Below are 115343 nucleotides of genomic sequence, written 5' to 3' on the forward strand. Positions count from 1 at the left end.
GATCCTCGACTCCCTCGAGATCCGCGACCCGCACACGCTGCTCGCCGTCCACACCGGCGGGGAACTCACCGCGCACGGCCCCACCAACGGCGCCACCGCGGCCGACTCCCCCGCCGCGACGCTCGCCCTCGACAGCACCACCCTCACCGCGACCAGGCCGGTGCCGCTACACGCCCCCGCCATCACGGCCCTGCCCGCCACCTGCTGGGTTGACCTGCCCACCGACCTCGCCGCAGCCCTACGCCCCGCACTCGACGACGCCCGCACCGCCGTCCTCGTACTGCTCAACCGCGCCGGTGGCCGCCTCGCCGCCGTCGGCCCGTTCCCCGGCCACGCCGCCGCCGACACCTGGCAACCCGACGACGGCCCCGGCCGCGCCGCCGGCCGGCTCATCGTGCCCCTGCACCCGGTCACCACACAGGATGCCCGGCCGTGACCAGCACCCCACCGCTGGCACGCCCCGCGCTCGCACCGATCGTGGCCGTCGACGTCGACGGCGTGCTCAACCCCGACGACCCCACCCACGCCACCCCGCTGGGCTACCAGCCGCACCGCTACGACGGGCCCGACTCCGACGGCCAGCACGTCACGGGCACCGTCTGGCTGCACCCCGATCACGGGCCGTGGCTGCGGGAACTGGCCGACCACGCCCAGCCTGTGTGGTGCACCAGCTGGAACCACCTCGCCGTCGAATGGATCGCGCCACGGCTGGGCCTACCTTCCACCTGGCAGCACGTCCCCGTCGACGCGGTCGGTGTCCGCTTCGGCCACCAAAGCAAACTCCGCCCCCTCTACGCCTGGGCCGCGCGGCGGCCACTCGCCGTCCTCGACGACGAGTTCGGCGGCAAGGACCCGTTCACCGCCGACCAGCGCACCACCGACGGCACGCCCACCCTGCTCCGCCCGGTCAACCCCTACCACGGGCTACGCCGCGCCGACATCGACGCGGTGCTGGCCTGGCTGAGGCAGCTCTGACAACCGCACCCGTGCCCACCCGGCGCCGGGCCAACCCCTTCACCCGGACTCGCGGGGCCCGCATCCATGGATGCGGGCCCCGCACCCCAACGACAAGGAGTTGACGATGGACAGCACATCACAGCCCGCTGACGAACCGGCCACCGATCGTCCAGCCCGGCTCAACGTCGGCGACCCGGACCTACGCAAGACCCGCCTGCTCGCCCGCGAGTGCGCCACCTGCATCTTCAAGCCCGGTAACCCGATGTACCTCGACCCCGGCCGGCTCAAGCAGATGGTGACCGAGGCGCGCGGAGACGCTGGCTACATCATCTGCCACTCGACCCTGCCCTACGCCGGCAGCCCGGTCCCGCCTGCGGTCTGCCGCGGCTTCGCCGACCGCTACCGCACCTGGCAACTCCAGGTCATGGAACGACTCTGGGGTTTCGTCGACGTCGAACCACCCGAGCCGGACTTCACCGGTAGTCCCGAGTGACCAGGAGACACCCACCCATGCCGAACATCGACGACGTCCCCCGACGCCAAGAACAGATCATCGACACCATCGGCTGGGCCGTCACGCACGTCCTGCCCACCGACGACGACCCCGACACCACCACCCCGTTCGCCTACACCGTCGGACTCACCGCCCACCACTACCCCGAACTACTCATCGCCGGGCTACCGACCGAGGTCGCCCACTGCCTGCTCAACGACCTCGCCCGCCGGGTCTACGACACCGCCGAACGGTTCACCCACGGGCAGCGCGTCAGCGACCTCATCGCCGGCTACGACGCGATCATCATCGACGGGTCACCCACCGACGACCTGGTGCCCGGGATGGCGATCGTCCGCTACGGTCGCCACCAGATCTGCCTCCAGCAACTCGTCTGGCCCGACCAGCAGGGCCGGTTCCCCTGGGACAGCGGGTACAGCCTCGAACCGCAGGCGCAGCCACTGATCGCCCAGATGTAGCGCGACCAAGCGGCGCCGCTCCGGGATCCGGACGCCCCAGGTGCCGGATCCCGGGCACGACCGGACCGCTAGCCCACAAAGATGGCAGCACCAGCGAGGGCAGGTGTCGGCGTACAGATCGGAGTACACAGGTAGGTACGCCGTTACGTACAAAGATCCACATGACGACGGAGCCCAGGATGGTCGACCCGGGTTCCCTCGCCACTCATGCGGAGTCACTCCGTCCGGCTACGCTCGGATACCCCATCGCAGACGCATGCGTGCCCGGAACGCGGCAGATGCGGACGTGTCAGTCGCTGCAAGCCGCTGCCGCTTGCAGGTACTTTCGGGGTGTCCTCGTCGAATGCGACAAGTCGTGCCCGTTGGACCGCTGTTGGGGTGGCCTTGACCGTTGCCACGGAGATCTGGGCGGCCTGGTCGGGAGGGAATCCGTACGAGCCGGTGGCAGTCGCGGGGAGGGCGACGGTCCGCGCGCCGAGTTCATCGGCGAGCACATTGTCGCGGCCATGAGGGCGTGATCAAATGATGCAGATCGACATCGGTTGGTCGATGCTCCTCACCCACCAACGGCAATTCGGATCACACCGGCGGGCTAAGGCCTCGGCTCAGCTCGGTGAATCATGTTCTGAGAGTCGTTCAGCCCCGTGTTTGTGTCGGGGCATCAAGCTAAGTACGGTCACCGTCGCCGGTCCGATCGGAAGTTGACCTAGACAACTCGGGAGGTTTGCGTGGCTGACACAAGCTGGGTCCCGGTCGCGAGTGCGGGCGTTGGCGCAGTCATCGCCCTTGCCGGGACGATGGTCGCCGGTGTCCGTGCCGATCGCGCCCAGCGCAGCCGGGACCGGGAGTCGGAGCGTCTGGCCACATACGTCGACTTCGCTGTGGCGGTCCACGATTCTCATTCCGCGCTGCGCGACGTGGTCCGGGCCGTGGCGAACGGCAAAGAGCGATCGGTTGCCGCAGGGCAGGCACTGCAGGACTCGAAGGTGTACAGCACTCGGGAGCGGTTGCTGATGTCGGCGACGATCGAGATGGCGAAGGCCAGTGAATCCGTGTTCTTCGCGCTGGTCGCGATCCGGGACGCTGTCCGTTCCGGCGCTGAGCTTTCCGGGGCCGCATACCACGACGCCTACCATGCGTATGCGGATGCGATTTGGAAATTCCGGATTGCCGCCCGCCAGGAACTGAGCCAGCGGCCGATCGCTCCCGCCGACCTCGACCGGTTTAGCTGGTCTGAGAGGGAGGAATGTCCTGTGTGTGGCCGGACCGACCCGTCGGTCTGATCCCAGTCGGATGGCCGACTCACATCGATCGCACTGAGTGACATCATGTGGCCATGATGGACGGCACGGAGGTTCCGCCCCTCCGCGTGCTTGCGATCGATCATCACTGGCCTTCCGCCCGGGGTGGGGTTGGCACGTTTAACCGTAACCTTTGCATCGCCCTCGCCAACGCTGGCGCCGAGGTGCACTGCCTCGTACTGGCCGCGACCGAAGAGGACCTCGACCACGCGCAGCGAAGTGGGGTCCGATTGCTGTCTACGCGCGTCCCTGATGGCTCGGAGGGCGAGCGGATGATGCCTCACCCACAGCTTCCGATGAATTTGCCGGTTGATGTGATCATTGGACATGGCCGTGTCTCCGGAAGGTTCGCGCGGGAGTATCGCGCCCACTGGCACAGCGCCGTCTACCTGCATTTCGTTCATACCGATCCCGACGAGATGGAGTGGCATCGGAACCCGATGGAGGACCCGCCGGGCCGCCTGGCCGAGCTGAAGTGGGAGGAAGAACTTCACCTGATGCGGGCGGCCGACGGCGTGCTCGCCGTTGGGCCCCTTCTGCACGAGCGGGCAATGATCGATCTCGAGACGGCCGACGGCGTGGCGGTACGGCCGATCCAGATCGACCCGGGATTCGACTCGCCGGACGGAAGCGACGTGGGCCGGCGGAGGCCATCGTCGCTGCGCCGGAAAACTCGGATCCTAATTCTCGGGCGGCTCAGTGACGCTGAGATCAAGGGCGTTGACATCGCCGCACGCGCGTTCGGGGAGGCCATCCGGATCCTGTCAAGGGACGGCCAAGACCTTCAGCTGACTTTGCTCGGTGTCCAGGACGGTCAGCAGCGCGCCACCCGCAAAGCGGTGCAGGACTGGGCCGGCCTCGATGGGTTGGACATTCGCCCACGCCCGTACACGACCAGCAGTAAGTCCGTGCAGGACGAGCTCGTTCGCGCCGATCTGGTGCTCATGCCGTCCCGAGCGGAGGGTTTCGGACTGGCCGGTGTCGAGGCGATCAAGGCCGGAACGCCGGCGCTGGTCAGCAACCGAAGTGGGCTGGCTCGTCTCCTCGAGAAAGAGGCGCCGGGGATGGTCGTGCCAGTGACGAAGAACGCCGCTCGGGACGGGCAGGAGTGGGGGCAAGCGATCGCCCGTGTGCTCCGACAGCCGGCCGAGATGCGTCTCCGGGCAGCCGCCGACCTGCGCGATCGTCTGCGGTCGACGGTGACCTGGGCAACGGCGGCGCAAGGTGTTTTGGAGACGGCGTCAGTCCTGCTCCGGCCCAACGTAGGGACCAGCTCGAACCACGTCACCGTCTTCATCTGCCATGCCGGCGCGTACGAGTTCGTCGACCGGCTCACCCGGAGCGCAAGGCTCTCACTCGACCATGTGACTCCGTTTCACTGGCCCGGACGCATCTCCACCGAAGCCGCCATGGAAAAGATCCTCAACAAGGCCGAGGTCGTCTTGTTCGTCCTGACCGCCGAGAGCGCCCGGCAGAGCGACGCCAACTTCTGCGTCGCGTTCCTGCGGCTCGCTGTCGAGCGGAACAAGCCGGTCGTGGTGCTGCGACAGCAGTACGGGGCCCGGCCACCGGTCGACCTACCCCGAAGCCATGAGGTCGATTTCACCGGCAGCTATCTCCGGGGAATCACCGCCCTGGCGAGCGCCCTGGACACGATCGGCAGCGCCAGGCAAGCGCCGGTCGCTCGGGCGGAGCCGGGCCGCCTGCGGGCGGTCGCGCCGGATCACGACTTCCTGGCGATCAACGAGATGCCCTCGATCGCCACAGTCGTTTTCCGGGATCGGAAGAGGGAGAGAGAGTTCCTGGCGAACGCCGTGTCCCGTCCGGGCTTCCGGCTGGTGCGGCTTGAGGGCGGAGATGGTATCGGGAAGACCGCCATGCTGCGCACGCTCCGCGACGAGCACGTAGATGGCAAGGGCGCGACACCGCTGCGAGCGTTCGTGTACTTCTCCGCTCGGGGATACCGGTGGATTACTGTGCCGACACTGCTCGAAGACCTAGTGGCGGCGGCTGGTCCGGCTGCACCTGCCGACCTCGTCGAAGGCGTGCGCGGTAACCCATGGCGAGTGATGCTGCCCAAGGTGATCGCGGCGCTTGGCAAACGCCCTGTTGCGGTGGCCATTGACGACGCCGAGGAGCTCTTTGACGGCACCGGCGTCTGGAGAGATCGTGACCTTGCCGACCTTCTGCATGAGCTGGCCAGGCAAGACAACGAGATCAAGGTCGTCATGTCGGTCCGAGTCGCGGAGACCGGCGGGTCGGTCGCCCCTGACCCCGCGCTGGGTGGCCGTACCGAGCCGGTGAACCTCGATCGCGGCCTTCCTGCCCCGGACGCCAAGTCATTCCTGGGAGGATTGGTCGGTGATGGGACGATACCGGCGGACCGGATCGAGCTGTTGCTCGACCGCACCGGCGGTCATCCACGAGCGCTGGAGTTCGTCGCTGGAATCGTGCTGCGGTACGGCCTGACCACCCTCGATGCCGTGACCCCCGCGCTCACCGAGCCCTCCCAGGCGTACGCGCAGCTCTTTCAATTCCTGTTTCAGCGCCTGAACCTCGATGAGCGCCGGGTTGTGCAGGCCTTGGCCGTCTTCGGTCGGCAGGTCCCGGCGAGGGCGGTCACCGCGCTGCTCAAAGAGGTGGCGCCGACGCTGGACGCCGAGTCTCTGCTGCGGTCGCTCTTGGCGGCGTTCGTCATTCGCGGCTACGACGAGCATTACTATCTACCTGCGGCAGAGGCAGAACTGGCCCGTGCCTCGCTGATCACCGAGGACGAGGCAGGCTCGCCGAGCGCCCTCACGGTCGAGGCTCTCTGGCGGCGTGGGGTGATGTATTTCGCGTCGCAGCGGTTGCCGGAGCCGAAGCGGGCGGAGGACCTCTGGCCCCAGTACGGCGAGGTGGAGCTCTGCCTGCGGTCACGTCGCTGGGAACACGCCCTGCGAGTGATGAACCGGATCGACGACAACTTCCTGGCGCGGTGGGGTCAGAGCCACGTCCTCCGATCCTGGCGCGAACAGCTGAGTGGCAACCTCAGACGTCCCGACCTGGAGGGCATGAACCTTTCGTACCTGGTCGCGGCTCGTCGCCAGTTCGAGGGCCACACCGACGACCTGGGCGACATCAGGGACGCGTTGCGATTCGCCGAGTCGAGCAGCCCACTCAACGTGCCGACGGTCACCGTACAAATGGCCAATGCCCTTGTGGACATGGGCCGAACTGCGGCTGCTGAGCGATACTTCCGGCGGGCGACGGTGGACGCGGCCAGCAACGATCTGATGGACGTGGAGATTAATGCCCGGGCGGGCCGAGCGCGGTGCCTGGTCAAGGCGGGCGCTTTCGACGAGGCCGAGACGGAGCTAGACGAGGCCGCGCGACTCACCCGGGAGTTGGCGCCACCCCGATTCCGGGATGGGAAGTGGATCCATTTGCTCCGGACGCGGGCCTGGGTGGCTCGGCAACGCGGCGACTACTGGCTCGCCAACCGGCTTCTTCAACGAGCCTTGGACCTGGCCGAGGAGACCAGCGATGATCTACCGCGCGGTCAGGTGCTGGCCGCGATGGCCACGAGCGCGCTGTTAGCGGCACGTCCAGACTCGGCCCTCGACCTGGCTGTCGAAGCCGCCGCAATCGGCGTCCGCCTGGACAACCACAGGTTGCTGCGGGAGGCGAACCTGGCCCAGAGCCTGGCGCTCCTTGACACGGCGGACGTCAATGAGGCCGGGAAGGCGGCCGATCGCGGCGCTCGATATGCGAGCCGGCCTGGGGCGCTTGGAGTCCTCGGAATTCAGGGTCTGATCGCGATCCGCCAGCACGACCACGACAAGGCCAGCCAGGTTTTCGGCGAAGCGCTCAATCTCCTCCGTGCCCTCGATGGGCGTGATATTCGCGGGGACCGGGACTACCAGCTCTTGGACGCCGAGGGGGTCGTGCGCTTCGGTTTGGCCCTGCTCGGCGATCATCCAATCGACGAAGCCGTCACCGCCTTCGCTGCCGCGCGGGCGATTGCGGCTGAGCCCGGCGTTCTCTCTTACAACGACCTGGTCCTCAGGCAGTTCGGCGATCGCGCCGATCCGACGATGCTGACGCGCGCACATCGGGCTGCGTGCGGCGCTGGCCATGGCGGGCTAAAGGCCGACAGGCACTTCACACCTTGACGAGAAAGCACCGCGGCACAGGTTTCTCACCGTCCGGCCAGCGGACCATCGCGTATCGTCGTCCGTGCGAGGATGTGATTCGGACGATCTGCCCGATTGGCCGGTCGGTGAAGGGGCTCGGGTCGATGAGATTCAGCCGCACCGCTTGGCCCACGACAAGTTCCCCACCTACAGGGTTGTACTGGCAGTGACCCCACTCGTCGCTGTCGTCGATCCACGTCGTGTCCGGCATGCCAAAGTCTTCATCAACCATCATCCAACCCCCGATCGGGACGCTACGGCCGGATCCAGCTGCCGGTCTACGACGACTCCGGTGACAGGGATACGCCATGGCGGGGGTGGTTCATGTCGCACACCGGTCGGCGGAAATGACCCCTTGACGGTGGTGGCGCGGACATCCCGCGGCGGAAGATCTACGCCGGGAGGCAGCCAGATCGATGAGTGTTCGCGTCGCCGTGGTCGATCCGCTGCCGCTGTGCCGCCGCGGCGTCGCGGCCGCGTTGGGGGAGCTCGGCCACGCCGTCGACTCGCCGGACGATGTGGTCGGCTGGTTGGACGACGTGGATCAAGCAGTGGTGCTCGGGCTTTCCCGCGACTTCGGCTGGGACGTCCTTGCCGAGCTGCACGAGCGTCGCCCTACGCTGCCGATCCTCGTGCTGATCGACAAGCCGGACGTCCGGTCGTACGTGCAAGCGGTCAGGGGCGGCGCTGCCGGCGCCGTCGCCCGTTCGTGTTCGCCGGCCGAATTGCAGCGGGTATTCGCCGCGCTGCTCGGCGGCCAGTCTCTTCTTCCCGTTGACGTCGTTCGCTCACTCGCGACCGACGACCGTGCCGCCGACATGCCGTCTGAGCAGGAACGATCCTGGCTCCGGCAGCTCGCCGACGGCGGCACGGTGGCAGGGCTCGCGAAGAGCGCTGGCTACTCGGAGCGCATGATGTTCCGGCACCTGCGGGAGCTCTACGGCCGGATGCTCGCTCGCAACCGCACCGAGGCGCTGATGTACGCCCGTGATCGCGGCTGGATCTGAGCCGGCCACCACACTGCTTCCCGTATGACATCGCCGCGCCTGGGTAATCGCACTCAACTCGGCAAAAAGCGGATGCCGCGCGGAGATGTCGACTGGACGCCCGTCACGCAGCGTCATCGACCGGGCATGCTGGTCAGTCGCACAACCGTCAAGGCGGCCGACCACCAAGGTCGCCTGCCCCGGTGAAGCCTTGTACATAAAGCCGTATCTGTCTCTGCACGGAAGCCGGTACGCCGACAGCAGGCCTGATGACGTTAAGCAGCAGCAAATCCGTCGCCTGTCGCTTACCTAGTTTCGGCCATCACTCAAAGAGGGCCACATCCTGTACTGATCTCCCTTCCGCAGTCTTAGCCCACCTGCGGGCTCTCGAGTAGAAAATGCGGCTCTTTCCTCGTTTGCCGGGCGGGCGTGGTGCCTGTCGACGTCACTCGCTGTGGCTCGCGCGTCAAGCGGGACCGGGCTGGCGTCGGGTCCGTCGCCTGGCGATCCCCGGTCGGCGGGGGTAGTCCGGCGGCAGGTATCGGTAGACCGATCGCAGTGACTTGCCGATCCTCTCGGCGAGCAGTTCCGGGTCCAGGTTCGGCTCCTTGCGTAGCCAGTAGGCCACTGCCTGCGCGGTTCCCCGGGGCACCTCCGAGTCCTCGTCGTCGTTGGCGTCGTCGGCGGGAGCATTCTGATCGCCGTCGTCCGTCTCCTCGTTGGCGTTCGCGCCGAGGATGTCCTTGTCGTCCACGGTCCTGTCTGCCGGTCTCGCGTCGGCCGGGTCGTCCGGGGACTGAACTATAGGCGGGCCGGCGTCGCTGCTCTTGGCACTCTGCTGGTGGCCGCTCAGGGCCGGTTCAGGGTTCTTCTCTGGCTCTGATTTCGGCTCCTGCCGGTCGTCGCGAGGCGTGTCCGCCACCGACGCGGTGGGCGCCTGCGGCGCGGAGGGGGTGGGCTCAGGCGCCGGTGGTGTGTCGGCGAGGCGCTCTTGCCTGAACCAGCGACGGCGGTGACGGAAACTATGAGGCGCCATGATCCGCGCCGGGGCGAGGTCAGCGGCCAGGAGCCCGGTCAGCCCGTTGTAGTCGGCCGTGGCTGCCAGGCGTGCGGCGATCTCGTCCAGGTCGTACACGTGCACGGCGATGTCGGCGGTGGTGGGGTCCACGGCGGTTCTGATCTTGCGATGGAGCACCATGGCGATTGCGGCGTCGCGGCGTCGACGGGCGATCGCGGTGCGGGCCGCAGCGAGGGACTCGTACAGGTCGAGGCCGTTAGCCTTGGCGATGGACCGCGCCCGAGAAGTGACGAGAGGGTGGCAGATCCAGTGCCCGAACAACTCGTAGGCGGGTGGTGTGGGCGGCAGGCCCCCGGTGACGCGCAGGCGGTCGCGGCGCTGGTTGCCGGCGTGCATCAGCCAGACGAGGTATCCGAGGGCGGACATGCCTGCGTAGAAGCCGCCAACTAGGTGGTCGGGGTGGGCGGCCCCGTTGAAGGTGACGGCTCCGGCGGCGATCGCGGTGGACAGCAGGCGTGATCCGATTGCCCGTTCACCGAGGCGGCGTCGCACGTCGGCGTTGGCCATCACGACCACGCCGCCCAGTTCGAGTGCCGCGACGGCCGGGACCGCGACGGCTACCGGGACGCCGAGTGTTTCGACGGCGCCGGTGACTTGTCCAACGAGGGCGACCAGCAGCACTAGGACGTAGAACACTTGGCGTATCCAGGCGGCCTGCCGGACTGCTGTGGCCAGGTCTGCGTCCACCGCGTCGAGGGTCGCCGGGAAGGAAGCTTGCCGGTGCGTCGACCCGCCCTGAGGGCTGCGGGCGGGCCCAGGATGGCCGTTGAGTACGGCTGCTCGCAGGGGCCACGCGGTGCCGTTGCGGTCACAGCCTGTCGCCTGCGGGCCGTCGCCGTCCCCGCCGCCGTTGGGCTGATCGTGCAGGCTGCCACGACGAGCGTCGGATGCCGCCGAAGGGTCTGTCGTCATGGGTGAAGTCCGCTGTTGTGGGAGTCGAGCTTCCCGGTTGGCTTCTGCCGGCGCAGGTCGGCGATGAGCCGGTCAGCGAGTCTGAGGGTGTCCTCGCTGGGTTCGGTGTCGATCTCGTCGAGCCGGCGGGTGAGGGCCCGGCGTAGGGAGCGGACCTGCTCGAGGTGTCCGAGTGCGGCGTGGGCGCGCATCGCTTGCTGGTAGATGGCTTCGGCGTACGGGTCGTGGCGCATGGCGGCTTCCAGGACGGCCAGGGCTTGTGTCGGGTCAGGGATAGCGGCGGCGAGGGCGAGGTGGGCGTCGAGGGCTTGGCGGCGGATGCCCTCGCGGTATGCCTCGACCCATTCGTAGTCGAAGCCGTCGGCGAGTGTGCCGTCGTAGGCGTTGACGGCGCGTTGCAGTGCGGCGGTGCGGTCGGCGTCGGTGGTGGCGAGGGCGGCGTCGCGCAGTGCGGTGCGCATGCGCCACAGGTCGCTGTCGAGGGCGTCGCGGTTGAGGACGTAGCGGCGCGACGGGTGAGTAAGGTAAGTGGCGGGTCCTCCGGTGAGGAGGAGGGTTTTGCGTAGTGCGGATACGTAGGTGTGCAGGCGGTGCGGTGCCTTCGACGCGGGGGCGTCGGGCAGCAGGTCGTCGAGGATGTTGTCCTGTGCGGCGTCGCCGTCCTGGACGATGAGGTAGACCAGCAGTTCGAGGGCTTTCGCGCGCAGCGGCGTGGTCGTGTCCATGTCTACGATGCGGGCCCCGCCGAGCACTCGAACGTCGACGCGTCCGCCGGTGCTGTAAGACCGGTCGTCGCCCGCCAGGTGCGGTTCGTTCCCGGCGTGGTCGCGGCGCTCCTGCAGGTATGCGGCGGCAGAATTCTCGAGTGTGGGGTTCGGCGCGTGGGCGGCGCCGACCAGGCTGTCAGGTGGGATGCGCTGCGCGGCTGCTGGCGGTTGAGGCTCGCCGGTATGAGACTCGGCGAGGAGTCGCAGCAGTTCGGCGGTCTCGCTGCGGTCGATGACGCTCAGGCGACCGACGGCGGCAGGACAGCTGTGCAGTTTCGCTTCGTGCTTAATAATGCTGGTGGAGCCGTTTTCGGCGACGAGGATGGTGTCGCCCTCGGGCCAGGCACCGAGCATTACGCCGTGGATGTCGAGTCGGTGTCCCTGAGTGAGCAGCGCGGCGATGCGGGTGCGCTCATGAGCAGCGGCGGGGGCAGCGATCAGCACCATCGGAGGCACGCGCTCAACGATCGGGTCCCGGTCCCGCAGGTCGGCGATCGTGTCGACCTCGTAGTCGCCGCACATGCGCGCACGGTGCAGCGTCTGCTCCTCGATCAGCTTCAGAGCGTCGCTGAGTCCGCTGGTGATGGTCATCCCCGGCGCGTCCGCCAGTGTGGTTGTGGTGGTGCCCAGCAGCGTGGCGAGGGTGTCCGAGGCGATGACGACGTGGTGGCGGCTATTGGGGTCAACTGGTCCGCCGGCGGCGAGGGCGGACACCAGCACGCCTCGGGCCGCTGCCTCGGCTCCGGGCCCGATCAGACCGAGTCCCGCAGACGGCCACACCTCGATCAGCGGGCGGGTCGGCGCGGGTATAGGCGGCTGCGACTCGTGCGCCGTGAGCGTGGAGGTCTCGTCGTCGGCCGCGTCTGCCGGGTCCGAGTCAGCATCCGCGACGGGTTCGTCGTGCAGAGGTTCGAAGTCGGGGCCGGGGCGGGGGTCAGGAATCGTCTCCGTGTTCGGTGTCAGGGCCCGTAGAGCGCGACGGATCCGGATGACCACTGCTGGCATCGGTTCGATGCTCGGGTCGTCGAGGCGTGGGCGCGCGGTGGGTTGCCGGGGAATGTAGCGGCGACCGCGGTGTGCCCAAACGAGGGCCACCGCCGCGAGGATCGCGGCGGCGAGTCCCATGTCGAGCCAGCTACCCGTACCGAGCGACACACCCGGCTGAGGTCGCGGCGTTGGGGTGGTTCGGCCGTCGGCGGTGCGAGTGGTGGGCGTGGCAGCAGGTCCCGACGCCGAAGCGTGGTCGGTTGGCGCGGACGTGGGCGCTGGGGCGGATTCCACGAGGCCGTCGTCGTCGGTGTCCGTTTCGGTCGGGCTGCTGGGCGATCCTGACGGAGCTGATGTCGTCGGCGTTGGGGCAGGCGCCGTGCGTGGTGCTTGGCGTGGTGCTTCGAGCGTGGGAGGGAGTCGCAGTGTCCAGCCCGGGTAGATGAGGTCAGGGTCGCGGAGTGTCCCACCGGTGTGGGGGAAGCGGGTGCCCCGGTTGGCGGTGAAAATTTCGGGCCAGCGGTCCGCGTCGCCGAGGCGGTCCTGGGCGATGCGGGACAGCGTGTCGCCGCGCCGCACTGTGTAGGTGTTCTTGGCTTGGTCTCTGCCGTTGGCTGGTGAGGTGGTCTGGTCGTCGGGGTGGGCGCGCGCGGTGGCTGCTGGGCCCTGCGGTGCATGGGTCGTCTCCGCGGCGGCGGTGGTCGCGCCGGCGGGGGCGGGTGTGGCGGTGGCCGCCGTGCTGACGGCGGTCGCTCCCAGGACAGCCGCGGTGATGCTCTGCAGCGGCCCGGGCATGTGCAGCCGTGGCAGTCGCCGTGACATCCGGGCGGCCTGGGCGTAGAGGCGGGCCGTGATGGCGGCGGCGAGCATTGCCCACAGCAGCCACGCCGCGAGGTAGGCGATGCCGGCGAGGAAGCCGCCGCTGAGGGGCTCTTCGACCCAGCCGCGGAGCAGGATCGTCCATGAGCCCTGCGGGCGTGGCCACCTGCTGACGCGGACGAGCGTGACCGGCACAGCGACGACCAGCAGCGTGGCCGCTGACGTGTGAGCGGCCGAAGTGACCCTGGACCTCATCGCCCCTCCCTTGCTGGCGTGTGCGGGACCCGGACGCCGACCGGCGTCGAGCCGGCTGGGCAGCGCCGTGAGACGTTGGGCCACGAATCGACCGTAGGGCGAGCGGCAGAAGACGACGCGATTCCGCTGGCTGACAGGACCTCACACGACCTCACACGACCTCACAAGCCCAGTTCACCGGCAGTCGAGGGAGGTCGAGACGGCGTGGCCGTCGGCTTCTACTGGGGCCTGGACGCGCCATTGTCAGTAGGACGAACTGGCTATCTGGGACCGAGTACGGGGAAGCCGGAGGCGGAAACGAAGCCGGAAGCGCAGGAGATGGCACAGTTCGGGCTTCCTGAACTGGGTTGCCCGTGCGCTCGGAGTGGGCGGCGTTAGCGGGTGGGGATGGCGGGCTGGCCTGTCGGGATGGCTGTCGTACGGTCGGTGTTGTTGGGGAGCATTCCCGCTGCGGCGAGGCGTCGGGTGTAGCCCTCCCGTATGTGGTCGGCCGCGTCGTGGTCGCCGAGGGTGATGAGTGCGGTGACCGCGCGGGTGTGCAGGTCGGCGTTGTACGGGTCGATGCGGATGCCGGCCTGCAGCCATGCCAGGGCTTCACGGGCGTCAGGGCTGGCGCTGGCGAGAGCCGCGTATGCGTCGATGACGTGTCGGCGGGTGGCCTCGCGGATCGGGTCGAGCCAGGGCCAGGTCCGGCGGGCGGCGAGGTCAGCGGGGTAGGCGTCGATGACGGCCTTCCAGGTCGTCGCGTCGGTGGTGACGGTGGTGGTGGCGTCGCGGACCGCGTGGTGGAAGTGCCACAGGTCGACGGTGACGCCGGTGGGGTCGAGGCGGTACCGGTCGTCGCTGTGCTCGATGAGGGTCACCCCTGCCGTGGACCGGATGGTGGCGCGGAGGTCGCTGAGGGTGGTGTAGAGGCGGCCGGTGAGGGAGCGGCGCGGCAGGCCCGGCCAGATAGCGTCGGTCAGCTGTCGTGTGTCGGCTCCGTCGGGCTGGGCGGCGAGGAACACGAGGACTTGGAGCGCGGCGGTACGCCGGATCTCCACAGGGTGGCCGTCCAGCAGCAGTGTCGGTTCGCCCAGGACGCGTAGCTGAAGGCGTCGTTTGTCGTTGCCGGAGCGGACGGGGTGGTCCTGGGCGGTGACCTCCCACTGCGGGGACCAGCCTGCCAGGGCGGGGTTGCGCGACGGGCCGGAAGTGCCAGGCTCTGGCGGCGCCGGGTCGGGGTGGGCGATGACGGTGAGCAGGTCGGTGGCCGTGACCTGGGTAAGGACACACATCCGTGGTCCGGGTGTCTCGCTGCTGTCCTGGTGGTGGGTGCGCCCCGATGGGTCGACTTGCCATGTCTGGCCGGCGGGCCATCGTCCGAGCACGGCCAGTGCGGCGGAGGTGGTGGCCAGAGTCGCCAGGGTGTCGGCGTTGTCCGTCGCGGACGCTTCGTCGACGATGAGGGTTGGTCCGGGTGGGCCCGCGCCCTCGTGAGGGTCTCGTTGTGCCGGGTCTCGTCCGTCCAGGCCACGACCTGGGTGGTCTTCGGAGAAGAACTCAGCTGCCTGTCCGGGTTCTTCGATGATGGCAAGCCCTGGCAGGCGCGGGGCCAGCGTTTCGGCGGTGGGGCCGAGCAACCCGGCTATGGCGTCTCGGGTGGCGATCACGGACACTGCCGGGTGATGACGCCCAGCTAGGAGGCTGGTGACGAGCAGTCCTCGCGCCGCGTCCTGCGCCCCTAGCCCGGTGAGACCGACGCCAGGTCGGCGGAGGGCCCGTCCAACGGTTGATTGGTCGAGCCGCGGTGAGCCCGTCGAGGCGGTGCCGGGTCCGGTAGGCGGTGACGTCGCGCCGGCGAGGGCGGCTTGTACCGCCGCCACTGTCGGGGGCAGCGGCGCCAGGTCGGTGTCCTCGCGGCTCGATGGACCGGGCGGGTGGGGTCGGTAGGAGCGGCGGCGACGGAGCCACACGAGCGCGGCTGCGGCGCTGACCTGCTCCGCCACGTCGCGCGGCAGCCAGCCGCCGGCGACACTGATCCCGGCGTCGGCCAGAACGTGGCCGTCTGATGGCATGGGGGTGCCGGTCTCCTCCAGGGTTCCGGCAGCTACCGGCTGGATGGCCGGCGGTGGCGGTGCGGTGATCGCGTGAGAGCTGACACTGAACACGGCCGCGCCGGCGATGCCACCGGCGGTGGCTTGCCAGGGTGTGGGCAGCGGCATGCGTCGCAGCCACGACATGGTCGCGCCCAGGCGTGCCAGCACACGGATCGTGACCGTGTAGGCGAGCAGGAGCCACACCAGCCAGGCGGCGATGGTCAGCGCGGCGGTGAGGGTCTGTTCGGTCAGCGGTTGCTGTATCCAGTTTCGAGCTTGTTGTGCGGTGGGCCAGTCAGGTAGGGGTGGCCCGACCAGTGACAGCAGCACCAGCGGTGGGCCCGCTACGAGGGTGAGGACGAGCAGCAACGACATCAGCTGCCGCGGCCACCGCATCTCACTCGCCCCCGCCCGGGGACATACCCGCCTGAGCCAGGCCCGTCGACGGTGTGGTGGGAGTGGTCGGGGCGGGACGCAGGATGCGGCTCCAGAGCCGCGTGGCCCACCAGACGGCGACGGCGATGGCGTAGATGACACCGAGCATGCCGGCGGCCCGTTCGCTGACGATCGCCGCCGCGATCACCCCCAGCGGGGCGGCGAGGATCAGGCGGAACACCAGGGGCGTCACCACCGCCATGACGACGGCGATGCCGAGAAGCAGTCCGCCGACGCGGCCGGCGAGATCGATCCACAGAATCCGTTGCGGCCACCGGTCCGCGGTCAGGGAGTATTGAATCAGCCCCATGCCGAGCGTGGCGGCGACGATCGAGCCGGTCGGGGCGGCCAGCAACGCCGACCAGCCGCCGTGTGGGGCACGCCATTGGCGGGCGGCGATGACGGCCATCGCCACGGCCATCACCGACACCGGCGCGATCGGCCACAGCGCCCACCTTAGGTGCGGGCCGACCGGCATTCCGAGGTACTGGCTGGACATCACCGCATACAGGCCGGCGATCGCCGCGCCGAGGGACACCGCGGCGAGAATGCCGACGCTGACCCGTCCCCCTTCGGTTCGGGTGCCGGGGGTGGGACTGCGGGCGGCGATCAGCGAACCGAGGACCGTGCCCGCGGCCAGGCAGGCCAGCAGGGCCGTCGCGGCCGCCATGGTGAGCTCGCCCCAGTTCAGGCTCACCGAGTAGTACACGTTGAGCGTCTCGCGGCGCTCCGCGGTCAGGAGGCATTGCCAGATCAGGGCCAGCGACGCGAAGCCGGGCACCGCGATCGCCGCCGCCCGGTGCACGGGCGGCACCGGCACCTCCACGCGCTCGACCGTCACTGTTCCGACGGCACCGGCGTTAGCGGCGCCTTGAGCCGCGACCAGCCCCGGCTCGGGCACGACGACGGGCGCGGTGCCTGTGAGTTCGGCGATCGCCGCCGCCAGGTGCGGTAACTGGGCGCTGCCGCCTACACAGTAGATACCGGCGACGTCGCCGACCGTGAGTTCAGCGGCGGCAACCGTTTCCTGCGTCAACTGCGCCACGCGCCACGCCACCGGTCGAGCGGCCTCGTCGAGCATCGCGCTGTTCGCGACTACCGGCGGCCGGTCCGGAAGCGGAACCGTGACAGCGGGATGGCTCACCAACGCTTCCTTGGCCACCCGAACGCTGTCCGCCACCGACGCGCGCGACGCTCCCTGCCCCTGTCCCATCGACGCGGCGATGAGGGCGTCGGCGAGCGCGTGATCGACTGCCGTGCCGCCAGCCGTCGCGTCGGCGAGGGTCGCGAGCACCTCGAACCCGGCCGGCCCCCGGCGGAGCACCGTCACCTCCGCGCCCGCGCCGACATCACACACTACAAGAAACGCACCGACCGGCATCCGCACACCAGTGGTGAGCAGATACTCGGCGACCGCCACCGGGGCCTCGACCAGACGCGGTTGCGGCAAGCCCGCTCGGTGCGCGACCTGCCGCATCCAGGTCCGCCGCCGAGGGCCCCACCCGGCCGGGACTACCACCCGCACATCCCGCACCGGCTGACCGACGACCCGCTCGGCCTCGGCGGCGACCCTGCGCAGGGGTGACGCCGCCACCTCCAGCGCGTCGTCGCCAGCGTCACCTGCCGTCGCGTCCTCCAGCGGATGGCGCGGACGCGGGATGGACGCCGCGGGCTGACCCGCCGCCTGTCCGTTCGCGGGTATAGACGACGTGGTGTGTAGGGCTGGGTTCCCGTCGAATGACATCACGTGGGCGCTGCCATCGGCCCACGCCAGGACGGCCTGGGTGCCGGCGCTGCCGCAGTCAATCGACAACCGCGCTTCCCCCGCCCCCATGCCCATAGTCAAACATGAGGATCACATTCACGTCACCTGTCAATCACTCACGGCCAGCAGAGGCCAACCGAAACCGCACCAGCGTCACCGCCTGCCGAAGCGCCAAGGGATCTCATCAAGGAAATCCTCGTGCTGGGCCGCCTCCCACGCCCGCATGCTCGGATACCGGTCACCGCAGTACCGCCGCCGCAGATGCTCAGCGAACCGCTCCCGCTCCTGGACGCCCGCCAGCACAAGCCCACGATCATCAGTGCCTGCCCGAAGCAAACAGCTCCCGTCCAGATGGACCGTCACGGTGATCTCGCCCTGACGTGCCACGGGGGCACCCGCCGCGAGGTACGCGAAATAGATGTAGCGGTAGTCAAACTCGTTGTGGCGCTGGTGTATCCAGCCCAACCACCGGTCCACCTCGTCCAAGGTCCACGGGCTCATCGGTTACCTCCCACCCTGCGACGATCAACCAAGATTCATCAATCCCTGCCGTCAATTCAAGCCATGAAATGCCGGACGCATCGGGCTCGTACGCGTCGGTTACACACCGCCCCACCACTCATACGCCTGAACAGAAGACTAATCCACAGGCCGCCGAGGGTTGTCCGAGCCGCTCGAGGCAGCGGGCCCGATGACCTTGCCGATGGGGTACTTCCACGCCTCACCATGGGTTAGCGCAATCAGAGAGGGTACGACCAGGCGAGGCGGATGATTGCGCCCCGGGAGCGTCGCGGGGCCGACGGCTTGAAACACCGCGCCTCCGTCGCCGGGCGACAGCACCGCTGGCGTCCTGCAGGCCGGGGTCACCCTGCCTTCACGGTGGACATCATCAAGAGGCGGACTACCCCGAGGTGCGCAATCGCGGCCCCGAACGCGGGACTCAATCTCGACCCGGCAGAGAGCAGCCAGCGAAAGCCCCAGCCCCTTTGTTGGAATCGCCCGACGCAATCCTGATCATAGACGGCATCCCAGAGACCAAGTGGCGTTGGCAGGGTTGGTTCGTAGGCCCGTTGATCTGGGTCGGCTTTAGTCGCCGCTTCTCGTGGAACTTCTATGCCTGCGACGAACTTTCGCTCGTCCGATAACGCTACGGCGCGCTTTGAGCACTGACTGCTACTTCGCGTTAAGCTTGCGCCGCTCACCATCAAACAGATCTTCGCGGCTTCGCATCTAGTGTCACCTCGGGGAATTGCCATGACCGAAGGGTTTGGTGGCGGCGCGACGGGTGCGCCCAAGGGCGTACAGGGTCTATGGCCAACGCATGTGTTGGAATAAGGTGGACGACGGCGTGGTGGACGCTACAGGGTTGAACGCTTGCCCGGGGCGACGGCAACGTAGCCGGAAGCTTATGGATGTCGATCCCGATGTGGTGGGTGGACACGTGAACGTGGATCGCGGAGCAGTAGATGAGGCTCGTACCGCAACTCGACGTCGAGTGGTGGAAGTTGCCATCGTCGTCGCGGTGGGCACCGTCGTGTCGGCCGCGGCGCTGCTGGCGGCGACGCTCCTACTTCGACTCCTTGCCGACGGCTTGAGCGCGGGCACTCGCACGGCGATCATCGCCGTCAGCACCATCGCCGCCGCCGGTCTAGCGGGTTGGTCGGCGCAGGCGGTGCTGGCTCCGACCCTCGCTCGACTCATCAGCCACCGCGGTGATGACTAGTTTCTGGCGCGTTGGCGGGGGGAAGGCGATTAGCGTTGCGTCCGCCGGGATCGGCGGTTGGTGAACCAGGCGCGCAGTCTGTTGACGCCAGCGAAGGCGGCGGCCCCAGCAGCAGTCAAGGGCAATGACACCCAACCGAGCTGAGACATCAGCAGCGCAGCGACGCCGAGGGTAAGCACGACGGGCACGACGATGAGGGCGATGACAGCGCTCGTGTAAATCCAGACGACCCTTCTCTCGTCGTCAACGGTGGCGGTGCGATCGACCCGACGCTCGAAGAAATCCACGAGGGTAACGAGCCAGTCAGGCCCACGGAGCGCTGCCTGGGTGGACTTTGCGGCCGGCGGCTGGACCGGTGGGGCGCTCCTGCCCGACCTACTCGAAGCCGCCTTGTCCGCCTCTCGCCGCACGGGGGCGCCTCCGCGAGGACTGCTTAGCACGGACTGGCCGTTATTTGGCGTCGAGCCGACCGCAGGTCCTGTCAATGGCTCGCCTTTACCTTCGGCAGCGGGTGGATGTCCGCGCCGCCCGGCGGCATCCGCGTCGGGGGCAGGTCTCCGCGCTCGGGGCACTTCGGGCGGCGGCGTTTGGGGTGATGCCGCCTGCTTACCGGGAAGGGTGCTGTCGTCGTCGAAGGGAGTTGTGCTCGGCACCGCGGGGCTCCGGTTCGTTCTGGGTGGATAAGCAGAGACAGGGGTGTGGCTCGGACAGGCTGCGTCGCCTCGGTGATGGGTGCTGGTAGCGACCCCCGGTGTCAGGTAGTGCCGAGTGGGACGTACCACTTGGATGTTCCAAGTAGCGAGTAGCTACGCTACCGTTCGCGTGCGCGGCGGGGCAGCGACTCGCCGAGGAATGACCTGCGCCAACCACCAAGGGTCGCCGGATGTTAACTCTTTGTAGCTATCACGCCCCTCGACCGCTCCTAACCCGACATTAGGGAGGTTTCCGACAATGACGGCTGATGTCGATCCGGCGGTGCAGCGGCGACGGCTACGGTCTGAGCTACGTCGACTCCGAACGCTGCGACAGTTGACGCAGAAGGAGGTGGCGGAGCGTGTCGGATGGTCGCCGTCCAAGCTCATACGCATCGAGACCGGTCAGGTAGGGCTCTCCCCCTCCGACTTGAAGGCGCTTCTTAACGAGTACAACGTCTCCGATTCTGAGACGATAAGTTCGTTAGTGGCCATGGCCAAAGAGGGCCGTAGGCAACGGTGGGGACGGTATCGGGATGTGCTGAACCCGGACTTCCTCACCTACCTGGAATCCGAGAGCTCCGCGGTGACGATTCGCCAGGCCGAACCCCAAGTCATTCCCGGCCTGCTTCAAACCGAGGAATACGCACGCGCCGTTATCGAAGGCGTAGGGGGAACTGACCTGTCAGCACGCGCGGTAGACCGCCAAGTCGAGGTCCGCATGAAACGTCAGGAGATCTTCGACCGACCGAACCCACCGGAGATGTTTTTCATCATCGACGAGTCTGCCATGAGGCGGCCAGCGGGAGACGCGGAGACGATGCGCCGTCAACTCCGCCATCTGGGGAAGATCGCAACGCTCGACCACGTGCACGTCAGGGTCGTTCTTCTCAACAGCGGGATCCACCCTGGCCTGCGAGGATCGTTCGTCCTTCTAGAATTTCCTGAACCCGAAGACGAGGACATTCTCTTCCTAGAGAGCAGCCAGACCAGCTTGGTCACCAAAGACGACACCGAAGCGATAGACAGGTACCACAAGGACTTCGCCCATCTGGAAACCATCGCGGCGTCGGAGGATGAGACCGCGCGCCTGATCGCCACGATCGACGCCAAGCTTGAGCGCACCTTACCGCTGTGAGGATTCGCCGAGAGCCGCCCCGGCCGACCTGACAGGCACCTTGTCTTGCTCAGCGGGAATTACTGACTAGCGGCCCTTCATGAAGAGCGGCTTTGGTACCGTCGAAGGCACCCCGCTTGATTGCCGATACGAAACTCTTCCAGACTGTCTCTGTGAAGTTGAGACGCCCCGCCATCGGGTTCTTTGAATCCCGGACCTTGACAAAAGCCGGGCCGGACGACACTTCAACACAGTTGTTGTCGCCGGCCATACTTCGGCTGCTCTTCTTCCAGATCCACTCCGACATGACTCCACCTCCGAACACACTCCGGCAAAAACCGCCATTCTGCGATTTCCTTACAGGAGCCGGCGACGCCGCCGGAACCTAACGACATCGACAATGATGCGCATGTTCGGAGTGTAAGCAGCCCTGACCAACCGTGCCAGACTGTTACCGGCAGGCGCGAGGCGTGACCGGGTTCTTGGCGAGATGGTAGTCGCGTTATGCAGTTGTCATTTCATAGGTTGCAGAACATTTCCACGACACGCCGAGTTTAGAAGTTCCACGGGAGACGTGTCGGCAAGTTGGTGCTGCCCGTCAGGAAGCCGGAGAGATCGCCACCTTCTGCGCATGCGCGTCGCACTACAAGGCGCCTGCCTGCTCACGGACGACGACAGCGCCGAAGCCTCAACTTCACAGGTTGGCGCGCACCGACCTCAATCCGACTCCGAACGCGGGGGCACGCCCACGGCCGGGATCGCCTATGGAGCCATAAACCCACTCTGCTCCCACACGATCCGCACTAAGGTGGGGCAGCCATCCGTGGCGGCTGAGGTGCGGTGGTCAAGGAGTTCGATTCGCTCAACCCGCCCCTACAGCCTGACCAACGCCCTCGACCAAGATTCGACTGGCTCAACTGCCGTACAGGATCAAGTACGGTTCGACAGGGCCGGGCCGCGCCTGACGGTCACCACGTGTGGGCCCATGACGGCGTTCTCATCGGCCCACCTCGCTCGGGGTCGGCAACGCGCGGCGCGTGATTTCAGAAGCCCGCAATGATCATCTGGTTATCCACAGGCACCTGAGTTGTCCACAGCTCATGCGATCAGGCATTGATCGGCTGGACCACCCCTGATGAAGTACCTCCGCAGGGGCGACGCCACATCCCATCCAACGACGAAGGGGCGCAGCCATGACCCGGGGTGGACGCAGCAGATCGCGGCGCACGGACAGGCCAACACCACTGGAGCACGTCGCCGGTGTTACTGGCCTCATCGGCGCGGCGGCCACCCTCATCGCCGCGGTCGCCGGGTTGCTGGCAGTCGCCGCCACACTGACGGCGAGCCGCTGATGCCCGCCGTCGAGGCTTGGCTGCTCGGCGGACCTGTCGACGGCCGCATCACCCACATTGAGGTGGAGGACGACGGGTCCCTTCCGCAGGCCATCGTCCTGCCGCAGAGCGGCGCCTACCTCGGTGCCCGCGAGCATCCCAGCCCGCCAGTGCAGCACCGCTACCTCCGCTGCGCGGCGAGGTCGACCCGCCAACCTTCCGGTACGACGGCCCTGTCCCCCAGGACCAGTGACCTCGGAATGGGCAGTCAACCGGCCAAAGCCGGAGCAGCCTGTGTTCCGACCAGAGAACGACGGCGCCCCAACCCGGCCACATCGCCACCCAACATCATCCGCTGATCGAACGCTTGTACGATTCGCTGGTGGAGGATGTGGGGGCGCGCTGGTGGAACGGAATCTGGGGCCGCCTGGGCCGCCGAGATGTGTGGCTCGTCCGCGAGGTCCGGTGGAAGGTCACCGCTCGAGCCGGCGACAGCGAGGCCGGCCGGGTGCTCCGGTGGGAGTTCGACACCGAGGACGAGGCGCTCGCCATGGTCAAGCGTCTGCTCGCCGCCGACGCGGGCGGCCAGTGGCGCAAGCAGTCCGGCGACAGCCAGCCGCCACAGCAGACCTAGCACCCGGCTGACGGTCCGCACCTCGGAGGCGCAGACCGTCAGCCGGATCGCGCTCAGAAGCTACAGGTGTTGAGCATGCTTTGCAGAGCGGACTTCTCCGACGACTGCAGGGTGAGACCCCAGCTGTACTTCACGGTGATCCACATCTTGCTGTAGGTGCACCGGTACGACGACAGAGGTGGCTGCCAGGTGGAGGGGTCCTGGTCGCCCTTGGACTGGTTGACGTTGTCCGTCACCGCGATCAGCTGCGGGCGGGTGAGGTCGTTGGCGAAGCTCTGTCGGCGACTGGTTGCCCAGGAGTTAGCACCGGAGCGCCACGCCTCGGCGAGGGGAACGACGTGGTCGATGTCGACGTCGGAGGCCGCCGTCCAGGTCGCGCCGTCGTAGGGGCTGTACCAGCGACCGGAGGTCGCCGCGCAGGCGCTGTCGACGACGACGGAGGTGCCGTCGCGCTTGAGGACCTGCTCACGGGTGTTGCAGCTCCCGCTGATCGTGATCCAGTGCGGGAACAGGTCACGCGAGTAGCCGCTGGTCGAGCCCTGGGTTGCCACGGTCAGGGCGTTGAGCTGCGACTGCGCCGTCGCCTTCGACGGGATCCCGGGCGGTGAGGCGGACGCGGGCTGTGCGCTGACGCCGACCAGGGCGGCGGCGGTGAGGACGACTGCAGCAGCATGGCGCGTGATGCGTGGAAAACGGGCAGGGAATCGGGTTACCCGCATAGGGGCCTCCTCAGCACTGGGTGGACGGCGACCGTCTCTGACAATCGTGGCCATCGAAGGACGCCTTTGTGAAGCGGGGAGGAAGCAGCCAGGAAACTTTGCGCGCTCAGCGCCTTGCGTGGGGGCACGAGCCCGGTTGGCTCAAGGAGCCTCGCCGGCTGCTTGTTCCGGGTCGCGAAGTACGGCGTCAGCGCGGCGAGCGTCACCACCGACCAGCCGAGCAGCGCCGGAGACATTCGGATCGCCGCCCTCGCGTGGGCGCTGCTTCACCAGCAGAACGAGGCGGGCGCCGATGCCCATCGACGCAGACCTGGATTTTCTAGAACGCCTTACACCCACTACCACGCGACACGATCCAAACAAGCGGCGCCGCGCTTGAGCCATCCGCCTTAGTCATGGGTTGAAGTTACAGCTACGGAGTCCTGCGGTACTTGCCCCTCCGGCAACGCGATCTCATACCTCCCAGTCCGACGCGCTCACGACGGCCCGCCAAGCGGTCTCCACTGTGGTCCCGTCTGCGAGAAGCGCGAGCGGCTGGCTCAGCCCCTCGTCCAGCATCAGTTGAACGTCCTGGTAGAGCCTATCGACCCCGCCAGCCGCAGCCTGATGAACACGCATGTAGATGTCGCTCCACATGCAAACTGTTACGCCCATCGAGGCGAACCGCGCGGCGATGGTTCTGTCGTTGCGAACGACCGGTTCTCCGGCATCGATGGCGAGGACGAACGGGGCGTAGTAGGCAAGCATGTAGTCGTCGAGGCCAGCTGGGATTTCGACTGGCTCCGGGCCATCCTCTACCGGGTCGACGGCGTGAATTCGCATGCCCACGTCATCCTTGGGGAACGCGGCCACACAGCCGAGGGCAAGCCACGGCCGGTCGCCGCCGATCGAAGCGATGGAGCGCTTTTGCTGCCGTAGCTTGGTGCGGAGCGTTGACTCCATTGCCCGCGATCGGCCTTTCGCCTCGGCGACGACCCATCCGGCCGAAGCGGGACCGAAAAGGTCGGCACGCTCGCGCGTGTTACCGAAGGACATGCCGTAATGGCTGGCATAGCGGTCGACGTGCATCAGGTGCGTGACGGACAGTGCGTTGCGGCAGAACAACGCTGTCATGGCCTGACCGAGCGCGTAGGAGAACGCGACCAACTCCGAGCGGTCAAGTTCCATCGCCAGGCGCGACCGCACCAGGCGACCCGTGTGATGGCGACGGACGTACGCGGGAACTAGCGATGCTCGGTGCAACCACTCCCAAATCGACGCGGCGCCGTATCGCATCCTGTCGCCTGGCGCCCGTCCTGTCACAAAGAGGGCATGTGCTAGATCATCAACGGTGAATCGCAGGGTCCCGTACCTGTCGACTACGTTGTCCGGGAAGGACCATGCGTCGTACGGCGCCACGAAGGCTGGCGACTCAGTCCGGCCGGCCAACCGGGTGACGTCAGCGGCGACAACACCGGCCGCAGCTAGCACGGCTGGCATGAGGTCCTCGTCCGTTAGAGGACCAGCCGAGAGCCCCGACCTGGCCCCCCTCGCCTGCTTCCCCGCGACGAGCTGCACTTGTTCGATGGCTTCGAGGACGCGCTTGGCGACATCATCGGGCTCGCCGCCCAACCCCACTGTGGGTCCACCTCGTAGACTGAACGGTAACCGGCCAGGATCGGCGCCGTCCGGGATGAAGACGATGACTGGCTTGCCTAGCCGGAAGGCGGCGCCTATCACTCGAGCCAGGCTCGACATGCCTGCGCCGAAGGGCACCGCAACCACTGCGTCACACGGCTGCAGAGTCTCAGTTAGCCCGTCGACGCGCAGTCGATCGGCTGGTAGGTCCTCAACGGTGGAGATGTCCAACCTGCGCAACAGTTGTCGCACCACGGGCCGGTCGGAAGCCGTTGCCGTCACCAGAAAGACCTGCATTGATCACCACCATGGTCGTCGGTCAGTCTAGGTGCACGTCGCGATTCATCGCACGCCTGGCTCACCTACTCCGGTGGCGATCAAGACGAGGGAACCACCCTGCCCCGCGTGGTGGTGTCCATAAGGGTCACTATGGTGTTCCCCGTGCGGGGGTCAGCTGTTCCAGTACTGAGTGACCAGGTCGGTCGGCCTTGAGAACACTCCCCTCGTTCGGCTCATGGTCTGGACAGATAAGGCGTATATCGAGCAAGGTGACAAGTACCTGGATAATCTGCGAATCTGGTTCTATCGAGATCAAAAGGCCGATTCTGAGTAGGATCCCGACCGTTGAGGTTCGGCCAGCGTCTGGCCGGGGGGCGCGACTGTCAGTGACGGCCGAGACGGTTGGCGGCGGTGCCGCGCAGCCGATCCACCTCCCTGCATCCTTCAAGCCAAACAACAACTTGCTGGTTGTGGCCTTCGGCTGCCCACACGCCTTGCCTGACACGCCAGTCGGGCTGTCTTTGTCAGGGGTGCCGAGTATGCTATGGACGCAAGAGAGCTACAAGGCGACTACCCCACGTAACCATCAAGACGAGAGGTAGCGATGTCGAGGTACCCTCAACTGCCAGAATGGGCTGAGCGCCTACACCAAGCGCTCGCGGGAGCGGATGCCTCGGTCAGTAATATCTACGCAGCACTCGGGGAACCCGAGAGCGGTGGCTGGTTGGGCGACGCTTTAGCGGGGCGAGTGCAGCCTCGCCGGTCCCAACTCGCCATGCTGGCTGTCTGCTCCGGTGTGCCCTTGGCCGTCTTAGTTGGAGATACACCAGTTCAGCGAAGCCTTGCCGTAGCCCTCCGTGCAGGGGTTCTAGCCACCGACGATGACATCGACGTAGTCGCCCGGCGAGCCGAAGGTTCTTTGCGGGACCTTGAGCTGCTGCTCTCATGGTATCCGCAGGAAGGTGCCCGCACGAGCGCTCTTGCAATGGAAGCCCGTCGGGCCGTAGCGCACGACGCTTATCACAAGCGTGCCGCCGCCAGGACAGCTGAGCGCTTACGTGACTACCTAGAGCTGGGCGACGAAGAGCCCGTTGGAGATATCGCCCAGTTCATTGAGTCGTTGGGTGCAGCGGTAATCTTTGATTCGATGCCCCAGACGGTTCAAGGAATCACCCTGCGCGACCCTTCGCAAAGCTCCTGGCGATCCGTCATCATGGTTAACACGAATCACACCTGGTGGGGTCGACAGCGCTTCACATTGGCACATGAACTTTGCCATTTGTTGTACCAGGATGATAGGTCACTGTTCGTGAATCGAAAAGACTACCCGGACGGCCATCTGGAAGAAATCCGGGCAGAATTTTTCGCGAGACATTTCCTAGCTCCCGACTTCGCAGTCCGACAATTCTGGGCCGAGCACGGGCCAAAGAATCCGATAGATGGATATGGCGCGCCGCTGGCTAAGTTCATGATGCGCTTCGGGCTAAGCCGCCAAGCTAGTATCAAGACCCTTGTCGAAGCTGCCGGGGTTCCGCAAAGCCACCTTGAGGCTTACACGCAGGTTCGAATATCTCAACTCATGCGGCAAGCCCGGCTTCAGGACGAATGGGAACGCGCATGTTCTGCCCAAGGCGAGCCGTCGGCATCGCACTGGGCGCTCTCCATGGCCCTTGATGCCTACCGGGACGGACTTGTCTCCTCAGAAGTGGTGGCGAGAATCCTTGGACGTTCAGACGACGTCACCGGAGTCAAGCAAGAACTAGAAGCGGCAGGGTACCAGCAGAACGTGCAATCGCCGGACTTCCGCTAGACCTCTCCCACCACGCTGTCGCAGATGCCACACGAGCCTGAATTCCGGCGACACTCCAGGTCCTTCGCCCCCCTCGGTGCCGCATCAACAGGGATACCGCTAACGGCGGCCGCGTAAGCGAAGACATCAAACGCTTCCTCGCTGGTGTAGTGGCCTGCGCACGATAGTTCGGAGAGCACATGTCCGAAGTGACGCGCAGGGACACCGTGCTGGGACGCAACGAGGCTCGCACCTCCATCATTGACAAGGAAGACCACTCGCCGCCCCTCGGCAATCCGTAAAACGCATAGGGCGATCGAGGCCGCTTCCCCAAGGTGCGCGAACTCATGGTGCTCCCCGTCACCTTTCTTAGGCAGGTTCTGAAGCTTGAGTAGCACCTCGTCGAAGACTTTGCTGTCATACTCTTCCGCATCGACGATGCATCTACCGGCGTCCACTATGGAAGCTTTTGCGACTGCGGCTGCCGTGTGTGCCCTGCCATCGGCCCACCTCCCGGCGCCTGGCGCAGCCATCCGTGTAACCTCCATGGCGACGTTCTCGGCCAGGTACAAGCGGCCAGCGTAGTGGCCTGTGAACTTGGGGACGCAATCCCGCTTTCGCCCTGCGCTCAGAAGGATCCCAGTGTCGGCGAAGACGGTCGAGTTCGGCCAGCCGCGCCGCGGCACTGCTGAGCTGAAGGCATGCCGACGGTTTGGCATTGCGCTTGCTGGAGGCACCGACCTAGTGCGATGGGGGATCATATTGGGTGAAATGCGCCGCCCACCAGGTGTCACGAGTCCTCCTCGGAGCCTCAAGAGGCGAGGGAGATGTCTTCAGCCCCTGCGGCTACTTTAGTGGCTACAGCGTGCGCCCATGCGTCCCTGACCCCACACCATCGGCGCACGCTGCAATGCGTACAGCCCGGGTTGGGCGTTGGCGTCCATTGGACATCGGCCAACCAGTCTCGACCAAGCCGACGGATCCGTCCGCGCGCCATCTTCATGAGAGCTGCGTCGTCAGTTGAGTACGTGTGAACGACGGCAACATCGGGCGAAAGTATCTCAAGCTGGACCTCGCCCCTTGCCGCACCGAAGTGCCCAATGAACCCCGTGTCCAATGCCACAAGGTCCCACGCCACGGCGAGGAAGGCGCTGAAAATTTCGTCCTTATCGGCTTCGGGCTGTGCCTGCACCGTCTTGATTTCCCGCATAATAAGAGTGTCACCGCGAAGCCAGAAGGCATCGGCCTTTGTCGCGATTACCGCGTCTGCTTGGGCGTCGAACGCGTAAAGCGTCCGCTCAGCCGTCAACGATCTGATGGATTCGTCATGTAACGGGCAGCAGTCAAGATGCGAGCGCAGAAACGGATACGCCAACTCGTAGTCCCCAGGATCTACTGCTGCCTCTCCTACGCTCCCCAGACGGTCGATATCCGCTGGGTCTGGTAACTCATCAACAGAGCACGCCTTGGCTCGCCCGTGCGCTTGTGCGAGCCATTGGTGCGTGGCCAATCCGCGGAGAAGAGGTTCGCTGCCCTCCTCTACTCTCGGTAGGTGAATTTCGCGCTCCATGTACCAGCGCGATGGACATGCCTCGTATAGAACGAGGTCGGACGCCGAGACAGATCTCGTCCACGGACCGGGGCTGTTAGCCTGGAGGAAGCCGTTAAGCGGGATCAGGGAGTCGCAGCCGCCGAGGTACTCGCAGCTTCCGCAGGTGCGTCCGGGAACACGTTCCTCGCCCTTAGTGGCTGCGAGGACGAAATCTCTACCGCCTGATTGGTATAGCTCCTCCACTCGATCGGGGGATTCCCCTGAAATAAGGTGAAATTCAATCCCATCATTCAGCCCGATTTCGGTTACCCAGATCCGCTGCGGCTCAGTGCCGGTCTGGTACTTCGCCGCTAAGTGGGCTGCGACATACGCCCAGGGTGACAGCTTACTGTTTGCCGTCGCGACTCGTATGCGGCGTATCTCTCGGCAGCCCGTGTCTGTCTCGTACAACAGGGACCAAGCAAACAGGGACGCCCTCGGCCCCTTCTGAATGTCGGGCCATCCGTCCAAGAATCGGAGTGCGCCGATCTCCTCTTCGCGGGCCTCATGGTACTCGAAGAATTGCGTAAGTGCGTGATCAAAGAATTGGCGGACGCCCTCATGCTGAGACTCAAAGCGGCGTGCCTGTCGCCGAACTGCCTCCCATAGGTCGTAACCGTGATTGACCCGCCGCCCGACGTCCTGGATAGCGTCGGCCAGAACACCGAGGACGAAGGGGCCGCGGCGCCGGACCCACTCCCCTGTGTCAGGGGTGGTCTGGGGACGCACTTTAAGCGCCAGCGACAACGGACACGATTGGGCACTCGCGGCAGTCTCCGCATCGGTTGCACTGACTCGGTAGACCGGCTCGTCCCGCCTGAGCGGGATTCCGGGATTCCAGACCAAAGGCGATCCTGACTCGTTCGGCACTCGACGGCCTGCATTACTAGGCCAGCGCTCCCATGATCCATTCAGGCAGTGCTCTGAGGTGCATTGTAGAGGCATAGATTCCAGCCCGGAAGCGAGTGTGTCCCTTTAGAACGGATGTTCGACGCTGTCATTTGGCAGAGCTAGCTCAATCCGGGCGCCCACCGGACCAACTCATGCCATCCCGTTTGCCGCCGACCCACACACCGTGGAGCGGGCCAGGGTCAGGGTGACAAGGTGGAGCGCCCTACCGGATGGGGACGACCTTGTCGCCCTGGCCCTGGCCTGCTCGGCTCGCCTGCGTCGGTGGCTGACGGGAAGGCATCCCACCTCAGCCGACCACCCACCGGAACCGCTCGGCAACTCCATCTCGGAGTCGTCTGGCCCCCGCCGGAGGCACAGCTCTAACTCGGAGGTAGACCTACTCCTCTCTAGGGCCGCTTCGCGTAGCGGAGCAGCAGGGACTAACCCCGCCTACCCCTCACCCCTCACCCTCTCCCGCCCCTCTATCCCTTGCCCCCTTGGGCTCCAGCGGCCGGCCGCGATTGTTCGGCAGCCCCGTCTTCCCGTGGTGGCTCGGCCTCCGTGGTCTCTGGATCGTCGCGAACGGGTGAGAGCGTGTCCTCTTGGCTTTGGTCGTCCTTCCGGAAGTCGTCACCGGGCCATCTCACTGACCCACGGGTGACGCGCGGTACATCTACCTGGGGTCTGGCAGTTGCGGATCTGGCGGGCCGAAGATGGCTTCCTGGGCCGCTCGGGCGAGGGTGGCCTGGGTGGTGGCGGGTAGGCCGAGCCTGTTCCAGTGGAAGATCACGTGCAGGGCGATTACTGCCCGCAGGCCACGGGTGAGGGTGCCCGTCTTCCGTTGGCGGAGTAGGGCTGCACCGGCTTGTGCGAATGCGGTGTGCCAGTCGCCGGTGGTGCGAGGTGCGCCGAGCAGCAGACTTCGAACGTCTCCGGTGAACCTCTCCCATCTTGGGGCATCGGTGGTGGGTGACTGGTTGAGGTGTGCTGCGCGGTGCTCGACGACTTGGGCCCAGACGTCGCCTTGCTCGTTGAGGTCGAGCCGTGCTGCGCGCATCAGGGCGGTGCACAAGATCAGGGAGTGTTCGCGCCGGGTGGTGGGGTGCTGGTGGAGGTAGGTGAGGAGGTGGCGGCTGTCGTGGTGGAACAGCGTGTGCGCGATGGTCATGGCGTCGTGCCCGCCGAACGCGTGGATTTCGGGTTCGTAGATGTCGCTGGTCCAGGTGACCCCGTCGGTGAGCAGCCGGCGAGCCTGGTCTCCGCTGTCTGGCCTGTCGGTGGGTAGGTAGCGGATGCGCCAGGCGCCTTTGCGGATGAACCACAAAGAGGTGATCAGGCCGGCGCTGTGAGCGGCGGGAAGCACTCGGCTGAAGTGGGCGACGGCCTGTTGCTCGCGCTCCCGGGCGGTCTGGCCGGGGAAGGTGATGTTGACCTGTTGCCAGGGGGCGTAATCCACGGGTGGCTCTTTCGTCAGGTGAGGAGGAGACAGGCGTCCCACGTGGTCGTGGTGGTGGTGGTGACGAGGTCGGCTCCTGCCTTCCCGTCGAGGAGTCCATCGGGCTCGTTGGTGGTGGGGGTGGTCTGCCGATGGAGATCCTTGACGAGATTGAGGGGTATGGGGGTGAGGGCGTCGGAAGCGATGCGGCGGGCGGTGGCCAGGAGTCCGGCGGTGCCGTGGCACAGGCTTCGGTCGGTGAGCCGCCGGCGCTGTTGGGGGTCGGTGACGCAGGTGGTGAATGCGGTCTCGGCGAGGTGCTGGCTGGTGGTGTCGTGTAGGGCTTGTGCGGTGAGTTGCTGTGCGCGGGCGATGCCGGGGGTGCCGTAGCACCAGGACGGTCGCAGCGGGGTTTGTTGGGCCGGTGTTCCGCGGTGTAGGTCGGTGAGGGTGATGGTTTGCGGCCACCAGATCGTGCCGTCGGTGTGCTGCTGCCAGGTGTCCAGCCATCGGCTGATGCGGTTGATCGCCGTGATGTGGCCGGCGACGGTGATGCCGTCGCGGAGGGTGAGGGCGAACAGTGCCAGTGGGCCGGTGATGCCGTGGGCCAGGCCGAAGTTCGCGTGACCGCCGGGGGGCGGTGGCTGGCGGCGTTCGGGCCCGTTCCAGCACCACCAGCCGGGCAGTTCGTCGCACGGTTCGGTGAGCCGGACAAGGTAGTCCAGGACCTGGCGCAGCAGGTCGTGATCGCCGAGCCGGCGCAGAACGACGCCGAGCCCGGTCAGTCCGCGGATGAGGTCGTACTCGGCGTAGTGCGGCTGCTCGTGGCGGTCGATGCGGCGGTGGGCAGTGTCGAGTCGTCGTCGGGCCACCGTGGCGGTGCCGTCGGCGGTGACCGCTCGTGCCTGGGCGAGCCCCGGATGGTCGGTGATGGCGAGGACGAAGGCGAGGGCGGGAGCGCCGTAGAAGAGGCTGGCTCCGTCGCTGATGCTCACGCCACCGGCGGTGGCGTGGCGCAGTGCCTCGTACGCTGCTGGCCGGTTGCCAGTTTCCAGGTGGAGCAGGGCGATGCCGGCCGCGCCGTCGGCTAGGGACTGTCCCGTGGTCACGGCTTGAGCCCGGCGAGGGTGGTGAGGGCGATGGTGCGGGCCATCCGCAGGCAGTGCCGTTCGGAGGCGGGGTCGACGCCGATCATGCGGGCGTGGTGCAAGTGCAGCAGGTCACCCAGCACGTCGTCGGGGTCGAGCCCGTCATCGGCGACCATGGAGCGGTAGGCGGCCAGCGCTGCGGCGAGTCGCTCGTCATGCGCTGGGTGTCGGGCATGTTCGAGCTGTGCGGGGTCGAGGCGGGGGCCGGTCTGGTGAGGGACGTGGGTGGCGAGCCAGCGCGGCCCGTCGCCGGTGAAGCCGTCGGCGATGGCGATCATCCCGGCGGCGGTGGCTGCCTCTCGGTCGCCGGTGAGTCGGTGCAGGGCGGCGCGGGAGTCGGCGGCGAACACCCGCTCGGCGGCGGCGAGGGTCGCCGCAGCGCCGTGGCGGGTTTCGGGGCGGTACGGGTGCAGGCTGTAATTGTGGACGACGGCGTCGTCGTGCAGGTGCTGCACCCAGCGGGCGAGGTGGCGGGTGGTGTCGGCGAACCGGTCGGTGTCCGGAAGCGGGATGCGTAGCCGCAGGTGCGGCTCGGGGTGGGGATACCTCAGGAACCACCAGCCGGCTGGGAGGTGCCCGGCGGGGCGGCGGGCGAGGTCGGTCAAGATGTCATCGAGCCGACCGTGGAGGTGTGCCTCGATCCACCGTGACTGCCCTGGCCAGTGCTGAACAGTGGTGGCGGTTCGGGCTGGTCGGGCTGGTGGAGCGGCTGGTGCGGGGTGGGTGAGGGTGAGCAGGAGTTCGGCGGGGCGGTCGTCGATCCAGCCCGCTGGCCCTGGAGCCTCGGTGATCACGGTGCGGGGATGCCGGTCGAGGTGGTCGCGTAGAACCGCCAGGTGGGCGGGGGTGTCTAGGTCAAGACGTAGGCGTATGTCGTCATCGCCGACCAGGACCTGCTCCGGGATGTGCCGTTGGAGGCGGTGTCGTCGCCAGGCGTCACACCACTGCGCCCATGCTGTCCCCTGACCGGGAAGCGCGGTGTGGTCGACGATCCAGCGGGCGGAATGCACGATGGTACGTCCCCGTCGCAGGCGGGGTAGGAACGGTAGGCCCCTGGCGTGTCCCCAGTCGAACCGGCTGCACGGTGTCGTCCACGCGGTCCAGATCTCGGCCAGGAACCGCATCAGCGGCTGCTGCAGCGTGGGCAGCAGCACGCTGTTGAACAGCAGCGGCTCGACAGGCTGACCGGTGGTCAGCGATACCAGCCACAGCCGGCGTCCGTCGCCGACCACCGCCAGGTCCTCGATCGTGTACGGCGGTGCCGGGTGGAAGTCGCCTACAGGGAGGACGGGCAGCAGCTCAGGCGTCCGGGCTACTGCTCTGAGGCGGGGGTCAAGGGGTGGTCCGGACAGCTGCAGCGGGGCCGCGCCGGGCAGGGCGGTCGGCAGATTTCGGTAAACCTGCTGGAAGCCGGCGAGTTCGGCGGGGGTGAGCAGGTGCAGGAACCGGGCCGCGGCGACCCCGGCGTGGCGGGACCCGCTGAGGACCGTCAGGGTGAACGCGCCGCGGTCCAGATTGCGCGGGGTGTCGGCGGAGAGGGCGATCCGCAGTTCGGTGTGCGGGATCGGTGGCCGGTCGTCACTCCCGCGGAGCCGGTCGATCAGCGCGTCGTCGAGCACCACCTCGGCGCAGGCGTCGAGTGCGGCCTGCTGCGCGAGCTGTCCGAGCAGCCGGTCGCGGGCGGTGAACAGCGCTGGGGCGCGGCGAGTGGATCCCCGGTAGCCGGCCGGAAAGCCCAGCACGTTCAGCACCTCACGGATCGGAACAGCCGCTCCTGGACCCCATCGCTCGATGAACGTGCTGTGGTACTCGGCCCATCCGGGGTTAGGTGGTGGCGCTACCGCCAGGAGGGTCGACGCGGCCCGCTCCGCCTCGTGCAGGACCGGCGGGGGCAGGGTCACGGCGATGTCGGCACGTAGATCGACGGCCGTCCGGCTGCCCGGCTCCGGAAGGACGCAGTGGCGGGCGACCTGAGCGGCCGGGTCGGTGGCGGTCATGGGCGGGTGGAGAGCCGACAGCAGGACCCCGGTCTGAACCAGGTCGGCCAGCAGCCGCTCGGCATCGGCGATGCTAGCGGGTACAGCGATCGTCTCGGCGAGGTCGGCGAACCTGACCGGGGACCGCGCCGCCTGGATCGCGGCTCGGATTGGGCTGGTCAGGCGGACCTCGACGTCCCACCGCCGATCGGCGCTGGCGTGGGCACAGGGCAGCACCCACCTGTCGCCGCGCCGGTATCCCAACGAGTTCGTCACGACGGGGACGGTGCGCAGGATGGCCAGGTCCTGTTCGGCCCGCGCGGTATGCTCGGCGATGAACTGGCCGTCGGGGCGGGCGACCGCGCGATGGGCCGTGCCCAGGCGGACCGCCGCGCGAGCGCCGAACTGGACCAGGGCGATACCGGCGAACGTGCCGAACGGGGTCGCTCGGGTGGTCCAGCGCAGCAGGTACCGGACCGCTGACTGCACCAGGCGCCGCAGCCGCTGCGGTGGCATGGGTTCCCCGCTCAGAGCGCGTTGAATCTGGTCGGCCAGCTGCGGTGCCGCGCCGGTAACGGCTGCCGCGAATCCAGGCAGCGTCCACGTCTTGTCCAGCCACTCGCGCCACTGATCCGTATGACCGTGGGCCATGTCTGGCCAGGGCGGCAGAACGAGGCCCTTGGGGTAGGCGGCGATTCTGATCAGCGCCGCACCAGCTGCGGGAACCATGATGCACCACCGAATCGACGGGCCCGGCGCGCTCGACGCCGGGCCCGATCGTGAGAGGAACGGATGGGTCAGTTGCCGCCGTCGCACCTAGTCGTGCAGGCATTGGAGCCGGTGTTGCCGGAGCCGCACCCGTCGTCGGTAGCGGTGGCGTAGCCGCCCGCGGTGGGACCGGCGTCGACCAGGCTGACGTCCAGGGCGAACTCCGAGGTGTCGTTGTCGTTCACGTGCGTTCCCTTCTATGCAGGGGTGAAGGTGAGGACGAAGCGGCTGTGCCGCTTGTTCAACACCGTCCCGGCCGGCAGGTCGCCGTCGGGAGTACCAGCGGGCAGGACGTGCAGCACCGGCGAAGGCCTGCCCGAATCCAGCCACGCGCGCACTTTCCCGACCATCCGACCGGCCGCCGACGCGGCGTCGGGCCCATGTGCACAGGCGCCGAGGTCAAACATGTCGTAGTCGTTCCAGCGCAGCGTCGAGCGGTAGCAGAACGCGCCGCTGTCGAGAGCGGCCGGTGTGCCGAAGCGCCACGCCGGGTCGACGACGCCGGCATCCACGGCCTCCTGCTGGGCCGTGAGAACAACGAACTGCTGTCCCGCATCGGTGATACGGGTCGCCAGCCACAGGTCGAGGTCAGCCAGGACGGTACGAGGCGGCAGGCTCACCCCGGCCCATGCCTGCGTCTGCGGCTGCGCCAACAGCTCACCAACAGCGTGACGATCGACCTGCTGGTCCTCGTCCAGCCGCAGGTGCACCCCGTCAGCGATGTCGACGTACCGCACCTGATGTGCCCCGGCGCCCTGCATCGACACGAACCCGCACAACCGCTGACTGTGGCTGACCAGCCGATCGCCAGTCCGACGCATCGCCCACGAGCGGGTCATCCCGAACGTCCGCAGCGGCACGACGAGCGTTCCGTTCTCGGCGAGCTGCGCGGTCCAGGCCGGTGAGATGTCCCAGGCGCCAACCGTGACGATGATCAAGTCGTATGGACGGCCCGCGTTGACCGGTTGCTCGGCATCCGCGCACACCACGACCACGTCGTCGTAACCCGCCACGGTGAGGCAGGCGGTGGCCCGGTCAGTTACCTCACGATCGATGTCTACGGTCGTGACCGAGCCCTCGAGGCCGACCAGCTCGCGCAGCAGCGCGGCGTTGTACCCGCCGGAACCAATCTCCAGGACGTGCCGACCAGCCAACCCACCGTCGACGGCGTCGGCGGCCTGACCGAGCATCTCCGCGATGAGCCACGGCGCCGACACCGAACTGACCGCCTCGTCGCCGATCCGCTTGGTCACCACTGCCTGGTCGGCCCGGTACGCCTCCGCAAGCCCGGCATCCGGAGTGAACAGATGACGTGGCACGGACCGTAGCGCCGCCTCCACCTCGGGCCGCATGACCAGCCCTTTCCCCATGTGATCAGCGACGAGCTGATCGACCATTGCGGCGTGGAGGTCCTCGCCGCTCGCCGTGTCGACACTCATTCGGGTACTCTCCCTTTCCATCAGGACCTCCCGATTGGGTGGCCCGCCGTACCGCTCTTCTCGGGCTCGGGCTCGGGCTCAACAGAGCGTTGCGGATCCGACGAGCAGCCAACGGCATGTCTCCACAATCGCCCGGCGAGTCGGTGGAGTGAATGCCGAGCATGCGGACGAAGCGGCTGTCCGCATGTGCGCCATCGGTGAGCGTCTCCCGTACATACGCATCTCGGTGTTCGTGGTTGCGCCGCGCCGAACACCGAGTGACCCTATGTGCGCGATAGTCACGCTGATCATCGCCATAGTGGTGCGAACAGTCACGAGGAGGCGGTGCTATGGGCCAGACCCCGCGGATGCTCCAGCCGTCCCTGTCCGAGCGCCACTTCTTCGGTGCGGAGCTGCGTCGGCTGCGGGAGCGGGCCAACCTCTCCCAGGCGCGACTCGGCACGGTGATCCGCTTCAGCGCCGACCTGGTGCGTCGGATCGAGACAGCGGACCGTTTCCCATCCCGGGAATTCGTCGAGGCCTGCGACAGGGCGTTGGAAGCCGGAGGGGCCTTGACCCGCCTGCTACCTCTTCTCGAGGAAAGTCGCAACAGCGAGAACATGCGGGCAACTTCCCCGAGCGGTTCTGGCAACCCAGACACCCTGCTGCCCACCCAATTGAAGGAGAAGCCCGGGGTGGCGGGCATGGTCGTCCGTGTTCCCTTCCAACCCGGTGTCCTCGGTCGCGCCGCCCTTGACTGGCTGAACGATGCGGCGGATCCCCGGCCGCCCGTGGTCGGACGACCCGGCTCGCCTGACCAGGTTGACGAAGAGGATCTTCATGCGGCGGAGACCGCTTTGGCGATGTTCCGGCAGTTGGACCACACTCACGGTGCCGGACGAGTCCACGCCCAGGTGCAACGGTACGTCGAAGGCGAACTGAACCGGCTGTTGGCGAAAACTCCCACCTCTGAAGCTGTCGGCCGCCACCTCTACACGCTCGCGGCGGGATACTTCGAGCTCTGCGGGTACCAGGCGGTCGACACCGGCGCCCACGGCCTCGCCCAGCGCCGCTACCTTCGCGCTCTACGTCTGACAGAAGCCGCCGACGACCGCCTGTACGGCAGCTACCTACTAGCCGTGAACATCGGCCACCTCGCGCTGCACTGCGGGCACCCCGAGCCGGCACGCAGGATGGCGCTGACGGCGGTGAGAGGAAGCGAGACCCAGGCGACGCCCGCTGTGACAGCCGCGCTGCACGCGGTGGTGGCACGCACACATGCCCGCCTTGGACGCGAAGACGACTGCCTGACCCACCTCAACATCGCGGAGAGGCAACTAGCCCGCAGCAAGCCCGACGACGAACCGGCGTGGATCCGATATTTCGACGCAGCCTACCTCGCCGACGAGATCGCCCACTGCTTCCACGACCTGGGCCGACCGCAGCACACCCAACGGCACCTGGGTAACGCCCTCAGCGCCCTGAGCCCCACCCATGTCCGGAGACTCGCCATTGACACCGCGCTCCTGGCCTCGTCGTTGGCCGCCGCTGGCCGCATCGACGAAGCCTGCGCCACCGCACGCGAGGCAGTCGACCACGCCGCACGAACCACCTCACACCGCTGCCTGCAGCGCATCGTCGAGGTACAGGCCGACCTCGAGCCCTACCGGTGCGAGCCGGAGGTCCGCGAGTTCAACGAGTATGTGCGTCACCGACTACCGCTGGCCTCTGTGTAACCCCGTTGATGGTTGGCGGCATCCGCCATCACCGAGCGGTAGTGAGCCAGCTCCGCCTCCAGCGCCGCGCCCGCTCGGTGGGACGACGCCACGTAGTGGCCGACATCAGCAAGAAGCAACACCTCGGGCACCATACCGAGAGACGTCAACTCCTCGGCAAGGTCGCGGACATTCTCGATTACGGCCACCTCGTCGGCGGTGCCATGAATGAGCAGCACCGGCCGTTGGACAGCGGCGGCACGGACCCGGCCGGCACCACCTCGCAGCCGCATCGCGTGCGCCCGCTGGAATCGGGGCACCGTCTGCGCCCACCGGTCAGGATCCACGATCGCCGATACGGCCGTGGCAGCGGCGAACGGGCCGCTTTGGGCCACCGCGTGCAACGCGGTATAGCCGCCGGCACTGGCACCTCGGATGAACACCTGCCCCGGCGCCGCTCGCCCCGTCGACAACAGGTGACCCGCCACCTCGGCGCAGTCACCTACATCGTCCAGACCCCACCGGCCGTACAGCGATTCCCGGAACACCCGGCCGTACCCGGTGCTACCAAGGTAGTCGACATCAACGACGGCGAACCCGCGACTGGTGAAGAACTGCGCCTGCCAATCCAGTCGCAGTAGGCAAGATGCGGTAGGCCCAGGATGCGCCCGAACGACCACCGGCGCCTGCCAGGCTGCCGCCGCTCCCGTCGGCGGATAAACCAGGGCGAGCACCTCCCGACCATTGGCCACCCGAACGCGCAGCTCCGCCGGCGTCGAAACGCCCGCCCCGTCGAGTCCGGCGTGCTCCGGCCTGGCAAGCACCTCTACCTCAGGGTCGGCGCCCGCCAGGTCCACGAGCGCGACCTGCGGGGCCGCGGTCGGCGACGATCCGATCAACGCTACCGTCGTCCCTCGAACGGCCAGGTATGGCTTGATCGACGTGTACGGAAGGTCGACCGGGCGGACGATGCCGTCGGCCTCGACGACGACAAGGCGGTGCTGCGGCCCCTCCTGCACCGCCATGACGATCCGACCGTCGTCGAGGAAGCCATACGACGCGTAACCCAGTTCCCACGGCTCCGCGGCGCACTCACCCGCGATTGGCGCCACCGCCTCCACCCGGTGGCCGTCCCACCGGTAGAGGTTCCACCAGCCACTGCGGTCCGACACGAAGTACAACGCCCCGTCGGGTCCCCACTGCGGCTCCACCGCAGACTCCTCCGGACCGCCGGCCAGTCTCACTGCGCCGTAGACCTGACCACGCGGCGAGTAGGACGCCACCCATATTTCGCACGCGTCCCACGGCATGTCGCGCTCACTCCACTCGGCCCAGGCCAAGCGACCCGGACCTGGCCGAGGCGCACCGAGAAACCCCGGGGACGAGACGAGAGTTCGCACCTTCGGAGCCGCGGTGAGCGATACCGCGACGAGTTCGTCACCCTGCTCCGACTCCCGCACGGCCAGCAACTCGCCGTCGCCGACCGTCAGGTCTCCGAAGGATCCATGAGTAACCAATTCGAGTTGATTGTTGCGGCGACGGCTCCGGTAGAGGCCATCTCCGCCGACGCACCACAACGTCCCCTCCATGAGAGCAAACGATCCGCCCCCGTACGCGTGAACGCTGCTGGCGACATCAAAGCCCTTCGGACTTACATCTCGCATGCCCTCGCCGGGCCGCCACTGTGTCACCGTCGTACCCCCGCCAGCGTCGGGGCGAGTCTCCAGCCAAAACAGGCCGTCATCACCGGTACGCAGTTGGTCGTAGCTCACCGAGGCGCGGACGGCGTCGTCCACCGACACTTCAGCGACCCTGTCGCCCAGCCTCACGAATCCTCCTCGAACAACTTCCGGCGGGCCGGACGACGGCGGGCTCGTCAACCGTCGGCGGGACACCGGCGCGGCCACCTGCAGGGGCTAATCCTTGGGCCGGTGTGAGTGTCTAGACGTGGCCGACTCTACGTCCGAGCGCCTTGTCCTGCCCCCAGATCACCCCACAAATTGCCTCCGCCCGATCAATCCCGCGGCCATGCCGATGCGGACAACAGCTCTCGTCCAGCATCATTTTTGATCATGTTTTGGCGCTCGGCAGGAGGCCGTAATGGTCGGCGAAGGAGCGGACAAGTTCTTCAAGAACGGCTTTGCCCTTGGCGGCAGTGGCGTGGGACGGCAGACCGATGACGCCGCTGCTGGTGTAGCCACTCATGCCCCGCGTGAGGAGGTGACGTCGGTCGTCCGCTAGGTGGTCGGCATGCTGGAAGCCATCACGAACCACCTCGGGCGCAACGTGCAGAAGCAGCGAAACCTCGAGCTCACCAGCATGCATGTCCTGGTGAGCTGTGCTGTGCAGGCCGGCGGCAACTCGCGCGTCGTCCCAGTCGGCCCGAGCGGGAAACAGGGTCATCCTCGGTCCAGCGACATTGGCTTCCTGAACGACGTTGGCAAGCGCGTAGTTCCCTCCATGGCCGTTGATCACAGCGAGCTGATCGATGCCCGATTCCTGCAGGGAGCCGGCGATATCAACGACCATGGCGGCGAGGGTGGTGGCGCTGATACTGACCGTTCCACGCCACCCCGCGTGCTCATGGGAACAGGAGATCGTCACCGGCGGCAACAGAAAGAGGCCGTAGCGCTCGGCGACGGCCTTCGCGATCGCGCATGCCACGATAGTGTCCGTCAGCAGCGGCAGGTAAGCGCCGTGCTGCTCGAAACTCCCGACTGGGAGGACCGCGACGGACGCCCCTCGCTCGGACTCGTCGGTGCTCGTCGCCGTGGTGATCAGATCCACGGTCTAATGGTTACATGCTTCGAGGGTCGCTTGCCGATAGGCGAGCACGAAGGCCGCCGCCTCTGGAACGGCTTGCTGCTGTCGAAGGGCCACCGCCGTCGGGTTCAACCAGCGCAAAGCCCGCGCGGAAGAGGTGCCTGTGGCCAACGCCAGGGCGTTGGCGGCCTCGGTCGCCGCGCGCTCGACATCGCCAATGCTGACGTAGGCGCTGGACAGGGCCGACCCCCAAAGGGCCTCGTCGACGCGCCACTGAGCTGGCCAATGGCGCAGGAGCTGCTCATAGAGATTGGCTGCAGCCGCCGGTTGACCGAGGAGAAGACGGCATTGCGCTTCGTGAGCAGCCACGTACACCGGATCGCAGTGGACGCCTACATCGATCGGCAGCTCCGAGCCCCAGTCGTCGCTGCCGGCGACCCTGTGCGCCTTGTCGATGCTGGCTGCGCAGGCGTTCTGATCACCTCCCATCGCGTAGGCCTGGGCCTGGCGGATCAGGAGTAGTGCGCGGATACGGCCGGGTAACCGAACCTCCTCCAGCGCCCGCTGCGCCAAGGCGATGGCATTACGCGGGTCGAAGCGCTCAAGGGCGCGTTGGCTCTGCCTCATCAGGACGTAGCTTGTCAGCGTCGGCGCGTTAGCTTCGACGGCGTGCTGCTGCGCGCGTCGCAACCAGGCGTCAGCCTCGGCGGCGTCACTCTGCTCGTCGATCCAGCTGAGGAACTCCGCCCACAGTGCCTGCGCGATGAGTACGTCTCGGCGGTCGGCTGAACGGCTCCGCCGCCCGATGGCGGCGGCGGCGCTGATCTGTGCATGGGCGGTGGACGCCATCCCGGCGTATCCGGTGCGGTTTCCGGCAATGGCCAGACCGGCGAGCTGCTCGTGCCACGAACGGAGCAGGTCGGGCTTGTCGGGATGATCGATGGAGGCCCGGAGTTGGCCCTCCGCGCCGTCGACCAAGCGGTAGCCGACGCTGGTGAGACGACGCTCACTCTCGAGGGCTGACAGGAAGCGGGCCAGCTCGCCATCTGTCTGCAGTGCGCCCTCACACGACTCCACGAAGCGGGCGGACGGCCAACGTTCGGCCTTCTCCACTTTGCCGATGAGGTCCCCACTGACGTGCACCAGCCTGCCTAGAGCACGCTGGGACAGCCCGCGGCGCTCGCGCCACTGCCGAAGGGCGGCACCGAATCCATGCAGCGCCGATCGATGCGGGGTCAGCCGTCGTGGAGTTTGTGCCACCGGTACTCCTGGGTGCTGTGTGTCCGTCACTGCCGCATCCGGAAGGGTCTGACCATACGTGGTCGAACGCTACGCGGACAGTTGCATGCGGACAACAACGTGTGTCCGCATCAACGCTATCGACTCATCTGTCTCGGTGAGCAAATCTCGTTGCTGAGGCACCCATCGGCTTGCTGCTCGAAATCATTAGCAGCGGTTTAGGCGCGACTAATTAGTTGCCTTCGCTGACGATTTAGCTGCCAGGCGCGAGGTTGGCCAGGGCGCAAATATTTGAGGAGTGTGATGAGTTCCCAGAATGACCTATCCCGATATGGGTATCGACAGGATCTGAGCCGCCAGCTTCGGTTCCGGGACTTGGTCGCGTACGGGTTGGTGTACATGGTGCCGATCGCGCCGATGGCGATCTTCGGCAGCGTGTACGCCGGCTCCGGCGGGATGGTGGCTCTGGCGTACGCGGTGGGTGTGGTGGCGTTGGTGTTCACCGCGTTCTCGTACGCGCAGATGGTGAAGGCGTTCCCGATGTCGGGCAGCGTCTACAACTACGCCGGGCGGGGTATCAGCGCGCCGGTCGGTTTCCTGGCAGGCTGGGTGATCCTGCTGGACTACGTCCTCGTGCCGGGTCTGCTGTATCTGGTGGCGTCGGTGGCGATGCACGCGACAGTGCCGGCGGTGCCGGTGTGGTTGTGGCTGCTCGGGTTCGTCGGGGTCAACACGGTCGTCAACTCGGTTGGCATCCGGATGACGGCGATGGTGACCCGGGTGATGCTGGTCGGTGAGTTGATCGTCCTGGCGGTTTTCCTCGCTGTCGCCGGTTGGGCTCTTGCTTCGGGTAGGGGCCGGTTCAGTTGGGACGCTTTCTACAACCCCGACACGTTCACCTGGTCCCTGGTGGCGGGTGCGGTGTCGATCGCGGTGCTGTCCTTCCTCGGCTTCGACGGGATCAGCATGTTGGCCGAGGAGACCAAGGGCGGTTCCCGGCAGATCGGCCGGGCGATGGCCGCTGTGCTCGTCCTGGCCGGGGTGCTGTTTATCGCTCAGACGTGGCTGGCAGCGATGCTCGTTCCGAACCCCGGTGCCCTTCTCGCGGAGGGCGACATGAATGGCACCGCCTTTTACGACGCCGCGGCCGTGGCCGGTGGGGGTTGGTTGGCGACGGTGTGTGCGGTGGCGACGGCGATCGCGTGGGGTCTGCCGAACTCGATGGTCGCCCAGGTCGCCACGTCCCGGCTGCTGTACGCGATGGCCCGGGACCGGCAACTGCCCGCGTTTCTGGCGAAGGTGTCGATCCGCCGGAACGTGCCGATCAACGCGACCCTGCTCACCGGCGCGGTGTCCCTGGTGCTCGGCCTGTACATGGCGACCCGCGCGGATGGGATCACGGTGCTGTCGTCGCTGATCAATTTCGGGGCGATGGTCGCCTTCCTTGTCCTGCACGTCTCCGTGGTCGTGCACCACCTCATTTGCCAGGGCAGTGGCAACTGGTGGGCGCACCTGGTCATGCCCGGGATCGGGTTCGCGATCCTCGCCTACGTGGTGGTCAACGCCAACATCGCCGCGCAGCGCCTCGGCCTGGCCTGGCTCGCCCTCGGCATGGTCGTTCTCGCCGGCCTCTACCTGACCGGCCGCCGGCCCGCGCTGTCAGGTCTGGCGCCCGCACAGCCGCAGGCCCGCCACGTGGAACGGGTGTGACCGCCATGGACACGATCACCCACCGTCCCGCCCGCGACGAGTTGGCCTACACCTTCGGCGGGCGGATGCCGGTGGCCCACGTCCGCTCCGGCGACATCCTCGAAGTGTTCACCGAGGATTGCTTCGGCGGTCTCGTGCGCGGTCCGGCGGACCTGCCGTCGCAGGTGTGCCGGATGCCGTACCTGAATCCGGTGTCCGGGCCGTTCTTCGTCGAGGACGCCGAACCCGGTGACACCCTCGCGGTCCATTTCGCCTCGATCGTCCCCGCCCGGGGCTGGGGTGTGTCATCGACGTTCCCGCACTTCGGGGCGCTGACCTCCACCGCCCATACCGCGACGCTGCAAGAGCCGCTGCAGGAGCGGGTGTGGGTGTACGACATCGACCGGCACGCCGGCACGATCGGCTTCCACGCCACGGCCAGCGACCACTGTGTGAAGCTGCCACTGGACCCGATGATCGGCACGATCGGGGTCGCTCCTGGCGGGTCCGAGGCCCGTTCCACGATCGTCCCCGATGCCCATGGCGGGAACCTGGACACCCCGGAGTTGCGCGCCGGGGCCACCCTCTACCTGGGGGTGAATGTGCACGGGGCGATGCTCGCCCTGGGCGACGGGCACGCCCGCCAGGGCGAGGGTGAGGCCTGCGGGGTCGGGGTGGAGATCGCGACGACCACCACGCTGGTCATCGAGGTCATCAAGGGCACCCGGACGGTGTGGCCCCGACTGGAGACCGACACGTCGATCATGTCAGTCGGCTGCGCCCGACCGCTGGAGGACGCCTACCGGATCGCCCACCGCGACCTGGTCAGCTGGACCAGCACGCTCACCGGTTTGGAAGAGCTCGACGCCTACCAACTGATCTCGCAGGCCGGCAGGGCACCGATCGGCAACGTGTGCGACCCGAACTACACGGTCCTCGCCGCCGTCGAAAAGGCGCTGCTTCCGCACCCAAGCGCCGCCTACACGGGGGTGCACGCCCGGCTGCGCCAGCATGCGGCCGGGCTGCGGTAGGAGCTGCCGAGATGACCGCGTCGATGCCTCAGCTGCCGTTGCGGGACGAGTTGTTCCTGCTCGGTCACAACGACGACACCGGCCAACCCCACATCCACCGCCAGGCCCTCTCCCTCGGCATGGCCGGCGCGGTCCTGACCGACCTCTTCCTGGCCGGGCGAATCGCGCTCGACGGCCCGAACGACGACGCCTGTTCGGCCGGCGACCGGCGGATCCGGCTCCGCCTCGACCGGCCCATCGGTGACCTGGTCGCCGACACCGCTATCGCCTCGGTCCGCTACGCCAACCCCGCCCCGACACTGCGGGGCTGGCTGACATGGTTCGCCGAGGACCTGTACGAACGCACCCGCGCCGGCCTGCACGCCGGCGGGATCCTGCACCACACCAGCCGCCGCCGGCTCGGCGGGCTCGCCCGCACCGACGTCTACCTCGCCACCGACACCAAATGGGCGGTCGTGGCCCGATCCAGGCTGCGGTATCTCGCCGCCGGCCGGGAGCCGCCGGACAACCACACCGCCGCCCTCGCCGGCCTCGTCGCCGTCCTCGGCCTCGCCACCCACCTCTACCTCGACGACACCAACACTCTCACCGCCCAGCTGCGGGCGATCGCCGAGCAGCACTACCGGCCCGTACGCGACATCACCGCCGCGGTCGACGCCGCAGTCGGTGACCTCGCCACCGCCGCATACCGCTGACCCCTGCCACAGACCTCCGGAGCCATCGACCGTGATTCACCCACCTCACCCACCCTCGACGCCCACGGATCTGCCGGCCCACTGGCGTCGGCGGCCCGCCGTCAGGATCGCTGCCGCGCTGTCCGCGCTATCCCTGCTCGCCGCTGCCGCCCTCGTGCCCGGATCGGCCGCCACGCACAACCCCGCACCGCAGGGCAGCCGCTGGCAGGTCACCTCGCCTGCCCGAACGAGTACCCCACCCTGTGAGATCCCCGCGCCGCTGACCGCCGCCGAACTGCGCGCCCTCGCCGCGCGGACCGCAGCGACGCCACCCACCGCCCTACCCGCACCGCGGCCAGCCGACCGCGTGCTCCCCCAGGTCGCCGCCGAGGCGCACTGCGACGTCCCGGGACGGTTCTCGTTCGTGCTGATACGGCAGTGGGCCGCCGACACCCGCATCGACGCAGGACGCGCGACCAGCACCGTCGTGGTCTTCGAAGAGCGGCACTGGCGCGCCGACAACGGCTCCGGACGGGCCGTCAGCCTGCGTAATCCGCCCGGTCCACAGCCCACCACGGACGAGACCTACGAGCCGGGCACGCTCGACGGAACCATCGGCCCCATCGCCGTCGACTCCGCCGGCCTCACGGCACAGATCAGCAGCATCTCGCCGCCGTTCCTCGGCGCACCGGCGGTCCTGCGCGCCATCGCCGGACTGACGTCGTGGCGCACACCCGGCCAAGACGCCCGCACCGCGATCCTCACCCTGTTGAGCAACACCAACGGGCTCACTTACCACCCCGCGGTACGAGACCGCGCCGGGCGCACCGGTGCCGGCATCAGCGCCACCGGCGACGACGGCACCACCCGCGGCCTGCTCATCCTGCATCCCAGCACCGGCGAGGTCCTCGCCTACGAACGCGCCCACTTCACGCCATCACAGCGCGGACACCCTCGCACTGGCGACGTCGAGGACTACTTGCTGTTCACCATCCACACCCGCACGAGCATGACCAACACGCCCTGACACCACGCCGCCGATCACGCCGCAACTTTCATCCGCTTTCGAACTGTCAAGGGATCTTCATGGACGCCACTGCTCGCATCCGCGCCGCCCGCTGGGCCGACAAGGACAAGGTCGCCGCGCTCATCGCCGACGCCCTGCACCCCGACCCGCTGGCCGCCTGGCTAGTGCCCGAGGCGACCCACCGGCGCCGCATCCTCACCGAGGTGGCGGTGATCTGGGTGGAACACGCCATGTTCTACGGCGACACCCACGTCACCGACGACCTCAACGCCGCCGCAGTCGGCTTCCACCGCTACCGCAGCATCCCACCACCGGCGAACTACCGTAGCCGCCTCGCCGACGCAGCCGGCGACCGTGCGGAGCGGTTCGAGATCCTCGACGGGCTGCTCAGCGCACGCCGGCCCACCGAACCGCACTACCACCTGGCATTCCTCGCCGTCGCGCCCGCCGTGCAGCGGCAAGGTATCGGCGCGGCGGTGCTCGCCCACCACCGCGACAGACTCGACCGCGTCGACCTGCCCTCGTGGACCGACGCCACCGGCGAGAGCCAGGACATCTACGCCCGCTACGGCTTCACCCCACAGGAAGCGATCCGGCTGCCCGACGGCCCGGCCGTCACCCCGATGCGCCGCACCCCTACGCCGGGATCCCATCCCCTGGACACCATCAGCGCGGCCGGTAGCTCGCAGGCCAGAGGCCTGGGCGTCTGATCCGCGCGATGGCCTCGCGAACCGAACCGTGGCCGCTCCTGCGCCCTGTCATCCGTTGTCTTGGACGAGACCGTGCCGCGCCCCCGGGGGAAACGCGACGAGCCTCGCCCGCCCGCCGCGATGCCCTCGTGCCCGCTGATCCCAGAACTCGCGCCCACGACCTACAGCGCGAGCGTATTCGGTCACCTCCTCGTTCAGCGCCGTCTCCATGACCCTCTTGGTCAGCTGCCTAATTAGCCCGTCCGGGCCGGTCAGCGACAGCCCTTATTCCTTCGCGGCCCGGGCCAGCTCGGCGGCGGCCCTCGCCTCAGCCAACGGCTCGGGCCGCTCCTAGGTCCAGTCTGGTCGTTCAGTGTCGCGGTCACCACGGCACCCTCCTCACCAGGCACCACGCGGGAAAGGGATCGTCGGCGTCGGCGGCGATGGTGGTAGGTCCGTTCGATCCAGGTCACGGTCGCGGTCCTCAACTGCTGCCGGGTGGTCCAGGTTTGGTGGTCGAGGACGTTGTTCTGCAGCAGGCCGAAAAACGTCTCCATGGCAGCGTTGTCGCCGGCGGCGCCGACCCTGCCCATCGAGCCGATCATGTGGTGCTGGTGGAGGGTGTGGACGAGTTTCCGGCTTCGGAATTGCGACCCGCGATCGGTATGCAGCACGCAGCCGGCCACGTCACCACGGCAGGCTACGGCGTGGTGCAGGGCGTTGACGGCCAGCCTCGACTTCATCCGTGAGTCGATGGAGTAGCCGACGATCCGGTTGGACCACACGTCCTTGATCGCGCACAGGTAGAGCTTGCCCTCACCGGTTCGGTGTTCGGTGATGTCGGCCAGCCACAACCGGTTCGGGCCGTCCGCGGTGAAGTCGCGGCGCACCGAATCGTCGTGCACCGGTGGACCGACCTCGCCGCCCTTGCCCCGACGCTTGCGCTTGCTGAACGCGCTGAACCAGCCCATGCCAGAGCAGATTCTCCAGGCGGTGCGCTCGACCATCGGTTGGCCGGCAGCGCGGGCCTCATCGGCCAGGAACCGATAGCCGAACTCCGGGTCGTCGCGATGCGCTTCGAACAACGCGTCCGCCCGATACGCCTGCGCCAGTTCAGCGTCGGTGACACGGCGGGCACGCCACCGGTAGTAGGGCTGACGAGCGATGTTCAACACCCGGCACGTCACCGCCACTGGGACCCCGTCGGCGGCCAGCTCGCTCACCCACCGTCGCTCTTTCCTCAGGGTGAGCCTGTCTATCAGCCATCCGACATCGCTCCTCATTGCCTCGGGTGCCGGCCTGGCGCAGGCTGGTTGTCCGGTCGCTAGGAGGGATAGCAGCTTGGGCCAACGGGGAGCGGCAGGACCAAGACCCCGGGAAGCGGCAGAGGTGCCCGTCGGTCGAGCGGTCGCCCGTGACGCCTGGCGCCGTGGACACCTGTTGGTAGAGCAGCTAGTCCTACTCGGCTCAGCTCACACAGCTGCCGAACACCAGGCGACAGAGCTGTATCGCCGAGCGCATCAAGCTGCCGTACTTCGGCGGCTGCAGAGCATGCCCACTCAAGAGCTGCGGTCGGTGCGGCAGGGCATCCGAAGCATCCCAGCCCTCGAGCGCGCGGGTTATCGGACTGTCCTGGACGTGCTACGAGCTTCGCATAACGATCTTGTACGGCTGCAAGGAGTGGGGAACCACAGCGCGGCGGCAGTAGCGGAGGCGGCGCACACCATGCAGCGCCTCGTCGCGCAAGACACGGCTGTCCGCTTGGCCGTCGACGCCAAGGATTCAGCCTTGGATCCGCTGCTGCGCGCCCTGAGGCTGCTTCGCGAGATCACACGGCTGCAGGCGGACAGCACCGCTCGGGTCGGCTCCCTCGCGGACGATCTTGACCGTGCGCTCCGTAGAGCGAGGCCAGCCACCCGCTTGGGACGGTTGATGTTCGCTCGGGCGGCCACCAAGGCGGCGGCGTGGTCAGCAGTGGCGGATGTCCAGCGCTTCCTTGCCAGCAGGCAGGCGAACGCCGCAGTGGCGCTCCTCACCGAGTGGGAACGCACCGCTGCCCAAGCAAGTGCAAGCGAACACGATGAGTTGTGGGCAGACTTCACCCAACATCCAGCCGTCTACACCACGCTGTTGGAAAGGGTTAGCGGTAGGGCTGCGGACGGCGCGGCGGCCCATGGACACCTGCCACAGGCATTACAGAACCGAGCTGGGCAAATCGGCCTTGACTTGGGGAAGCTCCGCGTGACGCTGCGCGGCTATCAAGCCTTCGGAGTGCGATACGCGCTCCTGCAACGGCGATGCATCCTCGGGGACGAGATGGGACTGGGCAAAACCATCGAGGCCATCGCCGTCTGTGCCCATCTCAGTGCAGCCGGAGAGCGCCACTTTCTCGTCGTCTGCCCGGCCAGCGTTGTCGTCAACTGGCTCGGGGAGGTAGCCCTCCACAGCACGCTGACCGCTCACCGCCTTCACGGGCCGGAGCGCGACGACGCGGTCCGACAGTGGCAAACCGCCGGAGGTGTAGCGGTCACGACCTTCGAGACGCTGAGACGGCTTTCCCTACCCAATGACCTCCGGCCAGGACTCGTCATCGTCGACGAGGCTCAGCAGATCAAGAACCCGAAGGCTCAGCGGTCTCAGGCAGTCGCCCCTTATCTCGCTCAAGCTCCGCGAGCGGTCTTCTTGACCGGTACGCCAATGCTGAACCGGGTCGAGGAGTTCCGGAACTTGATCCGATACCTCGATCCAGCGGTGGCGGCCACGATCAGCGTCACCGACGGGTTGGCCGGCGCCGACAACTTCCGCCGCAAGGTCGCCGATGTTTACCTCCGCCGCAACCAGAAGGACGTCCTCACCGAGCTTCCGGACCTGATAGAAGTCGAAGACTGGGTCGAGATGGGTCGAGCTGAAACGCGTGCCTATCGGCAGGCGGTCCAGGATCGGAAGTTCGCCAGCATGCGTCGTGCCGCCGTGGTGACGGACGAGCCAGCCGTGCCGGCGAAGGTGGAGCGGCTACTTGAGGTGGTGCAAGAGGCCGCGGACAACCAGTGGAAGGTCGTGGTCTTCTCCTACTTCTTGGAAGTACTGGAGCGCGTACGCGCGAGTCTGCCTGATTCGCCGACTTTCCTTCTCACGGGTGCCGTTGCTCCCGCTTCCAGGCAACAGGTCATTGATGAGTTCAGCGCACTCGACGGTCATGCGGTTTTGATCAGTCAGATCACCGTCGGAGGGGTGGGCTTGAACCTCCCGGCGGCGTCGGTGGTCGTGCTCACCGAGCCGCAGCTGACTCCGGCGGCCGAAGAGCAGGCCATCCGGCGGTGCTACCGGATGGGGCAGACCCGCGGGGTTCGGGTGCATCGCCTGCTCGCTAGGAACACCGTCGATCAGCGGCTTTTGGAGATGCTTGGACGTAAGACGGCGCTTATCCGGGCGTATGCACACGACAGCGTCGCGAAGAAAGCGGACCCGTCGGCGGTCGACGGCCGCTACGTCGATCACGGTCTGCTTACCGATGAGGCGATTCCGCTTGAGCAGCGGATCATCATGGTCGAGCGGCAGCGGCTCGGGCTCGATAAGCGGCCGGTTGGCTGACAGCGCGATGGGGCCGTAGCGCATGCCTCCCAGAGCTGACGGCGAATCCCTCTCAGCTGGCTTGGGGAGCATTCGGAGGTGATTGTGTCGGGGTGGCGCGAGGACGTCTGCTCGGTGGTCGACGTATGGAGGTCGGTCGCGGGCGGTTCGAGCAGGCCGACGTGGGGGCGAGTGGGACGCGCGCATCCCACAGCGGAAGCAGGCTGGTACCGCGTTGATCTTCGCGGGTCACGCGCCGACGTGGACCAGCTAGATGCGCTGCGGGTGGCGGGCCCGACCCTGCCGAAGGGAGATCAAGGAGGGTACCGGCCGCTTGAGGCGATGCAGGAGGGGCAGCAGCTCCGAGTCAGGGTGGCGGATTTCGTGGACCTCGCCGACGCCTATCTGTGGCACCTGCGGCAGTCTCCTGCGTACCTGCTGGATCGGCTTCGCGAGGTCCTGGCTACCGTAGAGCTGGAGGGTCTGGCCGGAGACCTCGCCGCCGGCCGCCTCTCGGCCGCGCCTCAGCCGCTGGAGCGTGTCGCCGGCTTCACTGCGGCGCAGTGCGAGGCGTACACATCCTGTCTGCGTCCGGGTGTGCGCCTGGTATGGGGGCCTCCGGGCACAGGTAAGACATGGGTGCTCAGCGAGGCGATCAGCTCCCTGATCGCCAGCGGTAAGCGTGTCTTGCTGGTGTCGGCTACCAACATCGCAGTCGACAACGCCCTCGCCGGAGTGATTAGGCACCGTCGGCACCGTCCCGGACAACTGATCCGCGTCGGGCCGCCCCATCTGCGGGAAATCGCCACCGACCCCGACGTGTCGCTCGCCCATCTCGTCAAGGCCGTCCTGGCCGAGGCCGAGCAACGGCGGCTGAAGGTGCAGAACCAACTGCTGGCGCTCAAGCAGACGGTCGACGAGCTACGCGTTGTTGAAGAGCTCATCGCCGACTACAACCCGGATGAGCACGCAAGCGCCCAGGCGGCGGTTGGCCGGGACCGAAACATCCCTCGATTGGCGCAACGGCTGGCGGATGTCGGGAGTCACGTGATCGCATGCCGCCACGCCCTGGTGCGCGCCGAGACGGCAGTTCGCAAGGCGCGAGCCGCAGTCGCGGAGGCCTCGGGTTCACGCGCCGCTCTGGATGCCTTGGATGACGTTCGGCGGCAGGGCGCGCTGGCTCAGCAGGAGGCTGACCAGGTTGCGATGCGGCTGCTTGCCGCTCGGGGCGAGCGCGACCGCACCGAGGCGCAGCTGGCTGCCGTTCAGAGCGGCGGTCTACTGGCGCGGACCCGAGATTGGCGCCAGCCGCAGCGTCTGCGTGGGCTGCTTCACCAGCAGCAGGAGATGCTTAGCGCGCTCGAGGAAGAGGTACAACGCAACGAGTCTCTCCTCAGCCGGTTCCACCAATCCAGCGAGCCGAAGGTGGCTGCGCTGCAGGCCGAGGCTCGGTACACCCGCGCGCAAATCGGTGGCCGTGACCACGCCTTGGCCGAGGCACAGCGAGCCCACGAAGCGTCGAGTACTGAACTGTCTGCGGCAATCGCCGAACAGGACGCGGCTCAGCAGCGGCTCCTGACGGCCGAGGCGGCACCGCGTGCTACACCAGCACAGTTGGCCCTTATCGAGCAGGCTGATCGCCACCACCTGCCAGCACAGTACGAGCGTCTGCGGTTGCTGCGCCGTCGGGTCGCTGCCGAAGCGTCTGCCCGGTCCCGCCTCGAGAAGGAGCACGCTAAGGCTCACGACGACTACGACCGTCTCCGCCGGGATGCAGAAGCCACTCTGATACGCCAGGCGCGCCTGGTTGCTACCACCCTCGCGCGATTGCGTACCGCTGACGTCCTCCTCGACGGCCCCTACGACGTCGTACTCATCGACGAAATCGGTGCCGCCACCATCCCGGAAACGCTGCTGGCGGTGTCCCGCGCCACGACCACCGCAGTGCTCCTCGGTGACTTCATGCAACTCGGCCCCGTCCTGCCGAAGCCCATCACCGACAGCAAACGTGCCGACGTACAGCGGTGGCTGTGCGACGACGTGTTCGGCATGTGCGGCATCACCGTTGCCGCCGACGCCACCGCACACCCCGGCTGCACCGTGCTCGACGAACAACACCGCTTCGGACACGACGTCATGCACGTGGCCAACGCCATCGCGTACGACGGCCTGCTACGCGCCGCACCCACCATCCCGAAGCGTGACAGCGGAGACCCAGAGATTGTCCTGATCGACACCGACAGGCTCGGAGACCTCGCCACCGTGCGAGCAACCGGCCGCACGAAAGGTTGGTGGCCGGCCGGGGCGCTCATCAGCAGGGTCCTGGCCGACTACCACCGCTCCCGCGGGGAGACGATCGGCGTCATCACCCCCTACAACCCGCAGGCCGAGGCGACTCTTGAAGCACTACGGGACCGGGAAGAGACCAGCACCGAGCCCACCGAGGTCGGCACCGCTCACCGCTTCCAAGGACGAGAGTTCGACATCGTGGTGCTCGACCTCGTCGAGGACGACGGCAAGCCTCGATGGATTGCTCAAGCCAGCATCTCTCGCGGCGGCTTCGCCCGCGAAGGCCTCAAGTTATTCAACGTTGCGGTCACCCGTACCAAGAACCGTCTCTACCTCGTCGGCAGCCGTCACCGCATCGAGCAAGCGCCTCCAGACACCGCGCTCGCGCACCTCGCGCCGCTACTGGGTGACCCCATTCGCACCGTGCCTGCAGAGCGGCTGATCACCGCACCATCGGTAGCAGAACCCGACCGCCCCGCTCTCGGAGAGTTCGGACGCGACCTGGCCGACATTCTGGCCCAACACGTCCGTGTCGCTGAGATTCAGGACGAGAAGCAGTTCTACGAAACCTTCACCGAGCATCTCAACTCCGCACGCCACTCCATCTGGATGTGGGCTACCTGGACCACGAATCGCACCAAGTCCATCGCTCCAGTGCTCGCAGACGCCATCGCACGGGGCGTCCAGGTCATCATCTTCGTCCGAGACGCGCGAGACCACCTACAGGGCACCGCCAACGCGCAGCAGAACCTTGCGACACTTCGTGCAGCCGGACCGATCATCGTCGAGGTGTACAAAATGCACCAAAAAATCGTTGTCATCGACGAACGAATTGTGCTCCTCGGAAGCCTCAACGTACTCTCACAACGCCAAAGTCGTGAGGTCATGCTCGTGATGGAAGGCACCCACTTCGCACGCAAGATACTCGAGCATGAACAGGCGGTCCAGTTCCGTCAGCCACCACCCGTTTGCGGGCGTTGCGGCAGTACCACCACGATCGCGTTGCACCGCCCGAAAGAAGGCTGGCGCTGGCGCTGTTACGCCCGGACTGCCAACCCTGCCACCGCACAGGCTGCTACCTGCGGCTGGAGCACAAATCCGAGCGAGCCGATACACGACGACATGGCGACCAGCCGGAGCTTGCGCTGACGTCGGAATCGCTGCGGCTACCGCGGGAACACCGGGATGACGATTATGTACGCAAGAAGCGCTGCGATAAGAATTATCGAGGGTCTACCTGATCTGGCAGCCTTAGTCGCCAACGCCCTCCGGGACGCGTTCGTCATTTGGCGCACCGGCGGCCGGTGTGAAACGAGGACCGCTGGTCAGGTCCTGAATGAAAAGCTCTCTGGCTTCGAGTGGTGCTGAAATCGTGCTCAGATGAGCCAGGATCAAGCGCAGGTGCTGTCCCGTGGTACCAACTGTGCCGTCGTGCAGCTTCCGGGTAGGGCATTCCCCGGCATCCACCTCCAGGGCGATACGTTCGTTGCCCTCCTGGTGCAGCTGGCGGACGCGGCGCGCCTACTGCGCCACGACCCCGGCGACCGCGCAGCTCTCGACGAGCTGGACGACGCCGTCGGAGCGGCAGAGCGCTTCCTCGACTTCTACGAAGCGACGCTCTCGCAGCGAGGTATCCAGCGGCCGTACTGACACGGCAGCCACCGGCAGAAGCTCACCTCGAAGACCACCGTCGGTCGCACCACCGCAGCAGCGACGGACATCTCACCATCGTCGAGATACGAGACGTCCCTTAGTTCCCGCGAGCGCATATCAGCAGGCCCCGCCATCAAGCAGCCGCTCGCCCGCTGCTGGCCCAGATACGGGCGCAGATCGCCGAGGCCGAGGAGCGGCTCGCCCGGGCCCAGGCCGCCGGCGACGCCCGTCGGGTCAAGGAAGCGGAGCAGGCGCTCGCCTCCAAGCGGCAGTTCCTCCAACAGAGCAGCTGAGCCCGCCGTCGGCCCGGACGAAACTCCTAAGGTTGCGAGGCGCTCGACCGCGCTGGCATCGGCTGGCAGGTGGCTCTGCACGTGCTCACCGCGTCCCGGCCGCGGATCGTGCGCCACATCGGCGCGGTAATGCACATTGTTGTCGGCGCCGGTGCCGGATGGACGACTGCTGGCGGTGGCGATCGTCGAGGCCCCACGCGTGGGGGGCTGACCCAGCTCAATATTTGATCTTGGGGTGGGTGAAGAAGCGTGTATTGCTCCCGCATGCTGCGCGCCAAGCAGCCTCTCGGCACGGGCCGGCGAGAGGGTCTCCTGCGCCGGTCCCGTCTAGGGCACCAGCCGCAGCATCGGGCGCTGGTGTGTCAGGCCCAGCAGCTCCTCGGTCCGCGCCACCGTCCAGCCCAGCTCGTGCGCGAGATCCGGCACCGTCAGGTCGGTTGCCTTGGCCGCCAGCTCGAACGCTTGCCGCAGCATGACCGTCTGCTCGCCCGGGTACCGGCTCACGGACTCGGTGGCGAATCCGGGTTGGTGGCGCAGCTCGGCCAGCCGCCGCCAGGCACGTCCGGCGGCCTGGTCCGACAGCAACCCGACCTCGCGGCACCGGTACAGCAGCGAGTCGACCGACACGCCCCACACGTGTTGCAGGTCGGCCAGCCGGCGCAGGTCGACCCGGCCGGGTAGCTCGGGCAGGATGCTGTCGCGCGGGGTCAGGAACTCCGCTGCGAAGGCATCGGCCTCGCGCTCGTGCTGTGTGTCGCCTGGGGCGGTGTCGCCGTGCAGGACCAGGTGGCCTAGCTCGTGCGCGGCGGTGAACCGGTACCGGTACACGTCGTCGGTGCGGTTCGCGGTCAGGACCATGATCGGGCGCAGGTGCGCGATGGAGAAGGCGTCGACCTCCCGGTCGGCGTGGTTCGGCGGTGGTGCGTCTACCACGATGCCGCGCGCCTCCAGGTGCCGCACCAGGTGCGGGATGGGTCGGGTGCCCAACTGCCAGTACGCGCGCAGCGCGCGGGCCGCCTCCACCGGCGAGCGCGGCAGTTCTGCCCCGGAATGCATCTCGCCGCCGGCGAAGCCGGGTAGGTCGACCGGGGGAAGCTGGACCCGTTTCTCCAGCGCCAGCGTCAGCTCCCACACCTGCTTGACATGGGCGATCGCCTTGTCGCGCTGCCACGCCCGCGCCGAGCGCAGGCTGCGGAAGTGCGCCCCGGAGGCATCGAGGCGGGCGTGCGGACGGCCGTAGACGAAGAACGTCAGCGGCACGCCCAGCGCCTCGGCCAGCCGCGGGATCAGGTCCGGTCGGGGCTTGGTGACCCCGGACTCGTACTGACCGACGGCGGCTGCAGTCACTCCGACGGCGGCGGCGACGTCCTTCTTCGTCTTGCCCGCCAGGTGCCGCGCCTGCGTCAGCCGGGCCGCGTCGAACGCCCGGGCCACCGCGCCCGGGGCGGGCGCTGCGTCCCTCGGGTCGGCCCCGGCGGTGCCGGGCAGCAACGACAGTTGGTTAACGGTCCTGGTCATTGGCCTTCGGTTCCTGTGGTGCCTGCTCTGTGGCCGGTGGGAACTGCTCGCTGTTCTCTCGCTCGACCGGCGCACGCGGGGTCAGCGGGACCGCCGGCATCACGCCGTCGTCGAAGCGCGGCGCGGCGGCCGACCCGGCCGAGTCGGTCGGGCCGGCGAGGCGGGGCCCGGGTACCGGACCGAGGGGACCCGTCGGGCCGTGGCCGCGACCCTCGCCGCCGCGCGAGCCGGGCACAGTGAGCGGCAGCTGCTCGACCCGCCGCCAGTGCACACGCCCCCGGAAACCCAGCTCTCCCTCGCCCATCCAGGCGTTCAGCACACCGGACCGGTCGTTGCTCGCATAGGCCAGCAGCGCCAGGCGGGTGCCCTCGGGCAGCCGGGTCAGCACCGGCGTGCGTTCTTCCGCGGCGTCGCCCACGGTGTCATCGGTGAGTTCGTCCAACAGCGACGCCTGCTCCGGCTCGGGTCCGTAGAAAGTAAACAACTCGGAGATCAGCGCGCTGACCTTGCGCTCGGTGATCCGCGCGCGGTGGATCGGCTTGCTGCTGTCCTTGGCGTACCGGAACGGATAGATCAAGTTACCTTCGAGCACCACAAACTCGTGCGGCGAGCTCTTAGGCTTGATGACCTGGACGCCGTCCATCTCCTTCAACGCCTCCACGATGCAGGCGTACCGGCGCGACCGCTGGACGGAGCCGAAGCCGAGCAGGTCCGTGCTCTCGGAGATCCGATGCGCGTCCTGCGCGTTCGCCAAGGCCCTGTGCAGGGCGTCCACCAAGACTACGCACACGTGCGCCGCCCGCTCGCCGAACCGCTCACGGGCCCAAGGGCCGACCGGATACTCCACCGCGCACTCCTCCGTGCAGCTTTATCGAGGAGTACCATATTAACACTACGACTTTAGTTGATCTTGCGTTCGCCTCTTCTGCGTGTCGTCGCGCATGTCGGAGGCCGACGCGCAAGGGCTGGGCCGGCGCACGTTTCCAGCTCGGAATGAACGGTAACGCTAGGCCAACGGGTCGCCGGCACGAGCGGCACCGCGGTGTTCTGGTCCGGCCGCGACGGCCTGCTCGTCGCCCTGCGATTCGACGGAATCCCCGACTCCTCCACCACCATCGGCCTCACCTCCGCCGTGGAGGGCGACCCCACCGGCCTCGTCCGCCGCCTGGAGAACCAGCTCACCGACCTGGACGCCACCCGGACCACCGTGCAGGCCCGCATCGCCGGCCAGCACGAAGAGATCGCCCGCGCCACCGAGCAGCTCGACCAGCCGTTCCCCGGCCGCGACGAGCTGCTCGACACCCGCCGCCGGCTCCGCGCGATCAACGCCGTCATCGACCTGATGGCCGACACCACCCCACCATCGAGCGGCCCGCCCGCCGTACCCGTCAACGTCGACCACTGGATGCCGACGGACCTACGCGACAGCCTGACCCCCGACGAACAGACGTGGCTGGACCGGCGCATGCAGCACGTCCCCAGCGGCGGCGCCGTCCAGGACGCGGCCCGCACCAACGACCTGGCCGACTTCACCGCCCCATTCGACAAGGCACTCACCCACGCCCTCGCCGACCCCGGAAACACCGAGTTGGCCGTCGCGGTGATGCTCAAGTGCGACGAGCCGGCCTGGCGCCAAGCCCTCTACAGCGCCGCCGGACAGGCCGTCCACCAGGCAGTCCGCGATACGCCCCCGCCAGGCTCGGCAGCGGGCCCGTCGACGCAGCGCGACAGCCGACCGGACCAGTCCGAGGTGATCAGGCCACTGGCGTCGGCCGCCATCGTCGCGGCCACGACGCCGGCGGATCGGGCGCTGCTCGACGCCTGCACTCAGCAGGCCCTGCGCGTCGACGCCGTCCAGGCCGCCGCGCGCGCCGGTGACCAGACCGCCTTCAGCGCGACGTTCGCGGCCGCGATGACCACCGCGATCGCGCAGCTCGGCGACTCCGCCGACGTGGTCCGCCTCGCCGACCTCCACGCCGATCAAGCGTTCCGCCGAGGCTTGGCCAACCTGGTCCGGGACAAACTCACGCCGACCCCGGCAGCGGAGCACCAAGCTGCCCCATCTGCCACGGTCGACGCGGCCTCGGTCGCCGCCAAGGCGTTCCTCCCCGCACCCCGCGCAGCGTCGACAGGCGCCTCGGCCGCCGCGTCCATCTCGCCGGCCCCGACTACCGCTCACCGGGCCGCCGGTCACGACCACGCCCGCTGAAGGGTTCATCGCCCACGATGGTGTGGAACAGCATCAGCGCACCCCCGGCAGCACCCCCGCCCCAGAGCACAGCCGATGGGACAGAATGGTCGGTCAGGTACGACAGCCCGCCGGCGAGCACGCCGACGACGAGTGCGAGAAGCAGCACGACGGCGGCACGGACAGTCAGCAGCGGGCCGGGGGACGACGGTGTCACGAAGACCTCCGATTCAGGTGGTGAACGACGCCCGGCTGTAGGTCCACATCGGGGAGATACCCCACGCGCACGACCGGTTTGAGCTGCGGAAAAGGTTCACAGAAAAAGTTTGAGAAAGTCCGTGGGGTGACCGCCACGGACACACCTACAAGGGGTCGTCTTCATCGTCGGTCGCGACTGGGCGGGAGCTTGCGAGTGCGCAGGCGCGAGCGGCGATGATGCCGACCCCATGCGTCACCGGGGTCGGCACAAGCGAGACGACCGAAAGGGCGATGGTGGTGGTTGGCGGCGGCGGCGCGGCGGGCGGGACGCCCGCGGGCGAGGCGCGCGCGGCTGCTCTACAACCTTCCGACTGCGCCGATTTCAACTTGGGGCAGCCTGTTCCGCTTCCGGACGTGCTGGCCAACATGAACAAGCTCTTCGCCGAGGACACCCGGCGGTTGCAGGAGAACCTTCAGCGTCGGGAGGCCGACCGACTCCTCCTGGAGGACCTTGCCGCCCGGAACTTCACCGGTCCCCGATATCGGCGCTTCGAGGACGAGCTCGCCGCCTATGGCATGGCGGTGCTGCGCGGTTGGATGCACTCCGGGTACATCTTCACCCTGGCCGCGACACGCGGGTTCTCCCTCAACCCCAGCGAGGCCGAGCTGGAGGAGCTGTTCCGCGACTCCGATGCCCGGGAGGAGCTGGCCGTCATGACCGTCGCGCTGGCGCTGCCCCGATTCCGTAAGAACGCCCTCGAAGGCGGTGGCTGGCGGTTCGAGGGCGGTGCCAGCTTGGCCACCTACTTCATGGGGGCCTGCCTGTACGAGTTCCCCAACCAGATGCGTACGCGCCGGGCCCAGCGGCGGAGATGGCACCTGCAGGATCGTGGCGACCCTAGGCTCGTCATACCCGTGGAGAGCAACGTCGACGACCCGGCGGTCATCACTGCCGGGAACCAAAGGGTCCGTGACGCCCTCATCAAAGCCGAAGCTCGGACCGCCGCCGTTGTGGCACTCACCCTGGACGGCTACAGCCAGGAGGAGATGGTCGAGCTGCTGGGCGAGACCTCCGTCCGAGCGATCGAGGGCGTGCTGCACCGGTGGCGCAAGAAGGAGAAGACGGCACATCAGGGAGGTGAGTGCCGTGACTGAGCACGACGGTGATCTGGACCGCTTCGAGCAGCTGCTTGAAAACTCTTCCCTGGGCACGGCGGGCGCCCGCCGACTACGTCGCCGGACATCTACGCGGCACCTAGCGGCAGTACGCCGAATTCAGCAGCTGCGCAATCAAATGGCGCATTCCCCATCGGTAGAAGCCGCAAGGGCAGCGGCGACTGAGCTGGTCGAATTCCTCAGAGAGCTTGGGTACCACGGCCAAGCAGAGCACGTTCTAGATACTGAGCTGGTCGAATTCCTCAGGAAGCTTGTGTACCACGGCCAAGCAGAGCACGTGCCACATGAAGCCCTCCCCGGCAGCGATGCCACTGCCGTCGCCAAACTCGCGGAGGCTACTGCTCGGGCCACCGATTACCGTTGGACGCCCCAAAGCCCAGAACGGTCCGTCGGGGCGACGCAGAGCATAGAGGCCTACTTCACACAGAAGGAGACGAAGGCCAGGCTGACTCTGCTGCTACGGCGCGAAGGGCTCGCCAAGGACGACCCGCAGTGGTGGAGGGAGATTCGAGGGGTGTACGCAGAACTGCGTCAACATATCGGTGCAACCCCGGTGCCAAACGCCCCACCTCCTGGCGAAGTCGAACCTGGCCGACTGCCTATACTCGTGGTGCTTTTTTCCTATTCTGCCGCCAGAATAGAAGCACTCCAGTCCTACTTCGATGATTGGCTGGACAGGGAGCCCGGGCGTCTAATCAAGGCTGCTGTCGACACGCCTGGTGGAGGGCGTCAGATATATGATTTGGCTGGAAGTCGGGGTGCGAACGCGGACGCGCAAGGCGACACCAACCGCAACGAGCGGACCGGACACAGCAGTTAACCGTCGCGGCGACCGGCCGTCGTAGACGGCTTGCACACTGCCAGGTCAACTGCCGTGACGACCTTTCGATGCAGTGGTCCCCGCCCGCGCCAGTCGCGGTGACGTCCCGGCGAACGCGTTCCAGCGCAGGCCGTTACAGGGTCGTCAGCCGGTGGGTGCGGTTCAGACTCGCGGGGCAGACGAAGGACGCATCGACCACCCAGAAGCCGCACCACAGGGTGTATGCGTTTGTATGCTTCTCCCATATCGGTAGATCCGTACCGGTTCTCCTACGAAAGCGGCGAGGCGCTCGACCGCGCCGGCGTCGGCTGGCAGGCGGCTCTGCACGTGCTCACCGCCTCCCGGCCGCGGATCGTGCGCCACATCGGTGCGGTGATGCACGTCATCGGCGCGGTGCCGGACCGGCGGCTGCTGGCGGTGGCACTCATCGAGGAAACCGACGGCGAGTACGTGGTGGTCGGGGCTCGGTGGCTCGACGAGGACGAGGCGCAGCCGCTGCGCAAGTTGATGGAGAGGGCGGACGATGAGCCGAGCAGAGGACATCAGAGCGGCGCAGGAGTCGCTGGAGAGCCGCGACTGGTCCGACGCGGTGGTCGACGACACTCCGCCGACGACGAAGGTGAGCATGTCCGCCCGGTACCCGAGCGGCACCGCCCGCCGGGTGCTGGAGGACGCCGAGGCCCGCGGCGTGAAGCCGGGGGTGATCCTGCGGGAGATCGTGGAGGCGTATTACGCCACGCTCGACGCCGCCGGCGACGAGCCGATCACCGTGCGGCCGGCCGACGTCGTCCGCGCGCTGGCCCAGGTTGCCCGGCGGGAGCGTCCCGCTGCTGCCTAGGGCGATGTCGGACGCTGGCCGTACGGTCTGACCATGCAGCAGGTGGATGACTTCTCTACGCCCAGTCGGGCGCCGATGCTCGTCGTTCGCTGGAAGGCCGGCCGGGTCCACGTCAGTCAGGACGGGATCAAGACATGGTGCGGTGCCCTGGTGCCTGACACCGCCACTCGCACCGTCCCGACGGTCGACTGGCACCAGCACACCAACTGCTACAACTGTGCCTACCGGCTTTGGCCGCTGTACGCGCCACCCGGCTACCTGCGTCCCGTCAACGGCCAGGACTTCCCCATCCGCCGCGTCTGCTCCCACGGCGGTGACCCTCGCGCGTGCACCACCTGCAAGCCGCGCCCACCGAGGAACTGGCCCTGCACGCGCGGCTGTACCGACCCGCGCGATCACCAGGCCGACCGCCGGTACACCAAGTGCACCGTCTTCCCGCCCCGCCAGCCGATCGCACAGGGCGGGCGCTGCATCGGTGGCTGCGAGTCCACGCACCGGGTGCTGCACCGCGCCAACCCCGGCATGTTCTTCGACCTGGCCGACAGTGATTCCCTGACCTGCTATCACTGCGGGTTGTACGTCTGCGTCGGCTGCGAGGCCGCCCCGGTGGCGTCCACCCTGACGTTCTGCGACGCCTGCCCCTGAACGCGCCAGCGCGCACTCTACCGGCCCGGAACCTCGGCGGTCACGCCCGCTGAAGGGGACCGCGACGGTGCCGGTGGCGCCTCAGCCGGTCGGCCCGCCGACGCAGCGACGGTGACCACCGCCGCAGTCGACTGAGGGAACGCCTGGGTCGCGAGCTTCGCCCCGTTCACGTCACGAGACTTGTTTTTGGTCTACCGGCGGACCCACGGGCTTCACCTGACACTGGGACCTAGAAAATCTTGGACCTGGCGGTTAACGCTGGTCCACTTTTTGCCCTCTACCTATCAGTGCCACGCACCAGCGTGGGCTCAACGACTGAAGCGAGGCTCAGTGGACGTATCGAACTGGGGCGGACTCGCGGCTGCCGCCGTCGCCAGCGTCACCGGCTTGGCGGCGCTGTGGATCCGCGTTCGGTGGCGCATGCGACAGGAGAAGGCACGCGGTGACTCGCTCGTAGCGATCGCCGAGGCCCTGCCCTCCGGTGGCCGGCTGCGCGACCAACGCGCCGACGGATCCTGCATCACCCTGACGGTGCCCGCGACACCCGTCACCGGGAGCCCTCGTGGATGACAAGACCACTGAGCGGTCCGAGCCACCGTTGGAGAACCCGATGAACATTTTCGGGATCCCCGAGCAGGCGACGCCACTCGCACCGACGCTCGAACTCGCAGCCTGCGACCGGGACCGGATCCGCGACGAGTTCAGCGCCTTCTACGAAGGGTTCATGGCTCGCCTGAGCGCGTGGGTGTACCTGCACGGGTGGGCCTCCGAAGCTGACGCCTACGACATCGCGCAGGAGACGATGCGCCTGGCCTTCGAGAGGTGGCCCACGATCGAACACCCGAAAGCCTGGGCTCGCAGGACCGCCTCCCGGCTGTCCGTTCAGCGGCTCGCCAGCGACGAGCTGCTCCCGCTCGAAGACAACGAGGACCGAATCCCCCGCAAGGTGGATGCGTGCAGGTTCGCCGCCTCGGAAACTCTGCACGACTTCCGGGCGGCGTTGCAGCAACTGCCGCCGCGCCAGCGCCAGCTACTGCTGTGGGCATCGGAGGAGTACGAGCCGACCGAGATCGCCAAAGAGCTGAAGATGACACCGGAGGCGGTGCGAACCAGCCTGTGGAAGGCGAGGCGTCGACTTGCCGAGATCATGCAGACGCAGGACGCGGGCGAGCAGTGAGCGAGGGGGCGACCGTGAACGACCAAACCACAGGGACGCCGAAGAGGCACCCCACCACCGCCGACCCGAGGCCGCTGAAGGACTTCGTGGACGGTGAAGACATCGACGCAGCGGGCCGTGCGGCCCTCGATGAGATCGAGCGTCGGTTTGAGCAGACGTGGGACATCAAGGCAGGGCTGCAGGAGATCTTCCTGACGGAGCACTACCGCCGTGCAGTCACATCCCAGCAGAGCAAATTCGATGCCAGCGCCGGGTTGGCGGCGATTGTCGGCCCGGCTCGACCCTGGGTCCAGTGGGTAGAGCAGCTTTTCGACCCCGCCGATGGTGGCGCAGACCTCATCGCAACGGACAACGACACCCGCGAGGTGTATCTGGTTGAAGTCAAGCACCACCTCCCCACTCCACCCGACACCCTTCAGCAGATCGATTCGCTAGCCCGCAGGATCCTCGCAGTCCTCCACCACGCCCTCCTGGCCGACCGGGACCAACTGGCCATCAATCTCGAATACGACGAGGCCATGTCGTCCGCGCTCGAGTCTGCGAAGAGGTTGCGCAACCTCCCCAGCGCCATCGAAGACCGCCTCGTCACGCGCGAACAGGCGGTGCACGTGGTAGAGAGCGTGGCGGAAGCCTGCCAATTCCTCTGGCAAGTGGTGCGCGTAACCACTGTTTTTCGACGGACGCTCCCACGGGATCTCTCGCACTACGAGAACGATCTATTGGATCTTTCCAACGAGGCGTACCGGCTGCGTGTGCCCGTCCAACGCCTGTTCGACCCCTCGGACGACTTGGTTGACACGCTGCTATGACGACAGTTCCGCGCTGGCCCTGGCGCCCACGGGCCACTGGGCACGGCCCGGCGTTCAGGTCAGCGCCTCGGTCACTGATTCGGCATGTAGTTGAGCGCCAAGCCCTCGCCGTAGCGGTGACCCTCACCGGTCAAAATCTGCGCCCCGTGCTCCAGCGACGCCAGCACCGTCGTGGCCAGGTCGACCCGACTGGTCGCTCCCAGCCAGTACGACAGCTCCAACCAGTCCTCGCCCCAGGTCGGCAGCACCGCGCAGGCATCCATCGCCAGCAGTGCGTGAAGGTCTTGCCGGTCCTTCGAATCGATCACCAGCTTCAGGGCCTCGGCCACGGTGACGGCGGTGACGCCGAAGCGCTGCCGGTCGGTGACGACCTCGCCCACTGGTTCCACAGAATGGACCGACCCCGCCACGTAAGCGAGCAACGCCGAGCGATCCAGCACGAGCGAGACCTGGGGCGGTTCATCCTCGGGGGTCACGCCGCCGACGCCGACTGATCCCCGCCGGCCTGCTCCATGTGCTGGCGGACCCGCTCGCGGACCGCCGCGAAGCGCTCCGCAGGCCACTCGGCCTGCACCGCGTACCGGCGGGCGCGGGCGGCGGCCAGGCCCTCCAACGTCAGCGTCACCCCGCGGCGAGCCTGCTCGTCACGGAACTGATCCCACGCCCGCTGGGCCCGCACCGCCCCGGTCACGTAGGCGCTCGCCTTGCCCGGCCCCTGCTGCTCCAGACCCTGCATCGAGGCGAAGATCCGGAACAACCGGTACGTCGGGGACCGACGCGGTGGAGACGGATGTGAGCCATGTTGAATGGCGGGATGCTCGTCAACCCGCTGCCCGGCACCGAGCGCACGGTGCTCGACTCCGCTCTCGACTACCTGCTCAACAGGCTGCACGCCGTCGTCGGAGGCGGCGGCGGCGGCGGGACAGTGGCCATCGAGCGGGCGTTCGCGTACATCGAGTGGGTACACGAAGCACGTCGACGGCTCTACAACCTGATCCGGCCCGCCGAGCTGGAGCAGCTACTCGGGCTTCGAAGCTACGAGACCATCCTCACGGCCACGAGCCCGTTCGGGGGCCCGGGAGGCGAGCGGGTCCTCAACAGTCTGGTTTCCACCGAACTCACCGAACGGGTCACCGTCTTCGAGCACGCGATTCGCAACCTCAAGGAGCGCGTCGACCAGCTCTACCGTGCCGGCGTCCTGGTCGTGCTCGACACCAACGTCTATCTGCACTACCCGCAGGAGCTGCACGAGATCGACCTGCGGCAGGACCTCGGGCTGCGCGAAGAACCGATCTACATCCTGGTACCGATGGCCGTCGTCGACGAGCTGGACGGCAAGAAGCAACATCAGAACAAGGACACCCGGCGCCGGGCCCGGATGGTCACGGCCAAGATCGAGCAGGTGGTCCGGAACGGCGGCCGGCTCCGCGAGCAGGACTACTCACCCCTGGGCAGCGGCGGCATCCCGCGCGGCGAGATCACCTTGGACGTCGTCTTCGATCCGCCAGGGCACACCCGGCTGTCGATCACCGACGACGAGATCGTCGACCGTGCGGCGACCCTCCAGACCCTGGCCGGTCGCCGCGTCCGCCTGCTCACCTACGACACCGGCATGGCCATGCGAGGGCGCAACGCCGGCCTGACTGTGCACAAGCTCCAGCACTCCAGGACCGACGACGGAAGGTAGCTGAGCACCGCGCCGGCCGGGCCCCTACCGGCCCGGCGCTTCAGCGGTCACGCCCGCTGAAGGAGACCGCGGCGGTGCCGGTGACGCCACGGTTGGCCGGCCCGCTGACGAGGCGTCGGTGACAGCGGTCGCGGTCGACTGGGGGAACGCCCGCCTGGGCCGCGAGCTTCGCCGCGTGTATGCCACGATCACCAGTCCCGGCAGACGCCTGGCCGGCCTCGGGGCGGTCGCCGCGTGCGTCCTCGCCCCCTGCTGCCACCGTCTCCCGCCACTCACCGTCAAGGGTGACGGTGGGACGGTCCCCGTCGCCCTGGACGGTGCCGTCTGCCTGTGTCGCTGCGGCGCCCTGCTCGGTGGCGTAGTCGTCGGCCACCCGGAACGGGTACGCAGCCGGTGTGTGGGCCTGGTCGACGAACGCGGGCACCTGCCGCAGCAGAGCGCGCACATCGTGCCCGGCGCGCTCCAACTGGTCGAGCTTGTAGGCCAGCGCCGGCCACGCCCGCCGAGGCGATGACCCGCTCCGCCCGGTCGGCGGTCCACACCTCCCGCACGTGCACTGCCATCGCCTCCTGACGCTCCTGTGCGGTGCGGCGCCGCTCGCCGGCGTCATCGGTCCGGGCCTCCGCTGGTGGGGCCTCTGCCGGCCCGTCGACGTCGTCCACGGCGGCACGGTCGAGCTGGTCGGACAGCCATGCCTCGTCTCCCGGTCGGGCACCGGTCTGCGCGTCGATATGGACTCCGCGTTCGGCGAGCCGCACGACGATGACCCGCTGGGCGGCCTGGGCGCGCGGGTCGACGCCCGCCCACTCGGCGCTGGCCCGCCAGGCCCGCGCGATGTCCTCGGCCGATGCCTGCCGCCACCACGACGGCGGGGGTGCTGGCCGCCACACGGTTACGCCGGCCTGCTGGGCCGCGCGCACCTGAGCGCGGATGCGACGGGCCTGTCCCTCGCTGGCGCGAGCGGCGCGTTGTAGCTGGGCGATGCGGATCTCGATGGCCGCCTGCGCCAGTTGCCCAGCGGCCTGGACCCCGGCCGTGACCGCCGCGATAGCTCGCTGGTGGATCCCGGCCACCTCGTTGTATACCTCTGTGCTGGGCGATACTGGGATCGAACCAGCGACGTCTTGGGCGTGAACAGAGTGGTCTGGGGATCGTCGCTAGTCCACGCAGAAGCGCACCAGCACGCCGCGTCGCCCAGCAGCGTTGGCCTCGTTTCGAGGCGCCCGAGAGACATGACAACCGCATAGATGTAACGCCTGCCTCTGCTCAGCGAGCGGCCGATGCCTGACGGCATCGGCCGCTTCTTCATGCCCGCCGGGGCACCCCGGCACACGAACCAACTTCGGAGGACCTGTCCATGACCATCCACCCATCCGACACGGCGCGAACCTCCAACGCATCAAGCTGCAACACGACCACCCCGCTCCCTCACGACGACAGTGCCCGCATCGCCCTCCAGCCCGCCGTGCTTCGAAACCGGGTCGCAGAGCCCAGGGCGCGAACGAAGCACGTCCACCGACGGATGTCTCCGCCGGGCCAGCCACCGGACGGAGGCGTATGACTCTGCCGTCCGATCACCAACTTCAGCAACGCAAGGAGTCCGTTCCGGCGACGGGCACGGCACCGGACAAACGACTTGACCGGTCCAGTGAAGGTGACGGTTCATGGACGGTCGACGACGTCGACGGACGTGCGTCGACCGCGCTCATCAGGGTGGAGGCTCCCCGTCAGCCACCTGAGCTGCACCCCGGCGCCGCTGCGGCCCTACTGAAGCTACTCAGACGCGTCAACGACCACCGCACGAACAACTCGATCGAGGACAACGGATGATCACCCCTCAACCGAAACCCTTCGCCTTCTACGGCCGCGTGTCGACCGAGGACAACCAAGACCCAGAATCGTCTAGAAGCTGGCAACTCACTCGGGCGACCACGCTCATCCAGCCCCATGGCGGCCGAATTGTCACCGAATATTTCGACATTGGCCAGAGCCGCTCGCTCCCGTGGCAGCGCAGGACCCAAGCCAACCTCCTTCTCGCAGCGCTCCGCGATCCACGGCGCGAGTTCTCCGCCGTCGTCGTCGGCGAACCTCACCGCGCCTTCTACGGCAACCAGTTCGGCCTCACGGTGCCGCTGTTCGCCCACTACGGCGTCGAACTTTGGGTGCCCGAGATTGGCGGCCCCATCGACCCCGACAACGAGGCGCACGAACTGGTCATGTCCGTCTTCGGCGGCATGAGCAAGGGAGAACGCAACCGGATCAAGCTCCGCGTCCGCACCGCTATGGCCGCCCAGACCCTCCTCGAGGGCCGCTACCTAGGCGGGCGCCCGCCCTACGGCTACACCCTCCGCGATCTTGGGCCCCACCCCAACCCCGCTAAGGCGACCGACGGCAAACGCCTCAAGGGCCTCACTCCTGACGAGCAGACCGCCCCGTTCGTTCGGCAGATCTTCACCGAGTTCCTCGCCGGCGTCGGCCTCTTCGCCATCGCCGAAGGGCTCACCGCCAATCACGTACCCTGCCCATCAGCACACGACCGCGCCCGCAACCGCCACCGCAGCGGCATCGCCTGGTCCAAGAGCGCTGTCCGCGTCATCCTCACCAACCCTCGCTACACCGGGCGGCAGGTCTGGAACAAGCAACGCACCGACGAGGTGCTGCTCGACGTCGACGACGTGGCAATGGGCCACACCGGCGTCATGCGCTGGAACGCCCGCGACAAGTGGGTGGTCTCCAAGGAGATCACCCACGAACCACTCATCGACGACGCGACCTTCGAGCAGGCCCAAGCCATCCTGCAGCGGCGGGGCCGGGGAACCGGCGGACAACACGTCCGGCAGCGCACCCGCAACCCCTACGTCTTCCGCGGCCTGATCTACTGCGTCGCCTGTAACCGGCGCATGCAGGGCCAGTACAACCACGGCGACGCCTACTACCGCTGCCGCTTCCCCCAGGAATACGCCCTTGCCAACCAGGTCCCCCACCCCCGCAACGTGTACCTGCGCGAGGACGCCCTCACCGACCCGCTCGACACCTGGCTGGCCTCCGTCTTCGCACCCCACCGCATCGAACAAACGATCACCGCGATGGCCGACACACAGCCCTTTGATCATCCGTCCGCGACTGCCGCAGCAGCCCAGACGATCATCACCGAGTGCGACGCCAAGTTGGAGCGCTACCGGGCCGCCCTCGATGCTGGAGCCGACCCGGCGGTTGTCACCAGCTGGATTGCCGGGACCCAAGCCGAACGCGCCCGCGCGGAAGCAGAGCTCCGCGTGAACTCAGGCACCTCCCCGCGCAGGATGAGCCGAGCAGAAATCACGGCCCTGGTGGACGCACTCGGCGACCTCACCACCGTGCTACGCGACGCCGATCCGGCCGACAAGGCCGAGGTTTACCGGCAACTCGGTCTCCGGCTGAACTACCAGGCTGAAACGCAAACGGTGCGCGCTGCAGTCGATCTCAGCGCGCACCGTGGGGCAATGGTTTGTGTCCGAGGGGGGACTTGAACCCCCACGCCCTATACGGGCACTAGCACCTCAAGCTAGCGCGTCTGCCATTCCGCCACCCGGACTTGCTCGTTCAGCCTACCTTGCCGACCCAGATGATCTTGCATCCGAAGGCCGGCCCAGCGGGCCGCACGGGGAGTTACTGTACACGGCGCCCATGGATCATGCACATCACCCTCCCGCCACCGCTCACACCGCCACTGAGGGTCACCAGAGTCGGCTCGAGCGCAGGGCCGGGTAGCGTCGACGGCCCGGTGACGGCAGCATTGCCCTGTGTCCCATCCCTCTCCCCTGGCCGCCGTACAGCAACGGGCCCTCGCGCTACGCGCGGCGGGCGACCACGACGCCGCCCGGACGTTGCTCGCGGACGCCGTCGACTCCGCCCGTCCGCCGTACGGCGAGGACCATCCCGAGACGTTGCACACCGCTCACCTGTTGGCCCGCCTGCACCGCGAGGCGGACGACCCGCTCGCCGCCCGCCGGGTGCTCGAGGAGGCCTTCGCGGCGGGCGAGCGGCGCTGGGACCATTCCGAACCGACGATGCTCGCGCTCGCCTTCGAGCTGGCCGAGGTCGCCGAGGAGTTGGGTAACAGGCACGAGGCCCGCCGTAACTACACCAGGGTCGCCAGCGCCGGGCCCGCGGCGCTCGGGGAGAACCACCCAGTCGTACGCGCCGCCCGTGACTACCTCGGCGAGGGCAGCGCTGCCGTGGAGCAGACGTACGTCGGACCGCCGGCCTCCGCCACCGGCACCTCGATTGATTCCGGGGCCCGCTCGGCGCTCTCCGGCCCGACGCTGTCTCTGGCGACCCTGGCCGCGATGCGCCCGACAACGGACGGTCCGCCAGCGCCCGCGTCGCCCTGGGCGCCGCAGCCCTCCCCGACCCCTGCCGGTCCGACGCGGCCCGCGTCGGCCGTCCCCCGGTGCCGGCCGCACCGCCGATGCCGCCCCGCCAGCGGGTCGAGCAGCAGGCGGCCACACCCCGGCCAGTGGCCGGCCCACCACCTGGGGTAGCCGCCCAGCCCACCCCACACCTGCGGCAGCAGCCTCCGTCCGCGCCGCCGCGCCAGCGCACCAACGACGGGCCGATCCGCCCGGCCTCCGGCGGGCCGCAGACACCGCCCATGACCGGACCGCCCGCCACCGCGCCGACCTCCGCCGGTCCGCACACCGGCCCCCCGCCAGCGCCGCGGTGGGATGAACCCACGATTCAGGTACGGCAGATCGAGCCCCTGCTGGCCGAGGAGGCGGCTCGGCTCGCGGCGGCAGGGCCGAGCGGCCCGGCCGTCATGGCAGCAGGTACGGCACCGTCTGGTGCGATCCCGACGACCAACGGTCCGGCGGGCACGCCCACGCACCACGCATCCGGTGCGACGCCCGCCGCACCATCGCTGCCGGTCTCCGGGCCACCCCTGCCCTCGGCGCCGGCCTCCGGACCAGCCGTACCGCCCGGCCGCCCGGTGTCCGCTCCGCCCGGGTACGACCAACCCGTCTCCGGGCCGCCCGCCCAACCCCAACCGCTGGTCGGGCCGCCCACCAATCCGGTGTCCGGACCACCCGGCCACGCCTACCCCGTCTCCGGTCCGCCGGCCCAGGCATTCCCGACGTCCGCACCGCCCTACCCCGTGTCCGGTCCCCCGGCCTCGGCATTCCCGACGTCCGCACCACCGCACCCCGCTTCTGGCCCACCGGCCTCAGCGTTCCCGGTATCCGGGCCGCCCGCCTTTCCCGTATCGGCACCACCTGGGCAGAGCCAGCCGGTGTCGGCGCCTCCGGTGAGCGCACCGCCGTGGGGACTGACCGCGCCGCCGTGGAGCAGCAGCGCGCCTCCGCAACCGCTGCCCGCGTCGAATGCTGACTCCCCTGGGTCGACGGACGTCCGGCCCACCCCGGTCGCCGAGGGCACACCGGGTTCACCGGGCACCGGGGACGGCCAGGCGGGCGTGCCCCGGCGGCCTGGACCGGGCGACAGAGGCACGGAAGCGCTGTCGGCCGGACCCGGTGAAGCGTCAGGTTTCGCGTCCGCGTCGACGGAGGTGTTCCCGGCCGTCGGGCCGTCGACCCCCCAGCCGGGCAGGCCCGACGCCGGAGATCTGGCTACCCCGCCCGACCGGGCACCGAACCTCGAACCGGCCCCGACGACGCCTGTCGCCCCGATCCTGAACGAGCACAGCGGACCGGGAGCCGTCCCAGGTGGACATGGCGGCCCGGCGCACCTCACCGGCGGGCATGGCGCCTCGGCGTCGACTCCGGTGGACGATCTGGTGCCGGGCCTGGCCGCGCCCTACGGCCCGCCGGTCACGCCCGCCTACCCGGCCGCCGAGCAGTACCGGGCCGCCGAGCAGTACCCGGCCGGCCAGCGGTACCCGGCGCAGCAGGCCCCGGCCGGCCACGAGGTGTACCCGGGGCAGTACTACCCGCAGGAGGCGTACGCGCCGTCGTACACCGATGGGACTGGCTCGACGGGCCGCAACCGGGCGACGGTGATCGGCGCGGCGGTGGCCGCCGGGGTGGCCCTGGTGGCGGTCGCGGGCCTGGGCGCGGTGGTGTTGAGCCGTGACGACGCGCCGCCGCCGTCCGGGACACCGGTGACGGTGGCACCGGCGACGACCGGTCCCCCTCCCGGCGACCTGAAGCTGAGCGACGACGCGGTGACGATCACGCTGAGCTGGACGGATCCGTCCGGGGGCACGGTGCCGTTCATGGTCGCGGGTGGGCGGGCCGGGTCGGCGCTCGGCGTGATGGCGACAGTGGAGCCGGGGCGGACCCGCCACACGGTCAACGGGCTCAGCTCCCGGGTGGACTACTGCTTCACGGTGCTGGCCGTCTACTCGACCGACAGCTTCGCCACCTCTGGTCAGGTGTGCACGGATCGTGAGCGGTCCACACCCCCGAGCTGAGCACCGCGCCGCGGAGCTGGTCATCGTCGGATTGACGATTGTGGAGTTGAGCTGGGCGTCCGCCGCCCACGCTCGGTATCCACAGGGGTGACGGTGCGGGTTCCCCCGTACCCGGCCGGGCCATATGATGGCACCCGGCTCAGGGGAGGGGTCGCCGCGAGGCGTACGCCACCTGCCACGACTCAGGGAAGGCAGCCGGCTGTGGCCAGCATCGACGACGCCGAGCGGACCGACGCCCCCCGTTCCCGGTCCCGACTGCGAGGCGGGCTCGTGACGGTGGGCACGGTCACCGCGCTGCTGGCGGCCATGGGGCTGACCGTCCTGGGGTTGGGCGCGGCGGACAACGCGGTGGCCAACTACGACGCGAGTTCCTGGCTGTGGAGCGGGGTGCGCAGCGAGCTGGCCCGGGTCAACGGGGTGACGGCCCGGGTGGACACCCGCACCGAGATTCCGGGTGCCCGTCGGCACCCGATGCAGGTCGCTCAGACCGACCGGCTGCTGATCCTGCGGGACCTGCAGACGGGGCAGATCAGTTCACTGGACCTGGCCACGTTGCAGCTCACGGCGACCACGCCGACCACGCCCGGCCTGGGTGTGAGCGTCGCCCTGCACGAGGACGCGGCGTTCGTCGTCGACGCGGTGCAGGGCATCGTGCGGCAGCTCGACCCCCGCTCGTTGAGCCCGGTGGGTGAACCGGTGCGCTATCCGCCGGGCATCACCGGCGGCGCGTTCGACGGTACGGGCCGGCTCTGGATCGCGGTGCCCAGCGAGGGCACGGTCTCGGCGGTCACCGCCGCGAAGCTGCCGTCCGCGCCGGCCTCGGCCGCGCCGGCCGGCGGAGGGCTCAGCCCGGAGCGGGTCGAGACGTACGACGTCGCCGACCCCAGCCACGATCTGGTGGTCTCCACGCTGGACGACGGAGTGGCGGTGCTGGACCGGACGGCCGGCCGGCTGCTGCGAGTGCAGCGCGGCGAGGTGCGCCCGACGCCGTTGACGCTGCCCGGCCCCGCGGCGTTGCCGGCCCGCACGTCGGGGCCGCGGGTGCCGGTGACGGTGCCGGCCGAGCGGCGGGTGCTGGTGGTGGGGGACGTCGGTGAGGAGCGCACGTTCACGGTGCCGGGTAGCGGCGACCGGCTGAGCCCGGCGGTGGCGTGGGCCGATCGGTTCTACTGCGCCGACGAGGCCACCGGCACCATCTACTCCTTCGACGCGGGCGGCCAGTTGGTCGACACCATCAAGGGCAAGGCGACCGGACCGTTGGAGATGGAGGTCCGGGAGAACCACCTGTTCATCAACTCGCCCGACTCGGCGACGGCTCGGGTGGTGGACGACAAGCACCAGGTGCGCGAGGTCGACAAGTACGCCAATGACGTGTTGGGCGGTGACCCGCCGCCGGCGCCCCCGCCGCCGCCTCCGCCGAAGAAGCCCCGGGTGAGCAAGCCGAGCGCGCCGCGCAGCGTCACCGCCGCCGCCGGCAACGCCCAGGCCCGGGTGAGTTGGCGGCCGGCCGCCGCGAACGGCGCGGAGATCATCAAGTACGTCGTGCAGGGCGCCGGTCAGCGCCTGGAGGTGGGCGCCAACCAGCGCGCGGTCGAGGTGAAGGGGTTGACCAACGGCGAGACGTACCGGTTCGCGGTGCACGCCGTGAACGCCAAGGGTGACGGCCCGCCGCGCAGCAGCAACCCGGTCACTCCGACCGCCGCGGTGCCCGATCCGCCGGCCAGCATCACGGCGCAGGAGCGGCCGGACGGCACGGTGGTGGTCAAGTGGCCGGCCGCGAACGCCCAGGGCAACAAGATCGCCAAGTACGCGGTGACGGCCACGTCGGCGGGGACGAACGCGCCGGCCGGCGAGTCGACCAAGACCGAGCTGGTGGTGCCGGCCGGTGAGCTGGAGTACGGGACGCAGTACGCGTTCACCGTCGTGGCGGTCAACGACAAGGGCGCCGGCTCGGCGGCCTCGCCGGTCAGCAACACGGTGGTGCCGTTCGCGGCGCCGGGTCGTCCGCTCGACCTGCAGGCCGGCACGGTCGCCGACCAGCCGGGCGCGGTCACGGTGCAGTGGTCGCCGGCCGAGGCGAACGGTCGACCGGTGACGAAGTACCAGGTGGACGTCGGTGGCAAGACCACCGAGGTGACCGAGACCCGCACCACCGTCACCGGTCTGGGCAACGGCCAGAACGTCACGGTGAAGGTGAAGGCGGTCAACGAGGCCGGGCCGGGCCCGGAGGCCACCGCCACGGCCCGCACGGTCGCGGCGCCCCGGGTGACGGTGACCGGCTCGTCGGCGACGGCGACGGGAGCGACCGTCACGTTCACCGTGGACGCGGGCGGCGGCAGGGCCACCTGCTCGCTGAGCACGTCGGGTGAGCCGGCGAAGGCCGGGGCGTGTTCCAGCATCACGATGTCGGGTCTGACGCCGGGCACGGCGTACACGTTCACGGTGACGGCGACCAACGCCGCCGGCAGTAGCACCGCCAAGCGGGCGCAGACCACCCAGGCGCTGTACGGGATCGCGACGTGCCGCAACGGCGCGTCCGGCCCGGAGGCGAGCTACTGCACGCGGGAGATCCCCGGCGAACGCAACGGCAACGAGATCTTCGAGGTGCCGCGGCAGGACAACGACCGGCAGGCCGGCTGGGTGCCCAACGGGCAACGCTTGCAGGCGTACTGCAAGAAGTCGGGTGAAGAGGTCTACGCGTACATCTACAACAACGACAAGCGCAGCACCTGGTGGGTGCAGGTGGACTACAAGGGGAAGAACTACATCCCCTGGGCCTGGCTCAACCTGGAAGGCGGCGACAACATCAACGTCCTGCCCACCTGCTGAACCACCAGGCGAGGAGCACCACCGACCGTGAACACCCACGAGCCGCTAACCCAACCGGAGGTCCAGGGCTTCGCCGCCCTGGCCGCCCGGCTGGCCGAGAACGTCAACGCGGTGGTGCTCGGCAAGCCGCAGGTGGTCCGGCTGGCGCTGACGGCGCTGTTCGCCCAGGGGCACGTGCTGCTGGAGGACGTGCCGGGGGTCGGTAAGACGACGCTGGCACGGGCCATCGCCGCGACGGTGCAGGGTCAGTGGCGGCGCATCCAGTTCACCCCGGACCTGCTCCCGTCGGACGTGTCCGGCGTGACGATCTTCAACCAGGCGAGCAGGGAGTTCGAGTTCCACCCGGGGCCGGTGTTCGCCAACATCGTGATCGCCGACGAGATCAACCGGGCGTCGCCGAAGACGCAGTCGGCGCTGCTGGAGGTGATGGAGGAGCACACCGTCACCGTGGACGGGGTCCGACACCCGGTGCCGGCGCCGTTCCTGGTGGTCGCCACCCAGAACCCGGTGGAGATGGACGGCACGTACCGGCTGCCCGAGGCGCAGCTCGACCGTTTCCTGGTGAAGCTGTCCGTCGGCTACCCGGACGAGGCGGTCGAGGTGGAGGTGCTGCGCGGCGCGACGGTCCGCTCCCCCGAGGCGCTCGCCCCGATCACCGATACGGCGACCGTCGGGGAGATGGTCCGGATGGCGCGTCGGGTGCACATCGCCGAGCCGCTGTACGCGTACGCGGTCCGGCTGGCCGCCGCGACCCGCACCCATCCGCAGGTACGGGTCGGGGTGAGCCCTCGGGGTGTGATCGCGTTGACGCGGGCGGCGTGCTCGTACGCGCTGATCGACGGGCGGGGCTGGATCATGCCGGAGGACCTCAAGGCGCTCGCCGAACCGGTGTTCGCGCACCGGCTGCTGCTGACGCCGGACGCGCAGGTGCGCGGGATGACCGCCGGGGAGGTGCTGCGCCAGGCCATCGCCTCGGTGCCGGTGCCGCTGCCGTCGGGGCAGCCGGCCCCGGTGCAGGGCTGACCGGCAGCAGCGCCATGGGGATCACCGCCCGAGGGGTCGGGCTGCTCGTCGCCGCCGTCGTGTTGCTGGGGGCGGGTTTCCGGTTCGCGTACCCCGAGTTGACGTTGCTGGGCGCGGCGGCCGGCGCGGCCGTCGGCTACGCGGCGCTGACGGCGGCCTGGCGGCCCCGGCTGGTGGTCGCGCGCCGCGCCGACCCGGATCGGGTGGCGCGCGGCGAACCGGCGAGCATGACGTTGACGGTCCGCAACGCCGGCCGGCTGCGCTCGGCGAACCTGCTGGCCGAGGATCGGTGCGGGAGCCGCGCGGTGCCGGTGCCGCTGCTGCGCCTGCGTCCCGGTCGGGACACCGAGGTCCGCTACGACGTGCCGACCGACCGCCGGGGGGTGGTGGCGGTCGGTCCGCTGCGGGTGACCCGGCGGGACCCGTTGGGTCTGGTGGCGCTTGCCCGACCGTACGGGGAGACGGCACCGGTCTGGGTGCACCCTCGGATCCACCCGCTGTCGGCGGTGCCGACCGGTGCGGGGCGCAGCCTCGACGGTCGGGTGGACGGGGTGCCGCACGGGTCGATCACGTTCGACTCGCTGCGGGAGTACGTGGTCGGCGACGAGCTGCGGCGGGTGCACTGGCGCACGAGCGCCCGCGTCGGTGAGCTGATGGTGCGGGAGAACGTGGACACCAGCCTGCCCAGTCTGGTCGTCCTCCTGGACAACCGGTCGGCCGCGCATCCGCACCGCACGGGCGGGGTGGCGGAGTCGTTCGAGTCCGCGTGCGAGGCGGCGGCGTCGGTCGTCACCGCCGCGCACCGCGCGGACCTGCCGGTGCTGTTGCTGCTGGTCGGCCCGGAGCCGATCGAGGGCGGGCCGGCCGGGGTGGGGCCGCTGGACCGGCTCGCCGCCGCCGAACTGTCCGACTCCGACGACGCCCTGCGCGCCGTCACCACCCGGCTGCGTCAGGACCGGCTCGGCGACACGCTGATCTTCCTGACCGGCCCCGGTGGGCGGGACGGACTGGGGCACGTCGGTGCGCTGCGCGGCGCGTACCCGTCGGTGGTGGTCGGGGTGTTCGGCGCGGCGGAGCCGACGCCGGCGGGCACGGGCGGCCTGGTGGTGGTCGACGCGGTGGACGGCGCGCAGTTCGCCGCCGAGTGGGACGGGGTACGCCGGTGGTGACGGGCATCGCGCCGCGGCGCGAGGCGCAGGAGGCGACTGCGGGCGGCCCGAGCGCGGCGGGGCGGGTGGTGCGCGCGCTGCGGGCGGCCGTCGTGCCACTGGCGCTCATCGCGCTCATCGCGCTCGCCGGGGTGGTGCTCGGCCGGGTGTACGCGGGCGACCTGCTGACCCGGCTGGTGATCGGCGCGGCGGTGGGTTCGGTGCTGGCCAGCGTGGCTGCCCGGCGGCTGCCGTCGTGGCTGGTGGCGCCGGTGTCGATGGTGGCGTTGGCCGGGTGGACACTGTGGTCGCTGCGCCTGGCCGCGGCCCGCGCCGACCTGCCGGGCAGCCTGCTCGAGGTGAGCGCGGACGCGGCGCGCAACGGCATTCCCCGCCTGCTCACCGCGATGATCCCGGTGGAGCCCACTCCGGACACGGTGCTGGTGCCGGTGGTGGCGGCCTGGCTCGCCGGTCTGGCCGGGGCGGAGGTGGCGTTGCGCACCGGCCGGGTGTTGCTCGGCTACCTGCCGGCGGCGGGGCTCTACGCGGCGGCCCTCTACGTGGTCGGCCCGAACGCCGAACCGGCGATCGGCGCGACGGTGGCGTTCGTCGCGGTCGCGGCGGTCGGGCTGGCCGTGCCGACCGGCGCGTCACCGGCCGGTGGCGACCCGGCGGCCGGTCTCGCCCCCGGGGTACGGGCGGCCGTGCGACTTCGGCTGGCGGCGTCGGCGGCGCTCGGCGTCGTCCTGGTGATCGGGCTGGTGGCGCTGCTCGGCCCGGTGGTCGCCGGTCAGGTCGACGGGCGGCCGGTCGACCCGCGCCGCTATGTGGAGCCGCCGCAGGTCGAGACGCTCGACGAGAACCCGCTGATCCGGATCTCGGGGTGGGCGCTGCACCCGGAACAGAAGCTCCTCGACGTGAGTACGTCGGGCGCCACCGCTCCGGCCGGCGACGCGGACGAGCCGAGGGCGGCCGGGGTGCGGATCCGGCTGGCGGTGCTCAGTGACTACGACGGGATCACCTGGCGGGTCGGCGCGACGTACCGCAACGCGGGGCGGATCCTGCCGGCCGGCGAGCCGGCCCGGGACAGCACGGTGCAGACCGTCCGGCAGCAGATCACCGTGGCCGAGCTGACGGGGCGGCTACTCCCGGCAGTGGCGACGCCGCGTGAGGTCAGCGGCGCGCGGGTGGCGTACGACCCGGCGACGGGGACGCTGATCCGGCCGGAGGGGTTGACGCCGGGGCTGCGGTACGAGGTGACGTCGGTCCGGGAGCGCCCGGACAACAACCTGCTGGCGACCGCGAACGTGCCCGCCGGCGAGGAGGTGGCCCGGGTGCTGCGGGTCGCGGACGGTGTGCCGGATCCGCTGCGCCGGCTGGCGACCCAGCTCGCCGAGGAGAACGGCGCCCCGTACGCGCGGGCGGCGGCGATCGAGCAGTTCCTGGCCGAGCACTACCGGGTGGTGGCGGACGCGCCGAGCGGGCACGCGTACCCGAACCTGGCCTTCTTCCTCTTCGGCCCGCGCAACGGTGGCGGGCAGCGGGGCACGTCGGAGCAGTTCGCGGCGGCGTTCGCGGTGCTCGGCCGGCTCTCCGGGCTGCCGACGCGGGTGGTGGTCGGTTTCTCCTCGGGTGGTCAGGGGCCGGTGCGGGCGGGTGACGCGTACGCCTGGCCGGAGGTGCTGTTCGACGGGCTGGGTTGGGTGGCGTTCGACCCGTTGCCCCGCCCGGAGAACGAGCCGCGGCCGGTGGAGGAGGACTTCCGCCCCACGCCCGAGGATCCGCCGCCGTCGGAGGTGCCCGCGCCCACCGCGGAGCCGAGCGCGTCGCCGGAGCCGGTGGCCGCTGGTGACGGGCCGCCGGCGCGCGGTGGGGTGTCCAGGCCGGTGCTGGTCGCTGGCGGCAGCGGGTCGCTGCTGCTGCTGGTGGGGGTGCTGCTGCTCACCCTGCTGGCGATGCGCCGCTCGCTGAGTCGGGGCCGGTTGGTGCGGGGTGACCCCGGCCAACGGATCGCGGGCGCCTGGCGGGAGGTGACCGACGCGCTGCGGCTGGCCGGTCGGCCGGTCGGCGACGACCTGGCGGCCACCGAGGTGGCCGGACGCGCCCGGCAGGCCCTCGTCGACGCCCGTCGCACGGCTGGTTCGCCACCGGAGGTGACGACCGACCCGGCGGTGGACGAGCTGGCGACGCTGCTCAACCAGGTGGGCTTCGCCCCGGGCACCGCGACGGCCGACCAGGCGGTCCGCGCCGCCGAGGTGGCCACCGCCTACGTGACGACGTTGCGGGAGGCCCGTCCGTGGTGGCGTCGCCTGCTCTGGTCCATCCACCCCGATCCCCTCCGCCGCGCCCGCCGCCTCCGGCGCGCCCGCCGGCTCCGGCGCTGATCAAGAGGTTCGCGTCATCGGTGGACGTCTTTCTGACGCGAACCTCTTGATCAACTCGGAGACTGTCGGGCGGTCAGACGGCGGATGAGTTTGCGCATGCCGGCCTGCCAGCCGTCGGGGTCCTCGGCGCGACGGCGGGCGTAGTCGGCGACCTCCGGGTGCGGCAGGATCAGGAACCGCTCCTCGGCGAGCCCGGCGATCGCCGCGTCGGCGACCTGGTCCGGGGTGAGCACCGCGCCGGAGGCGGTGATCACCCGGGCGCCGAGGTGCCCCTCGGCGATCCCGTCGGCGAGCATCGGGGTGTCCACCCCCTGCGGGCAGAGGGCGCTGACCCGGATGCCCCGGTCCCGGTAGGTGATGGCCAGCCACTCGGCGAAGCCCACCGAGGCGTGTTTCGTGGCGGTGTACGCGGCGTCGCCCACCGCGGTCAGCACCCCCGCCGCAGAGCAGGTGTGCAGCAGGTGACCGCCACCGCGAGCGAGCATGCCGGGCAGCACGGCACGGGCCGAGTAGACGTGGGCGAGCACGTTGACCCGCCACGCCCGGTCCCAGCCCGCGTCGTCGACCTCCACTCCCCCGCCGGTGGTGACCCCGGCGTTGGCGCAGAACAGGTCGATGCGGCCGAACCGCCGTTCGGTGTCGTCGACGAGCGCCCGTACCTGGGTCTCGTCGGTGACGTCGACGGCGACGGCGTGCGCCACCGGGCCAATGCCCTCGGCAACGGCGCGCGCGGCCTCGGCGTCCAGATCGGCGACGACCACGGCGGCGGCGCCCTCGGTGGCGAAGCGGCGCGCGAGGGCCGTTCCGATGCCACCGGCGCCTCCGGTGACGACCACGACCCGGTCGGTCAGGTTCACGCGGACGCTCCCGCCGGCTCGGCGCCGAGTTGGGCGATGAGGGTCGTCAGCGCGGCGGCACCCCCGGCGGTCACCTCCGGGGTGGGCAGCAGCGCGAGGATCGGCACGTCCACGCCGGCTTCGGCGTAGCGCCGCGCCTGGGCCCGACACCGCTCGGGTGAGCCGTGCAGCACCAGGGAGTCGACCACCTCGTCGGGCACGGCCGCGCTGGCCGCGCGGCGGTCGCCAGCCGCCCACGCCGCCCACATCGGCCCGAGCGTTTCGTCGCGGCCGAGCCAGCGGTGGAACTCGGCGTACGCCGGGACCGTCAGGTAGCTGGTGATGAGCCGGCGGCCGAGGGTACGGGCGTACGCGGCGTCCTCGGTGGGGCAGACGAAGATCCGCGCGGCGACCTCGAAGCCGGCCCGGCGCTCGCCCAGCTCGGCCAGGGTTCGCGGCACGTCGTCGGCGCTGAGCCAGTTGAGGATGACCCCGTCGGCCTCGGCGCCGGCCAGCCGGAGCATCCCCGGGCGCAGCGCGGCGAGCAGGATCGGCGGCGGCGCCGTGGGCGGGCGTTCGAGGGTGAACCGGCGCACGGTGAAGGTGTCGTAGACCTCGTCCACCGTCTCACCGCGCAGGGCGGCCCGCAGGAAACGCAGCACGTCCCGGGTACGCCGGAACGGCTCGTCGAACCGCGCCGCGTTCCAGTCCCGCACCAGCACCGGGGAGGACGCGCCGATGCCGAGCGCGAACCGGCCCGGTGCCGCCTCGGCCAGCGCCGCCGCGCTCATCGCGAGCAGCCCGGGTCCACGGGTGAAGACCGGGGTGATCGCGGTGCCCAGCCGTAGCTGCGGCTGCCACGCCGCGGCGAGGGCCAGCGGGGTGAACGCGTCAGTCCCGGCGACCTCGGACGACCACACGTCGGTGAACCCGGATCGCTCGAGGGTCGCGTAGACCCCCTGGTGCTCGGCCAGCGGAATCCCGCCCAACGGCACCGTCATGCCCCATCGATTCGTCACCGATCGATCCTGCCTGGTGACGGCCCCCCTGAGCAAGATCCCCTTAGTGGGCCTAATCGCCGGTTCGCCGCGCCCCAGCCCGCGAAGGTGTTACCACTGCGAGGTGGACCGGAGCACCGGCGCAGGCCGCTGACCATGGGTTCCAGGGCGGCAGGACACCTGGAGCCGGTCCCGGCGGCGGCCGCGCCCGGCCGGGCGACGTTCCTGGAACTCTTCTTCGACCTGGTGTACGTCTTCGCGCTCACCCGGATCTCCGCGCGGGCGTTCGAGGATCTGAGCCGGGAGCCGGCCCGCGACCACGCCGCGGCGGCGATCACCGGCAGCGGCAAGACGCTGCTGTTGCTGCTGGCGCTCTGGTCGGTCTGGCAGGGCACCGCGTGGACGACCAGCCGCTACGACCCGTACCGCGCGCCGTTGCAGATCGTCGTGTTGACCGCGCTCGTGAGCAGCATGGTGATGGGGGTGGCGGTTCCCCGGGCGTTCTCCGAGACGTCGCTCATGTTCGCCACGGCGTACGTGGTCGCGCAGGTGACCCGGCCGGTGATCCTGTCGATCGCGTTGGGGCCGCACCCGTACCGCCGGCTGAAGGTGCGCATGGCGGTCGTGTTCGCCGTCACGGGGGTGCTCTGGATCAGCGGGGCGCTGCTGGACACCAACACGCAGGTGGTGCTCTGGTCGGTGGCCCTGGCGGCCGAGTACCTGGCCGCGCGGTGCGGCTGGCCGGTGCCGGGGCTGGGCCGCTCCACGGTCTCGAAGTGGGAGATCGCCGGGGAGCACCTGGCGGAGCGGTACCAGCAGTTCTTCCTCGTGGCGCTCGGCGAGACGATCCTGGTGGCCGGTTTCGCCTACAGCAAGGGTCCGTACGGGTCGGGGCACCTGTGGGCGTTCGCGTTCGCGGTGGCCACGTCGATCATGCTGTGGCGGATCTACGTGCAACGCGCCGGGCAGATCCTGGGCGAGGCGGTGCAGATGGCCCGCCACCCCGCCAACATCGGCCGCTCGGCGGCCGACACTCACCTGATCATGGTGATCGGTCTGGCCGCGACGGCGATCGGCTACGAACTGGTGATCGAGCATCCGCTCGGCCACGCCCCGGCGCCGTGGGTGGTCATGGTGCTCGGCGGACCCGCGCTGTTCCTGGCCGGCCGGGCCCGCTTCGAGTACGAGGTCTTCGGGCGGGTGTCGCCGTCCCGGTGGATCGCCATCGGAGCGCTCGCGGCGGCGGTCGTACCGCTGCTGTTCCTGCCGGGGGTGGTCGCCACCGCCACCGGGACGATCGTGCTCGGCGGCGTCGCGGTCGCGGACGCCCGTCGGGCGCGCGGCGCGCCGCCGGAGGCCGCCGCGACGCCGTTCTGAAGCACCGGTGTACGCGACCAGGTCGGTTGGGTCGAGTCTCACAGCCCTTGGCCGGCCGAGGAACCGGACACACGCCCTAGTCTCGGCGGGTGACCTTCTCCCTCGTCGCCCGCTCCGCCGACGGCCGCCGCCACGGCGTCGTCGTGGCCAGCAAGTTCCTCGCCGCCGGAGCGTTGGTGCCGGCGGCCGCGGCAGAGGTCGGCGCGCTGGCCACCCAGGCGCACGTCAACCTGGCCTATCGTCCGCAGGGGCTCGCGTTGTTGCGCACCGGGGTGCCCGCCGCCGACGTGGTGGCCGGCCTGGTCGCCGCCGACCCCGAGCGGCAGCACCGGCAGCTCGCCGTGGTGGGCGTCAGCGGGCCGGGCGCGAGCTGGACCGGGCCGGCCTGCCATCCCTGGGCGGGCGGACGCGTCGGCGACGGCTGGGCCGCGCAGGGCAACATCCTGGCCGGCCCCGAGGTGGTCGACGCGATGGGCGAGACGTGGCAGGGCGCCTCGGCGCTGCCGTTCGCCGAGCGGCTGGTCGCCGCGCTGCGGGCCGGTGACGAGGCCGGCGGGGACCGGCGCGGCCGGCAGAGCGCCGGCCTGCTGGTGGTCGAGCGCGGCGGCGGGTACGGCGGCACCAGCGACGTGGTCGTCGACCTGCGGGTGGACGACCATCCGGACCCGGTCGCCGAGCTCGGTCGGCTGCTGACCGTGCACACGATGCTGTTCAGCCGGCCCGACCCGGCGACCCTGCTCGACCTGAGTGGCGCGCTCGCCGACGAGGTGGCGGCGCTGCTCACCGCGCTGGGTCACCCGGTGGGCGACGCCGGGCCGGAGGCGGCGCTGGTCTCCTGGGCGGGGCTGGAGAATCTGGAGGAGCGCCTGGTGCCGGGGCGGATCGACCCGGTGGTGCTCACCCACCTGCGTGGCGTCGCCCCGCACGTGCCCGCGCCCCGCCAGGGCGCCTGATCACACTGGACGCTCGCCGGGTCAACCCTTCACGCGGGGTACCAGCCGGTGCACGACGGTCAGCGCCAACGCCATGACCACCGCCATCGTCCCGGCGATGCCGGCGGCGCTGCCCGCGTACCCGGCGAACAGCGGTCGGCGGGCCAACTCCTCCGGGCCGGTCCCGCGCAGATCCACCAGCCAGGTGAGCGCCAGCCCGGAGGCGATCAGGGCGAGCACTCCGGCGACACCGAGCACGGCGGCGGCGACGCGGTGCGCGTCGCCGGGCTCGATCTGGGCCTGCTCCCGTTGGGTGATCAGCAGGAGCAGCCCGGCCAGCGCCGCCCAGACACCCACCACCAGATAGGCGGCGACCGCGTCACTGGGCCGGTGCCAACCGGCGGAGAGGGTGGCCACCCCGGCGACGGCGGCGTAGAGCGCGCCGACGAAGGCTCCGACGGCCCGCACCTTGCGGGGCAGGACGAGCATCAGCGCGACCGCCACCGACGCGGCCACCGCGGTGTGCCCGCTGGGGAGGCTGTTGCCCACCGCGGCCCGCTCCGGGTCGACGCCGAAGTCGGGCCGGCTCAGCCCGTACTTGAGTAGTTGGGTGGAGACGTTGGCCCCGGCGATGAGCAGGGTCGCGGTGACGGCCAGGGCGATCCGCCCCCGGATGAGCGCGATGAAGCCGATCATCGCGGTGGCGGCGAGCAGCGACACCACCGACATCGCGTTCAGGATCCGGTCCACCGGCCCGTCGATGCGGTCGTGACCGATCTCGTTGCCGGTGAGGGCCACCGTGTCGACCCACTGACCGATCTCGGTGTGCACGGCAACCCGCCACACGGCGAGGAAGGCGGCCGCCTGGACGAGGGCCAGTACGACCAACCAGACCGCGGTCCAACCCCGTGCCGTCGCGCGCATCCGCACACCGTAGCGGCCGGACCGGACCGGGCGGTCGGTGGCCCACCGGCTGTTGGCGGTCAGGTTGTGGCGGGGGTCAGGAGGTGGCGGTGAGCGACACACCGGAACGCGAGTCCGGCCAGGTCGAGCCCGGCCCGGCGCTCGCCGTCGGCGTCGGCGTGGCCGGCGTACGACCGCGGCGGGGTGACCGGCCGCGCTCGGGCATAAAAGTGGAGAGGCCGCCACGGGGGGAGCGGCCTCTCCGGTGACGTACGTTACTCCGTCAACGTCCTTGGTGTGATCCCGTGACAGCCGGAATTTCTGGGCTTTTTCGCGGCAGTCTTCAGTCCGGGCGGTGGGGTGGGCCGGTCGACCCGCTGCGTTGACCAGATGACCGGCCCACCCCGGCCTGACCGTGGGTGTCAGGCCGTCCGCCGGCCGGGTCCCGTCGTTCCCCCGGACCCGGCCGAACCCCGGGGTGGGCGGGGCACTCCACCCACCCCGGGTCGCTCTCAGCCGTTCGGGAAAAGGCTCCCGTAGTCGGCGTACGCCATGGCCACATCGGCCTGCGCCCAGAAGCGGTGGTAGTTGAACGTGGGCTCCGGGCCACCGTTCAGGTACGCCTGCACCTTCGGCCAGTCCGGGTCGTTCTTGTAGAACGACCGGATGTCCAGGAAGCTCTTCCCGGCGGAGATGGCGTCGCCGTTGGGCATCTTCCCGGTCCAACCCGGCGGGACGTAGAGGCCCTGACCGCTGGAGGCGTCGTAGACGTCGTCGAAGCGCTTGTAGTCGCCACGCGTCTCGGTGGTGGAGACACCCTTCGAGTCACTGGCGGCGTCCAGCGCGTCAAGCAGACCCTTGGCGGTGGTCTTCGCCGCCGCGTTGCCCGACTTGGCCGCGTACGCGATCAGGATCCGGGCGTAGGAGGCGGCGACGCCGACGTCCTGGCCCTTGCTGATCACCTCGACGTGCAGGTTGGTGTTGGGCTGCGGGCTGCTCGGGTTCCAGGTGGTCGGCTGGCCGGTCCACTTCATGTCCGACGGGATCGACCAGTTGGTGCCGAGCGTGGTGTTGGCGATCGCCCACGGCACCCACTTGTCCAGCAGCGCCTTGGCCTTCGTGTTGCCGGTCTGCAGGTACAGCTCGGCGATCCGCTGCATCGACCACGCCTGCATGCCGAACCACTGGTTCGACGGCGGGTCGTTGTAGACCGGGTCGACGTCGTAGAACATGCCGTAGAAGGTGCTGGTGCCCGCCGGCGGCTGGGCGTAGCTACCGTCCCAGCTGTTGGTCGCGCCGCCGGCGATGCCGCCCTCGGAGGACTGCAGCCAGGTGTAGAACTCCAGCTGCCGGTCGAAGCTCTTGGTCCAGTCGGAGACCGCGGTCGACGACTGCGGCTTCAGCTCCGGCGTGTTCGTCAGCGCCCAGGCCGCGAACGGGTTCTGGTAGCCGAAGTGGTTGTGGCTGGAGCCGATCCGCCAGGACCAGTTCTGGCTGGTGTCGTACGCGCCACCCCAGGCGTAGTACCAGGACAGCAGGTAGTGCGCCGAGTCCCGGCCGCTGCCGGCGGGGCAGGTGCTGGCCCCGACGCAGTTGCCGATCTTCTTGAAGTACTTGTCGAACATCGCGTACCGCAGGTAGTCGCCCATCTTGGCGGCCTTGGCCACGGTGGCGGCGACGTCGGCCTGCTTGCCCTGCGCCTTGGCCCAGGTCAGCGCCCAGTAGGCGGCCTGCACCGCACGGGCGTCGGCGTCCGGCGCGTTGGTGTACTTCCACTGCTTGGCGGGAGCGCCGGTGTCCTTGACGAACAGGTCGAGGTAGCCGTACTGACCGCCGTGCTTGAAGGTGTCACAGGACGGCTGCGGGATGGTCTCCCACACCGACTCCTGGGTGCCCCGCTGGAAGGTGTTGATGTACGCCGGCTTGGTGGTGCCGTCGCCGCAGCGGCCGAAGCCGTATGTGTTGTCGACGTCCATCAGCCAGTGCATGCCGTAGATGTCGCCGGTGCCGTAGGTGGACTGCAGCTCCGAGCGCAGCGGGTCCTGCCCGACCGAGATGTTCGGGTTCAGGGCTGACGGGTACTGGCTGGGCAGGTTGTACTCCGCGGCGTACTGCGGGGTGCCGGCGGAGCCCGCGGTGGGCTGGTCGGCGTGCGACGGGATGATGTACTTCTCCATCACCGTCCAGGCGTTGTTGAACGGCGCCCAGTTCTGGGTGACGCGGCCGTACTGGGCCTCCAGCCAGATCCAGAAGCTGAACGCCTCCGAGGTGGTCTCGTGGCCGTAGTCGGGCGCCTCGACGATCAGCGTCTCGACCGAGTGGTACGGCACGCCCTCGGGGCTGAAGTAGCCCGAGTTCTTGATCTTGCCGTACTGGTCGAGGAACTTCTTGATGTAGGCGTTGTCGCCGCCCGGGGTGTCGTTGTCGATCTCGGTGGCGGCGACCGCCAGCGAGGCGAGACCGGTGGCGGCGGCGGTGATGGTGGCGCTACCGCCGACGGTGTCGGTGTCCTCGGCCGCGGCGACCGTGACGGTGACCCCGGTGTTCCAGTTGGTGGGGGTCAGCGTGACGGTGCTCGGCGAGACCGTGATGTCGCTGTCGCCCGAGGGGGTGAGGGTGACCGGCACACTGGTCGTCGGCGCGGCGCTGAGCTTGAGGTTGAAGGTGGACGTGCCACCCTCGTTGACGCTCACCGCGGACGGCGTGGCGACCAGCGTCGGGCCGTTGGCGGCGCCGACGGTGAACGACTTCTCGGCGACCCCGATGCCGTTGGCGTTGTCGTACGCCTTGGCCTGCACGGTGTAGCTGCCGGCCGGCAGGTCCTCCTGCGTGTAGGAGTACGGCGCGGTGGTGTCGGTGTTGATGAGCAGGCCGTTGCGGTAGAACTCGACCTTGCTGATCGTCCCGTCCGGGTCACTGGCGGTCGCGGTCAGCGGCACGTCGGCAGGCGCGGTGAACGGCCCGGAGGGCAGGTTCAGCGAGACGGTCGGCGGCTGGTTGGCCGGGGTGCCGTTGCAGGGGGTGCCGTTCAGGGTGAACGAGGTGGGCTTCGGGTTGCTCCCCGTGTGGGAGCCGTTGAAGCCGATGGTGGTGGAGGCCCCGGTGCCGAGGTTGCCGTTGTACGACTCGTTGGTCGCGGTGACCTCGCTGCCGGACTGGCTGTACCGGGCCGACCAGCCCTGGGTGACCCGCTGTCCGCTGTTCGGGAAGGTCCACTTGAGCGTCCAGTTGCTGATCGGGTCGCCCAGGTTCTTGATGGTCACGTTGGCCGTGAAGCCGGTGTTCCAGTCGTTGGTCGCGTAGACCACGTCGCAGGCCGGTGCGGCCTGTGCGGCGCCAGCGGGCAGCATCACCCCGCCGACGGCGAGCGCGGCGGCGGCGAGGATCGCCACTCGACGGCGTCGTGCCAGATGTCTCATGTGCGCGGTGTCTCCTCGGACCAGGCCGGGTGGTTCCCGGCGAGGCGCCTGCCCGCAGGTGGTGGTACGCGGGGGATTCGAGGCGCCCGGGAAGGTGGTAGCCCCGGGCCCGGCCGGGGTGCGGCGATGCGGCCCGCGCGGGAGGGGGTCCCGCCGGCTCGCTCGGGTGCCGTGACCGGAGGTGGTGCTCCGGCTGCCCTCGGCGGTCCCGCGCCCACGCGATCTGGCTCCTGTCGCGTTGAATCGACAGTGTGCCATGGAAGCGCTCCCACAACAAGCGCGGAGCGAGCTGGTTCACCCACTTGTTTCGATCTCGTTTTGGGTCTTTCACAAAGGCGTGACGGGCGTTACAGTCGCAACATCGGTCGATGGGAGCGCTTCCATCGACAAAGGTTCCAACTGGAAGATCGCCGGGACCGTCCTCGTGGCGGGCCCGGGGAACCATCCGAAGGCCGACGGCGGGCCAGCCCGGACGCCGCCGTCAGCCATCATCCCGCCACAGGGAGGGAGGTGGAACCAGAGCCACTCGCGTGGCCCGGCTCCCGCGCGACACGCACGGCAGGACCCAATTCCGCCCGTGTGTGTGCAGTTACGGTGGGGACGGGGGTTGCCCTCCCCCGTCCCCACACTAAACCCCCGTACACGATGGGAAAAGAGGCCGACGGGACAGGCGCGAAGCGCCGCCCGGTCGGCCTCGTTCGCTGTCCGGGGCCCTCAACCGCCTCGACCCGCCATCGTCGGCCGCCGTGACGGCCGGCTCACCGGGTCGAGCGCTTCTGGCCTATCCTGGGAGCGCTCCCGAATCTGGGCGGTGGGCCCCGTATCCACGAGGAGAATCCATGTCGATACCTACCGGGCCCGCCGGCCCGCTGCGCTTCCCCCGCCACTTCGGTTGGGGCGCGGCCACCTCTGCCTACCAGATCGAGGGCGCCGCCAAGGAGGACGGCCGCGGCGAGTCGGTCTGGGACACCTTCAGCCGCATCCCCGGTCGTACCCGCAACGGCGACACCGGCGACGTGGCCGCCGACCACTACCACCGGTACGTCGAAGACCTCGACCTGATGCGTGACCTGGGTCTGCGCAGCTACCGCTTCTCCATCTCCTGGCCCCGCATCCAGCCCGACGGCAGCGGAGCGCCCAACCAGCGTGGGCTCGACTTCTACCGTCGCCTCCTCGACGGTCTGCACGAACGCGGCATCGCCCCGATGGCGACCCTGTTCCACTGGGACCTGCCGCAGGCGTTGCAGGACGCCGGTGGCTGGGAGTCCCGCGACACCGCCCTGCGCTTCGCCGACTACGCCAACGCCGTCTTCAGCGCCCTCGGCGACCGGGTGCCGGTCTGGCTCACCATCAACGAGCCCAAGACCGTCGTACAGAACGGCTACCTCACCGGCCACCACGCGCCCGGTCGACAGGACCCGGAGGCCGCCTACCTCGTCGCCCACCACCTGCAGCTCGCGCACGGCCTCGCGGTGCGCGCGCTACGGGCCTCGGACAGCACCGCCCGGATCGGCCCCGCGCTCAACCTGCACCCCTGCTACCCCACCGACGACTCCGCCGAGGCCGCCGCCGCCGCGCACCTCTACGACGGCTACGAGAACCGCCTCTACCTCGACTCGGTGCTCAAGGGCAGCTACCCGCAGGACGTCCTGGCCGACCTCGGCCCGCAGAGCCGGATGGTCCGGGGCATCCGCGACGGCGACCTGGCGGTGATCTCGTCACCGGTCGACCTGCTGGCCGTGCAGTACTACACGCCCATCTACGTCGCCGCCGACGGCAGCACCGAACACCGCTGGCCCACCTCCGAGGCCGGCTGGCAGCAGATCTACCCCGACGGGATGTACGACATCCTGACCCGGGTCACCCGCGACTACGGCCCGATCCCGCTCACCGTGACCGAGAACGGTCTGCCCACCCCCGACACCCTGGCCGCGGACGACACCGTCGACGACAGTGGCCGGATCACCTTCCTGCGCGACCACCTGGCCGCCGCGCACCGCGCCATCGCTGACGGGGTGCCGCTGGAGAGCTTCCATGTCTGGTCGATGCTCGACAACTTCGAATGGGACGAGGGATACGAGCAGCGTTGGGGCCTGGTCTACGTGGACTACGTGACCCAACGGCGCGTGCTCAAGCGCAGCGCCCACTGGTACCGCTCCGTCATCACCGAGGGTGGCTTCTGAACGGCTCGCCCGGACGGCCGGGCCCGGACGGCTCGGCTCGGGTGAGCCGGTGACCGTCCGGGTCACGGCCGGAAGACTCAGCGGGGCAGCGCCTGCTGCAACTCCGCTCGCAGCGCCGGGGTGAGCATCTCCCCCGCCTGCTTCGCCAACCGGGCCATCTCGTAGCCCACCACGCCGATGTCGGCGTCCCCGGCCGCGAGCGTGGCCAGGATGGACCCGTCGCGCACCTGCATCACCAGGAAATAGCCCCGGCCCATCTCGACCACCGTCTGCTTGACGATGTCGCCGTCGAACATCTGCGCCGCGCCCGCCGTGATGCTCATCAGCCCGGACGTCACCGCGGCGAGCTTGTCCGCGTGGTCGCGGGGCAGGTGGTCGGAGATCGCCACCAGCAGCCCGTCGGAGGAGACCACCACCGCGTGCGCCACGCCCGGCACCCGCTCCGCGAACGCGCTCACCAGCCAGCTCAGGTCACGTGCCTCCTGGCTCAACGTCGTCACTGTCGTCGTCCTCCTTCGTCGTGCCCCCACGAGGGTGGCACCGGTATCTCGGTGGTGTCCTCGGCCTCGGCACGCCGTACCCCGCTGTAGAGCCGGGAAAGCATGCCGCCGACCGCGTCCGGGTCGAGGTCGGCGCGCCGCGGCGACGACTCCGGCTGGGCGGGGCGGGTGACCGCGGAGAGCTGCGCCATGGGTACGCGTACCGGAAGGCCCCGCTCGTTCGTGCCGGCCGTCACCGGAGTCGCGGGCGGCACGGGCTGGACCGGGGCCGCCGACGCGGTCGGCCCCTGCCGGGACCACCAGCCACCGCCGTCGCCGGCGGAAGCGGCAGCCGGAGCCAACACGTCCTCGGCGCGTACCGGCACGGGTCGGGTCTGGCGGGGCACGGCCGCGGCCGGCGGACGACCGGCCACCGGAAGGTCCAGCGGCGCGGTCGCTGTCCCGTGGACGGAGCCGGACGGGGGCACACCCGCCCCACGCTGCGCCGCGGCGCCCCGGGCCGCGTTCGACGCCAGCATCCGGGCGGACGCCGGCGGATCCAACTCGACCGCGCCGCCGGGCGCCAGCAGGGTCGCCGGCAGCACGAGCCGCGCGACGAGGCCACTGTGGCGCCCGTCGAGCTGCACACGCACACCGAGCCGGCTGGCCAGGTGACTGACCACGAACAGGCCCATCCGCTCGACCGCCGCGACGTCCGCGGCCGGCGGGCTGGCCAGCACCGCGTTCGCCTCGGCGAGCGCGGACGGGCTCATGCCCAGACCGTCGTCGACGATCTCGATGAGCGCGGTCGACGCCTCGACCCGCGCGGTCACCACGACGAAGGTGTCCGGACGGGAGAAGGCCGTGGCGTTCTCCAGCAGCTCGGCCAGCAGGTGCACCAGCTCGCCGACCGCGTGCCCGACCACGTTGACGGCACCCATCGACTCAAGCCGTACCCGCTGGTACTGCTCGATCTCGGCGGCGGCCGCCAGCAGCACGGTGCCCAGGCCCACCGGACGGTTCCACCGGCGGGTGGAGTCCGTGCCGGCCAGCACCAGCAGGCTCTCGTCGTTACGGCGCATGCGGGCGGCCAGGTGGTCGAGCTTGAAGAGGTTCTCCAACTGGTCCGGGTCGCTCTCCTCACGCTCCAGGTCGTCGAGCAGCTCCAGTTGCCGCTCCACCAGCACCTGGCTGCGGCGCGCGAGGTTGACGAACATCGCGTTGACGTTGCGGCGCATCAGCGCCTGCTCGACGGCGACCGTCACGGCGCTGCGGTGCACCGCGACGAACGCCTCGGCCAGCTCGCCGATCTCGTCGAGCGAACGGACGACCGCCGGGGACACGTCGATGGTCGGCACACCACCGGTGACGGTGCGCAGCCGGTCCAGCGCGTCGGGCAGCTCCACCTGCGCGATCCGCAGCGCCTGGCTGCGCAGCAGGCGCATCGACCGGGCGACGGAGCGACCGACCAGCAGAGAGATCAGCAGGGCGACCAGCAGCACCGCCACGACGCCGCCGACCACCAGCAGGGTGGTCCGGAGCTGGCCGCTGCTCGCGTCGTCGGCCTGGCGCACCGCGTCGTCGAGCACACTCGCCTCGACCTGCCGCAGCAGCTCCTGGCGTTGCTGGCTCGCCGACCACCACTGCTCCGAGGGCAGCACCTCCGGCGCCGCGTCGCCGACCGGAAGACTGCGCTCCTCCAGGCGGGTGGCGACCTGGAACCCCGGGTTCACCGAGGTCTCGTCGTACCGGCGGATCTGGTCGCTGGTGGCGGACACCCGGAACGCGCCGAGCGCGGTGAGCTGTTGGGCACGCAGGTCGGAGAGGATCACCCGGTCCTCGGTGCCGTACCGGCCGGCCCGGCCGGCGCCGTAGAGCTGCGCCCGGACCCGGGAGGACAGCTCCTTGACCCTGGCGATCTGGACGTAGCGCAGCACCGCGTCGCTCAGCCCCGGTCGGTCCTGGCCCGGTGTCGGCTCGGCGAGCAGGTCCAGCAGCGCGTCGACCGCCCGGTGGTAGTTGCTCAGGATGGTGTCGTTGCTGAGCACCGCCGGCGGGATGGCCGGTCGGATGTCGACGACCTGGTCGTACGCCTCGAGCACCTCGGAGTAGGCGACCCGCCAGGAGGCGTCGGCGTCGGCCAACGGCTCGGCCGCCCGCCGGAGGTCCTCGACGGCGCGGTCGGTGGCCGACTGCAACGGCCGCAGGGCGGTGGCCGCCGCCTCGCGGTCGCCACCGCGGCGCAACTCGCCCAGCTCACCCGCCGAACGGTCCCGCTCCTGCTGGAGCTGGTCGACCACGGCGGTGATCTGCCGACCGATGCCGACCTGCCGGGAGAAGTCGTTCAACGTGGCCGTCCGACCGACCAGCGCGCTGGTCTGCACGCCCGCCAGCACCAGGAACGCCATCGACGGCACCAGCAGCACGGTGGCCAGCTTGGTGCTCATCCGCCAGTCCCGCAGCCGGAACGGCGAGCGGCGTCGATGCGGGACGACCCGGACGTCGAAGCGACGCCGACGGTGGTTCGACACCGCACCGATCGACGGGTCGGGACCTGCCGCCACCCTGCCTCCTCCGTCCTGCCGCGTCCACCGCGACCCGGGGAGCGGAGTCCATCCAACCAGGCTCGGTGGCGCTGTCAACGGCCCGGGCAGGGCGAAAGTTCAGGAAGGATACTGCGGGTGGGAACGTCCTGTCGTGGTCGGTGAGACCAGTTCGTCCGTCCGGCCGATGTCGGCGAGCGCCGCCGCCGCATCAAAGTGACCCAGGGCCACCAAAGCGGCTCCGGTGGCACCGATCTCCGGGTTGCGTTGGTGCGACACCGGTCGCGGCGCGAGCGCGGCGGCGAACGCCTGCCGCCACCACACCGACGCGGCCACCGCGCCGCCGCCCAGCACCACCCCGACCGGCTTGTCGACTGTGGACTCCAGCACCGCGAGGTCCTCGGCGACCAGCTCACACAGCCCCTGCATGAGCCCGGCCAGGATGTCCACCGCCGTGGTGCTGAAACTCAGACCGCGCAGCTCGCCGGTGCCCGCCGGGGCCAACCCGGGCGCCCGGTCGCCGCCGAACCGGGGATCGGCCGGCCGGCCACCACCGACCGGCACCAGCGCCAGCGCCGCGTCCAGTTCGTCCCCGTGGGGCAGCCGCAGCTCCCGGTCCGCCCAGGCGAACAGGTTGCCACCGCTGGAGTACGCCGCCCCGGTCACCACGTGGTCGTGGTCGACCCGGTAGCGCCAGAGCCGCTCGGGCAGCCGCGGCAGCGGCTCGCCGGCCGGGATGCGCTGCATCAGGCGTACCGCCGCGGAGGTGCCCACCGTGACGGCGGCCCGGCTCGGGTCGGCGCAGCCCGAGCCGACGTTGGACGCGCCACCGTCGCCCACCGGCGGCGCCCACCGGGCCTCGGCCAACTGCGGCCAGCGGCGGGCCCGGTCGGGGCGGAGCCGGCCGTGCCAGTCCAACTCGCCCAGCGGCGGCAGGTCGCGGGGCCGTACGCCGGCCAGCGTCAGCGCCTCCTCGTCCCAGCGCAGGGTGACGAGGTCGAGCAGGCCCGTGCCGGAGGCCTGCGAGATCGACATGGGCGCCGTCTGGAGCAACTCGCCCAGCACGTACTCCGGAAGGCCGACGAACCGGGTGATCGGCGTGCCCGACTGGTCCCGCAGCCAGGGCAGGCGCACCGGCCAGTAGGAGCGGTGCCACCAGCAGCCGGTGCGTTGGTGGAAGCCGTCCGGGTCGGCCGGGCCGGACGTGTCGCCGACCGGCGCGGGCCGGGTGTCCAACCAGGTGACGACCGGGCCCAGCGGGGTGCCGTCACGGTCGAGCGGAAGCACCGAGTGCCACTGCGCGGACGTCGCCACCATGCCCACGTCGTGCAGGTGCCCCGCCTCGGCCAACTCGTCCAGACAGTCGACGAGACTGGCGAGGTAGTCGGGGCCGGAGAGGGTGCCCGTGCCGTCGTCCCCGATGGCGATTTTGACCTTGCGCCGGGCCAGGGCGCCGGGCAGCGGCCGGGTTTCCCCGTCCAGCACCAGCCCGCGTACGGAGGAGGTGCCCAGGTCGAGCGCGAGAATGTTCATCGCCGGTCAAGTTACCCGGTGCCGGCCGCGCCGGGACGAGGGTCCGGCCCGGCACACCCGTACGCCGGAAGGGGTCCCGAGTGAGGCCTCGACCGCGTAAGGTGATGCGCATGCTCGCGCACCCAACCTCCTGGTGGCCCGCCGACCCGGCGGCCACCCCCCGCGCGTAGCTTCATCCACGCGGCCGCCACCGAGGCGGCCGCCGGATCTCCGGCCCGGATGGCCGCCCCCGATGGCGGCGCCCAGCGCCCACGGAGACCACGATGACCAGCCAGAACCCCCTGACCGACCTGCTCGCCGCCATCTCCCGGGGCGACGATCCCGGCCCCTTCGCGCTGCTGCGCCGCGAGGGCGCCGACGACCTGGAACTGTTCACCGGCCCGGTCGGCACCGTCGACCGGCTGGCGGACATCCCGCTGACCCCGGGCGAGCCCGGGGCGCGGACGTTGGCCCTGGTGCCGTACCGGCAGATCGCCGAGCGCGGCTTCGCCTGCGTCGACGACGACGCCCCGCTGGAGTGTCTCCAGGTCCGCGAACACGATCGGATTCCGCTGGCCGAGGCGCTTGCCGCGCTGCCCGACGAGCCGGTCCGCACCCGGGACGCCGCCTTCGACGTCAGCGACGAGGAGTACGCGCGGATCGTGCAGCAGGTGCTCACCGACGAGATCGGTCGCGGCGAGGGCGCCAACTTCGTCATCCACCGCACCCTGCACGCCACCGTGCTGGGTGCGCCGCTGGTGGCCGCGCTGGCCGCGCTGCGCCGGCTGTTGGTCGCCGAACGCGGCGCCTACTGGACGTTCGTGGTGCACACCGGCGCCCGCACCATGGTCGGGGCCAGCCCGGAACGGCACGTCAGCGTCGACGACGGGCTCGTCATGATGAACCCGATCAGCGGCACCTTCCGGCCCACCGGCGGCATCCCGGACCGGGCGGCGCTGCTGCGGTTCCTCGCCGATCCGAAGGAGATCGAGGAGCTGTACATGGTGCTCGACGAGGAGCTGAAGATGATGGCGACCGTCGCCGAGCACGGCGGCCAGGTCATCGGCCCTTATCTCAAGGAGATGTCGCACCTGGCCCATACCGAGTACCTGCTCGCCGGCCGGGGCACCCGCGACGTGCGGGAGGTGCTGCGGGAGACGATGTTCGCGCCCACCGTGACCGGCAGTCCGATGGAGAACGCCTGCCGGGTGATCGCCCGGCACGAGCGCCGGGGTCGGGGCTACTACGCGGGCGTGCTGGCGCTGCTCGGCCACGACGACGCCGGCCGGCAGACGCTGGACGCGCCGATCCTGATCCGTACCGCCGAGATCTCCCCGTCCGGTCGGCTGCGGGTGCCGGTCGGCGCCACCCTGGTCCGGCACTCGACGGCGGCCGGTGAGGTGGCCGAGACCCACGCCAAGGCGGCCGGGGTGCTGGCCGCGCTGGGTCTCGGCCCGGCGGCGTCCACCGGCGAGCGCGGGCCGGTCGTGCGGCTGGCCGACGACCCGGAGGTACGCGACGCGCTGGCCGCGCGTAACACGCCGCTGGCCCGGTTCTGGTTGGACCAGCGCTCGCCCGACGCGTCCGGGCTGCCCGGCCTGGCCGGGCTGCGGGCCCTGATCGTGGACGCGGAGGACACCTTCACCGGCATGTTGGCGCACCAACTGGGCGCGTTGGGTCTCGCGGTCACGTTGCGCCCGTGGCACGCCGGCGGCCCGGTCGACGGGTACGACCTGGTGGTGGCCGGGCCCGGCCCGGGTGACCCGGGCAGCCCGGACGATCCGAAGATGGCGGCGTTGCGGGACCTGCTCGGCGAGTTGCTGGCGTCCGGTCGACCCACCCTCGCGGTCTGCCTGGGGCACCAGGTGCTGGCCGGGCTGCTGGGGCTGCCCCTGCACCGCAGGGACGCTCCCTACCAGGGGCTGCAACGGGAGGTGACGCTGTTCGGCCGGTCCCGCCGGGTCGGCTTCTACTCCTCGTTCACCGCCCGCGCCCAGGTGGACCGGCTGGACACCGCGTACGGGACCGTGGAGCTGGCCCGGGACGTCCGCGACGGGTCCGTGCACGCCCTGCGTGGGCAGGGCTTCGCCGGGGTGCAGTTCCACCCGGAGTCGGTGCTCAGCCCGGACGGACTGACCGTGCTGACCGAGGTGTTGACCGACCTGCTGCCGGCGTCGCGCCCGGTCGGCCAGGGTTAGCTCCCGGCCACGGCATGGTCACCGTCGTCCCGGGGTAGGGCTGGTGCGACCGGTGGCGCGGGCGGGTCGAGAGCCCCCGTCCGCGCCACCGGTCGCCTCAGCCGCCCAGGCCCTGCTTGAGCGCCGTGCCGATCAGCACCGCACGGCGGGCGGTGAGGGCGCAAGCGCCCAGCGCCACCGCGTCCGGGGCGATCTCCCCGTTGTTGCTGGTGTGCGAGGCGCCGTACGGGTTGCCGGCGATGAACTGGCTGGAGTCGGTGTAGCCGGGAGGGACCACCACACCACCCCAGTGGTAGAAGACGTTGAAGAGCGACGTCAACGTCGTCTCCTGACCACCGTGCGACGTCGCCGTGGAGGTGAAGGCCGCGTACACCTTGTTGGCCAGCGCGCCCTGCGCCCACAGCGGGCCGGTGGTGTCGATGAACTGCTTCAACTGCGCGGCGATCATGCCGTACCGGGTGGGCGAGCCGAAGATCGTCACGTCGGCCCAGGCCAGGTCGTCGATCATCGCCTCGGGAACGTCCTGGGTCTCCAGATGGTGCGCCTGCCAACCGGAGTTCGAGCGGATCGCCTCGTCCGGCGCGAGCTCCCGTACCTTGCGCAGGCGCACCTCCGCGCCGGCTTCCCCGGCGGCCTCACACGCGGCCTGCGCCATCTGGTAGGTGATGCCGGTGGCGCTGTAGTAGATCACCGCCACCTTCGTCTGGGCAGCCATCAGAGTTGTCCCCTTCTCGTCTCGGGTCAGCTCCCGCGACTACCCCGGCGGTGCGGAGACAAACGACGGATCGCGGTGTTCCGGTCGTCCGGGTTCAAGTTTTCCGCAAGTTCCCGGACGTTCCGATCCGGCCGCCCGCGCGGACGGCGATCCTGATGCCAACCGGTGCCGGCGTGCGATCCTGCCGCCCCCCTGGCACCGGCGCCTGAACGGGGGATCGCGCTCCGCCGGCAACGGCGCTGGCGCAGCGCGATCAGGGGTCCGCCGTCATCGAAGGCCCCGCCCGCTCAGCCCACCGGCCGGTCAGCGGACCAGCATCGTCATCAGCCGGTCCAGCTCGGCCGCCGGGTCGGCGGTGAGGCCGGTGTGTACCGGACCGGCCTGGATCATCGTGCTGCGCGGCGCGACCAGCCAGTGGAAGCGCTCACCGAGCCGCATACGGGTGGCCGGCCCGTCGCCGGAGCAGGTCCTGTCCAGCGACTCCAGCACTGCGGCGACGGCCGGCAGATCGACGTCGGGCGCCAGGGCGCGCGCCCGGTCGGCGTCCAGGTGCGTCCGCGCGGCCAGGAAGTCCCGCTGCTGGCAGTAGAGCAGCACACCCACGTTGATCTGTTCGCCGCGCTCGACGCGGGGCACCAGCCGGATGACGGCGTACTCGAAGGGATGCCTCACGCCGCGCTCCCCGCCGGCAGCCAGTCCGCCGGGTCGGCGACCCGCCGCGACAGGTGCGACACGTACGCCTCGCGCGCCTCGTCGGCCGAGTCGAAGTCGGCCGCGGTCAGCCACTGGGCCGGCACCAGCGCCAACACCTCCCGGAGGAGGTCGGGGGTGACCCGGGCGGCCAGCTCGTCGTTGGCCTCGGCGACCCGGGCGGCGTACGGCGCGAGCACGTGGTCCTCGGCCCGGTAGGCGCGGTGCACGGCGGCGTCGGCGCGGGGCCAGTTGTGGTGGAAGTACAGCGCGGCGCCGTGGTCGATGAGCCACAGCTCCCGGTGCCAGATGAGCAGGTTGGGGTTGCGCCAGCTCCGGTCGACGTTCTCCACGTACGCGTCGAACCACAGCACCCGGGAGGCCAGCAGCGGATCGACGGGGTGCGCCACCGGGTCGAAGCCGAGCGCGCCCGGCAGGAAGTCCATCCCCAAGTTGGCGCCGCCGCTGTTGCGCAGCAGCTCCTGTACCTCCTGGTCGGGCTCGGCCCGGCCGATCACCGGGTCGATGTCGAGGACCACCAGCGGCGGCACCCGCAGGTCCAGCCGGCGGGCCAGCTCGCCGCAGATCACCTCGGCGACGAGCGCCTCGGGCCCCTGCCCGGCGCCGGTGAACTTCGCGACGTACGTGCCGAGGTCGTCGGCCTCCACGACGCCCGGCAGTGAGCCACCCTCCCGCAGTGGGGTGACGTAGCGGATCGCGGTGACCTGGCGGAGCACGCCGCCCACCCTACTGTGATCTCCGGTCAGCGGGGTCGCTGGAGGCCGCGCAGCAGCAGGTCGACGAGGCGGCGGGGGTCGTAGTCCGGGTCGTTGTCGCGACTGACGCAGAGGTTGCCGATGCCGCGCATCAATTCGTACGGGCGCGTGCCGGGGGTGATCTCGCCCGCGTCGACGGAGGCGTCGAGCAGTTGCCCGCAGACCGGCACGAGGCGGTCGAGGAACCAGGCGTGCAGCGTGTCGAAGCCGCCGGCGTCCGACTGCAGCGCGCTCGCCAGGCCGTGCTTCGTGACCAGGAAGTCGGTGAAGAGGTCGACCCACTGGCGGAGGGCCGCCAGCGGGGAGGCGGCGTTCGCCAGCAGGGTCGGGCCCGCTTCGGCGCAGGCCTCGACCTGGTGGCGGTAGACGGCGACGACGAGGTCCGCCCGGGTCGGGAAGTGCCGGTAGATCGTCCCGATGCCGACCCCCGCGCGGGCCGCGATCTCCCGGATCGGCGCTTCGACGCCGGAGGTGACGAAGACCGCGGCGGCTGCCGTCAGGAGCGTCTGCTGGTTGCGCACCGCGTCGGCGCGGCGGCCTCGGGCCGGCATCTCCGGGGACTGGCTCGTCGCCGACACGGTTCTCCTCCACACGCCGTTTGGAAAACGGATCAGCGTTCCGTATATTAGTGGAACGGCGATCCGCTTCAACTGTAGCGGAGGCGGGGACACCCCTGCCGTGCCACCTCCGCACCATGGGAAGGCAACCATGACCACATCGACCCTCGTCGCCGACACCATCAGCACCCCGATCGTGTCCGTCGGCCCGATCACGCTGCCGGCCCCCGGCCGCGCCGTGGACCTGCAGGTACGCGTCTCCGCGCCGATGACCGGCACCCGGCTGCCGATCATCCTGCTCTCGCACGGCCACGGGCACTCGAACAACCTCTCCTCGCTCAACGGCTACGGGCCCCTCGCCAACCACTGGGCGGCACTCGGCTTCGTCGTGATCCAGCCGACCCATCTGGACTCGAAGACCCTGAGCCTCGACCCCGGCGACGCCGAGGCACCGCTCTACTGGCGTTCACGGGCCCACGACATGACGCGCATCCTCGATGCGCTCGACGCCATCGAGGCCGCCGTCACGCAACTGCACGGCCGTCTGGACCGGGAGAGGGTCGCCGTGGCCGGGCACTCCATGGGCGGGCACACCGCCAGCCTGCTGTTGGGCGCGCGGCTCACCGACCCGCACGACGGGACGCCCGTCGACCTGACCGAGCCCCGGATCAGCGCGGGGGTGCTCCTCGCCGCCCCCGGCCGGGGCGGGGACGCGCTCAGCGAGTTCGCCCGGAGCTACGGGTTCTTCCAGACCACGGACTTCTCCGCGATGACGACGCCCGCGCTCGTCGTAGCCGGCGACCGGGACACCTCCGAGCACCTGACGGTGCGGGGCGCGCAGTGGCACGCCGACCCGTACGTCCTGTCCCCCGCCCCCAAGTCGCTCCTGACCCTCTTCGAGGCGGAGCACGGTCTCGGCGGGATCTCCGGCTACGACGCCGCCGAGACCACCGACGAGAACCCGCGACGGGTGGCGGCGGTCGCGGCGCTCACCGCGGCGTACCTGCGCAGCACGCTCTACCCGGGAGATCCCGCGTGGCAGTCCACCCGCGCGGCGCTCACCTCGGGGGTCGACGCGGTCGGACGGGTCGAGTCCAAATAGGCCGGGGTGGGGGCCAGCGGCACGCCCTGGCCCCCAGCCACCCGGGCCCGGTGTCAGTCGAGCTTGTCCCGTAGGTCGTCGACCTGGTTCTGGAGGCGGTCCACCGCGCCCTTGTTGTTGACGAACGTGGTGATGCCCGCGGCGAGGCCCAGGCCGATCAGGACCGCCAGGATGCTCAGCACCAGGCCGCCGATGGACACGCCCCGGCCGGTCACGCCCGGCCGGCGGGCCATCTTCAGCCCGACGATGCCGAGGACGATGCCGATAATGCCGAGCACCAGTCCGACCCAGGCGAGGATGGCCGTCAACACGCTGAACAGGCCGGCCACACCGAAGACCAGAGCGAAGGTGGCGGCCGCGCTGGTCTTGGCGCCGGTGGACGCCCGATGGGCCCGAGAATCGGCCGGTACGCCGGCACCGCGGGCCGGTTGGCTTGCGGCAGTCATGAGACTCCCTTCCGTACGCGCGGCGCGCGTACTTCCGGCCGGCCGCATTCCCACCGGCACGGCGGTTAACCGTGCGTGTCGGTCCTCGGGCCTAGGCTGCGGCGTGGCGACCGGAAGGGGTGCGATGACTGCCGACCTCAGCGCGGCCGAAGCGCTGGCACTGCGGATGACCAGCCTGCTGCTGCGCCCGCCCGGCGGGCCGGGCACCGTCGCCGAGGTGGTCGAGTGGTTCGGGGCGATGCAGGCTCAGGACCTGGCGAGCGGGCTGTGGTCGCTCGGCGCCCGGCTGCCGGGGTGGACGGTGACCGACGTGCAGGCCGCGCTGGAACGCCGCGAGGCGCTGCGCACCTGGCCGATGCGGGGCACCGTGCACCTCATCCCGCCCGCCGACACCTGCTGGATGCTGGAGCTGACCGGCGTACGCGCGCTGGCGGGCTCGGCGACCCGGCGCGTACAGCTCGGGCTGACCGAGGCCGACGAGGCGCGGGCGCTCGACGTACTCGGCGTCGCGCTGGCCGGCGGCGGCCGGCTCAGCCGGGCGCAGTGTCTCGCCACCCTGCGCGCGGCCGGCATCGGCACCGACGGCCAGCGCGGCTACCACCTGCTCTGGTACGCGAGCGTGCGCGGGGTGACCTGTGTGGCGCCCACCATCGGCACCGAGCAGACGTTCGTCCTGCTCGACGAGTGGGCGCCGGAGCAACGCCGCCCGGAGCGGGACGAGGCGTTGGCGCTGCTCGCCCACCGCTACGTCCGGGGCCACGGGCCGGTCACCGACCGCGAGTTCGCCGGGTGGAGCGGCCTCACCCTGACCGACGCGCGGCGCGGCCTGACCGCCGCCGCCGACCTGCTGAGCACGGTACGCGTCGACGGCGAGCCGATGTACGTGGACGCGGCACTGGCCGACATCCCGCGCGCCCCGGCGCCCGAGGTGCTCGCGTTGCCGGGCTTCGACGAGTACCTCCTCGGCTACCGGGACCGCACGCTGATGCTCGACCCCGCGCACCGGGCGGCCGTGGTGCCGGGTAACAACGGCATCTTCCAGGCCACCGTGGTCCGCGCCGGTCGCGTGGTCGGCGTGTGGAAGCGCAAGGTCGGCCGGCAGGCCGTCACCCTGACGGTACGGCCGCTGGTGCCGATGACCGCCGCCGAACGGGTCGAGGTCGAGCGGGCGCTGACCCGGTACGCGGACTTCCTCGGACTGCCACCACGGTTCGACTGGTTGACCTGAACGGGCGGGCTACTGGCCGACCCGGGTGGGGCGGCCTACTGGCCGGCCTGACCGGGTGGCCTACGGGCCGGCCGGGTCGGGTGGCCTATCTCCGACCGGGTCCGGGGTGGTCCGCCGACCGGCCTTCTCCCCGGCCCGGTCGGGCGGGGTCGTCCGGGGACGGGCGGCGGTGAGCAGGTGGACGATCCGGGCCACGCCGGGGTCCGTCCGGATCTGCGCCACGCTGGCCGGCAGCGGCAGCCGCCAGTTCGGATACTCGTCGACGGTGCCCGGCATGTTGGGTTGGCGCACCTCCCCCAGCACATCGTAGAGGGACACGCCGAGCAGTCGTGACGGGCTGGCCGCGAGCGCGGCGTGCATCGCCACCACCACGTCACCGTCGGCCGGGTCACCGTCGGCCCCCGCCCCGGAACCGACCTCGGGCCCGGCGGCGGCCTCTGCTTCGGCGGCGGCCTCGGCCCCGGCGGCGGCCCCTGCTTCGGCGGCGCGCGAGCCGGGCAGCAGCGCCTCGTTGCGCAGCATCGCCAGCAGCCGCTCGCGGTCGGTGGCGGCCCGGGCGCGTTCGACGGCCACGTCGGTGCCGAGCAGCTTCAACTCGTCACGCACCCGCACGTGCTCGCCGGTCAGGAATCCCGGGGCGGTCGGCAGGTCGTGGGTGCTGATCGTGGCGAGGGCGTTCGTGGGCCAGCGGGTCGGTGGGGTGAACTCGCCGTCGTCGTCCCGGGCGAACCACAGCACCGTCGAGCCGAGCATGTTGCGCCCACGCAGCCCGCGGGTCACCGCCGGCTGGACCGTGCCCAGGTCCTCGCCGACGACCACCGCGCCGGCCCGGTGCGCCTCCAGCGCCAGGATGCCGAGCATCGCCTCGGCGTCGTACCGCACGTAGGTGCCCTCGGCGGCCCCGGCGCCCGGCGGCACCCACCACAGTCGCCAGAGCCCGGCGACGTGGTCGACCCGCAGGCCGCCCGCGTGCCGCAGGGTCCGCCGCAGCATGTCCCGGTACGCCGCGTACCCGGTCTCGGCGAGCCGGTCCGGTCGCCACGCGGCGAGGCCCCAGTCCTGGCCGAGCTGGTTGAAGTCGTCCGGGGGCGCGCCGACCCGTACCCCCTGGGCCAGGACGTCGGCGAGCTGCCAGCCGTCCGCGCCGCCCGGGTCGATGCCGACGGCCAGGTCGTGCACCACGCCGACCGGCATGCCCGTCGACCGGGCCGCCGCCGTCACGGCGTCGAGCTGCTCGTCACAGAGGTGTTGCAGCCAGGCGTGGAACGCCACCCGGTCGGCGAGTTGGCGACGCTGCTCGGCGACCGCCGGGGCGTCCGGGTGGTGCAGCTCCGCCGGCCACGCCCGCCAGTCGTTGCCGTGCCGCTCCGCCAGCGCGCACCAGGTGGCGAAGCTGGTCAGCGCCGGGTCCGCGTCGAGGTCCACCGCCGGGGCGTACGGGTGCAGCAGCTCCAACGCGTGCCGCTTGGCGGCCCACACCTCGTCGTAGTCGATCAGGTCCCGGCGGTCGGGGCGTAACGCGTCGACCACCGCCCGGGTGGCCGGGTCCGCCGCCGTGTACGCGGTGGTGTCGCTGACGCGCAGGTAGAGCGGATTCACGAAGCGTCGGCTGGCCGGCGAGTACGGCGACGCGGCCACCGGGTGCGCCGGTCCGACCGCGTGCAGCGGGTTGAGCAGCACCAGTCCGGCGCCCGTTCCGCCCGCCCATCCGGTGAAGTCGGCCAGGTCGCCGAGGTCGCCCATGCCCCAGGACCGCTCGGAGCTGAGCGCGTAGAGCTGGAGCATCCAACCCCAGGTGCGGGGCGGCACGGGCAGCCGCCGGGGCACCACGACGAGGGTCACGTCCCGCCCGTCACAGGCCAGCCGGTGCCAGCCCAGCGGCAGGTCAGCGGGCAGCTGCGCGTCAACCGTCCGGCGACCACCGTCCTCCAGGGACACCACACCCGGGCCGGGCAGCACGTGTGTCGCGCCCTCGGCAAGCACCAGGGTCGGCGGCAGCGCGGTCCGGTCCACCGCGCGGGCGGCGGCGAGCGCGTCGGCGATCGCGGCGGGGCTGGTGGCGTCCACGCCGAGCAGCCCGAGCACGCCGACGACCGTCTCCGACGCGACCTCGACGCGGCGGTGCCGCCAGTCCTCGTACCAGGTGGACACGCCGTGCGCGGCGGCCAACGCCACAAGTCCCCGATCCATCACCAACCCACCCTGCCACGCCCACCCCCGTGCCGCAGCACCACACGCCCCCGCTCCCCTTCCCGCGATCTTGCACTTTCTGCGGCGACATAAAGGACCCTCCCCTCCAGTCGACGACACAAGGTGCAAGATCGGCGCGGGCGGGGGCGGGGGCGGGGGTGCGGGCCGGGTTAGTGGGACTTGTCGAGGGTCAGGTTGCGGCCGGTGGATGGGTCGAAGAGGTGGATCTTTTCCAGGTTGAACCAGGCTCGGCGGGATTGCCCTTCGGCGGCGCCGGACTCGGCGGACAGTCGGGTCACCAGGTTGCCGCCGCCGCCGGCGAAGTCGCCCGCACCCGCGTCCGCGGCCAACTCCTCCAACTCGGCGGCGCTGGCCCGCTCACCCTCCACGGTGAAGTACACGTACTTGTCCGAGCCCATCGACTCGACGATCTCCACCGGGGCTTCGAACTCCAGACCCCGGCGGCGGGTCTCGTCGTCGACCAGCTCGGCGTCCTCGAAGTGCTCGGGCCGGATGCCGAGGATCAGTTCGCGGGGCGCGTCGGCCGCCTCCAGCTCCCGGCGCAACCGGTCGTCGAGCGGCACGTCGCCCAGGGCGGTCCGCAGGCTGCCGTCCTGCACCGCCGCGTGCAGGAAGTTCATCGACGGCGAACCGATGAAGCCCGCCACGAAGAGGTTGCGCGGGTGGTCGTACAGCTCCTGCGGAGGGCCGACCTGCTGCACCGCGCCACCCCGCATGATCACCACCCGGTCGCCGAGGGTCATCGCCTCGGTCTGGTCGTGGGTGACGTAGACGGTGGTGGTGCCGAGCTGCTTCTGCAACCGGGACACCACCGTGCGCATCTGCACCCGCAGCTTCGCGTCGAGGTTGGACAGCGGCTCGTCCATGAGGAACGCCTTGGGCTGGCGGACGATCGCCCGGCCCATCGCCACCCGCTGCCGCTGACCACCCGAAAGGTTCGCGGGTTTACGGTCCAGCAGCGCGGTCAGCTCCAGCACCTTGGCGGCCTCGTCGACCTTGGAGTTGATCGTCTCCTTGTCCAGCTTCGCCAGCCGCAGCGGGAACGCCATGTTCTCCCGCACGGTCATGTTCGGATACAGCGCGTACGACTGGAACACCATGGCGATGTCCCGGTCCCTCGGCGCCTTGTCGTTGACCCGCTGGCCGCCGATGCGCAGCTCGCCGGAGCTGATGTCCTCCAGCCCGGCGATCATGTTGAGGGTGGTGGACTTTCCGCAGCCGGAGGGGCCGACCAGGATCACGAACTCGCCGTCGGCGATCTCCAGGTCGACGTCCTGCACGGCGACGGTCCCGTCCGGGAAACTCTTGCTCACCTTGTCGAGCACGATGTCAGCCATGACTACCCACCTATCCCTTGACTGCGCCGGAGGTCAGGCCGGAGACGATGCGGCGCTGGAAGAAGAGGACGAACAAGATGATCGGTACGGTGATCACCACGGCGGCGGCGCAGATCGCCCCGGTGGGGTCCTCGAACTGGGACGCGCCAGTGAAGAACGACAGCGCCGCCGGCACCGTGCGGGACCGCTCGGTGGAGGTCAGCGAGATGGCGAACAGGAAGTCGTTCCAGCAGAAGATGAAGACCAGGATCGCCGTGGTGAACAGGCCGGGCGCGGCCAGCGGGGCGATCACCCGCCGGAACGCCTGGGCCTGCGTGGCGCCGTCCATCTTCGCCGCCTTCTCCAGGTCCCACGGGATCTGCTTGAAGAACGCCGACAGCGTGTAGATCGCCAGCGGCAGCGCGAAGGTGATGTACGGCAGGATCAGTCCGGGCCAGGTGTCGAAGATCCCGAGCTGCCGTTCGATCTCGAACAGCGGCGACACCAGTGACACCTGCGGGAACATCGCGATCAGCAGGGAGATGCCGACCAGCAGCTTCTTGCCCGGGAAATCCAGCCGGCTGATGGCGTACGCGGCCATCGCACCGAGGACCACCGCGATCAGCGTGGCGATCAGTGCGATGCCGATGGAGTTGACAAGCGCTCGGACGAACTGGTCGGTGTCGAAGATCGTCCGGTAGTTGTCCAGCGTCCACTCGCGGGGGATGAACTTCCCGTCGGTGAGGGTGGCCGGCGTCTTGAACGACAGCGAGGCGATCCACAGCACCGGGACCAGCGCGAAGACGACCACGAGGATGTCCAGCAGGCCCCAGCGCAGCTTCGCGCGGGTGGTGGTTTCCGCGGCCATGTCAGCGCCTCTCCCCATCGTCGCTACCGGGGGCAGCGGTACCGAACAGCTTCACGAAGACGAACGCGATGATCGCCACGGTGAGGAAGACGAGCACCGACATCGTCGAGCCGATGCCGAGGTTGAGACCCCGCAGGAGGTTGTTGTAGGCGAGCATCGACACCGACGAGGTCTCGTTGCCTCCGGCGGTCAACACGAAGATGTTGTCGAACACGCGGAACGCGTCGAGCGTGCGGAACAGCAGCGCGACCAGGATCGCCGGCTTCATCACCGGCAGCATCACCTTGGTGAACTTCTGCCAGGCTGTCGCGCCGTCGGTGGAGGCGGCCTTGAGCAGGTCGTCCGGCACCAGGGCCAGCCCGGCCATCAGCAGCAGCGCCATGAACGGCGTGGTCTTCCAGATCTCGGCCAGCATGATGATCGCCAGCGAGCTGGCCCGCTCGGTGAGCGGAGCGCCGTCGCTGAACAGGTCGGCCAGGTAGCCGGTGCCGGGTGTCCAGGCGTACCGCCAGGAGAAGGCGGCGACGACCGTGACGATGCCGTACGGGATGAGCGCCGCGGTACGGACGATGCCCCGCCCGACGAGCGTACGGTGCATGATCAGCGCCAGCCCCATGCCGAGCACCAGCTCGACGGCCACGGTGACCACCGTGATCAGCGCGGTCACCCCGAACGCCGTCCACCAGAACTCGTTGCTGAGCACGGTGACGTAGTTCTCCAACCCGACGAACTCGCGCTGGTCGGGAAAGCGCAGGTCGTAGCGCTGCAACGACAGCCAGACCGAGTAGATGATCGGGTACGCGGTCACCAGGACCATGACCAGCGCGGCGGGCGCGCAGAGCAGCCAACCGAGCCGGCGCTCGGCCTTCTTGTTCTCGCTCAGCGGCGGCTTGCGGCGACCGCCGCGCTGGGTGGGTACGGCGGCGCGCTGGCCGTCGGTCACCTCGGTCGCCTCGGTCGACTCAGTGGTGGCGGGCCGGGTCATGGCAGCACCCCCTTCGATTCCAGGGCGTCGGCGATGGCGTCGCGCAGCTCGTCGGCGGTCTGCTGCGGGCGGATCCCGGACGGCGGCGACAGGATCGCCGACATGACGGTGGAGATGCTCTGGTAGGCCGGGGTCAGGGGGCGGGTCGCCGGGTCCTTCAGCTCTTCCAGGATGGTGTCCTTCATTGGGTACGCCTCGGCCATCTCCGGCTCGTCGAAGACGGCCTCGATGGTCGGTGGCACGCCGTCGTTGATCGCGGAGAACTTCTGGTGCTCCGCGCTGCGCAGGCACCGCGCGGCCTCGAACGACAGCTCCGGGTGCTTCGAGTACGAGCTGACGGCCAGGTTCACCCCGCCGATGGTGACCTTGCTGGGGGTGCCCTCGTCGACGCCCGGCACGCGGGCCCAGCCGACCTGCTTGGCCAGCTCCGGGTTGGCCTCCTGAAGGGCCGGGTAGACGAACGGCCAGTTCACCTGGAACGCGCCCGACCCGGACTGGAACTCCAGCCGGACCGGGTCCTCGGTGGCGTTGCTGAACGACGGCGAGGTGACGCCCGACGTGGCGAACTTCTGCAACTGCTCCAGCGCCCGGACCGTGCCGTCGTCCATCACGGCCTTCTTGCCGTCGTCGGAGAGGACCTTGCCGCCCGCGCTCTCGGCCAGGGTGTTGTAGAGGACGACCAGACCCTCGTACTGCGCGCCCATGGTGAGCACCTGGTACGGCTTGCCCTGTTCCTTGAGCTGCCGGGCAGCGGTGATCATCTGGTCCCAGGTGGTCGGTGGCTGCGGCACCAGGTCCTTGCGGTACCAGAGCAACTGCACGTTGGTGTTCTTCGGTGCGGCGTAGAGCTTGTCCTCGTACCGGGCGGTCGCCAGCGGCCCGGCGAGGGTGCCCTGCTCGACCTCGGCCTTGTCCTGGCCGGTCCACTCGCGGATCCAGTCGGCGCTGGCGAACTCCTGGGTCCAGGTGACGTCCAGGCCGAGGATGTCCATGCCGGTGTCCTCGGCGGCAAGCCGGCGCACCATCTGTACCCGCTGGTCGTCGGCCTGTCGGGGCAGCACCCGGTAGGCGATCTTGTACCGTCCCTGGGCCTGCGTGTTGCAGTCGTCGACGACCTTCTGCAGGTTCTGCTCGGGCGGGTAGTACAGGTTGAGCGTCGGTGGTCCACCGTCATCGGCTGCGCCACACGCGGCGAGCGGCGCGACCAGCGCCAGCGCGGCGGCAGCCGCCCCGACCCGGGCAACCGGCCGGCGTCGGTGTCGGTGTCGGGCCGTTTCGGGGTCCGTCATCGCCTTCCCCCTCTCGTGCACAACGGACCGGGGAGGGCATCCGTGCCCCGGCGCACGGTGAGCTGTCTCCGAGCCCAGGAGCTGCGAAAACGCCCCGCTCGGGTACTCCGTGCGGCTACACTGCCCCACTCCCCACGCCGCGAAACCTGCCGGCAACACGACAGGCTCCCACCCCAACCAAACCCCCAACCCCCACCCCACCCCCTCTCAGCCCTGTTGATCAAGAGGTTTGCGTCAGGAAAGGCGTCTTTCCTGACGCAAATCTCTTGATCATCGGGAGCGGGCGGGGTGGGGCAGCCCTCAGCCCCGGGCCCGCGCCCAGGAGAGGAAGCGCTCGGTCATCCGGGCGGGCGGGTGGTCGGGGTGGAGTTGGGTGAGCTGCTGGGTCGCCTCGTTCATCAGGGTGCCGAGGTAGATCAGCAGTCCGGTGCGGTTGGTCCGGTACTCCGTGAGCAGGGCGAGCTTGGCCGGCTGGCAGGGCCACTCCCGGCCGCAGTTGCGGCACCGCCAGAGCGGACGCATGGCGACATGCGGAACGGGCGGACGGACCACCATCACCACCACCGCGCTTCGTCGTGGTCTCTCGGGCTGAGCACATCGACCTCCTCGTGCAGGGGAAGGGGGTCGCTCCCGCAAGGGGGAAACGGGAGCGACCCCGGGCAGAGCCCGCCACCGCCATTGCGGCCACCAGCGAACCCGCCATTGGTGACAGTCTGCGAGGAGTCAACTACGGTCGATCCGTGCTCGCGGCATCCGCGCAGCTCAGCGGTCCGGTCGAGCAGCCACGAGGGACACGCGGCTTCGGGTTGGGCAGAGATGGGGGAGTCAATGGGGACAGTGACGGACTACGTGCTGGAGGAACTGCGCCTGCTGCGGGCGGAGACAGGGCTCAGCCAGGACGACTTCGGCCGGGGAATCGGCTACTCGGGCTCGCACGTCAGCTCCGTGGAGACGGGCGGGCGACCGCCCACGAAGGAGTACATGCGGGCCGTCGACAACCACCACCGGACGGGCGAGCGCTTCCAGCGGATGCTGGAACGGTTGGGCCGGCTCGACGCCGAGCCGGCCTGGCTGCGCGAATGGATCGAGTTCGAGCGGGAGGCGACCACGCTGCGCTGGTTCGAGTTGGCGTACGTGCCCGGCCTGTTGCAGACCGAGCGGTACGCCCGCGCCACGCTGGCCGGCGGGCGGTTCGACGCCGAGGACGTCGACCGGATCGTCGCGTCCCGGCTGGAACGGCAGGCGATCCTGCGCCGCCCGCGTCCGCCGCAGCTCATCGCCGTGCTGGACGAGGCGGTGCTCCGCCGGCCGGTGCTCGACCAACCGGGCCTCATGGTCGAGCAGTGCGAGCACCTGGTGGAGCTGGCCACCCAGGAGCACATCCAGGTGCATGTCGTGCCGGTGGATGCTGGCATGTACCTGGGCTTGGCCGGACAGTTCATCATCGCCGAGATGCCCGACGGCGAACGGGTGGCGCACGCCGACAACCAGCTCATCGCGCAGTTCGTCGACGCGTCGACCGACGTCGCTAAGCTGGCGAAGACGTGGGAGATCGTCCGCAACGAGGCGCTCCCCCGCCGGCCGTCAATCGAGCTGATCAAGGAAGTGGCGAAGTCATGGACACCCTGACCCCACGGTGGCGCAAGTCGACCCGGTCCGGCGGTAACGGCGGCTCCTGCGTCGAGGTCGCCGACAACCTGCCGCACGTCGTGCTGGTGCGCGACACCAAGGACCGCGACGGCGGCACCCTGCACGTAACCCCGACGGCCTGGAAAACCTTCGTCGCCTACGCCAAGCAGCACTGACCGCACCCCACACGCAGACCTCCCCGCCCCCGCCCCCGGCACCCCGCCCCGCCCCAGCCCCGGCACCCCGCCCCGCCCCGCCCGCCCGCCCCCCGAACGGCCGAACGGCCGAGCGGCCGAGCGGCCGAGCGGCCGAGCGGCCGAACGGCCGAGCGGCCGAGCGGCCGAGCGGCCGAACGGCCGCCCGCGTCGATCTTGCAGTTTCGGTCGTCGAAAAGCCTGGAATGCCGCCTATGCCGGCACAGAAAGTGCAAGATCGCGGCCAGGCCCCGTCGATCATGGAGTTGTGGTGCCCGTCTTGGGTGGCGTGGGTAGTTTTGTCGCCCACCACAACTCCTTGATCGACCGGGCGCAGGGCGGCGACCGGGGCGCCGAGCGGCAACCGGGCGCAGTGCAGGAACCCGGAGGGCCGAGCGGCGACCGGGCGCAGCGCGGGGACCCGGGGGGCCGAGCGGCGACCGGGCGCAGTGCGGGGACCGGGGGGCCGAGCGGCGACCGGGCGCAGTGCGGGGACCCGGGGGGGCCGAGCGGTGATCGGGGGGGCGAGTGGCGCTGGATCCGTCACGCGGCGTCCCCCACGGGCGTGCCCGGAGCGGGCATGCTGGGACGATGATCGCTCGTTTCAAGGACCTCTGTCTGGACGCCGCCGACGCGCTCGCCCTGGGCGGCTTCTGGGCGCGGGTGCTCGACGCCGACGTCGCCGACGCGGGTGACGGCGACACCAGGATCGACCCTCGTTCGGCGCGGTCGGCCGCCGAGTCGATCTGGGTGAACCGGGTGCCCGAGCCCCGGGTCGGCCGTACCCGCGTACACCTGGATCTGCGGTTGGCCGACGCGGACACGGCGGCGCTGCTCGCGGCCGGCGCGCGGTCGGTGCGCGAGCCGGACGGCGACGTCGAGCGGTGGGTGCTGGCCGACCCGGAGGGCAACCAGTTCTGCGTGCTCCCGGCCGGCGGCGAGGCCCGGCCGGGCCCGGTCGAGTTGGTGGTGGCCGCCGTCGACCCGGCGGCGCAGGCGGCGTGGTGGGCCGGCCTGCTGGGCGGCACGACCGGGGCCGGGCCGAACACCACGTCGCTGCACGACGCCGCCGGTTTCCCGTGGCAGGCGTGGGTGTTCGACGGGGTCGACGAGCCCAAGACCGTGAAAAACCGGATGCACTGGGACGTCGAAATGACGGCCCCGGAGCCGACCGCGCTGCTCGACGCGGGTGCGACGCTGCTGCGTGAGCCGGTCGACCGGGCGCGCTGGTGGGTGCTGGCCGACCCGGAGGGCAACGAGTTCTGCGCCTTTTCGCCGTCGACCACCGGGTGAACGACCGACTACCGAGCGCGGGCGCGGTGCACTAGCGTCTTTCCCAGCGCCGCAGCCAGCGCGTTCGCCGCCGCCGTCGACACGCCTCCGGCCGACCCAGCCTGCCCGATCGGTTGGTTATCGCGGGAACGCCCCTCCGCCACTGCACCGGTTCGGCAGGATCGTCCCCAACGAGGGAGGTGCCGCCGTGCAGGACACCCGCGCTCTCGCCCTGACGTTCGAGGTGAGCGGCCTGCCACCGGTCAAGACCGAAGCGTTGTCCATCTTCGCCGCCGGGCACCGGCAGGCGACGAGGGTCCGCACCCTGCTCCAGGCCGCCCTGGGCGCGGCCCAGCGCACCGGCTGGACGCCGTTGCCCGGGCCGATCGAGGTGGACGTGGTTCTGCGGTGCCCGCCCGGGCACCGTACGTCCGACGCCAGCACCCTGCTCGGCGGCGTCTGCGCCGTGCTCCAGGACAAGAAGCGCGTCGCCACCATCGGCCTGGCGCATCTCGGCGTCCTGGTGGACGTCGCCCTCTACGACGACGACCGGCAGATCCGCCGGTTGTCGTACCACGAGGAACCGGCGGAAGACTTCTCCTACCAGGTGCGGGTCGCCGCCGTACCGACCGGAGTTTGACCGACGGCCGCGGTGGGGTATCGCGGACGCCGACGAAGGGAGCACCGATGTCGGAGCCACATGTCACGCTCGACCCGCGCGGGCTCGATCCTGTGCAGCAGAAGCTGCGTGGCCCGCTGGAGGACCAGCTGACCTCGGCTCTCCAGGCGGCCACCGACCGGATCCGCGCCAGCTACGCGGGCGAGCCGGTCGAGCAGGTGTGCCAGCGGCTGTTGGACGAGACCCGCTCCGGGTTGCACCCCGACATCGCGGCCGGCTTCAACCCGGACATGGACGAGTTCTGCCGCGTGGCGATCTCGATCGTCCGCGGCGGCTCGGACGAGGCGGACGCCCGCCACACCGGCGACGGCCGGCACCGCGCCTAGGTTCTGTCTCACAAGGACTGGCCGGGTCAGGACCGGGTCCGCAACTACCCGGCCCTGACCCCCGGCCGTCCGACGGGGGAGCGGCAGCTCCGGCATTCACCACGCGCGTGGGCGTGGCACGACGCCACGCGGCTCGGTGGGGAGGCCCGGCCGCCCTGCACTCAGCTCCACGGTGCCCACCTGTCGGACGCCGGTGCGCCCCCGGCACACCCCGAAAGGCCGCGAACGCCGGCTCAGGCTAGGCGGATCGCGCCGGGCCGGACAAGCGCTGCCGGGCCCGCCGCGACGTGACTGATCTCAAGGGCGAAAAGCGGCACGTCCGCGTAACGCGACCATGATCGGCGACGCTGTTCGGATTCGACGGTCAGAAGTGGTCCAGCAAGTCCCGGAAGGCCGCGAGCCGCAGCACGCCGGTGTCGGTCGGGTCCAACTCGTCGTTCTCCAACACCCAGGTGTTCTCGTTCGGAATGAACACCGCGTTCAGCCCGGCCGCCCGGGCCGGCAGGATGTCCGACTTCGGGGAGTTGCCGATCATCCACGCCTGGGCCGGCTCGAACCCGTGCTCGCGGACCAGCCACCGGTACGTGTCGACGTCCTTCTCGGCCACGATGTGCGCGGCCCCGAAGTGGTGCAGCAGGCCGCAGGCGTCCAGCTTGCGCTGCTGCTCGGCCTGCTCCCCCTTGGTCAGCACCAGCAGCTCGTGCCGACCGGCCAACTCGTCGAGCGCGTCGGCCACGCCGGGCATCAGCTCCACCCGGTGCTCCACCAGCGCCAACGCGAGCCGGTCGATCTCCTTGCGCTCGGCGTCGGTGGCCGGCCGCTCGCGCAGCCGCTCCAGACAGTCGCCCAGGCTGCGCAGGAAGACCTTGCTGCCGTACCCGTGGGCCACCGTGTTGGCGCGTTCGATGTCGTCGAGGATCGTCCGGATCTCCACGCGGTCCAGGGTGGGGTGATCGAGCCAGGCCAGGAAGTCGTCGATCACCCGCTCGAAGACGACGTTGTTCTCCCACAGTGTGTCGTCCGCGTCGAAGATCAGCACCTGCGCCTGCCGTCGAGACGTTTCGCTGGCGGCCATCCCGTACCCTCCTCATGTTCCTCACGGCCGAACTGAGCGATCAGGATAGGCGCGTGATCACGACGGCGTCGTCCCGCGCCCGAGGGTGCGTCCGCCGGTGGAATTCGCGCACCGCCGACGGTCGTGAGGGATGTCGACGTGATCGTGCGACGCGGCGTCCCATCGGGCAGTCCCCGGCCGACCGGCTCGGGCCAGAAGCTTCAGGAGCACGGCATGATCACGGTGAGATGGTGGGCGGGCGCCGCGATGCTGGCCTGCGTCGGGACACTGCTGGGGTGCGGCGACGGAGACGACCGGGTGCCAGGTGCCGCAGCGGGGACGCCGACCCCGTCCGCTGCGGCACCGTCGAGCCCGGCACCGTCGAGCCCGGCACCGTCGAGCCCGGCGGCCCCGGCCGATCCGCTCCTGTCCGGCAAGCGGGAGATCAGCATGGTGCGGGTGCGGGGGTCCGGGAGCGAACTGGAACTCAGCGGCAGCCTGGTGGAGGGCGGCGACACCGGCGGTCGAGT

General features: G+C 69.6%; 95 protein-coding genes, 1 tRNA gene and 4 pseudogenes (2 of these 100 only partly in view). 51 read left to right on the plus strand and 49 right to left on the minus strand.

Translation table 11 applies throughout. The features are described 5' to 3' along the window. From ACQP03_RS23185 to ACQP03_RS23200, 4 genes are all read left to right on the plus strand, one after another. Window positions 1-436 carry the 3' portion of a hypothetical protein gene (locus ACQP03_RS23185; protein ID WP_433458424.1) on the plus strand. It extends 119 nt beyond the left edge of the window, so the window shows 436 of its 555 coding nt (coding positions 120-555); its start codon lies beyond the left edge, outside the window; the stop codon is at window positions 434-436. After that, a complete protein-coding gene (locus tag ACQP03_RS23190; RefSeq protein ID WP_433458426.1) occupies window positions 433-975 on the plus strand; it encodes a hypothetical protein in 543 nt (180 codons plus the stop codon). The genes ACQP03_RS23185 and ACQP03_RS23190 overlap by 4 nt, the downstream gene beginning before the upstream one ends. Before the next feature lie 106 nt (window positions 976-1081). Next, on the plus strand, window positions 1082-1450 hold the full coding sequence (locus ACQP03_RS23195; protein WP_433458428.1) for a hypothetical protein: 369 nt from the start codon (window positions 1082-1084) through the stop codon (window positions 1448-1450). Window positions 1451-1467: 17 nt separating this feature from the next. After that, window positions 1468-1929: a DUF4262 domain-containing protein gene (locus ACQP03_RS23200; RefSeq protein WP_433458430.1), complete on the plus strand. Its 462-nt coding sequence runs from the start codon at window positions 1468-1470 to the stop codon at window positions 1927-1929. Between the two features lie 289 nt (window positions 1930-2218). Here ACQP03_RS23200 and ACQP03_RS23205 read toward each other — a convergent pair. Beyond that, window positions 2219-2420: pseudogene (locus ACQP03_RS23205) on the minus strand (macro domain-containing protein); the annotation flags it as partial. Between the two features lie 237 nt (window positions 2421-2657). Between ACQP03_RS23205 and ACQP03_RS23210 the strand changes: the two are divergent. Both ACQP03_RS23210 and ACQP03_RS23215 read left to right on the plus strand, forming a co-directional pair. Further along, window positions 2658-3212 carry a hypothetical protein gene (locus ACQP03_RS23210; protein ID WP_433458432.1) on the plus strand — a complete coding sequence of 185 codons (555 nt, stop codon included), beginning with the start codon at window positions 2658-2660 and terminating at the stop codon, window positions 3210-3212. A 53-nt stretch (window positions 3213-3265) separates the two neighbouring features. Further along, window positions 3266-7384 carry a glycosyltransferase gene (locus ACQP03_RS23215; RefSeq protein ID WP_433458434.1) on the plus strand — a complete coding sequence of 1373 codons (4119 nt, stop codon included), beginning with the start codon at window positions 3266-3268 and terminating at the stop codon, window positions 7382-7384. Here the strand turns inward: ACQP03_RS23215 and ACQP03_RS23220 are convergent. Next, window positions 7374-7640 (minus strand): hypothetical protein, encoded by a 267-nt coding sequence (locus tag ACQP03_RS23220; protein ID WP_433458436.1) that lies wholly within the window; start codon window positions 7638-7640, stop codon window positions 7374-7376. The two genes, ACQP03_RS23215 and ACQP03_RS23220, sit on opposite strands and share 11 nt — an antisense overlap. A gap of 199 nt (window positions 7641-7839) precedes the next feature. Between ACQP03_RS23220 and ACQP03_RS23225 the strand changes: the two genes are divergently transcribed. After that, window positions 7840-8412, plus strand: a complete 573-nt coding sequence (locus tag ACQP03_RS23225; RefSeq protein ID WP_433458438.1) for a DNA-binding response regulator — start codon at window positions 7840-7842, stop codon at window positions 8410-8412. 445 nt (window positions 8413-8857) lie between these two features. Here the strand turns inward: ACQP03_RS23225 and ACQP03_RS23230 are convergent, their stop codons facing one another. From ACQP03_RS23230 to ACQP03_RS23250, 5 genes are all read right to left on the minus strand, one after another. Then, a complete protein-coding gene (locus tag ACQP03_RS23230) occupies window positions 8858-10381 on the minus strand; it encodes a hypothetical protein (protein WP_433458440.1) in 1524 nt (507 codons plus the stop codon). Next, complete coding sequence (locus tag ACQP03_RS23235; RefSeq protein ID WP_433458442.1) at window positions 10378-13209, minus strand: BTAD domain-containing putative transcriptional regulator; 2832 nt, start codon at window positions 13207-13209, stop codon at window positions 10378-10380. Before ACQP03_RS23235 ends, ACQP03_RS23230 begins: the two co-directional genes overlap by 4 nt. A gap of 374 nt (window positions 13210-13583) precedes the next feature. Next, complete coding sequence (locus ACQP03_RS23240; protein WP_433458444.1) at window positions 13584-15683, minus strand: hypothetical protein; 2100 nt, start codon at window positions 15681-15683, stop codon at window positions 13584-13586. Between the two features lies 1 nt (window position 15684). Further along, a complete protein-coding gene (locus ACQP03_RS23245) occupies window positions 15685-17535 on the minus strand; it encodes an Hsp70 family protein (protein ID WP_433458446.1) in 1851 nt (616 codons plus the stop codon). Between the two features lie 105 nt (window positions 17536-17640). Beyond that, entirely contained in the window at window positions 17641-17988 is a 348-nt protein-coding gene (locus tag ACQP03_RS23250; RefSeq protein ID WP_433458448.1) for a hypothetical protein, read from the minus strand. 907 nt (window positions 17989-18895) lie between these two features. Here ACQP03_RS23250 and ACQP03_RS23255 point away from each other — a divergent pair. Then, window positions 18896-19210 carry a hypothetical protein gene (locus ACQP03_RS23255; RefSeq protein WP_433458450.1) on the plus strand — a complete coding sequence of 105 codons (315 nt, stop codon included), beginning with the start codon at window positions 18896-18898 and terminating at the stop codon, window positions 19208-19210. Between the two features lie 29 nt (window positions 19211-19239). On the opposite strand, the gene ACQP03_RS23260 is transcribed toward ACQP03_RS23255, so the two are convergent. Continuing rightward, complete coding sequence (locus ACQP03_RS23260; RefSeq protein ID WP_433458452.1) at window positions 19240-19497, minus strand: hypothetical protein; 258 nt, start codon at window positions 19495-19497, stop codon at window positions 19240-19242. Between the two features lie 742 nt (window positions 19498-20239). Here ACQP03_RS23260 and ACQP03_RS23265 point away from each other — a divergent pair. Further along, window positions 20240-21040 (plus strand): helix-turn-helix domain-containing protein, encoded by an 801-nt coding sequence (locus ACQP03_RS23265; RefSeq protein ID WP_433458454.1) that lies wholly within the window; start codon window positions 20240-20242, stop codon window positions 21038-21040. Between the two features lie 49 nt (window positions 21041-21089). On the opposite strand, the gene ACQP03_RS23270 is transcribed toward ACQP03_RS23265, so the two are convergent. Further along, window positions 21090-21326 carry a DUF397 domain-containing protein gene (locus tag ACQP03_RS23270; RefSeq protein ID WP_433458456.1) on the minus strand — a complete coding sequence of 79 codons (237 nt, stop codon included), beginning with the start codon at window positions 21324-21326 and terminating at the stop codon, window positions 21090-21092. Window positions 21327-22732: 1406 nt separating this feature from the next. On the opposite strand from ACQP03_RS23270, the gene ACQP03_RS23275 reads away from it, so the two are divergent. After that, the gene (locus tag ACQP03_RS23275) at window positions 22733-22984 is read left to right on the plus strand and encodes a hypothetical protein (protein WP_433458458.1); all 252 of its coding nucleotides are present in this window, start codon (window positions 22733-22735) and stop codon (window positions 22982-22984) included. A 53-nt stretch (window positions 22985-23037) separates the two neighbouring features. Here the strand turns inward: ACQP03_RS23275 and ACQP03_RS23280 are convergent, their stop codons facing one another. After that, window positions 23038-23703, minus strand: coding sequence for an HNH endonuclease family protein (locus tag ACQP03_RS23280; protein ID WP_433458460.1), 666 nt, complete (start codon window positions 23701-23703; stop codon window positions 23038-23040). Between the two features lie 453 nt (window positions 23704-24156). Then, on the minus strand, window positions 24157-25617 hold the full coding sequence (locus ACQP03_RS23285; RefSeq protein ID WP_433458462.1) for a hypothetical protein: 1461 nt from the start codon (window positions 25615-25617) through the stop codon (window positions 24157-24159). A 757-nt stretch (window positions 25618-26374) separates the two neighbouring features. Here ACQP03_RS23285 and ACQP03_RS23290 point away from each other — a divergent pair. Next, window positions 26375-27409, plus strand: coding sequence for an ImmA/IrrE family metallo-endopeptidase (locus tag ACQP03_RS23290; protein ID WP_433458464.1), 1035 nt, complete (start codon window positions 26375-26377; stop codon window positions 27407-27409). Here ACQP03_RS23290 and ACQP03_RS23295 read toward each other — a convergent pair. The 7 genes from ACQP03_RS23295 to fxlM form a co-directional block, all read right to left on the minus strand. Then, window positions 27406-27960: a hypothetical protein gene (locus ACQP03_RS23295; RefSeq protein ID WP_433458466.1), complete on the minus strand. Its 555-nt coding sequence runs from the start codon at window positions 27958-27960 to the stop codon at window positions 27406-27408. The genes ACQP03_RS23290 and ACQP03_RS23295 overlap by 4 nt on opposite strands. 239 nt (window positions 27961-28199) lie before the next feature. Continuing rightward, window positions 28200-29726 (minus strand): PD-(D/E)XK nuclease family protein, encoded by a 1527-nt coding sequence (locus tag ACQP03_RS23300; RefSeq protein WP_433458468.1) that lies wholly within the window; start codon window positions 29724-29726, stop codon window positions 28200-28202. Window positions 29727-30543: 817 nt separating this feature from the next. Further along, the gene (locus ACQP03_RS23305; RefSeq protein ID WP_433458470.1) at window positions 30544-31326 is read right to left on the minus strand and encodes a thiopeptide-type bacteriocin biosynthesis protein; all 783 of its coding nucleotides are present in this window, start codon (window positions 31324-31326) and stop codon (window positions 30544-30546) included. A 14-nt stretch (window positions 31327-31340) separates the two neighbouring features. After that, the gene (locus tag ACQP03_RS23310) at window positions 31341-32414 is read right to left on the minus strand and encodes a lanthionine synthetase C family protein (protein WP_433458472.1); all 1074 of its coding nucleotides are present in this window, start codon (window positions 32412-32414) and stop codon (window positions 31341-31343) included. Further along, the gene (locus tag ACQP03_RS23315) at window positions 32411-35158 is read right to left on the minus strand and encodes a lantibiotic dehydratase (protein WP_433458474.1); all 2748 of its coding nucleotides are present in this window, start codon (window positions 35156-35158) and stop codon (window positions 32411-32413) included. The genes ACQP03_RS23310 and ACQP03_RS23315 overlap by 4 nt, the downstream gene beginning before the upstream one ends. Before the next feature lie 68 nt (window positions 35159-35226). Next, the gene (gene fxlA, locus ACQP03_RS23320) at window positions 35227-35382 is read right to left on the minus strand and encodes an FxLD family lanthipeptide (RefSeq protein WP_433458476.1); all 156 of its coding nucleotides are present in this window, start codon (window positions 35380-35382) and stop codon (window positions 35227-35229) included. A gap of 12 nt (window positions 35383-35394) precedes the next feature. Further along, window positions 35395-36636: a methyltransferase, FxLD system gene (fxlM, locus tag ACQP03_RS23325; RefSeq protein WP_433458478.1), complete on the minus strand. Its 1242-nt coding sequence runs from the start codon at window positions 36634-36636 to the stop codon at window positions 35395-35397. 329 nt (window positions 36637-36965) lie between these two features. Here fxlM and ACQP03_RS23330 point away from each other — a divergent pair, with 329 nt between their 5' ends. Further along, on the plus strand, window positions 36966-38351 hold the full coding sequence (locus ACQP03_RS23330; protein WP_433458480.1) for a helix-turn-helix domain-containing protein: 1386 nt from the start codon (window positions 36966-36968) through the stop codon (window positions 38349-38351). Here ACQP03_RS23330 and ACQP03_RS23335 read toward each other — a convergent pair. From ACQP03_RS23335 to ACQP03_RS23345, 3 genes are all read right to left on the minus strand, one after another. Beyond that, window positions 38324-39511 carry an alpha/beta hydrolase family protein gene (locus ACQP03_RS23335; protein WP_433461204.1) on the minus strand — a complete coding sequence of 396 codons (1188 nt, stop codon included), beginning with the start codon at window positions 39509-39511 and terminating at the stop codon, window positions 38324-38326. The two genes, ACQP03_RS23330 and ACQP03_RS23335, sit on opposite strands and share 28 nt — an antisense overlap. A gap of 889 nt (window positions 39512-40400) precedes the next feature. Continuing rightward, complete coding sequence (locus ACQP03_RS23340) at window positions 40401-41117, minus strand: creatininase family protein (RefSeq protein WP_433458482.1); 717 nt, start codon at window positions 41115-41117, stop codon at window positions 40401-40403. Between the two features lie 3 nt (window positions 41118-41120). Continuing rightward, a complete protein-coding gene (locus ACQP03_RS23345; protein ID WP_433458484.1) occupies window positions 41121-42353 on the minus strand; it encodes a helix-turn-helix domain-containing protein in 1233 nt (410 codons plus the stop codon). 282 nt (window positions 42354-42635) lie between these two features. On the opposite strand from ACQP03_RS23345, the gene ACQP03_RS23350 reads away from it, so the two are divergent. From ACQP03_RS23350 to ACQP03_RS23370, 5 genes are read left to right on the plus strand one after another with little or no spacing between them, the layout of a single operon-like run. Continuing rightward, window positions 42636-44042: an APC family permease gene (locus ACQP03_RS23350; RefSeq protein WP_433458486.1), complete on the plus strand. Its 1407-nt coding sequence runs from the start codon at window positions 42636-42638 to the stop codon at window positions 44040-44042. Next, the gene (locus ACQP03_RS23355; protein WP_433458488.1) at window positions 44039-45052 is read left to right on the plus strand and encodes an acetamidase/formamidase family protein; all 1014 of its coding nucleotides are present in this window, start codon (window positions 44039-44041) and stop codon (window positions 45050-45052) included. Before ACQP03_RS23350 ends, ACQP03_RS23355 begins: the two co-directional genes overlap by 4 nt. An 11-nt stretch (window positions 45053-45063) precedes the next feature. Continuing rightward, entirely contained in the window at window positions 45064-45747 is a 684-nt protein-coding gene (locus ACQP03_RS23360) for a GOLPH3/VPS74 family protein (protein ID WP_433458490.1), read from the plus strand. Between the two features lie 31 nt (window positions 45748-45778). After that, window positions 45779-46753 (plus strand): hypothetical protein, encoded by a 975-nt coding sequence (locus ACQP03_RS23365; RefSeq protein WP_433458492.1) that lies wholly within the window; start codon window positions 45779-45781, stop codon window positions 46751-46753. A 59-nt stretch (window positions 46754-46812) separates the two neighbouring features. Then, complete coding sequence (locus ACQP03_RS23370) at window positions 46813-47463, plus strand: GNAT family N-acetyltransferase (RefSeq protein ID WP_433458494.1); 651 nt, start codon at window positions 46813-46815, stop codon at window positions 47461-47463. A gap of 174 nt (window positions 47464-47637) precedes the next feature. On the opposite strand, the pseudogene ACQP03_RS23375 reads toward ACQP03_RS23370, so the two are convergent. Both ACQP03_RS23375 and ACQP03_RS23380 read right to left on the minus strand, forming a co-directional pair. Then, a pseudogene (locus tag ACQP03_RS23375) lies at window positions 47638-47828 on the minus strand (IS256 family transposase); the annotation flags it as partial. 12 nt (window positions 47829-47840) lie between these two features. After that, a pseudogene (locus ACQP03_RS23380) lies at window positions 47841-48665 on the minus strand (IS3 family transposase); the annotation flags it as partial. A gap of 502 nt (window positions 48666-49167) precedes the next feature. On the opposite strand from ACQP03_RS23380, the gene ACQP03_RS23385 reads away from it, so the two are divergent. From ACQP03_RS23385 to ACQP03_RS23400, 4 genes and pseudogenes are all read left to right on the plus strand, one after another. After that, window positions 49168-51033: a DEAD/DEAH box helicase gene (locus ACQP03_RS23385; RefSeq protein WP_433458496.1), complete on the plus strand. Its 1866-nt coding sequence runs from the start codon at window positions 49168-49170 to the stop codon at window positions 51031-51033. A 363-nt stretch (window positions 51034-51396) separates the two neighbouring features. Then, window positions 51397-54450: an AAA domain-containing protein gene (locus ACQP03_RS23390; protein WP_433458498.1), complete on the plus strand. Its 3054-nt coding sequence runs from the start codon at window positions 51397-51399 to the stop codon at window positions 54448-54450. A gap of 231 nt (window positions 54451-54681) precedes the next feature. Continuing rightward, window positions 54682-54951, plus strand: a complete 270-nt coding sequence (locus ACQP03_RS23395) for a DUF6959 family protein (RefSeq protein WP_433458500.1) — start codon at window positions 54682-54684, stop codon at window positions 54949-54951. Window positions 54952-55103: 152 nt separating this feature from the next. Continuing rightward, window positions 55104-55247: pseudogene (locus ACQP03_RS23400) on the plus strand (DUF349 domain-containing protein); the annotation flags it as partial. 327 nt (window positions 55248-55574) lie between these two features. Here ACQP03_RS23400 and ACQP03_RS23405 read toward each other — a convergent pair. Continuing rightward, entirely contained in the window at window positions 55575-56765 is a 1191-nt protein-coding gene (locus ACQP03_RS23405; RefSeq protein ID WP_433458502.1) for an ImmA/IrrE family metallo-endopeptidase, read from the minus strand. Next, window positions 56749-57612, minus strand: coding sequence for a hypothetical protein (locus ACQP03_RS23410; RefSeq protein WP_433458504.1), 864 nt, complete (start codon window positions 57610-57612; stop codon window positions 56749-56751). Before ACQP03_RS23410 ends, ACQP03_RS23405 begins: the two co-directional genes overlap by 17 nt. Window positions 57613-57807: 195 nt before the next feature. Here ACQP03_RS23410 and ACQP03_RS23415 point away from each other — a divergent pair, with 195 nt between their 5' ends. Then, a complete protein-coding gene (locus ACQP03_RS23415) occupies window positions 57808-58974 on the plus strand; it encodes a hypothetical protein (protein WP_433458506.1) in 1167 nt (388 codons plus the stop codon). On the opposite strand, the gene ACQP03_RS23420 is transcribed toward ACQP03_RS23415, so the two are convergent. Next, the gene (locus tag ACQP03_RS23420) at window positions 58934-59170 is read right to left on the minus strand and encodes a hypothetical protein (protein WP_433458508.1); all 237 of its coding nucleotides are present in this window, start codon (window positions 59168-59170) and stop codon (window positions 58934-58936) included. The two genes, ACQP03_RS23415 and ACQP03_RS23420, sit on opposite strands and share 41 nt — an antisense overlap. Window positions 59171-59565: 395 nt before the next feature. Here ACQP03_RS23420 and ACQP03_RS23425 point away from each other — a divergent pair, with 395 nt between their 5' ends. The 7 genes from ACQP03_RS23425 to ACQP03_RS23455 all read left to right on the plus strand — a co-directional run bounded on the left by ACQP03_RS23425 (window position 59566) and on the right by ACQP03_RS23455 (window position 64616). Further along, the gene (locus ACQP03_RS23425; protein WP_433458510.1) at window positions 59566-60306 is read left to right on the plus strand and encodes a hypothetical protein; all 741 of its coding nucleotides are present in this window, start codon (window positions 59566-59568) and stop codon (window positions 60304-60306) included. Continuing rightward, complete coding sequence (locus tag ACQP03_RS23430; RefSeq protein ID WP_433458512.1) at window positions 60299-61147, plus strand: hypothetical protein; 849 nt, start codon at window positions 60299-60301, stop codon at window positions 61145-61147. The genes ACQP03_RS23425 and ACQP03_RS23430 overlap by 8 nt, the downstream gene beginning before the upstream one ends. A 523-nt stretch (window positions 61148-61670) precedes the next feature. Continuing rightward, on the plus strand, window positions 61671-61985 hold the full coding sequence (locus ACQP03_RS23435) for a hypothetical protein (RefSeq protein ID WP_433458514.1): 315 nt from the start codon (window positions 61671-61673) through the stop codon (window positions 61983-61985). A 33-nt stretch (window positions 61986-62018) separates the two neighbouring features. Next, window positions 62019-62630 carry a hypothetical protein gene (locus tag ACQP03_RS23440; protein WP_433458516.1) on the plus strand — a complete coding sequence of 204 codons (612 nt, stop codon included), beginning with the start codon at window positions 62019-62021 and terminating at the stop codon, window positions 62628-62630. A gap of 330 nt (window positions 62631-62960) precedes the next feature. After that, window positions 62961-63200 (plus strand): hypothetical protein, encoded by a 240-nt coding sequence (locus tag ACQP03_RS23445; protein WP_433458518.1) that lies wholly within the window; start codon window positions 62961-62963, stop codon window positions 63198-63200. Beyond that, a complete protein-coding gene (locus tag ACQP03_RS23450; RefSeq protein WP_433458520.1) occupies window positions 63193-63807 on the plus strand; it encodes an RNA polymerase sigma factor in 615 nt (204 codons plus the stop codon). Before ACQP03_RS23445 ends, ACQP03_RS23450 begins: the two co-directional genes overlap by 8 nt. Before the next feature lie 14 nt (window positions 63808-63821). Beyond that, window positions 63822-64616: a hypothetical protein gene (locus tag ACQP03_RS23455; protein ID WP_433458522.1), complete on the plus strand. Its 795-nt coding sequence runs from the start codon at window positions 63822-63824 to the stop codon at window positions 64614-64616. A gap of 71 nt (window positions 64617-64687) precedes the next feature. On the opposite strand, the gene ACQP03_RS23460 is transcribed toward ACQP03_RS23455, so the two are convergent. Next, complete coding sequence (locus ACQP03_RS23460; RefSeq protein WP_433458524.1) at window positions 64688-65092, minus strand: hypothetical protein; 405 nt, start codon at window positions 65090-65092, stop codon at window positions 64688-64690. Continuing rightward, a complete protein-coding gene (locus ACQP03_RS23465; RefSeq protein WP_433458526.1) occupies window positions 65089-65352 on the minus strand; it encodes a hypothetical protein in 264 nt (87 codons plus the stop codon). The genes ACQP03_RS23460 and ACQP03_RS23465 overlap by 4 nt, the downstream gene beginning before the upstream one ends. A gap of 63 nt (window positions 65353-65415) precedes the next feature. Between ACQP03_RS23465 and ACQP03_RS23470 the strand changes: the two genes are divergently transcribed. Further along, window positions 65416-66303, plus strand: a complete 888-nt coding sequence (locus ACQP03_RS23470) for a PIN domain-containing protein (protein ID WP_433458528.1) — start codon at window positions 65416-65418, stop codon at window positions 66301-66303. Between the two features lie 40 nt (window positions 66304-66343). On the opposite strand, the gene ACQP03_RS23475 is transcribed toward ACQP03_RS23470, so the two are convergent. Then, a complete protein-coding gene (locus ACQP03_RS23475; protein WP_433458530.1) occupies window positions 66344-66769 on the minus strand; it encodes a hypothetical protein in 426 nt (141 codons plus the stop codon). Window positions 66770-66854: 85 nt separating this feature from the next. On the opposite strand from ACQP03_RS23475, the gene ACQP03_RS23480 reads away from it, so the two are divergent. From ACQP03_RS23480 to ACQP03_RS23490, 3 genes are all read left to right on the plus strand, one after another. Continuing rightward, entirely contained in the window at window positions 66855-67277 is a 423-nt protein-coding gene (locus ACQP03_RS23480; RefSeq protein WP_433458532.1) for a hypothetical protein, read from the plus strand. Window positions 67278-67860: 583 nt separating this feature from the next. Next, complete coding sequence (locus ACQP03_RS23485) at window positions 67861-68133, plus strand: hypothetical protein (RefSeq protein WP_433458534.1); 273 nt, start codon at window positions 67861-67863, stop codon at window positions 68131-68133. Then, window positions 68130-69812, plus strand: a complete 1683-nt coding sequence (locus ACQP03_RS23490; RefSeq protein ID WP_433458536.1) for a recombinase family protein — start codon at window positions 68130-68132, stop codon at window positions 69810-69812. Before ACQP03_RS23485 ends, ACQP03_RS23490 begins: the two co-directional genes overlap by 4 nt. Here ACQP03_RS23490 and ACQP03_RS23495 read toward each other — a convergent pair. Continuing rightward, window positions 69794-69877: transfer RNA gene (locus ACQP03_RS23495), tRNA-Leu, on the minus strand. The genes ACQP03_RS23490 and ACQP03_RS23495 overlap by 19 nt on opposite strands. Before the next feature lie 208 nt (window positions 69878-70085). Here ACQP03_RS23495 and ACQP03_RS23500 point away from each other — a divergent pair. The 6 genes from ACQP03_RS23500 (at window position 70086) to ACQP03_RS23525 (ending at window position 80096) form a co-directional block, all read left to right on the plus strand. Continuing rightward, the gene (locus tag ACQP03_RS23500) at window positions 70086-70826 is read left to right on the plus strand and encodes a tetratricopeptide repeat protein (RefSeq protein WP_433458538.1); all 741 of its coding nucleotides are present in this window, start codon (window positions 70086-70088) and stop codon (window positions 70824-70826) included. A gap of 1238 nt (window positions 70827-72064) precedes the next feature. Next, window positions 72065-72712, plus strand: coding sequence for a fibronectin type III domain-containing protein (locus ACQP03_RS23505; protein ID WP_396832395.1), 648 nt, complete (start codon window positions 72065-72067; stop codon window positions 72710-72712). Window positions 72713-72913: 201 nt separating this feature from the next. Next, entirely contained in the window at window positions 72914-75541 is a 2628-nt protein-coding gene (locus tag ACQP03_RS23510; protein WP_357128320.1) for a fibronectin type III domain-containing protein, read from the plus strand. 27 nt (window positions 75542-75568) lie between these two features. Continuing rightward, window positions 75569-76564, plus strand: a complete 996-nt coding sequence (locus ACQP03_RS23515) for an AAA family ATPase (protein ID WP_357128317.1) — start codon at window positions 75569-75571, stop codon at window positions 76562-76564. Window positions 76565-76578: 14 nt separating this feature from the next. Then, complete coding sequence (locus ACQP03_RS23520; protein WP_433458541.1) at window positions 76579-77733, plus strand: DUF58 domain-containing protein; 1155 nt, start codon at window positions 76579-76581, stop codon at window positions 77731-77733. Then, window positions 77709-80096, plus strand: a complete 2388-nt coding sequence (locus ACQP03_RS23525; protein ID WP_357392378.1) for a transglutaminaseTgpA domain-containing protein — start codon at window positions 77709-77711, stop codon at window positions 80094-80096. The genes ACQP03_RS23520 and ACQP03_RS23525 overlap by 25 nt, the downstream gene beginning before the upstream one ends. 50 nt (window positions 80097-80146) lie before the next feature. Here the strand turns inward: ACQP03_RS23525 and ACQP03_RS23530 are convergent, their stop codons facing one another. Together ACQP03_RS23530 and ACQP03_RS23535 are read right to left on the minus strand one after the other, a co-directional pair. Further along, window positions 80147-80953, minus strand: a complete 807-nt coding sequence (locus tag ACQP03_RS23530) for an SDR family oxidoreductase (protein ID WP_357128308.1) — start codon at window positions 80951-80953, stop codon at window positions 80147-80149. Next, window positions 80950-81933: an LLM class F420-dependent oxidoreductase gene (locus tag ACQP03_RS23535; protein WP_357128607.1), complete on the minus strand. Its 984-nt coding sequence runs from the start codon at window positions 81931-81933 to the stop codon at window positions 80950-80952. Before ACQP03_RS23535 ends, ACQP03_RS23530 begins: the two co-directional genes overlap by 4 nt. A gap of 153 nt (window positions 81934-82086) precedes the next feature. On the opposite strand from ACQP03_RS23535, the gene ACQP03_RS23540 reads away from it, so the two are divergent. Together ACQP03_RS23540 and ACQP03_RS23545 are read left to right on the plus strand one after the other, a co-directional pair. Beyond that, the gene (locus ACQP03_RS23540) at window positions 82087-83307 is read left to right on the plus strand and encodes a low temperature requirement protein A (RefSeq protein ID WP_357128305.1); all 1221 of its coding nucleotides are present in this window, start codon (window positions 82087-82089) and stop codon (window positions 83305-83307) included. 89 nt (window positions 83308-83396) lie between these two features. After that, window positions 83397-84260: a DUF1028 domain-containing protein gene (locus tag ACQP03_RS23545; protein ID WP_357128302.1), complete on the plus strand. Its 864-nt coding sequence runs from the start codon at window positions 83397-83399 to the stop codon at window positions 84258-84260. A gap of 21 nt (window positions 84261-84281) precedes the next feature. Here ACQP03_RS23545 and ACQP03_RS23550 read toward each other — a convergent pair whose 3' ends face one another. Both ACQP03_RS23550 and ACQP03_RS23555 read right to left on the minus strand, forming a co-directional pair. Then, window positions 84282-85169: a phosphatase PAP2 family protein gene (locus ACQP03_RS23550; protein ID WP_357128604.1), complete on the minus strand. Its 888-nt coding sequence runs from the start codon at window positions 85167-85169 to the stop codon at window positions 84282-84284. A 485-nt stretch (window positions 85170-85654) separates the two neighbouring features. Further along, window positions 85655-88561 carry a glycoside hydrolase family 48 protein gene (locus ACQP03_RS23555; RefSeq protein ID WP_396832303.1) on the minus strand — a complete coding sequence of 969 codons (2907 nt, stop codon included), beginning with the start codon at window positions 88559-88561 and terminating at the stop codon, window positions 85655-85657. Between the two features lie 839 nt (window positions 88562-89400). On the opposite strand from ACQP03_RS23555, the gene ACQP03_RS23560 reads away from it, so the two are divergent. Further along, the gene (locus ACQP03_RS23560) at window positions 89401-90744 is read left to right on the plus strand and encodes a GH1 family beta-glucosidase (RefSeq protein ID WP_357128299.1); all 1344 of its coding nucleotides are present in this window, start codon (window positions 89401-89403) and stop codon (window positions 90742-90744) included. Between the two features lie 77 nt (window positions 90745-90821). On the opposite strand, the gene ACQP03_RS23565 is transcribed toward ACQP03_RS23560, so the two are convergent. The 3 genes from ACQP03_RS23565 to ACQP03_RS23575 all read right to left on the minus strand — a co-directional run bounded on the left by ACQP03_RS23565 (window position 90822) and on the right by ACQP03_RS23575 (window position 95299). Continuing rightward, window positions 90822-91244 carry a roadblock/LC7 domain-containing protein gene (locus ACQP03_RS23565; protein ID WP_053652618.1) on the minus strand — a complete coding sequence of 141 codons (423 nt, stop codon included), beginning with the start codon at window positions 91242-91244 and terminating at the stop codon, window positions 90822-90824. After that, a complete protein-coding gene (locus tag ACQP03_RS23570; protein WP_357170973.1) occupies window positions 91241-93787 on the minus strand; it encodes a sensor histidine kinase in 2547 nt (848 codons plus the stop codon). Before ACQP03_RS23570 ends, ACQP03_RS23565 begins: the two co-directional genes overlap by 4 nt. 99 nt (window positions 93788-93886) lie before the next feature. After that, a complete protein-coding gene (locus ACQP03_RS23575) occupies window positions 93887-95299 on the minus strand; it encodes an FGGY family carbohydrate kinase (protein WP_357128293.1) in 1413 nt (470 codons plus the stop codon). A gap of 263 nt (window positions 95300-95562) precedes the next feature. Between ACQP03_RS23575 and ACQP03_RS23580 the strand changes: the two genes are divergently transcribed. After that, window positions 95563-97476, plus strand: a complete 1914-nt coding sequence (locus ACQP03_RS23580; protein WP_357128290.1) for an anthranilate synthase family protein — start codon at window positions 95563-95565, stop codon at window positions 97474-97476. 97 nt (window positions 97477-97573) lie between these two features. Here the strand turns inward: ACQP03_RS23580 and wrbA are convergent, their stop codons facing one another. The 4 genes from wrbA to ACQP03_RS23600 form a co-directional block, all read right to left on the minus strand. Continuing rightward, window positions 97574-98191, minus strand: coding sequence for an NAD(P)H:quinone oxidoreductase (gene wrbA, locus ACQP03_RS23585; RefSeq protein WP_355047649.1), 618 nt, complete (start codon window positions 98189-98191; stop codon window positions 97574-97576). A 303-nt stretch (window positions 98192-98494) separates the two neighbouring features. Then, entirely contained in the window at window positions 98495-98863 is a 369-nt protein-coding gene (locus ACQP03_RS23590; protein WP_357128287.1) for a DUF3037 domain-containing protein, read from the minus strand. Beyond that, the gene (locus tag ACQP03_RS23595) at window positions 98860-99618 is read right to left on the minus strand and encodes a HipA family kinase (RefSeq protein ID WP_433458547.1); all 759 of its coding nucleotides are present in this window, start codon (window positions 99616-99618) and stop codon (window positions 98860-98862) included. The genes ACQP03_RS23590 and ACQP03_RS23595 overlap by 4 nt, the downstream gene beginning before the upstream one ends. Before the next feature lie 26 nt (window positions 99619-99644). After that, window positions 99645-100235, minus strand: a complete 591-nt coding sequence (locus ACQP03_RS23600) for a TetR/AcrR family transcriptional regulator (protein WP_396832300.1) — start codon at window positions 100233-100235, stop codon at window positions 99645-99647. 130 nt (window positions 100236-100365) lie between these two features. Between ACQP03_RS23600 and ACQP03_RS23605 the strand changes: the two genes are divergently transcribed. Continuing rightward, window positions 100366-101316 carry an alpha/beta hydrolase family protein gene (locus ACQP03_RS23605; RefSeq protein ID WP_357170969.1) on the plus strand — a complete coding sequence of 317 codons (951 nt, stop codon included), beginning with the start codon at window positions 100366-100368 and terminating at the stop codon, window positions 101314-101316. 53 nt (window positions 101317-101369) lie between these two features. On the opposite strand, the gene ACQP03_RS23610 is transcribed toward ACQP03_RS23605, so the two are convergent. After that, window positions 101370-101762, minus strand: coding sequence for a DUF4190 domain-containing protein (locus ACQP03_RS23610; protein WP_355047644.1), 393 nt, complete (start codon window positions 101760-101762; stop codon window positions 101370-101372). Window positions 101763-101886: 124 nt separating this feature from the next. Between ACQP03_RS23610 and ACQP03_RS23615 the strand changes: the two genes are divergently transcribed. Beyond that, the gene (locus tag ACQP03_RS23615) at window positions 101887-102990 is read left to right on the plus strand and encodes a winged helix DNA-binding domain-containing protein (protein ID WP_433458550.1); all 1104 of its coding nucleotides are present in this window, start codon (window positions 101887-101889) and stop codon (window positions 102988-102990) included. Window positions 102991-103050: 60 nt separating this feature from the next. Here the strand turns inward: ACQP03_RS23615 and malQ are convergent, their stop codons facing one another. The 6 genes from malQ to ACQP03_RS23645 all read right to left on the minus strand — a co-directional run bounded on the left by malQ (window position 103051) and on the right by ACQP03_RS23645 (window position 110181). Beyond that, entirely contained in the window at window positions 103051-105180 is a 2130-nt protein-coding gene (gene malQ, locus ACQP03_RS23620) for a 4-alpha-glucanotransferase (protein ID WP_363660450.1), read from the minus strand. A gap of 170 nt (window positions 105181-105350) precedes the next feature. Further along, window positions 105351-106538, minus strand: coding sequence for an ABC transporter ATP-binding protein (locus tag ACQP03_RS23625; protein WP_357128272.1), 1188 nt, complete (start codon window positions 106536-106538; stop codon window positions 105351-105353). Window positions 106539-106548: 10 nt separating this feature from the next. Beyond that, window positions 106549-107385, minus strand: coding sequence for a carbohydrate ABC transporter permease (locus ACQP03_RS23630; protein ID WP_357170963.1), 837 nt, complete (start codon window positions 107383-107385; stop codon window positions 106549-106551). A 1-nt stretch (window position 107386) separates the two neighbouring features. After that, complete coding sequence (locus ACQP03_RS23635; protein WP_363660449.1) at window positions 107387-108370, minus strand: carbohydrate ABC transporter permease; 984 nt, start codon at window positions 108368-108370, stop codon at window positions 107387-107389. After that, a complete protein-coding gene (locus tag ACQP03_RS23640; RefSeq protein WP_357170959.1) occupies window positions 108367-109659 on the minus strand; it encodes an ABC transporter substrate-binding protein in 1293 nt (430 codons plus the stop codon). The genes ACQP03_RS23635 and ACQP03_RS23640 overlap by 4 nt, the downstream gene beginning before the upstream one ends. A 300-nt stretch (window positions 109660-109959) precedes the next feature. Beyond that, entirely contained in the window at window positions 109960-110181 is a 222-nt protein-coding gene (locus ACQP03_RS23645) for a flavin reductase (RefSeq protein ID WP_357128264.1), read from the minus strand. Window positions 110182-110487: 306 nt separating this feature from the next. Here ACQP03_RS23645 and ACQP03_RS23650 point away from each other — a divergent pair, with 306 nt between their 5' ends. The 5 genes from ACQP03_RS23650 to ACQP03_RS23670 all read left to right on the plus strand — a co-directional run bounded on the left by ACQP03_RS23650 (window position 110488) and on the right by ACQP03_RS23670 (window position 113759). Further along, entirely contained in the window at window positions 110488-111288 is an 801-nt protein-coding gene (locus ACQP03_RS23650) for a helix-turn-helix domain-containing protein (protein WP_357128260.1), read from the plus strand. Next, a complete protein-coding gene (locus tag ACQP03_RS23655; protein WP_357128257.1) occupies window positions 111276-111464 on the plus strand; it encodes a DUF397 domain-containing protein in 189 nt (62 codons plus the stop codon). The genes ACQP03_RS23650 and ACQP03_RS23655 overlap by 13 nt, the downstream gene beginning before the upstream one ends. A 609-nt stretch (window positions 111465-112073) precedes the next feature. After that, entirely contained in the window at window positions 112074-112775 is a 702-nt protein-coding gene (locus ACQP03_RS23660; RefSeq protein ID WP_357170957.1) for a VOC family protein, read from the plus strand. Window positions 112776-112962: 187 nt separating this feature from the next. Then, window positions 112963-113394, plus strand: coding sequence for a hypothetical protein (locus tag ACQP03_RS23665; protein WP_355624547.1), 432 nt, complete (start codon window positions 112963-112965; stop codon window positions 113392-113394). Between the two features lie 47 nt (window positions 113395-113441). After that, window positions 113442-113759, plus strand: a complete 318-nt coding sequence (locus ACQP03_RS23670; RefSeq protein WP_357128251.1) for a hypothetical protein — start codon at window positions 113442-113444, stop codon at window positions 113757-113759. Between the two features lie 364 nt (window positions 113760-114123). Here the strand turns inward: ACQP03_RS23670 and ACQP03_RS23675 are convergent, their stop codons facing one another. Then, on the minus strand, window positions 114124-114834 hold the full coding sequence (locus ACQP03_RS23675; RefSeq protein WP_357170955.1) for an HAD family hydrolase: 711 nt from the start codon (window positions 114832-114834) through the stop codon (window positions 114124-114126). 213 nt (window positions 114835-115047) lie between these two features. Here ACQP03_RS23675 and ACQP03_RS23680 point away from each other — a divergent pair, with 213 nt between their 5' ends. Next, window positions 115048-115343, plus strand: partial view of a hypothetical protein gene (locus ACQP03_RS23680; RefSeq protein ID WP_396832295.1) — the start only. 346 nt of this gene lie beyond the right edge of the window; 296 of the gene's 642 nt are visible here — the first part of the coding sequence; its start codon is at window positions 115048-115050; its stop codon lies beyond the right edge, outside the window.

The sequence above is a fragment of the Micromonospora sp. CA-248212 genome (assembly GCF_050948405.1).
GTDB lineage: Bacteria > Actinomycetota > Actinomycetes > Mycobacteriales > Micromonosporaceae > Micromonospora.

Bases quoted from the DNA above. Each gene is read 5' to 3' on its own strand.
- ACQP03_RS23195 (WP_433458428.1), top strand. From the start codon at position 1,082: ATGGACAGCACATCACAGCCCGCTGACGAACCGGCCACCGATCGTCCA.
- ACQP03_RS23200 (WP_433458430.1), top strand. From the start codon at position 1,468: ATGCCGAACATCGACGACGTCCCCCGACGCCAAGAACAGATCATCGAC.
- ACQP03_RS23215 (WP_433458434.1), top strand. From the start codon at position 3,266: ATGATGGACGGCACGGAGGTTCCGCCCCTCCGCGTGCTTGCGATCGAT.
- ACQP03_RS23220 (WP_433458436.1), bottom strand. From the start codon at position 7,640: ATGATGGTTGATGAAGACTTTGGCATGCCGGACACGACGTGGATCGAC.
- ACQP03_RS23230 (WP_433458440.1), bottom strand. From the start codon at position 10,381: ATGACGACAGACCCTTCGGCGGCATCCGACGCTCGTCGTGGCAGCCTG.
- ACQP03_RS23235 (WP_433458442.1), bottom strand. From the start codon at position 13,209: ATGAGGTCCAGGGTCACTTCGGCCGCTCACACGTCAGCGGCCACGCTG.
- ACQP03_RS23240 (WP_433458444.1), bottom strand. From the start codon at position 15,683: ATGCGGTGGCCGCGGCAGCTGATGTCGTTGCTGCTCGTCCTCACCCTC.
- ACQP03_RS23250 (WP_433458448.1), bottom strand. From the start codon at position 17,988: ATGAGCCCGTGGACCTTGGACGAGGTGGACCGGTGGTTGGGCTGGATA.
- ACQP03_RS23255 (WP_433458450.1), top strand. From the start codon at position 18,896: ATGGATGTCGATCCCGATGTGGTGGGTGGACACGTGAACGTGGATCGC.
- ACQP03_RS23270 (WP_433458456.1), bottom strand. From the start codon at position 21,326: ATGTCGGAGTGGATCTGGAAGAAGAGCAGCCGAAGTATGGCCGGCGAC.
- ACQP03_RS23280 (WP_433458460.1), bottom strand. From the start codon at position 23,703: ATGCGGGTAACCCGATTCCCTGCCCGTTTTCCACGCATCACGCGCCAT.
- ACQP03_RS23285 (WP_433458462.1), bottom strand. From the start codon at position 25,617: ATGCAGGTCTTTCTGGTGACGGCAACGGCTTCCGACCGGCCCGTGGTG.
- ACQP03_RS23290 (WP_433458464.1), top strand. From the start codon at position 26,375: ATGCTGGCTGTCTGCTCCGGTGTGCCCTTGGCCGTCTTAGTTGGAGAT.
- ACQP03_RS23315 (WP_433458474.1), bottom strand. From the start codon at position 35,158: ATGGTTCCCGCAGCTGGTGCGGCGCTGATCAGAATCGCCGCCTACCCC.
- fxlM (WP_433458478.1), bottom strand. From the start codon at position 36,636: ATGAGTGTCGACACGGCGAGCGGCGAGGACCTCCACGCCGCAATGGTC.
- ACQP03_RS23330 (WP_433458480.1), top strand. From the start codon at position 36,966: ATGGGCCAGACCCCGCGGATGCTCCAGCCGTCCCTGTCCGAGCGCCAC.
- ACQP03_RS23350 (WP_433458486.1), top strand. From the start codon at position 42,636: ATGAGTTCCCAGAATGACCTATCCCGATATGGGTATCGACAGGATCTG.
- ACQP03_RS23360 (WP_433458490.1), top strand. From the start codon at position 45,064: ATGACCGCGTCGATGCCTCAGCTGCCGTTGCGGGACGAGTTGTTCCTG.
- ACQP03_RS23370 (WP_433458494.1), top strand. From the start codon at position 46,813: ATGGACGCCACTGCTCGCATCCGCGCCGCCCGCTGGGCCGACAAGGAC.
- ACQP03_RS23385 (WP_433458496.1), top strand. From the start codon at position 49,168: ATGCAGCGCCTCGTCGCGCAAGACACGGCTGTCCGCTTGGCCGTCGAC.
- ACQP03_RS23395 (WP_433458500.1), top strand. From the start codon at position 54,682: ATGAGCCAGGATCAAGCGCAGGTGCTGTCCCGTGGTACCAACTGTGCC.
- ACQP03_RS23405 (WP_433458502.1), bottom strand. From the start codon at position 56,765: ATGACCAGGACCGTTAACCAACTGTCGTTGCTGCCCGGCACCGCCGGG.
- ACQP03_RS23435 (WP_433458514.1), top strand. From the start codon at position 61,671: ATGAGCCGAGCAGAGGACATCAGAGCGGCGCAGGAGTCGCTGGAGAGC.
- ACQP03_RS23440 (WP_433458516.1), top strand. From the start codon at position 62,019: ATGCAGCAGGTGGATGACTTCTCTACGCCCAGTCGGGCGCCGATGCTC.
- ACQP03_RS23465 (WP_433458526.1), bottom strand. From the start codon at position 65,352: ATGCAGGGTCTGGAGCAGCAGGGGCCGGGCAAGGCGAGCGCCTACGTG.
- ACQP03_RS23470 (WP_433458528.1), top strand. From the start codon at position 65,416: ATGTTGAATGGCGGGATGCTCGTCAACCCGCTGCCCGGCACCGAGCGC.
- ACQP03_RS23485 (WP_433458534.1), top strand. From the start codon at position 67,861: ATGACTCTGCCGTCCGATCACCAACTTCAGCAACGCAAGGAGTCCGTT.
- ACQP03_RS23490 (WP_433458536.1), top strand. From the start codon at position 68,130: ATGATCACCCCTCAACCGAAACCCTTCGCCTTCTACGGCCGCGTGTCG.
- ACQP03_RS23520 (WP_433458541.1), top strand. From the start codon at position 76,579: ATGGGGATCACCGCCCGAGGGGTCGGGCTGCTCGTCGCCGCCGTCGTG.
- ACQP03_RS23535 (WP_357128607.1), bottom strand. From the start codon at position 81,933: ATGACGGTGCCGTTGGGCGGGATTCCGCTGGCCGAGCACCAGGGGGTC.
- ACQP03_RS23540 (WP_357128305.1), top strand. From the start codon at position 82,087: ATGGGTTCCAGGGCGGCAGGACACCTGGAGCCGGTCCCGGCGGCGGCC.
- ACQP03_RS23555 (WP_396832303.1), bottom strand. From the start codon at position 88,561: ATGAGACATCTGGCACGACGCCGTCGAGTGGCGATCCTCGCCGCCGCC.
- ACQP03_RS23560 (WP_357128299.1), top strand. From the start codon at position 89,401: ATGTCGATACCTACCGGGCCCGCCGGCCCGCTGCGCTTCCCCCGCCAC.
- ACQP03_RS23575 (WP_357128293.1), bottom strand. From the start codon at position 95,299: ATGAACATTCTCGCGCTCGACCTGGGCACCTCCTCCGTACGCGGGCTG.
- ACQP03_RS23580 (WP_357128290.1), top strand. From the start codon at position 95,563: ATGACCAGCCAGAACCCCCTGACCGACCTGCTCGCCGCCATCTCCCGG.
- wrbA (WP_355047649.1), bottom strand. From the start codon at position 98,191: ATGGCTGCCCAGACGAAGGTGGCGGTGATCTACTACAGCGCCACCGGC.
- ACQP03_RS23605 (WP_357170969.1), top strand. From the start codon at position 100,366: ATGACCACATCGACCCTCGTCGCCGACACCATCAGCACCCCGATCGTG.
- ACQP03_RS23610 (WP_355047644.1), bottom strand. From the start codon at position 101,762: ATGACTGCCGCAAGCCAACCGGCCCGCGGTGCCGGCGTACCGGCCGAT.
- ACQP03_RS23615 (WP_433458550.1), top strand. From the start codon at position 101,887: ATGACTGCCGACCTCAGCGCGGCCGAAGCGCTGGCACTGCGGATGACC.
- malQ (WP_363660450.1), bottom strand. From the start codon at position 105,180: ATGGATCGGGGACTTGTGGCGTTGGCCGCCGCGCACGGCGTGTCCACC.
- ACQP03_RS23625 (WP_357128272.1), bottom strand. From the start codon at position 106,538: ATGGCTGACATCGTGCTCGACAAGGTGAGCAAGAGTTTCCCGGACGGG.
- ACQP03_RS23630 (WP_357170963.1), bottom strand. From the start codon at position 107,385: ATGGCCGCGGAAACCACCACCCGCGCGAAGCTGCGCTGGGGCCTGCTG.
- ACQP03_RS23635 (WP_363660449.1), bottom strand. From the start codon at position 108,370: ATGACCCGGCCCGCCACCACTGAGTCGACCGAGGCGACCGAGGTGACC.
- ACQP03_RS23640 (WP_357170959.1), bottom strand. From the start codon at position 109,659: ATGACGGACCCCGAAACGGCCCGACACCGACACCGACGCCGGCCGGTT.
- ACQP03_RS23645 (WP_357128264.1), bottom strand. From the start codon at position 110,181: ATGCGTCCGCTCTGGCGGTGCCGCAACTGCGGCCGGGAGTGGCCCTGC.
- ACQP03_RS23650 (WP_357128260.1), top strand. From the start codon at position 110,488: ATGGGGACAGTGACGGACTACGTGCTGGAGGAACTGCGCCTGCTGCGG.
- ACQP03_RS23655 (WP_357128257.1), top strand. From the start codon at position 111,276: ATGGACACCCTGACCCCACGGTGGCGCAAGTCGACCCGGTCCGGCGGT.
- ACQP03_RS23660 (WP_357170957.1), top strand. From the start codon at position 112,074: ATGATCGCTCGTTTCAAGGACCTCTGTCTGGACGCCGCCGACGCGCTC.
- ACQP03_RS23670 (WP_357128251.1), top strand. From the start codon at position 113,442: ATGTCGGAGCCACATGTCACGCTCGACCCGCGCGGGCTCGATCCTGTG.
- ACQP03_RS23675 (WP_357170955.1), bottom strand. From the start codon at position 114,834: ATGGCCGCCAGCGAAACGTCTCGACGGCAGGCGCAGGTGCTGATCTTC.